The sequence below is a fragment of the Nonomuraea sp. NPDC050663 genome, from assembly GCF_044456985.1.
Classification (GTDB): Bacteria; Actinomycetota; Actinomycetes; order Streptosporangiales; family Streptosporangiaceae; genus Nonomuraea.
This window is the reverse complement of record NZ_JBITGL010000002.1, coordinates 707,509-818,149: the sequence shown is the minus strand read 5'-3', so window position 1 is coordinate 818,149 and position 110,641 is coordinate 707,509. Positions and strand designations below refer to the sequence as shown.

Sequence of the window (110,641 nt, the reverse complement as noted above, 5' to 3'; positions counted from 1 at the left end):
GCGCCGACTGGTATCGGGTCGCCGGAGTGCGGGCCGTGGCCGCATCCGCCAGGCAGGAACGTGAGTCGTTGAGGTGTGCCCGGACCGCGGTCGACAGCCGGGGCCCGTGCGCGTCGTCTCGCCGCGGGGTCATCTCTGCCAGCCTCCTTGGGGTCATGGCCGTTCCCAGCGTTTCCACCGGTGAAGCCAACAATCGCAGACCCCACCGACATTTCCGCCGGGCGGCCGGACGAGGAGCTTCCCCTCTCCCCGTCCGGCCGGGACACGCCCACTCGTCTCCGCCGACGACGAGGACGCGCCCTTCGCCCGAGCGAGCCTGGCCCGGGGCGCCACTTGGGGAAAGCAACACCCCCGACCAGGCTCTCGACGTGAGCCGCGAGCCTCACATCGCTACATCGAACATAATTTCGATCACCTTCAGTGTCAACTGAAACGCCGAACACGGGTTCGATCAATGATGCGCTTCGCGAGGGTGATCAGCCGCCGAGCGAACGACCTCCGTCGACGACGATGCGCTGCCCGGTGATGAATCCGGCCTGCTCGGAGGCCAGGAAGGCGACGGCGTGCGCGACGTCGTCAGGGGTTCCCATGCGTCCGGCGGGAACGGTGGCGAGGTACGCCTGCCGTACCTCCTCGGACACGTCGGCGTGGCGCTCGACCGGGACGAACCCGGGCGCCACCGCGTTGACCGTTATCCCGGCCGGGGCCAGTTCGCGGGCCCAGGCTCTCATCAGCCCGATCTGGGCGTTCTTCGCCGCCGCATAGGCGGACCGGCCGGGCGGGGGCCGGTCGGCCACCTCGGAGTCGATCATGACGATCCTGCCGTGCCGCCGCTCCCCCATGCCCGGAAGGACGGCCCGGCCGAGCAGGACCGGGCTCTTGACGAAGAAGTCGAGCTGCGCCAGATGGTCCTGCCAGGCCACCTCGGTCACCGGCGCCTCGGGTTGCGGGCCGGTGGCGTTCAGCACGAGCACGTCGATGGGGCCGAGGCTCGCGGTGACGGCGCCCACCAGGGCGGCGACCTGCTCCTCGTCGGTGACGTCTGCCGCGAAGGCGGCGGCGCTGCCGCCGCCGGCGACGATCGAACGGGCGACCTCGTCGGCGCGCCCGTCGCCGCGCAGGCCGTTGACGGCCACGGCCAGGCCGTCCCGGGCGAGCCTGCGGGCGATGGCGCTCCCCAGGCCTCGCGAGCTGCCTGTCACCAGGGCGACGCGCCATCCGTCCATGATCGGGCCTCCGGGGTGAATTCAATTCTTGACGAAGTTAATGACTGTTACCATGCGCCCATGACCGCTCCGATCGCCAGCCCGGCGGCGGCCACCGTCTTCACCATGGTGCTTACCAGGGGGCCCATCTCCAGGGTCGAGATCGCCAGGCGGGCAGGCCTGTCGTCGGCCGCCGTCACCAAGGCCGCGCGGCCCCTCATCGAGGCGGGCTACCTGGAGGAGCTGGGCGCCACCGAGCACACGGGGCCGGGCGCGGGGCGTCCGGCCAGCCCGCTGGACGTTCGTGCGGAGCGGGAGTTCTTCGTCGGCGTGAAGATCACCGGTGACGCGCTCATCGGCGTCCTCACCGGCCTGCGTGCCCGGGTCCTGGAGACCGCCCACCGACCCCTGCCGCGCGCTGGCGTGGAGCGGGGGGTGAACGAGGTGGAACCTGTGACCGGCGGGGAGCCGGTGGCGGGCGGCACAGAGCCGGTGGCGGGCGGCGCGGAGGCCGTGGCCGGGCCGGCCGATGTGGAGTCTGTGGTGGCCGCGCTGGCCGGGCTGGTGGCCGAGTTGCGTGGCCGGAGCCCCGAGTACGGCGAGCGATGCGTGCAGCTCGGCCTGTCGCTCGCGGGAGACGTCGACAAGGCGAGCGGGCTGGTGCGCTACTCGCCCTTCCTCGGGTGGCGCCAGGTCCCCCTGGCGGCGCTCGCGTCGGACGCGACCGGGCTGGACGTCACGATCGAGAACGACGTCCGAGCTCTGACCACGGCCGAGCAGTGGTTCGGCGAGGGCGTCGGCCTGTCGCACTTCGCCCTGGTCACCGTCGGCGTGGGCATCGGCTGCGGCCTGGTGGTCGGCGACCGGGTGGTGGCGGGCGCGCGCGGGGTGGCGGGCGAGATCGGCCACATCCCGATGGGCGGCGACGAGCCGCCCTGTCACTGCGGTGGCCGGGGCTGTGTCGAGGCGATCGCGGGGACGGCCGCGATCCTGGCGGCGGCGCGGGAGGCGCTCGGCCGTCCTGAGCTGACGACCGGCGAGGCCGTCGAGCGGGCGACCGGCGAGACCGTCGGGCTGACGACCGGCGAGACCGTCGAGCTGACGACCGGCGAGACCGTCGAGCTGACGACCGTCGAGGCCGTCGAGCGGGCGACCGGCGAGGCCGTCGAGCTGACGATCGGTGAGGTCGTCGAGCGGGCGCACGGCGGTGACGAGCGGGTGCGCGAGGTCTTGGCCCGTGCCGCGCACGCGGTGGGGCTGGCGATGGCGGCGATGGCCAACCTGTTCGGGCCGGCGAGGATCGTCGTCACGGGCGACGCGGACGGGCTGGCCTCCTACGAGCCCCTGCGGGAGCTGCTGGGCCGTACGTTCGCCGCGCGGGCGTTCGGCGCCGCGGCCGATTGCGAGATCGTGCTGCGGCCGCGGGCGTTCGAGCAGTGGGCGCGCGGCGCGGCCGCGGTCGCCATCAGGACACGCTTCACCCTCCGGGACCGCTGAGCCCACGAACGGCCTCAGGGGGCGCTGGGCCCCAGGAACGCCAGACGCAGGAACGCCGGACCCGGTGACGCGAGGCGCACCGGTCGTCGCGCGAGCGTCGACGACCGGGGCGCCGCTGGGCGGTCAGCGCTTGAACTTGCCTCGGACGTGCACAGGCACGCCCTTCCCGAGCATCGCGGGCAGCGCCTCGGCCACGTTCATCGGCAACCGCACGCACCCGTGAGAGGCGGGGTAGAGCGGCACCGAGAGCGCGCCGTGGAAGGCGATGCCCCCGTTGAAGAAGATCGGGTTGTAGAGCTGGCCCAGGTAGGACTTGTGCCAGCCGTCGCGCCGCCAGGTGGTCTTGTAGTTCCCCGTAGGCGTGGTGGCCGACCCGCAGAAGCGCTGGCTCTTGCCCTGCCAGACCGCCGTCTCGCAGTACGGCACGCCGCTGCCGGAGGAGATGTGCGTGATGAGCTTCTGCTCACCGTCGACGTACAGGACCATGAGCTGCTTGGTCAGGTCGACCTCGGCCCTGGTCGGCTTGCCCTTGGGCACCAGGACCCTGGGCGTGGCCGGGTTCTCCAGCGCGACCCAGGTCTTCTTGCCGATCGTGCTCGTCGGCTTGATGCCGTTGACCTTCTGGAAGGCCCATACCGCCGTCAGCGTGCTGCCGCCGTACTTCCCGTCGGCCTTGCCGGGCCGGTAGCCCAGCGAGGTCAGCCGCTGCTGCAGCCATTTGACGGCCTTGCCCTTGGCTCCCAGCTTGAGAGTCTTGCCCGGTGCCACCACAGGATCGACCGCCGCCCCCGCGGCGGCCGTGGGCACGACCGTTGAGACCGAAGCAACCGGAGTGGACAGGATCGACGAAGTGGCGATCTTGCCCGGCACGGATGCGGAACCGCATCCCGCCACAAGGACGGCGCCCGCTGTCAGGAGCGCCACGGCCAATCCCCGTTGCCGAAGGCTCACGAATATCACCCCCACATAGCGTTAACAATCGAATCAAGCGACCCTAGCGCACCACCATGAAAGGGTAATTCGCCGGTCAAGCTGTTTAGAGTGTCCGCATGTCGGAAAAGTTGCACCCCAACGCCGTACGGGTAGCGTCCGCTCTGCGAGAGCTCGGCGCGACCGGCGAGATCGTGGTCCTGCCCGAGTCCGCGCCCACCGCGGCGACCGCCGCGGCCCAGCTGGGCTGCGAGGTCGGGGCGATCGCCAACAGCTTGATCTTCGACGCGGACGGCGAGCCGCTGCTGGTGCTGACCAGCGGCGCGCACCGGGTCGACGTGGAGCTGCTGGCCACGACCGCGGGGGTGACCAAGGTACGGCGGGCCTCGCCGGAGTTCGTCCGGGCGGCGACGGGGCAGCCGATCGGAGGCGTCGCACCTGTCGGCCATCCGGCCAAGGTGCGCACCCTGGTCGACACCTGGCTGGCCAAGCACGAGGTGGTGTGGGCGGCGGGCGGACATCCGCACACCGTCTTCCCCACCGGTTTCGAGGAATTGCTGCGGATCACGGATGGGACCCCGGTGGACGTCGAATGATCGAGTTGCGCGGTGCCGAAGCGGCGGAGTTCGACACTCGCCTCGACGAGGTGATCGACGTCTACGCCCAGGCCATGCGCGCGCCGGTGGAGCAGCTGCCGGGCCGCAAGTCGATCATGCGCAGCCACGGGTCCTACCCGGCGTTCCAGTGCCTGTTCGCCGAGCTGTACGGCCGGACGGTGGGCTTCGCCTACGGCTTCCACGGCGCGCACGGCCAGTGGTGGCACGACGTCGTGCACCGGGCCCTGGCCGAGCAGCAGGGCAGGGAGGCGGCCGACGCCTGGCTGGGCAACGCCTTCGAGCTGGCGGAGATCCACGTGCACCCCGACTATCAGGGCAAGGGGGTCGGGCGGGCGCTGATCACGACGTTGTGCGCGGGGCGGCAGGAACGCTCCGTCGTGTTGTCGACGCACGACCAGCCCACGATCGCGCGGCACCTGTATCGCAAGCTGGGGTTCGTCGACCTGCTGAGCCCGTTCGTCTTCCCCGGCGGGCACGAGCTGTACGCGATCGCGGGGACGACCCTCCCGCTACGGTGAGCCGGCCGCCTCGATCTCCTGGACGCGCTTCATGAGCTCGCGCGTGAGCTCGCCCGTGATGGCGCTCGCCGGTTCGTCCCGGACCTCGGCGATCCGGACCAGTTCCTCCATGGTGGACGCGTCGATGCGCGGGCAGTCGTCGAACTCGGTGATGTTCCCGCCGAAGCCGACGTAGAAGCGGACCATCGGCTCGGACAGCGGGACGACGGGCGGCCCCTCGGGGACGAGCAGCACCGGACGCACCGGTTCCGGCTCGGCCTGCCTGGGCATCGCCGGGACGACCACCGCGACCGCCAGCAGGCCCGCCGCGGTCACGCGCTGCCACAGCGGCGCCCCTGTCACGTAGGCCGCCACCGCGTAGCTCGCCACGGCCAGCAGGATCGCCCCGCCGTACCTCAGGGCCACCGGCACCTCGGCCAGCTGGAGGGCGGCCAGCGCCCCGACGGGCGCGCAGATCGCGGTAATGGCCGGATCGCGCACCTTGCACCATCGGGCGACCACCCAGCCCGCGGGAAAGATCAGCAGCCAGACGAGCAGGAGGCTACGGGAACCGGGTGCGGCCAGCGCCAGCGGCGCGCCGAACACGGCTCCCATGACCAGACCTGCCCGCGCCCCGGCGGCGAGGTCCGCTCGCATACCTCGACTATGACATCGGCTCCGTCAGGCGGAAAGTGCCTGCGCGGTCTCGATGCGCTGGAAGACCTCGGCCGTGGCGCTGGAGCGGTTGAAGGTGATGAAGTGAAGCCCGGGGACGCCCTCGTCGAGCAGCCGCTGGCTCATCTCGGCGCAGTGGTCGATGCCGAGGCTGCGCACGGCGGCCTTGTCGTCGGCGATCGCCTCGAACCTCGCGGCCAGCGCGGCCGGGAAGGGCGCGCCGGTGAGCTGCTCGGAGCGGGCGATGGTGCCCATGGCGGTCACCGGCATCACGCACGGGATGATCGGGGTGTCGCATCCGGCGGCGGCGACCCGGTCGCGCAGGCGCAGGTAGTCGTCGGCGTCGAAGAACATCTGCGTGATCGCGTAGTCGGCGCCCGCCTGACACTTCTTGACGAAGTAGGACACATCGGACTCGATGGACGGCGAGCGCGGATGCTTGTACGGGAAGGCGGCCACGCCCACGCAGAAGTCGCCCGACTGCCTGATCAGCCGGACCAGGTCCTCGGCGTACAGCACGCCCTCGGGGTGCTGGACCCACTCGCCCATCGGGTCGCCGGGAGGGTCGCCGCGCACGGCCAGGATGTTGCGCACCCCGGCGTCGGCGAAGCGCCCCACCAGGTGGCGCAGCTCGCGGGTCGAATGGTTGACGGCCGTGAAATGCGCCACAGGGGTCAGTGTGGTCTCGTGGGCGATGCGCTCGACCACGTCGACCGTGCGGTCGCGCGTCGAGCCGCCCGCGCCGTACGTCACCGAGACGAACGTCGGCCGCAACGCCTCCAGCTGCCGGATCGCCCGCCACAACTGCCGCTCGCCCGCGTCGTCCTTCGGCGGGAAGAACTCGAAGGAGAACGTGCGGCGCCCCGTCGCGAGGAACTCGCGGACGGTCGGAACACGGTCGGGCAGAACGGAGGGGCGACCCAAAGCCATGCACCAAGGGTACCGACACTGGGAGCTCCGACCCAGCCACTAGTCTCAAAGCATGACCATCGAAGCCGCGAGCATGGACGGCCTGCGCACCTCGGTCGAGCACGCCCTGCGCGAGTTCGTCGACCGGCAGACGGCCATCGTCAGCGGACCCGAGCTCGCCCCGCTCCTCCAGGCGGCCGGCGAGCTGCTGTCCGGCGGCAAGAGACTGCGTCCCGCCTTCTGCTACTGGGGCTGGCGCGCCGCCGGCCGCGAGCAGACCCCCGAGATCTTCACCGCCGCCGCCTCGCTGGAGCTCCTGCAGGCCAGCGCGCTGGTCCACGACGACGTGATGGACTCCAGCGACCTGCGCCGCGGCAAGCCCTCGGCCCACCGCCGCTTCGAGGCGCTGCACGCCGAGTCGGGCTGGTACGGCTCGGCCGAGCAGTTCGGCGTCGGCTCGGCCATCCTGCTGGGCAACCTGCTGCTCATCTGGTCGGGCGAGATGTGGCGCACCAGCGGCCTGCCGCCCGCGGCCCTGGCCGCCGCGCAGCCGGTGCACGACCACATGCGCACCGAGCTCATGTGCGGGCAGTACCTCGACCTGCTGGAGCAGGCCCACGGCGAGAACACCTTCGACTCGGCTCTGCGCGTGGCGCTGTACAAGAGCGGCAAGTACTCCGTCGAGCAGCCGCTGCGGCTCGGCCTCACCCTGGGCAACGGCGCGCCCGCCCCGTGGATCGACGAGCTGTGCGTCGGGTACGGCACGCGCGTGGGCATCGCCTTCCAGCTGCGCGACGACGTCCTGGGCGTCTTCGGCGACCCCGTCGAGACCGGCAAGCCCGCCGGCGACGACCTGCGGGAGGGCAAGCGCACCATGCTCGTGGCCCGCACCCTGGCCGCCGCCGCCCCCTCCGAGGCGGCCACCGTCCGCGAGCTGCTGGGCGACCCGGGGCTCGACGCGGCGGGGGTGACCACGCTGCGCGCGATCATCGAGGACACCGGGGCGCTGCAGGAGTGCGAGGACCTCATCGCCGACTACCTGGAGCAGGCACTGACCGCGCTGGACGGCGCGCCGATCACCGACGGCTCGCGGCGGGCGCTCATCGAGCTGGCCATCGCCGCCACGGCGCGCAAGACCTGAGAAGGTCGGGAGCCGCGCAACCAGGAGGCTGCGCGGCTCGAAGAAGGGACCACTTGGCTCAGGCGGCTTGGCTCAGGCGGCTTGGCTCAGGCGTTTGGCGAACTCCGCCGCCGCGGCGCCGGGATCGTCGGCCTCGGTGATCGCCCTGACCACCACGACGCGGCGCACGCCGTACGCCATGACCTCGTCGAGGTTGTCGAGGTCGATGCCGCCGATGCCGAACCACGGCCGCTCGACGCCCAGCCCTGCCGCGTGCCTGAGCAGCGCCGGGCCCGGGGCGTGGCGCCCCGGCTTGGTCGGCGTCGGCCAGATCGGCCCGCAGCAGAAGTAGTCGACCCCCTCCTCCACGGCCGCCGCCGACGCCTCCTCGACGGAGTGCGTGGAGCGGCCGATGAGGATGTCGGGCCCGAGCAGGTCGCGTGCCACCGCCACCGGCAGGTCGTCCTGCCCGAGGTGGAGCACGTCGGGCCGGGCGGCGTAGGCGATGTCTGCGCGGTCGTTGACGGCCAGCAGCTTGCCGTGGCGGTCGCAGGCGTCGCGGAAGACCTCGAGCAGCGCGAGCTCCTCCCGCGCCTCCAGCCCCTTCTCTCGGAGCTGGACGATGTCGACGCCGCCTGCGAGCACCGCGTCGAGGAAGTCGGCCAGGTCGCCGCGCTCCCGTCGTCCGTCGGTGCAGAGGTAGAGCCTGGCGTCAGAAAGCAAGGGCCTGTGCCCGCCGCTTGACCTCGGTGTGCCGGCCGGCCTTGATCGCGTCGATGGGCGCGCCGGGCAGCGACTCGTCGGGCGTGAAGAGCCAGCGCAGCGCCTCGACGTCGTCGTAGCCGGCGTCGAAGAGCACGGTCAGGGTGCCGGGCAACCCCTTCCACACGTCCTTGCCGTCGAGGAGGGCGGCGGGCACCTGCGGCCCGCCGGGGCCCCGTCGTACGCCGAGGAGCTTGTGGTCCTTCAAGAGCTGCTTGGCCCGGCCGATCGTCAGGTCGAGGCGCTTGGCCACTTCGGGGAGAGTCAGCCACTCGTCGACGAGCTGCTCGGTCTCCCGGTCTATCTGTGCAACAGAGAGCGTCACGACACCACAACTACCACATGCCGTCCTTGCTCAAACTACACAGTCTCGTAGAGGTACCTGTGGATCCACCAGCAACGCCACGTCGACATGCTGACCGGATTCGATGACACGGCGGCCCTGGACGAGGTCTCGCGGGCGGTCGACGGTGAGGACGGCGCTCAGCCGGTCGTCGTCGGTGAGCCAGCACGCAGTCCACTTCGGCTCGTGCTCGCCGCGATACACCAGCCTGGCGCCCTGCTGGTCTCCGGCGAACTGGACCATGTGGCCGAACTGCTCCGACCAGAAGTACGGCACCGGGTCGTAGGCCTGCTCCTCGCCGAGGACGGTGGCGGCGGCGACCTCGGGGGCGCTGAGGGCGGTGTCCCAGTGCTCCACCCGCAGGTGGCGGCCGTAGCGGCGCGACCACCAGCTGGCGCAGTCGCCCACGGCGACGACGCCCGGCATGGAGGCGCGCAGGTATTCGTCGGTGACGACGCCGTTGTGCAGGTCGATGTCGGCGTCGGCCAGCCATTCGACGGCCGGGCGCACGCCGATGCCGGTGACCACGACGTCGGCGTCGAGGAACTCGCCGTCGGCCAGCCGTACGCCGCCCTCGTCGACCTCCCTGACCATGGTCCGCAGGCGCAGGTCGATGTTGTCGTACCAGGGCAGGGTGCGCAGGCCGATCTCGGAGCCGAGGACGTGGCTGAGCGGCGCGGGACCGGCCTCGACGACCGTCACGGCGCATCCGGCCTTGCGGGCGGCGGTGGCGACCTCGGCGCCGATCCAGCCGGCGCCGATGACGACCACGCGGGCGCCGGGCACGAACGTCACGCGCAGCAGGTGGGCGTCGTCGATCGTGCGCAGCGTCTGCTGCGGGCCGTCGCCGGGCAGCGTGATCGGGTCGGCGCCGGTGGCGATGATGAGGCGGTCGAAGGGCAGCTCGCCCTCGGTGGTCTCGACGACGCCCTCGCGCAGGCCCTTGGCTGCCACGCCAGGGCGGAAGTCGACCTTCAGCGCCTCGAGGTCGGAGTCGACGGTGGTCGTGTCGCTCTGGCCCATGAGCACCGCCTTCGACAGCGGTGGACGGTCGTAGGGGCGGTGTCTCTCCTGCCCGACCAGGGTGATCTGTCCCTCGAAGCCGCGCCCGCGAAGGGCCTCAACGCTGCGTATCCCGGCCAGACCGGCGCCGACGACCACCACTCGATTCACACTGAGACCCTAACCGGTAGGCTGAAGCCGCAAGACGCGCGGGAGTCCGGCCGAACCGGGCTGAGAGGAAGGCTTCGCGGGCCTTCGACCGCAGACACCTGATCCGGATCATGCCGGCGAAGGGAGCGGACATGGATGTGGTCGTGGGCGGCGGGGTCGCCGGGCTCTCCGTGGCCTGGCGGCTGGCCCGCTCCGGGCGGCCGGTGACGGTCGTCGACCCGGCGCCCGCCTCCGGCGCCTCCCACGCGGCCGCGGGGATGCTCGCCCCGGCCAGCGAGACCGACTACACCGAGGAGTCGCTGCTGCGGCTGGGGGTGGAGTCGCTGCGGCTGTGGCCGTCGTTCGCCGCGGAACTGGCCGCCGACGCCGCGCCCGCCGGGGCAGCGGGGGCGCACGACTGGGCGGCGATGCTCGACTATCGCACCGACGGCACGCTCGACGTGGGCTTCGACGCCGACGACCTGGCGGTGCTCGACGAGCTGGCCTCCTTCATGGACAAGCTCGGCCTGCCCGTGGAGCGCCTGACCGGCCGCCAGTGCCGGCGCCTGGAGCCGATGCTGGCCCCGTCGGTGCGCGGCGGCATCCACGCGCCGCAGGACGCCTGGGTGGATCCCAGGAAGGTCACCGCGGCCCTGCTCAGGGCCATCGACCGCCGGGGCGTGCGCCTGGTGCGCGCCAGGGCGGAGCAGGTACGGCCCGACGCGGTCGTGACGGAGGGCGGCGAGGTCGTCGACGCCGAGCGGGTGGTGCTGGCCGCCGGTGCCTGGAGCAGCAGGCTGGCCGACGTTCCTGTGCGCCCGGTCAAGGGCCAGATCCTGCGCCTGCGCTCCCCCAGGCCGCTGCTGTCCAGGTGCGTGCGCGGCCTGGTGCACGGCCGCCCGGTCTACCTGGTGCCGCGCGGCGACGGCGAGCTGGTCGTGGGCGCGACCCAGGAGGAGCTCGGCTTCGACACCACGGTGACGGCGGGCGGCGTCTACGAACTGCTTCGCGACGCCCGCGAGCTGGTGCCCGGGGTCACCGAGCTGGAGCTGGCCGAGTCGGTGGCGGGCCTGCGCCCCGGCACCCCCGACAACCTTCCCCTGATCGGACCGCACCGGGGCCTGACCCTGGCGACCGGCCATCACCGCGGCGGGGTGCTGCTCGCCCCGCTCACCGCCGCGATCGTCCTGGGCGAGGCGAGCGAGCCGGCCGCGCTGTGCTCACCGGAGAGGTTCACATGAAGTTGACGATCAACGGGTCGGCGCACGAGGTGCCCGCGGGCATCACCGTGGCGCAGGCCGTGAAGAGACTGACCGAGCAGACCTCGGGTGTGGCCGTCGCGGTCAACGACGAGGTGGTACGGCGGGGCGCGTGGGAGTCCACCGCCCTGGACGAAGGAGACAGGGTCGAGGTGCTGACGGCGGTGCAAGGTGGATGACCTGATCATCGCGGGCGAGAAGTTCGCCTCGCGGCTCATCATGGGCACGGGCGGCGCTCCGTCGCTGGAGGTGCTCGACCGGGCGCTGGTCGCGTCGGCGACCGAGCTGACGACCGTGGCGATGCGGCGGCTGGATCCGGGGGTGCGGGGTTCCGTGCTCGATGTCCTGACAAAGCGTGACATCAAGGTGCTGCCGAACACCGCCGGGTGCTTCACCGCGGGCGAGGCCGTCCTGACCGCCCGCCTGGCCAGGGAGGCCCTCGACACCAACTGGGTGAAGCTGGAGGTCATCGCCGACGAGCGCACCCTGCTGCCCGACCCGATCGAGACCTTCGACGCCGCCGAGCAGCTGGTCGCCGACGGCTTCGTCGTCCTGCCGTACATCGGCGACGACCCGGCTCTGGCCCGCAGGCTGGAGCAGGCGGGGTGCGCGGCGGTGATGCCGCTGGGCGCGCCCATCGGCTCGGGCCTGGGCATCCGCAACCCGCACAACATCGAGCTGATCGTCGAGGCCGCCGGGGTGCCGGTCATCCTCGACGCGGGCATCGGCACCGCGAGCGACGCGGCGCTGGCGATGGAGCTGGGCTGCGACGCCGTCCTGCTGGCCACCGCGGTGACCCGCGCCCGCGACCCCGAGCTGATGGCGGGGGCGATGCGCCTGGCCGTGGAGTCGGGGCGCATGGCCAGGCAGGCGGGACGCATCCCGAAACGGCACCACGCGCTGGCGTCGTCGCCGATGGAGTGAGCCCGGGAGGGTGGGGGCCGGGCGGCGGTGGCCTCGGCGTGACCGCCTCTTTGCCCTCACCTCTCACATCCGCCCGAAACAACCTGCGGGAAGGCGCTCCGGCCATCGAAACGGCATCGGTTTCGGATGCTCCTGCCCTCCCGGTGGCAAATCGCCCGTAAACTCGGCTCCGTGGACACGACGACTGCGGACCCCCTCGTCGGGCGGCTACTCGACGGGCGATACCGCGTCGAGTCCCGGATCGCCCGCGGCGGAATGGCGACCGTCTATCTTGCCCTGGACGTCCGGCTCGACCGCACGGTCGCGCTGAAGGTGATGCACCGCTCCCTGGCCGAGGACCCCGCCTTCGTGCGCCGGTTCATCGGCGAGGCCAAGTCGGTGGCGAGCCTGTCTCACCCGAATGTCGTGCACGTCTTCGACCAGGGCACCGACAACGACGTGGTGTACCTGTCGATGGAGCACGTGCCGGGTCGCACCCTGCGCGACATCCTGCGCGAGCGCGGCAGGCTGTCCGCGCGAGAGGCGCTGGAGATCATGATCCCGGTGCTGGCGGCGCTCGGCGCGGCCCACCAGGCGGGCATGGTGCACCGCGACGTCAAGCCGGAGAACGTCCTGCTGACCGACGACGGCCGGGTCAAGGTCGTCGACTTCGGGCTGGCGCGCGCGATCGAGGCGACCAACCAGACCCGCACCGGCATGATGATCGGCACGATCGGCTACATGTCGCCCGAGCAGGTGACCACGGGCGGCGCCGACGTGCGCAGCGACGTGTACGCCGCGGGCATCATGCTGTTCGAGCTGATCACCGGGCGGCAGCCGTACGAAGGCCAGACCCCGATGGCGGTGGCCTACAAGCACGTGCACGAGACCGTGCCTCCGGCCGCCTCACTGGCCCCCGACACGCCCCAGCTGATCGACCTGCTGATCGCCCAGGCCACGGCGCACGAGCCGGAACGCCGCTACCAGGACGCCTCGGCGATGCTGGTGGCCGCCGTCGACGCGCACCGCCTGCTGCCCAGGCACGGCGTCGGGAGCGGGGCGCATCAGGTGACGGCGTCGCCGATGCCGGCCCCGCCGGTGACGGGCGTGCACGCGATGCCGAGCGCGCCGCAGGCCGCGCCCTCGCACACGCTCATCCAGCCGCGTGCCGAGGTGCGGGCCGAGCGCCGCGGGTTCCGGCCCAACTGGTTCCTCATCGGCCTGGCGATCATGATGGCGGCGGCGATCGGGCTGACCGCGTACTTCGTCGCCCAGCCCACCTACGTGCAGATCCCCGACCTGGTCGGCCAGAACGTCACCACGGCCAGGCAGGCGGCGGCCTCCAAGGGCTTCAAGGTGACGCTCGCCGACGGCCAGTACGACGACAAGGTGGCCAAGGGCCGGGTGTTGTCGACCGATCCGCCCGCGGGCACGTCGGTCGAGGAGGCCTCGGCGTTCACGATCGTGCCGTCGCTCGGGCCGAAGCTGGTCACCGTGCCGGGCCTGCGCGACCTGACCGAGGAGCAGGCGCGCACCCAGCTCGCCGACGCCGGGCTCAAGGCCAAGATCGTCAAGATGGAGAACCTGGAGGTCGAGCGGGGCAAGGTGCTGGAGAGCCGCCCCGCCGCCGGTGAGCAGGTCAAGGCCGGGACGACCGTCGAGGTGCGCATCAGCAACGGCATGCTCATGCCCGACATGGCCGGTCTGCCGCGCCAGGAGGCCGAGGCTCACCTGCAGGGGCTCGGCCTGGGCGTGCAGGTGCAGGAGGTCGACGACGACGCCGAGCCGTGCACCGTCATCGCGCAGGTGCCCAAGGCCAAGTCGCCGGTCACCAAGGGCCAGCAGACCCAGCTGACCGTCGTCAACTGCGGCTTCAGCCTGCCCGACTGGTGGATGCGCGGCAACGACGGCGAGGCGCGCGACGACAGCGGCTTCGCCACGGTCCCGTCGGTGGTCGGCAAGAACGTCAAGGACGCCCAGCAGGAACTGCAGCAACTGGGCTTCAAGGTGCGGGTCAAGCGGCTGCTGGGCACCGGCGTGGTGCGCTTCCAGCGTCCCGGCCCGCCGCTGGCGGAGGTGCCTCCGGGCTCGACCGTCACGCTCTGGCACTGATCGGCGGGGAACCGGCGAGCGGCCGGCGGTGTATGGGCAGGCGTGAGAACCCTCCTCGTCACCGCCCTGCTGCTCGCCGGTTGCACGTCGGCCCCTGAGCCCCAGGCTGTCCCGTCGCCGTCCCCGTCGCCGTCGGGCATGCACGCGCCGATGACGCCCCTGTCGGGCAGGCCGCCCGGCCGTCCGGCCGGGACGCGGCTGCTGGTCTCGGGTGACGAGGTGTTCGTGCTCGACACCAACTCCGGCGTGCGCACGCCCGTCACCGGCCTGCCCCAGGGCTGGATGTGGTGGTCGCAGAGCTCGGCGGGCCTGCACGTCCTGTACGGCGGGCCGGCCGCCGATCCGCAGAAGGGGCGCGTCTACCTGCTCGACGGCGCGGCGGCCACTCCCCTGGCCCGTGGCGGCTCCGCCTTCCCCCAGCACGCGGGGACCGGCGTCTACGTCGTGCGTCCGCGCTCGAAGGACACCTGCGCGCTCGTCCTCTACAGCCTGGGCGGCGTCGCGGCCTCCGACCGCGACTATCCCTGCTCCACCGTGCCGTACCGGGACACCTCCGCCGGGCTGATCGGCGCCGGCGGCCTGTTCGCCCCCGACGGCCGGTCGATCCTGTCCGGCATGTCCGTGCACGACGCCGCGGGCCGCTGGGCGGTCGTCACGCGGGGCGAGAAGCTCTTCCGCGTCGAGCTGCACCCGGGCGGCGGCAAGCCCGGCTCCATCGTCGAGCTGGCGCCGCCCCCGGCGCCCGACGGGCAGTTGGGCTGGGTCTCCCTGTCGCCCGACGGCCGCACCGCCGCCGTCGCGCTGGTGGAGCCGGCCTGGCCGGGACCACGGCAGTCCTTCGACCTGTGGCTGCTCGACCTGGAGTCGGCGGCATGGAGCCGGGCGCCCGGCATGCCCGTGCCCGCCGCCGTCAAGACGATCGCCCATCGCTGGACGGCGACGGGCGATCTGGTGCTGGCCGGGCGTTTCCCGACGACGGGGGCGGTGCGTCCCGCTGAGTACTCAGGGGCGGTGGTGACGGTACGGCCCGGCCTGCCGTACCTGATCGTGGAGCGGGTCGACCTGCCGGACGGTCACACGGTGTCGGTGATGTGACCCAGCAGGCGCACCCTGGCCAGCCCTCCGTCGGGGTAGATGTCGACGCGCACGTGCGTCACCGGCGGCGCGTCGGCCAGGCGGAAACGGTGCGGCGCGTCGGGGTCGAGCTTGGTCTTCGGCAGCAGCTCCACCTCGGTGTCCCCGTCGATGCCGGTGAGGGAGACCCAGCCGGGCGCGTTGAAGATCAGGTTGGTGGTGTCGATCTCCACCAGCTTAATCGTGCCGCGCGCGGCCAGCCGGATGACCAGCCACTCGTTGCCCTCGACGCGGCGGCGGGCGGTCTCCCAGCCTTCGGCCTGGTGGCGGGAGAGCCCGGGGGCGATGACGTTGTTGGGCGCGGAGTAGTACTCGTTGGAGCACTCGGTCACCAGGGCGCCGTTGGCCAGGGCGGCCAGGTCGAGGCCGAGCCCGTCGTAGATCGACAGGTCGGTGCGCACCTCGCCGTGCACGCGCAGGCGCGCGACGCCGCCATCAGGGAAGATGTTGAGCCGCACGTGGGTGTAGGTGGCGTCGTCGTCGACCTCGAAGTGGTGCTCGGCGTCGCCCTTGAGCTCGCTCCTGGGCACGATCTCGACCCAGGTCTCCAGGTCGGCGCTGGCCTCCACGGAGGCGTGGGGCGGGTAGTTGCCCTTGAACCACGCGGTGTCGATCACGATGCCGCGGATGACGCCGGGAAGGCCGAGGCGCACGATCGCCCAGTCGTGGCCGGGCTCGCGGCGGCGGCGGGTCTCCCAGCCGTCGTAGACCTGGCCCTTGTTGCCGAACGTCTCGGCCTGGAAGGCCGGCCGGCCCGGACGGATGAGGCTCTCCCTCTCGGCGAACGACTCGTCGTTGGCGGCGATCACCGCCCCGCCGTGGCCGCGCAGCGCCAGATCGGGCAGGCTGGTGAAGCGGGTCATCTCACGTGCTCACTTTCTTCAGGAACGTTCCGTTCGGCTCGCTGCCGATCTCGCCGCCGCGCAGCCAGGTCGTCTCCACGACTCCCTTGAGCCGCCTGCCGTGGTAGGGCGTGACCGGGTTCTTGTGGTGCAGTGCTCCGGCGTCGACCAGGTGATCGGCTTCCGGGTCGAAGGCGACGAGGTCGGCATCGTTACCTGGCTTAATAGCACCTTTTCCTGAAATTTCGCCCAGAGCGGCCGGTGCCTCGGCCATCCACCGCACCACATCGCGCAGCGTGTGCCCGCGCCGCGACGCCTCCGTCCAGATGGCCGTCAGCCCGAGCTGGAGCGAGGCGATCCCGCCCCACGCCCTGGCGAAGTCGGGCACCTTCAGGTCCGCGGTCGACGGCGAGTGGTCGGAGACGACGCAGCTCAGCACCCCCCGCGCCAGCCCCTCCCACAACCGGTCACGGTTGGCCGAGTCGCGGATCGGCGGGCAGCACTTGAAGGCCGTCTGGCCCTCGGGCACCTGCTCGGCCTCCAGGGTCAGGTAGTGCGGGCAGGTCTCCGCCGTGATCCGCACGCCCGACCGCTGGGCCGCCTCCAGGGGCTCCAGGCATTCGGCGCTCGACACGTGGAGGATGTGGGTCCTGGCCCCGGTCTGCCGGGCGAGCTCGATCACCTGCTCGACGGCCCGTCGCTCCGACCGGCCGGGCCTGCTGTCGAGGAACTGGCCGTAGGAGGGCCCTTCAGGCTCGGTCAGCAGCTGGGGGTCTTCGGCGTGCACGACCAGCAGCGCGTCGAGCGCCGCCAGGCGGGTCATGACCTGGCGCACCTCGTCGAGGTCCAGGTGCGGGAACTCCTCGACGCCCGAGGGCGACAGGAAACACTTGAAGCCGTAGACGCCCTGCTCGTGCAGGGCGGCCAGGTCGGCGAGGTTGCCGGGGATCGCCCCGCCCCAGAAGCCCACGTCGACCCAGCACTGGCCGGTCGCGGCCTTCTGCTTGGTCCGCAGAGCGTCGGCGTCGACCGTCGGCGGCAGGGAGTTGAGCGGCATGTCGACGATCGTCGTCACGCCACCGGCGGCCGCCGCGCGCGTGGCCGAGGCGAAGCCCTCCCAGTGGGTCCTGCCCGGCTCGTTCACGTGCACGTGCGTGTCGACCAGGCCGGGCAGCAGCGCCGTGGTCCCGAGGTCGACCTCGCGCACGCCGCGCGCTTCGGACTCGTGCGGCTCGACGGCGGTGATCCTGCCCCGGTCGACCACCACCGTCGCGGGCGTGACGCCGCCGGGCGTGACGACCCTAGTGGAGCGGATCACCAGGTCGTGCTCGCTCATGTTCGCCTGTCCTCCTTCGTGGCTCATGACAACCGTTCCCGCGCCACCACCGCGCCCAGCCTCTCCAGCAGGGGGCCCGCCTCGGCGATGCAGCGGTCGGTGTCGGGTTCGAGGTCGGTGAGGGCGTAGGCGGCCTCGATGCCGGCGGCCTGCAGCTCCTCGTCGCCGAGGTCGCGCCTGCCGCACACGGCGATCACGGGCACGCCCGCCTTGGCCGCGGCCTGGGCGACGCCGACGGGCGCCTTGCCGCGCAGCGACTGCGCGTCAAGGGAGCCCTCGCCGGTGATGACCAGGCGGGCGCCGGTGACGTGCTCGGCGAAGCCGAGGAGGTCGAGCAGGTACTCGATGCCGGGCCGTACCTCGGCGCCGAGGAAGGCGAGCGCGGCGAAGCCGACGCCGCCCGCCGCGCCGGCGCCCGGAGCTCCGGCGACGCCCATCGGGCGCGGCGTGCCGTCGTGCTCGACCGCGCCCACCAGGCCATGCGTGTGGGTGGCGACCGCGGCCAGGCGCGCCAGCGCCGACTCCAGGAGGACGACGTCGTCGGGCGTGGCGCCCTTCTGCGGGCCGTAGACGGCGGCGGCGCCGTGCGGGCCGAGCAGCGGGTTGTCGACGTCGCTGGCCACGACGACCTCGACGCCCGACAGGCGGGCGAAACCCGTCAGGTCGATGCGGTCGAGCTCGCACAGCGCGGCGCCGCCCCTGGCCAGCTCGCCGCCCGAGGCGTCGAGCAGGCGGGCGCCGAGCGCCTGGACCATGCCCGCTCCCCCGTCGGTGCAGGCGCTGCCGCCGAGCCCGAGCACGATGCGGCGGGCGCCCCCGGCCAGCGCGTGGGCGATCAGCTCGCCGGTGCCGAAACTGGTGGCCGTCAACGGCTGCCGCTCACCGGGCAGGCGGCGCAGGCCCGAGGCCTCGGCGAGCTCCACCACCGCCGTCCCGCCGCCTGCGTCCCAGGCGTAGGAGGCGGTCACGGGCTCGCCCGTCGGCCCCGTGACGGACACCTCGACCCGGGCGAAACCACAGGCCACCACCGCGTCGACAGTCCCGTCTCCCCCGTCGGCGACGGGCAGCGCGAGGCTGGGCACGCCGAGCCCGGCCGCCAGGTGCGCGCAGACCTCGGCGGCCGTCAGTGAGCCCTTGAACTTGTCGGGCGCGATCAGGACGTGGTTCTGGGCGGGGTCAACCACTGCGAACTCCTCCGGCGATGATGAACAATAGGCGGAACACGCCTTCCTGCCCGGTGCGAGCGGGCAGGAAGGCGTGCCCCATCATCACACCTGGGCCACAAGCGGTTCGAACTCGGCCACCGCATCGATCGACGGGCCGTGCGGGGTGTTCGCCTCGCGCTCGATCATGATCTCGACGAGCACCGGGCGCGACAGCCGCTGCGACTCCTTGACCGCCCACTCCAGCGAGGGCCGGATGTCGGCGGGGTCGAACACCCGGCGCCCCGCGCAGCCGTACGCCTCCATGATCTTGACGTTGTCGGTGCCGTACTCGTCGAAGTGGATGTTCACCTCGTAGTTCATGGAGTACGGGATCGACGCCTGGCGGATCAGGCCCAGGTATTCGTTGTTCAGCATGACCAGCACGAACGGCACGTCGTACTGCGCGGCCACGGCCAGCTCCTCGACGAGGAACTGGAAGCCGTAGTCGCCGACGACGCCCACGACCTGCGCCTCGGGGGCGGCCTTCTTGACGCCGATCGCCGCCGGGATCTCCCAGCCGAGCGGGCCCGCCTGGCCGCAGACCTGGTAGCGGCGGGGCTTGCCGGCCTTCTGGTGCTGGCCGCCCCAGATCTGGTAGAGCCCGATCGCGGTGACGAAGTACGTCTCGTCGTCGAAGAAGTCGTTGATCTCCTTGTAGACCCGCGGGGCCTTGACCGGGATGTCGTCGAAGTCCTCGCGCCTGGTGAGGGTGCGCTTGAGCTCGCCGACGCGGGAGACCCAGGCTCCGGGCGTACGGCTCAGCCCGCGGCTCCTGGCCAGCGCGATGAGGGCCCGCAGGAACAGCCGGGTGTCCGAGACGACGCCCAGGTCGGGCTCGAAGACCCTGCCGATCTGGGTGGGCTCGATGTCGACGTGGATGAACCGCCGCTCGCCCCGGTAGACGTCGAGGGTGCCGGTGTGGCGGTCGCCGAAGCGGGCGCCCAGGGCCAGGACCAGGTCCGACTCCAGGAACGAGGCGTTGCCGTACCTCTGGGAGGTCTGGATGCCGGTCATGCCGGCGTACAGCGGGTGGTCCTCGTCGATGGAGCCCTTGCCCATGAGGGTGGCCTGCACCGGGATCTGCAGGAGCTCGGCGAGCTCGCGCAGTTCGGCCGAGGCCTCGCCGATGATCACGCCGCCGCCCGCGAGGATGAGCGGGCGCTCGGCGGCCAGCAGCATGTCCAGGGCGCGCTCCACGCGCGGCGGGTGCGGCTCGACCTTCGTGACGGGCAGCGGGGCGTCGATCGCGGGGTCGTACTCGATGATCTGCTTGGCGACGTCGACCGGGATGTCGATGAGCACCGGGCCGGGCCGTCCCGAGCGGGCGACGCGGAAGGCCTCGCGGAAGATCCACGGCGCCTGTCCCGCCTCCTTGAGCTGGACCGCCCACTTGGTGACGGGCTTGGCGATCTCGACGATGTCGACCGCCTGGAAGGCCTCCTGGTGGAGCTTGGACGACACGGCCTGGCCGGTGATGACGATCATCGGGATGGAGTCGGCCATCGCGGTGTAGAGGCCGGTGATCATGTTGGTCCCGGCGGGGCCGGAGGTGCCGATGGCGACGCCGACCCGGCCGTTGGTGCGGGCCCAGCCGTCGGCCATGTGGGTGGCGCCCTCCTCGTGCCGGACGATCAGGTGCTCGATGCCGCCGAGCTCCTCCATCGCCTTGTACAGCGGCAGGATCGCCGCGCCTGGGCAGCCGAAGGCCACGTCCACGCCCTCGTCGCGCATGACGTGGACGACGGCGTTCATTGCGGGCATCTTCATCGGGACGACAACCCTTCGACGACCTTGAGCAGGGCGGAGTGATCGAGCGAGCCGTACCCCTGGGCACGGGCGCTCGCGATGAGCTGGGCGGTCAGGGCGCCCATCGGCAGGGCGACCTCGGCGGTGCGAGCGGCGTCGAGGATGATGCCCATGTCCTTGTGGTGCAGGTCGATGCGGAAGCCGGGGGCGAACTCCCGCTCGAGCATCGAGGTGCGCTTGAGCTCCAGGATGCGCGAGCCCGCGAGTCCTCCGGCGAGCACGTCGAGCCCTGCCCCGGCGTCGACGCCCGCGGCCTCCATCAGCACGATGGCCTCGGCGACCAGGGCGTAGGTGCCGCCGACGACGAGCTGGTTGGCCGCCTTGACGAACTGGCCCGCTCCGGGGCCGCCGACGAGCTTGAAGGTCTTGCCGACCGCCTCGAAGATCGGGCGGGCCGCCTCGAAGTCGTCGGGGGATCCGCCGACCATGATCGACAGGACGGCGTCGGCCGCGCCCTTCTCGCCGCCGGAGACCGGGGCGTCGAGAGCGCGCTTCCACTGCGAGGCGAGCGTGCGGGAGGTCTGCGGGGTGATGGTGGAGAAGTCGATGTACAGCGCGCCGGGCGGGGCGTGCTCGGCGATCTCGGGGAAGACCGCCAGGACCTGCGGGTCGGCAGGGAGCATGGTGACGACCACCTCGGCGTCCTGCACGGCCTGCGCCACGCTGCCGGCGAGGCGCCCGCCGAAGTCGACCGGCTGCAGGTCGTACCCGATGACGTCGTGCCCCGCGGCGACGAGGTGACCGGCCATGGGACGGCCCATGATGCCCAGCCCGATGAAGGCGATCTTCACTGCGTGAACTCCTTGGTCCAGTCGAAGTCGAGTTCCGGGTCCTTGTACTCAAGGCCCACCCAGCCGTCGTAGCCGTCGAGCAGGTCGGCCAGGGGCAGCTCGCCCGTGCCCGGACGGCCGCGGCCGGGGTTGTCGGCGATCTGCACGTGTCCCGTCAGCGGGTGCGCCAGCGCGGCGGGCAGGTCCTCGCCCATGCGCGCCAGGTGGTACAGGTCGCACAGGAAGCGCACGTTGGGCTCGCCGACCGCCTCGATCACGTCGAGCGCGGCCCCGGCCGACACCAGCGGGTAGGAGGGCGACTCGTAGGAGTTGAGCGCCTCGACCAGCACCACGGCGCCGATGCCCGCGGCCTTGGAGGCGGCCAGGCGCAGGTTCTCCAGCGCCAGCTCGTCCTGCTGGGCGTCGAGTCCGCCGACGCGGTTGCCGTACAGGGCGTTGAGCGCGGTGCAGCCCAGGCGCCCGGCGATGCCGACCGCCACGTCCAGGTTGTCGCGCAGCCGTACGGCGTCGGCGGGACGGGAGAACAGCCCGCGCCCGCCCTCGGGGATGTCGTCGGCGAAGTTCAGCCCGACCAGGCGCACCCCCGCCTCCTCCACCGCGCGGACGAACGCGTCGACCTCGCGGTCTCCTGGCACGTCGGCGGCGAACGGCCACCAGAACTCCACGCCCTCGAATCCGGCGGCGCGGGCGGCGGCGGGCCGCTCGGTCACCGGCAGGTGCGTGAAGAGAATGGAGCAGTTCACGTCGAATCTGATCATCCGGCCCACCTTCCCCGGGTCGTGATGTCGACCAGCTCGGCGTGCGAGACGACCGGCCGGCGCAGCAGCATGGCCAGCGACGAGCCGCCGTCGGCCAGCTCGATCACCCCCAGCTCGAGTTCGGGTGGTTCGGCGGGCAGGAGCCTGTCGCGCAGCACGTCCAGGTCGACGTCGTACAGCTCGCCCGCGATCGCCGCGCCGCCGTGGGAGACGGGCGACAGGGCGGGGCAGCGGCCGCCGACGGAGTAGAACCGGTACTTGGCTGCGGTCTCGGTCTCGGCGACGAGCGGCGACCCGTCCAGCAGGTGGTGGAGGGGTCCGCCGCGCATGGCGCCGCCGTTGAGGAACATCAGGGCCATCGCAGGTCCTCTCGCAAGGTGAGGCCCGTAGGTCCGCCCGGGTGCGAGCCGGGCGGCGCGGTACCTGCTGGCTTCGTGTGTCCCAGTACACAATCCGCTCCGCCGTCCGCGATAGCGGCAAGACGTCCGAAGCTCCACGCCGGTTGGCGCGCCGCAGTTGTGCCATGGTCCAATCGGTGCTGTGCGTACGATCCCGGTGGCCGAGCGCCGCGCCCGCCTCGGGGTGCGGCACGCCCTGACGGCCCCTGCCTCCGGCGTGGCCGCCGCGACCTCGGCGGTCGTGGCGCTGCACGCCACCGACCCGGCTACCGTCTACCTGTCGGCCGGGGCCCGCATCGCCGATCCCGGGCTGGAGCGCATCGAGCGGGAGCTGTACGACGGTTCGCTGGTGCGCCTGCACGGCATGCGCCGCACCGTCTTCGTGGTGCCCGCCGAGCTCGCGCCCGTCGTGCACTTCTCCACCAGCGCCGCCATCGCGGTGCGCGAGCGCAGGCAGCTGGTCAAGCACATGACCGAGGGTGGGCTCGACTGGAGCGCCGAGGCCCTGGCCGACGTCGAGGCGTCGGTGCTGCGGCTGGTGGCCGAGCGCGGTGAGATCAGCGTGAACGAGCTGACCGCCGCCGAGCCGCGGCTGCGCGAGCAGATGCGCTTCGCGATCGGCAAGCCGTACGAAACGAGCCAGGCGATCGGCTCGCGGCTGATCGCCCTGCTCGGCATGGAGGGCAGGATCGTCCGGCGTGGCCGTACCGCGGGCACCTGGATCAGCCAGCAGCACAACTGGTCGGCGGCGCTGCCGCTCCTGGAGCTCGACGTGCGTGCGGCGCAGGCCGAGCTCGTCCGGCACTGGCTGGCCGCCTTCGGTCCCGGCACCGAGGCCGACGTCAAGTGGTGGACCGGCTGGAACCTGGGCGACACCCGCAGGGCGCTCGCGGCGGTGGGCGCCGTGGAGGTCGACTCCGGGTTCGTCCTGCCCGACGACCTCGAACCCGTGGCCGCGCCCGCCCCCTGGGCGGCGTTCCTGCCCGCGCTGGACCCGACGCCGATGGGCTGGCAGCAGCGCGACTTCTACCTGGCGCCCGAGCACCGGCCGGCGTTGTTCGACCGCAGTGGCAACATCGGGCCGACCGTATGGTGGGAGGGCCGGATCGTCGGCGGCTGGGCGACCCGCGCCGACGGCGAGATCGTCTGGGAGCTGCTCGACGACGTCGGGTCCGACGCCGTGGCGATGATCGAGGCCGAGGCCGCGGGCCTGGCCGCCTGGCTCGGCGGTGCGAAGGTCACCCCGAGGTTCCGTACTCCCCTGGAGCGTAAGCTGTCCCATGTGGATCGATGAGGAGACCGACGCGCAGCCGCGCGTCCCGCTGAGCAAACGCCGTGTCCTGCGCACCGCCGTCGCGATCGCCGACGAGGCGGGCGTCGAGGCGCTCACCATGCGGCGGCTGGCCTCCGAGCTCGGCGTCGAGCCCATGTCGCTCTACCACCACGTCGCCAACAAGGAGGCGATCCTCGACGGCCTCATCGAGGTGATCGTCGGGGAGATCCTGGAGGCGGTGGGCGGCCTGCCCGGCGACGACGGATGGCAGGCGGCGCTGCGCAGGCGCATCCTGACCGCCCGCGAGGTGCTGCTGCGCCACCGGTGGGCGCCGGCCGTCTTCCAGACCCGCAAGGAGATCGCCGCTCCGCTGATCGCCTACTACGACGGGGTGCTGGGCATCCTGCGCTCCGGCGGCTTCTCCTGGGACCTGGCGCACCACGCGATCCATGCTTTGGGCAGCAGGGCGATCGGCTTCGCCATGGAGCTCTTCCAGCCCGACGACGCCGGCTCCGGCGACGACGACCCCGAGATGATGGCGATGATGGCCCAGCAGTTCCCGAACATCGCCGGGATGATGGCGTCGATCGTGCACGACGATCCCGACACCACGCTGAGCTGGTGCGACGACCAGTCCGAGTTCGAGTTCGGGCTCGATCTGCTCCTCGAGGGCCTGGAGCGCCGCCGCTCCTCCTGAGAACTCTCTCAGTTCAGGACCTTGACAGACTTACGCCGTATGGCACCCTTATGGTGTATGGCTACCTTACAGCGTATGGAGCGATCATGAAGGCCTGGACCTGGGAGCGCTACGGCTCTCCCGACGTGCTCGAGATGCGTGACATCGACCCGCCCCTGCGCAAGGAGGGCGAGGTCCTGGTGCGGGTGCGCGCCGCCTCCGTCAACCCCTACGACTGGCGGCACCTGCGCGCCGACCCGCAGTTCATCCGGCTGTACGCCGGGCTGCGCCGCCCCAAGCCCGGCTCCATCCTCGGCGCCGACCTCGCCGGAGTCGTCGAGGACGCGCCCGCCGGCTCCGCCTTCCGCCCCGGCGACGAGGTCTTCGGCGACGTGCAGCTCGGCGCCTTCGCCGAACTCGTCTCCGCCCCCGTGGGCCGCCTGGCCCCCAAGCCGCACGGCCTCACCTTCGAGGAGGCCGCCGCCCTGCCGATGGCCGGCCAGACCGCCATGAAGGCGCTGGAGACGCTCCGCCCCGGCCAGCACGTCCTGGTCAACGGGGCGGCGGGCGGCATCGGCACCTGCGCCGTCCAGCTCGCCAAGGCCGCGGGCGCCGTCGTCACCGGCGTGTGCGGCACCCGCAACGCCGACCTGGTCCGCTCCATCGGCGCCGACCGCGTCGTCGATTACACCCGCACCGACTTCACCCGTTCGGGCGAGCGCTACGACCTCATCGTGGACCTCGTCGGCAACCACTCGCTGCGTCGCTTCCGCCGCGCCCTGGCCCCCCGCGGCACGCTCGCCCTGGTCGGCGGCCTGACCGGCGGAGGGCGGCTGTTCGGCCCGCTCATCCAGATCCTCGCGGGCTCGCTCATGACCCGCTTCGTGCGCCAGAGCATCACCCCCATCACCTGGGAGCCGGGCGCCGAGTCGCTGCGCCGCCTCGCGGCACACGCCGAGGCGGGCGACATCAGGCCCGTCATCGACCAGGTCTTCCAGTTCGCCGAAGTGCCCGAGGCCGTACGCCACGTCGAGAGCCGCCACGCCCGCGGCAAGGTCGTCATCGGAGGGATCGCATGAAGGTCTGCATCGTCGGCGCTTCGGGGAAACTCGGGCGCTACATGGTCAGGCACTGCCTGGAGCGGGGCTACGAGGTCGTCGGCGTCTGCCGGCCCGGCAGCGTCGACAAGCTCGCCCCGTACGCCGACCGCATCACCATCGTGCCCGGCAAGACCAACGACCGCGAGGTCATCCGCAAGGCCGTCGCCGGGTGCGACGGGGTGCTGACCGTGCTGGTGCCGTGGAGGGTGCAGAAGTACTCCAGCGGCACCGCCCAGGCGGTGCTCGACCACGCCGAGCCGGGGGCGCGGCTGATCTTCTCGTGCGGGTGGCACATCACGCGCGACGGGCGCGACGTCTACCCGTGGACCTTCCGGCTGATGCTGAAGGTCATCGCCCCGCTGATGCGCTTCGCGCGCTTCGCCGAGATCGACGACCAGATCGAGGCGTGCCGCCGCGTCTTCGCCAGCGACACCCGGTGGACCGTCGTGCGCGGGAGCGACCTGGAGGAGGGCGAGAGCCAGGGGCTGCCGGTGTGGAGCAGGCACGTGGGCGACCCGATCCTGGCCAGCAACAGGACGCGGCGGGTGGACTTCGCGCTGTTCATGGTGGCGGCGCTCACCGACGACGCGCTCGTCCAGGAGGCTCCGGCCATCAACGGGTGCCGCACGCCGTCCGCCCTGGCCCACGTCTGAGCCCGCCCGGCTCGGTGCGGGCTCAGACGGCGGCGCGCAGGCGGGAGTGGATCGGGCCGGTGGTCGCCGACAGCGGCAGGCCCGTGCCGCCGCGGCGCAGCGCGACGAACTCGGCGGCGATCGACAGCGCGGTCTCCTCAGGGGTGCGGGCACCGAGGTCGAGGCCGATCGGCGAGCGAAGGTGGGCCAGCTCGCCGTCGGTGAGACCGGCCGCGCGCAGGCGGCCGAGACGGTCGTCGTGGGTGCGGCGCGAGCCCATCGCGCCCACGTAGGCCACCTCCAGGCGCAGCGCCACCTCCAGGAGGGGGACGTCGAACTTGGCGTCGTGGGTGAGGACGGCGATCACGGTGCGGGAGTCCACGGGGGTGCGGGCGAGATAGCGGTGGGGCCATTCGACGACGACCTCGTGGGCGTCGGGGAACCGGCGGGGGGTGGCGAAGACGGGACGGGCGTCGCAGATGGTGACGTGGTAGCCGAGCAGGCGGCCGACCCTCGTCAGGGCGGCGGCGAAGTCGATGGCGCCGAAGACGATCATGCGCGGGGGCGGGGTGTGGGACTCGACGAAGACGCGGCGCGAGCACAGGTCGCGCACGCCCGTCCGGCCGTTCTCCAGCATGGCCCGCACCTCGGCGACCAGCTCGGGGTCGCCGCCGGTGTCACGAGCGGGCCAGACGACGGCGAGCCGGGGCCGCACATCGGCGAAGGCGGGCGACGGAGCGGGCTCGGGTGGCACGGCGGGCGTGAAGTCCGAACCCGGCGCCAGGTCCGACGCGGGCAGGGAGCGCGCCAGTGCCACCGGCTCGTCCGCCGCCAGCGACTCCACGTACCCCGCCAGCTCGTCCGACCCCGGCCACACCAGCACGTCGATGATCCCCCCGCACGTCAGCCCCACCGCGAACGCCTCGTCGTCGCTGTAGCCGAACCGCCGCAGCACCGGCTCCCCCGAGGCGATCACCTCCAGGCACAGCTCGTACACCGCGCCCTCCACGCACCCGCCCGACACGCTCCCGATCGCCTCGCCGTCGATGCTGACGGCGAGGGCGGCGCCGGGCCGGCGGGGCGCGCTGCCGCTCGTGGTGACGACCGAGGCGACGGCGAAGGCGCGTCCCTCGTCGAGCCAGGCCCGCAGGGTGGTGGCCAGTTCCCGCATCAAAGCGCTCCTTACAACAGGACGGGGGCCGCGCGCCGGGAAGGCGGGCGCGGCCCCGTGGATGTCAGCTGAGGACGCCGATCCCGAAGTAGCCCACGAAGATCAGGCTGATCACCCACAACAGCCAGTGGATCTGGTCCGTGCGCCCGCGGGCGGCCTTGATCACCGTGTAGGCGATGACGCCGGCGCCGACCCCGTTGGTGATGGAGTAGGTGAACGGCATCAGCGAGATGGTGAGGAAGGCCGGGATGGCCAGGTCCAGGTCGTCCCACTCGATCTTGCGGACGGCGGTCATCATGAGCGCGCCGACCAGGACGAGGGCGGGCGCGGCCGCCTGGGCGGGGACGACGGCGGCCAGCGGGGTGAGGAACATGGCGCCGGCGAACAGGGTGCCGGTGACGAGGCTGGCGAGGCCGGTGCGAGCGCCCTCCCCGACTCCCGCCGCCGACTCCACGACGATGGTGTTGGCCGAGCCGCCGGTGGCGCCGCCGATGATGGCGCCGAAGCCGTCGATGGTGAGGATCTTGCCGATGCCGCGGATGCGGCCCTGGGAGTCGGCCATGTCGGCCGCCTCGCCGACGCCGAGGATGGTGCCCATGGCGTCGAAGAAGCCCGACAGCACCAGGGTGAAGAGCACCACGAGTGCGGTCAGCGGGCCGGCCTGGGCGAATCCGCCGAACAGGTCGATGTCGAGGAAGAGCCCGAAGTCGGGCAGGGCGACGATGTCGGAGGGCATCGCCGGCTGCACGACGCCGGGCCACGTGATGCCTGAGACCAGGGCGTTGACGACGATGGCCAGCACGGTGGAGGCGACGATGCCGATGAGGATCGCGCCGGGCACCCGCCGCACGTAGAGGGCGAAGGTGAGCAGCAGGCCTGCGCAGAAGACGACCATCGGCCAGCCGACGAGGTGGCCGCCCTCGCCGAGGGTGACGGGGGTGCCCGCGCCCTTGCCGACGAAGCCGGCGTCGACGAGGCCGATGAGCGCGATGAACATGCCGATGCCGACGCCGATGGCGTGCTTGATCGGGGTGGGGATGGCGTCCATGATCAGCTGCCGGACGCCGGTCAGCGCGAGGATGACGATGACGACGCCTTCGAGCACGACCAGGCCCATCGCCTGCGACCAGGTCATGTGGGGCGCGGCCTGGAAGGCGACGACGGGGGCGATGCCCAGGCCGGAGGCCAGGGCGAAGGGCGCGTTGCCGACCAGTCCCATGAGGATGGTGGTGACGGCGGCCGACAACGCCACGGCGGTGGTGAGCTGCGGGATGGTCAGCGAGGCGCCGGTGACGTCCTTCGCACCGGACAGGATGATCGGCACGAGCAGGATCACGTAGGCGACGGCCACGAAGGTCGTGATGCCGCCGCGCACCTCCCGGCCGACGGTGCTGCCGCGCGGGGTGATCTGGAAGAACCGGTCGAGGCCGGTGGTGGGAGGGGATTGGAGCTGGGTCATCGGTCGGGCCCTCCTAAGGGCGTGGTCGACCGGCGGCAGGACTCGCCGAGTCCTGCCGCTCGGGTTGGTTGTGGAGCCGTGGGGGGACTGCCCCTGTTGATCAACTAACCCGGAGCAGGGATCACTCCGTGAGGTGTTCCGGCCGTACGGGGACCCGGGTCAGGTCCAGGCCGGTGGCGTCGCGGATGGCGGCGACGACGGCGGGCGTGGAGGAGAGCGTGGGTGGCTCTCCCGCACCGCGCAGGCCGTAGGGGGCGCGGGGGTCGGCGTTCTCGAGGATCTCCAGCCGCATGGGAGGCATGTCGAGGATCGTGGGGATGAGGTAGTCGGTGAAGGACGGGTTGCGGACCTTGCCGTCGCGCACCACGATCTCCTCCATCACCGCCAGGCCCAGGCCCTGGGCGGTGCCGCCGTGGATCTGGCCTTCGAGCGACAGCCGGTTGATGATCTTGCCGACGTCCTGGACGGCCGCCAGCTCGACCACCTTGACCAGCCCCAGCTCGACGTCCACGTCGACGACGGCCCGGTGCACGCACAGGCCGAGCTGGGCGTGGGTGTCGCCTTGGCCGGTGCGCTCGTCCATGCCCGTGGTGGGGTGGTGGTGGAAGCGCCGGGTCTCCTCGACGGCGTCCTCGCCGAGGACGTCCTCGATGGCCGCCAGCACGCCCATGCTCTCGGAGACGATCTTCCCGCCGACGAGGGACAGGTCGGTGTGCCCGCCGGGCACCCGCGCGAAGAGCTCCTGCCGTACGGCTTCGCAGGCGGTCTTGACCGCGCCCCCGGTCATGTACGTCTGGCGGGAGGCCGAGCTGGACCCGGCGCTGCCGACGCCGTTGTCGGCCGGGTGGATGACCACGTGCTCGATTCCCAGCTCGGTGCGAGCGATCTGGGCCTCGACGGTGACCAGTCCCTGTCCGACCTCGGCGGCCGCGGTGTGCACGAGGGCGGTGGCCACGCCGCCGATGACCTCCAGCCGCACGCGGGCGGTGGAGTAGTCGTCGTAGCCCTCGGAGAAGCAGATGTTCTTGAGCCCCACCCCGTAGCCGACGCCCCGCCGTACGCCCTCGCCGTGGGTCGTCTGGGAGGCGCCGCCCGGCAGGTTGCGGATGTCGGAGGCGTCGAGGTCGGCCGGCATGGGCAGCCGCCTGGCCTGCTCCAGCATCTCGGCCATGGGCAGCGGGGCCCAGATGATCTGGCCGGTCGCCAGGGGCGTGCCCTGGGAGGCGGCGTTGATCTGCCGGATGGTGACGGGGTCGATGCCGCAGGCGGCGCCGAGCTTGTCCATCATCGACTCGTAGGCGAAGCACGCCTGGACCGCGCCGAAGCCGCGCATGGCGCCACAGGGCGGGTTGTTGGTGTACACGCCGTAGGCGTCGATCTTGACGTTCGGGATGGCGTACGGCCCGACGCCCAGGGAGGCGGCGTTGCCCACGACGTTGAGGGTGGCGCTGGTGTAGGCGCCTCCGTCGAGCAGGATCTCCACGTCGGCGTAGAGGATCCTGCCGTCGCGCGTGGCGCCGTACTCGTAGCGCATCTCGGCCGGGTGCCGGTGCACGTGGCCGAAGAACGACTCCTCGCGGTTGTACACGATCTTGATGGGCCGCCCGGTGCGCAGGGCGAGCATGCCGGCGTGGATCTGCATCGACAGGTCCTCGCGCCCGCCGAACGCTCCGCCGACGCCCGAGAGCGTCATGTGGATCTGCTCGTCGGTCAGGCCCAGGCACGGCCCGATCTGCTTGAGGTCGTTGTGCATCCACTGGGTGGCGACGTACAGGTCGAGCCCGCCGTCCTCGCGCGGCACCGCCAGGCCGGACTCGGGCCCGAGAAAGGCCTGGTCCTGGATGCCGACCTCGTAGGCGCCGGTGACGACGACCTCGGCCCGGTCGCGCACCGACTCGACGTCGCCGAAGCGCACCGGCTGGTGGCGGGCGGGGTTGGGGCGCTCCTGCACCTGCGGGTAGGCGGGGTCGAAGGCGGCCCTGCGGGCGTCGGTGAGGGGTTCGAGCACCTCCCACTCGATCACGATCGCCTTCAGGGCGCGGCGGGCGATCTCAGGGTGGTCGGCGGCGACGAGCGCGATCGGCTCGCCCTGGTGGCGCACCTCGCCGATCGCCAGGACCGGCTGGTCCCAGGTGAGGTCGAGGCCGTAGTGCTTGCGCCCCGGCACGTCCTCGTGGGTCAGGACGGCGTGCACGCCGTTCATGGCCAGGGCGGGCCCGATGTCCATGGAGACGATGCGGGCGCGCGGGTGGGGGCTGCGAAGCGTCGCGCCCCACAACATGCCCTCGATCCACAGGTCGCTGGAGTAGGCGAACTCGCCGCGGACCTTCAGCGTCCCGTCGGGCCGCAGCGGGCTGTCGCCCACCCCCCCGTTGCCGGGCGCGGCGATCTCGCGCGGCGCGCGAAGCGGCGCGGTCACTGGTGCACCTCCTTCTGGGCGGTGACGCCCTTCTTCTCGGCCAGGTTCAGCAGCCGGCGCGAGGCCTCGGCGCCCAGGCGGCCGACGTGGTCCTGCGAGACGGTCTTCAGCTCGTCGTCCTCCACGACGGTCTCGCCGCCGACGAGCAGCCTGGCCAGCGGCAGCTGCGGCCCGAAGACCAGGGCCGCGACCGGGTCGGCGACGGCCGAGGTGAAGGCGCCGTCGACCCGCCACAGCGCGATGTCGGCGAGCTTGCCCACCTCCAGCGTGCCGAGCTCGCCCTGGCGTCCCAGGTTGCGGGCGCCGCCGAGGGTGGCCATCTCCAGCGCCTGCCGGGCGGTCAGCGCGGTCGGGCCGTATCTGGCGCGCTGGAAGAGCATCGCCTGGCGCATCTCGCCCGCCAACGGCGTGAGCTCGCTGGAGGCGTTGCCGTCGACGCCGAGCCCGACGTTGGCGCCGCGCCTGAGCATCTCCGAGACCCTCGCGATGCCCGCCCCCAACCGACCGTTGGAGGAGGGGCAGTGGGCCGAGCCGGTGCCGGTGCGGGCGAACTTGTCGATGTCGGCGTCGGACAGGTGCACGCTGTGCGCGAACCACACGTCGGGGCCGAGCCAGCCGAGCTTCTCCATGTAGTCGACCGGCCGCAGCCCGAACTGCTCCAGGCAGTGCTCCTCCTCGTCGACCGTCTCGGCCAGGTGGGTGTGCAGCCGTACGCCCTTGGACCTGGCCAGCGAGGCGGCCTCGGTCATGAGGTCGCGGCTGACGGAGAACGGCGAGCAGGGCGCGACCGCGATCCGCAGCTTCGAGGAGAAGGAGGGGTCGTGGTAGATGTCGACGGCCTCGGCGGTGGCGGCCAGGATCTCGTCGAGCTGCTCGACGACGACGTCCGGCGGCAGGCCGCCCTGCGACTGGCCGCGGTCCATGGAGCCGCGCGCCGGGTGGAAGCGCAGCCCGATGCTCCGCGCGGCCTCGATCTCGGCGGCGAACAGGTCGCCCCGGCCCTTGGGGAAGACGTAGTGGTGGTCGCTCGACAGGGTGCAGCCCGACAGCGCCAGGTAGCCGAGCCCCGCGGAGGCGGCGCCGTGCACGACCTCGGCGTCCATGGCCGCCCACACCTGGTAGAGCGCCACCAGCCACTCGAACAGCGTGGCGTCCTGCGCCAGGCCCTGGGAGGCCCACTGGTAGAGGTGGTGGTGGGTGTTGACCAGGCCGGGGGTGGCCAGCATGCCGCGCCCGTCGATGCGCTCGCCGGGTACGGCGTGCGCCTGGGTCATGGGGCCGAGGTCGGCGATCCGGTCGCCCTCGATGCGCAGGTAGCCGGACTCGATCTCGGCGCCCGCGACCGGCGCGATGTAGACGTTCTCGATGACCGCTCCGCGGCCATCGATTCCGATGCTGTGCTTATTGGTTCGCTCGACAAGCTCGCTCACGGGGACACGGCCTTCCGCGAGGCGGCGAGCCGTACGGCGTCGAGGATCTTCTCGTAGCCCGTGCACCGGCACAGGTTGCCCGCGAGGGCCTCGCGGATCTCGGCGTCGGACGGGTCGGGCACGCGGGCGATGAGGTCGTGCGCCTGCACGATCAGGCCGGGGGTGCAGAAGCCGCACTGCACGGCCCCGCACTCCACGAAGGCCTCCTGCACGGGGTCGAGCCCGTCGTCGGTGGCCAGGCCCTCGACGGTCTGCACCGTGCGCCCTTCGACCTGCCCGGCCGCGACCAGGCAGGAGCACACCGGCGTACCGTCCAGGTAGACCGTGCACGAGCCGCACTCGCCCTGCTCGCAGGCGTTCTTCGAGCCGGGCAGCCCGACCCGCTCCCTGAGCACGTAGAGCAGGCTCTCGCCTTCCCAGACGTCGTCGACGGCCTCGGCGCGGCCGTTGACGGTGAAGTTCACTCTCATGCCGCACGAACCTTCCGGTAGTCGTTCCATGCCCAGGTCAGGGTCCTTCGGGCCATGACCGCCAGGGCGTGCCTGCGGTAGTCGGCCGTGCCGCGCACGTCGTCGATCGGCGAGGCGGCGGCCGCGACGAGCTCTCCGAAGCGGCGCAGCACCTCGGGATCCATACGCGCCCCCCAGTCGAGCGACCCGGCGAGGAACTCCTCCGCTTCGAGCGCCCTGCGCGGCGTTGGCGCGGCCGAGCCGATGCCGGTGCCGACGCGCCGCTCCGACGGGTGCAGGGCGACGGCGAAGGAGCAGACCGCGATGACCATGGCGTTGCGGGTGCCGACCTTGGAGAAGTACTGCGGCCCGTCGGCGGGCTTCATCCAGAACGCCCTGATGAGCTCGTCGGGCCGCAGCGCCGACTTCTTGACCCCGAGGTAGAACTCGTGGGCCGGGATCATCCGGGTGCCGGCCGGCGAGGCCACCTCGATGATCGCGTCTGCGGCCAGCAGCGGCGGGTGGCTGTCGCCGGCGGGCGAGGCCGAGCCGAGGTTGCCGCCCACGGTGCCGCGGTTGCGGATCTGCGGCGAGCCGACCGTCCGCGCCGCCTGGGCCAGCCCGGGCAGCTCGTGGCCGAGCTCGGCGATGATCTGCACGTACGGCACGCCGGCGCCGACCCGGTAGGAGCCGTCGACGCGCTCCCACGTGAACAGCTCGGGCACCTTGTTGAGGTCGAGCAGCGCGGCGGGCCTGTGCACGTCGAAGTTGATCTCGACCATGACGTCGGTGCCGCCCTGGATGGGGACGGCGCCCGGCGTCGCGGCCTTCATGGCCAGCGCCTCGTCCCAGCTCGAAGGTCGCAGAAAGTCCATGCCCGTCACTCCCACGCGCGTCCGGCGTCAGGGGCGTCCTCGCGCAGCACCGTGCCCTCGATCAGCCCGTAGGGCCGGTCGGCCGCGTAGAACACCTCGTTGTCGTTGTCCAATCCGAAGGGCTCCAGATCCACCAGGAAGTGGTGCTTGTTCGGCATCGCGAACCTGATCTCGCACACATCTGGCCTGGCCTCCAGGGCCCGCCGCCCCATCGCGTACAGCGTCTGCTGCAGCGACAGGCTGTGCGTGTCGGCGAAGGCCTCCAGCAGGAGTTTCCGCACTTCAGCGTATGATTTCCCGAAATCCACGTCGGTAACGGAGTGCCGCCACCGCGCCGCCACCGCGGTGGCGAGGATGCGGTCCGTGGTCGGCTTCAGCGTCGTGTAGCCGTCGACGATGTAGCCGTGGAACTCCGAGCCGGTGGAGTTGAGCACCACCAGGTCCTTCAGCCCCGACACGACGCTGACCGAGCCGTCGCGGTCGTAGTGCACGACGCAGGTGCGCACCTCCTGCCCGGTGCGGACGAAGGAGTGGCCGGTCGCCGGGATGCGTTCCCAGGCGTACTCCTCGATCTCCACCCTGGCGTGGTGGATGGTGGGCTGGCTGTCGACGTAGTGGCAGGCCAGCAGCAGCGCGAAGTCCTCGATCTGGTCGACGCCGTGCCGCCTGGCGAAGGCGTAGACGGTGTTCTTCTGCGTGTCGGTGGGCAGCACCGCGGCGTTGTCGCCGGTCAGGTGGACCGGCTCCATCTCGCCGGAGAGCGAGGAGGAGACGTTGAGATCCTTGAGGTGGTGGACGTCGCCGTCGCGGACGACCCGCACCAGGCGGGTCTCGGCTTTGCCGTACCTGTTGGGGCCTAGGAGGAGGGTCACGGTTCAGCTCCCGCGGTAGGTGGAGTAGGCGAAGGGTGCCAGCAGCAGGGGCACGTGGTAGTGCTGGGCGGGGTCGTCGATCCGGAACGTGATGATCACTTCGGGGTAGAAGTCCTGGTAGGGCAGGTCGGTGAAGATCACCCGGTGGACTCCTGGGCCTGGATTCCAGCCCTTGACGCGGCCGTCCTCGTCGGTGCGGCCCTCGGCGACGGTCCGCCCCTCGTGCTCCAGCCGTACGTGCACGCCCTGGGCCGGGCGGCCGCTCGCCGCGTTCAGAACATGACTGGAGAAACTCACAGCATCTTCGCCAATCGCAGTCGGGTGATCTTGGCCAGCTCCTCGCGGACCACGGCCTGCTCGGCCTCGGCGTCGTTGAGGAGCCGCTCGCGCAGCCGCGCCAGCATCTCCTCGCCGCTCAGCCCGGTCGCGCAGATCAGGTACACGTGGCCGAACCGCTCCTCGTAGGCCTTGTTGCCCTCGGCCAGCTCGGCGCGCGTGCCGTCGGTCACGCCCGACTGCTCCTGGCGCGACCAGGCGGCCTCACGGTCGGCGCCGGCCGCGCGCTGTCCGATGCGCGGGTGGGCGGCCAGCGCCTCCAGCACGTCCGGCCACTCCAGGCCGCGCACGGCGGCGTCGGCCACGGTGGTCAGCTGGGCCAGGTCCCGGTAGGGGCGCAGGGCGGCCACATGCCGGGCGAAGGCCCGGGAGGCGCAGCAGGTCAGCAGGTCCTGCTCGGTTGGAGCGATCGGCATGCCAGCAGTACACACATGCCCGGCATGCCCGGTCCAGCGGCGAGAACTCCGAAACAGCCCAAGGCTTGGCCTGGCCCTTTCGTGTCATGCTCCAAGTTCTTTGCACGTTCACCTGTGCGTTACTAATAGACATGCGACTGCAAGCCCTGCTCGAGATGCCCGAGCTCGGCCTGTCCGCGCTCAGCGGGCACGACGAGCTGGCCCGCCCCATCCGCTGGGTGGTGACGACCGACCTGCTCGATCCCGGCCGTTACCTCAACGGTGGCGAGCTGGTGCTGACCGGGCTCGTCTGGCGCACCCGCCCGGCCGACAGCGAGACCTTCGTGGCGGCCCTGGCCCGCGCCGGGGTCTCGGCGCTGGGCGCGTGCGAGGCCTCCAGCGGCGAGCTGCCCGCCGACCTGGTCGAGGCGTGCGAGCGCCATCGTGTGCCGCTCTTCCACGTGCCGCAGGCGCTCGGGTTCGCCGAGGTCACCGAGCACATCGTGCGGCGGTTGTCGGGCGAGCGGGCCTCCGACGTCAAGGCCGTGCTCGACCGGCACCGGCAGCTCGTCTCGGGCGCCGGGCTGGACCCGGTGCTGGAGATGATCGGCCGCGACCTGGGCATGCGGTGCGCCGTGCTGACGGCGTCGGGGCGGGTCGTGTCGGGCAACGCCGAGCTGGCCGCGGACGCCGCCGCCGTGCTGGCCCGCGTCTTCCTCACCGCCAAGCGGCTGCCGTGCGTGCGTGGCGGCTACTCGATCTTCCCGGTCGACGAGCAGACCACCTCGCGGGTGGCCGACTGGTTCGTCGCCTTCGAAGGTTCCTACGACGACTGGCCGGAGGAGCGGCAGGCGCTGGCGGGCGAGCTGGCGGCGGTGGCGGCGCTGGAGCGCGTGCGGCAGGACGACCGGCTCAGCCCGGAGGGCCGCATCGCGCAGGAGCTGGTGCGGCTCGTGCTGACCGACGGCAAGCCCAGCGACATCCTGCCCAGGCTCGAGGTCACGGGGCTGGCCGGCGCCGAGGGGTTCGTCGCCGTCGCCGCCCAGGCCAGCGGCGGCTCCGACGGCGGCCTGCGTCCCGGCGAGCTGCGCTCCGTCGTGCGCGAGATCCTCGGCGGCGGAGCGGCGGCGCCCACGAGACATCCGGCGCATCCGGTGATCGGCGTCATCGAGGACGAGGCGATCGCCCTCGTCCCCGCCGCCGACGCCGAGCTCACCACCCGCATCCGCGCGGCCGTGCACGCCCTGGCCCCCGGGCTGGGCGGCACCAGGCTCACCGTCGGCGTCAGCGGCGTGGCCCCCGTGGAGGGCCTGCGCGGCGCGGTCGAGGAGGCCCGCTACGCGCGGCGCATGGCCGAGGGCCGCCCGGTCTCGGCGTCGGGCCCCGACGCGGTGGTCGGCCATGACGAGCTGGCCACCCACGTGCTGCTGCTGGCCAGCGTCCCCGACGACGTGCGCCACATGTTCCGCGTACGCCTGCTCGACCCGCTGCGCTCCTACGACCAGGTGCACCGCGCCGAGCTGGTGCGCACGCTGGAGGCCTTCCTGCAGTGCTCGGGCTCCTGGACCAGATGCGCCGAGCTGCTGCACGTCCACGTCAACACGCTGCGCTACCGCATCCAGCGCATCCAGGACCTGACCGGCCGCGACCTGTCGCGCCTGGAGGACCGGGTGGACTTCTTCCTGGCCCTCCGCCTGGGCTGATGCTCCGTGGTACGGTGCGTCCGTGCGAGCACTTTTATGCGCTTTCCTGGCTTTCGCCACCCTGTCGGCGTGCTCCACCGCCGAGGAGCCGACCAGCCGTCCGAGCAACCCGCTCCTGCGGGCGGAGCTGCTGAAGATGCTCGACGAGGACCAGCTGACCCGCACGGCAGAGGTCACCCCCGAGCAGTTCGACCGCGTCGAGAAGGCCAACACCGCCCGCATGAAGCAGGTCCTCGACCAGTACGGCTGGCCGGGCTGGAAGATGGTGGGCAAGGACGGCTCCACGGCCGCCTGGGCGCTCGTCCAGCACGCCGACCTCGACCCCGGCTTCCAGCGGCGCGGCCTCGACCTGCTGCGCAAGGCCGTGGAGGCCGGCGACGCCTCCAAGGGCGACCTGGCCTACCTCACCGACCGGGTCAGGGTGAAGGACAACAAGCCCCAGGTGTACGGCACGCAGTGGGAGACCGACGCCCAAGGCAAGTGGAAGCCGCAGATCGGCATCGAGAACGAATCCGAGGTCGACAAGCGCCGCGCCGAGGCGGGGCTGCGGCCGCTGGCGGAATATCTCAAGGAGCTCCAGGGCATCTCCTAGAATTGGCGCCATCATGAGCTCTCACAAATCACTGATCGGCGGGCACGTGTCCGTCGCCGGCGGCCTGGCGACGGGCGGCCTGAAGTACATGGCCGACATCGGCGCCGAGATGATGCAGGTGTTCGTCACCAATCCCCGCGCCTGGGCGCTGACCGAGGGGAAGCCCGACGAGGACACCAAGCTCGCCGAGTCGGGAGTGGAGAGCTACATCCACCTCCCCTACCTGGTCAACTTCGGCTCGCCCAATCCCGAGACGCTGGCCAACTCCATCGCGCTGACCCGCTACACGCTCCAGCGCGGCGTCGAGACCGGTGCCAAGGGCGTGGTGGTGCACACCGGCAGCGCCGTCTCGCAGCCGCGCGACGACGCCATGCGCCAGCTCCACGAGCATCTGCTCCCCCTGCTGGAGGAGATCCCCGACGGCGGCCCCGACCTGCTGCTGGAGCCGATGGCCGGGCAGGGGGCGATGCTCTGCGCGACCGTGCAGGATCTCGAGCCCTACCTGGCGGCGCTCGACTGGCACCCGAAGGCGGGCGTCTGCTTCGACACCTGCCACGCCTTCGCCGCCGGCCACGACCTCGCCGCCGAGGGCGGGGTGACCGAGACGCTCGACGCGTTGCACAAGATCGCGCCGGGCCGGCTGAAGCTGATCCACGCCAATGACTCCAAGGACGTCTGCGGCGCCAAGAAGGACCGGCACGAGAAGATCGGCCAGGGCCACATCGGCGAGCGGGCCTTCGCGGAGCTGTTCGCCCACCCGGTGGCGGCGGGCATCCCGTTCTGCATCGAGACGCCGGGCAAGGCCGACGACTACCGCGTCGACATCGCGTTGCTGAAGTCCCTGCGCGACGCGTGAACCCAGGCCACGAAGCACTCGCGTGACGAGGACGCGGGGAGGGGCGGGCATCGTTCCCCGAACCCTTGGGCCGTGCCTGTGAAGGGATGTCCGCCCCGCGATCCGGCCGCCCCCGTTTGGCCGGATCGCGGTGCTTCCGCGGCCCGGCGGACATCCCCCCACGGCTCGGTCGCCGGGCCCTACCCCCCGGTTGAGGGCCCGGCGACCGTGGCGGCCCCGAGGGCCGCCGTGGATCCGACGCAAGGGGCCTGTCCTGAGCCAGTGGCTCCGTGCCCCCCCATTGCGGCGGTGTGGCTTCCGATGCGTAGACACTACGGTCGCGATCTTGGAAGCGAACCCTGGTTTCGGCCCAGCTCGCCCAACGGTCTGTAGTCATCGACATACGGAGAGTGTCAGAACGACGAGCGGGCATCCTGGCGCGACGAGCGGTCTTCCGGCCAGTGCATGCGTGCCATGAGCGCGTCCACGTTCCCCGGCACCCGACCCCGCGTGACCAGCGACGTCACGACCATCGCCACGAACGCCGACGGCACCGTGAACGCCGCCGGATAGGCCGCCGCGAGCCCTGCCTTCAAGCCCACCAGGTCGGCGTAGACCAGGACCGCGGTCAGGCCTCCCCCGGTCAGGAGCCCGGCCACCACCCCGGCGGCCGTCAGCCGCCGCCACCAGATCCCCAGGACCAGCAGGGGGCAGAAGGTGGCCGCGGAGAGGCTGAAGCCCACCAGGACGAGCATGACCGAGCTGCCGGGGCTCGTGAGCGCCGCCGCTCCCAGGCCGGCCGCGGCGACCACCGCGACGGCCACGCGGAAGGAGGTGACCGAGACCCGGCTGACGCAGGAGGAGACCGCGCCGCCCACCGCCACCAGCACCCCGCAGGAGGTGGCCAGGAAGGCGGCGAAGGCCCCGGCGGCCAGCAGGCCGGTCAGCACGTCGCCCACCGCGCCCGGCATCATCGTGGACGGCAGCAGCAGCACGACCTCGTCGGAGTGCGCGCCGGGCACGTGCACCCGCCCGAGGATGCCGTACAGCGGCGGGATCAGGAAGAAGACGCCCAGCAACACCTGCGCGACGACGATCGAACGCCGGGCGCTGCGCCCGTCGGGGTTGGCGTAGACGCGCACCACGATGTGCGGCAGGCCCATCGTGCCCAGCGCGCTGGCCAGCAGCACGGTCAGGATGCCGGGCAACGACGGGTCGCCCGCCCCGGCCAGGGTGCCCGCCCTTTCGTACGGCCCGGCGAAGCCGGGGATCCGCAGCGGCTCCGGCGCCGCCAGGCAGCGCCAGGTGCACCACAGCACCAGGGCGCAGCCGGTGAAGACGACGAGCTTGAGCCAGAACTGCGTCGCCTGCACCCGGGTGACGCTCCGCATGCCCCCGGCCAGCGCGATCCCGACCGCGGGCACCGCCACGGCCAGCCAGCCGCACCACGCGGGCAGCCCGGTCAGCAGGCGCAGCACCACGCCCGCGGCGTGGAACTGGGCGACCAGGTAGACCAGCCCGATCGCCAGCACCGTGCAGGTGGTCAGGCGCCGCAGGCCGGAGGAGCCGAAACGCCACTGGGCGAAGTCGGAGAGCGTGTAGGTGCCGGACCGGCGCAGCGGCGCCACCACCAGGGCGAGCAGGACCACGAAGCCGGCGGCGGCGCCGACCGGATACCAGAGCATCTGGGAGCCGTGGGTGGCGATCAGCCCGGCCAGGCCCAGGCAGGCGGCGGCCGAGGTGTATTCGGAGCTGATCGCCGCGCCGTTGCTCCAGGGCGGCACCGCGCGGGCGGCCAGGTAGAACTGCTCCACCGTGGTGTAGCGGCGGGGCCGTACCACCCCGACCACGACCGACAGGACCAGCACCGCGGCGACGCCGGCCAGCACCGCGGCGAGCATCAGCGTTCCAGTCGCTCGGCGCGGTGCAGCTGCCACATCGCGATGGCCACCCACAGCGGCTGCACGGCCAGCGTGAGCACCGCCCAGCCGGTGGGGCCGTCGAGCGAGGCGACCAGCAGCGGCAGGCCGACCAGGATCCCGAGGACCGCGGAGACGGTGGCCAGGGCCTGGCGCAGCTGGGCGGACTTGACGCGGGCAACGCTCCGCGGATCGTGGCCGGGCGGGTGGAGGCCGGCGGTGCGGTCGAGCACGACGCGGCCGACGGGGGCCGGACGCCGCTCGACGGTCACGCGCTTCACGACACCAGCCCCGCCCTGTACTGGTGGACCAGCTGCTCGCGCACCTGGCGCGTGTGACGGCGGCTGACCGGCAACGTCTCTGTGCCCACGATCAGCAGCACCCGTCCCTGCTCGAAACGCAGCTCGGTGACGTGCCGCGCCGACACCAGGGTGCTGCGGTGCACGCGGATGAAGCCCGCGCTCGCCCAGCGCCGCTCCAGCGCGGCCAGCGACATGCGCACCAGGTAGCTGCCGTCGCCGGTGTGCAGGCGCACGTAGTCGCCCTTGGCCTCGGCGAACCAGACCGCCTGCTGCGGCACGAAGCGGATGCGCCCGCCCAGCTCCACCGGGATCACGTCGTCGGGGCCCGTGTCGGACACCGGCGCCGTGACCGCCTCGAGCCTGCGGACCGCCTCGGCCAGCCGCTCGGCGCGCACCGGCTTGAGGAGGTAGTCGACCGCGCGCAGCTCGAAGGCCTGCACCGCGCTGTCGTCGTGGGCGGTGACGAAGACCAGCCGGGGCGGATCGGGGAATCCGCCGATCATCCTGGCCAGGTCGAGGCCGTCGAGGCCTGGCATGCGGATGTCGAGGAAGACCCCGTCGATCCGCTCCCCCGCGCCGATCATCGCCACCATGTCCTGCAGCGCGCTCACCCCGTCGGAGGCGGTCACGACGTGCTCCACCCGTGAATCGCGGCGCAGGAGGTAGGCGAGTTCCTCCAGGGCCGGCACCTCGTCATCAACGGCGAGCACGCGCAGCATGCCGACCAACCTGCCGCAAGAGCGCGCCCACCACAAGCGACTCGCCTACGTTGGGTAAAAGTTTGACTACAAAGAGCTAGGTAGAGGTCTTGGGGATGCGCAGGAGCACCTTGGTCCCCGCGCCCGGTGCGGTCTCCAGGACGAGCCCGTAGTCCTCGCCGTAGATCTGGCGCAGCCGCACGTCGACGTTGGCCAGGCCGATTCCGCCCTCGCGGCGCGTGTCGCCGTCGAGCAGGTCGCGGGCACGTTCGGGGTCCATGCCGACCCCGTCGTCCTCGACGCTGATGCCCACCTCGGGCCCGGCGTCGCGCACCACCACCCGGACCTCGCCTCCCATGCCGTGCTTGATGGCGTTCTCGACCAGCGGCTGCAGGCACAGGAACGGCACGGGCACCGGCAGCACCTCGGGCGGGACCTGGACGGTGAAGCGCAGCCGGTCGCCGAAGCGGGCACGTTCGAGCAGCAGGTAGCGGTCGACGCAGGTCAGCTCGTCGGCCAGGGTGGTGAAGTCGCGGGTGCGGCGCAGGGCGTAGCGGGCGAAGTCGGCGAAGTCGAGCAGCAGGTCGCGGGCGCGCACCGGGTCGGTGCGCACGAAGGAGGCGATCGTGGTCAGGGCATTGTAGATGAAGTGCGGGGAGATCTCGGCGCGCAGCGCGCGCATCTCCGCCTCGACGGCCCGCCGCCTGGAGGAGTCGAGTTCGGCCAGCGCCTCCCGGCGGGCCGAGTCGAGCTCGGCCAGCTCCAGCTGCCCGCCGATCCATCGCGCGACCTCGGTGACCGTGCGCACGAGCGCCCCGTTGACCTCGGCGTCGTAAGCGGCCAGGGCGCCCACCGTGCGGCCCGCCACGGCCAGCGGCACGGCCACGGAGGCTCCCGTCACCTGGGGGCGGCCCGAGGAGAGCGCCTGGCGCACCTGCTCCAGGACGTCGCCGCCGCACGGGCCGTCGGAGGCGAGCGCCGCCTCGGTGGAGGTCAGCGCGACGGCCTCGGTGCCCAGCAGGCGGCGCAGGTGCCGTACGGCCTTGCGGGCCGAGTCGCGGGTGAGGCCGCCACGCAGCGACGGGCCGGCCAGCGCGGCGATGTGCAGCGTGGTGAAGGTGGCCTCGTCCTTCCAGTTGCCGGACGGCAGGTGGGGGCGGCGGCGCGAGAGCAGGAGGCCGCACCCGAACGCGATCGCGACGAGGGCCATCCAGGCCGGGGTCGACATGCGGGTAACCGTAGCGGCGTTTGCCCTCTGTAGCGGGACGAATACTTAAGGTGGGCCCTCGCCTGGTTCCTCCTGATAGGAGTAACGCTGCTCCCGCCAGGGGTCGGCCACGTTGTGGTAGCCGCGCTCCTCCCAGAAACCGCGCCGGTCCTCCAGGAGGTATTCGATGCCGCGCACCCATTTGACGCTCTTCCAGGCGTACAGGTGCGGGACCACGATGCGCAGCGGGAAGCCGCGGTCGGCCGACAGGGGCTTGCCGTCGAGCTCGGTGACGAGCAGGGTGCCGTCGGCCATCAGGTCGCTCATGCGGATGTTGGCGCTGTAGCCGTACTCCGCCCAGATCATGACGTGCTTCACGCCGGGATCGGGTGGCGCGATCTTCAGCAGCACGGCGGGGTCCACCCCGCCCCACTCGTTGCCCATGATCGAGAAGCGGGTGACGCAGTGGAAGTCGGCCAGGGTCGCACTCTTGGGAAGCTGATCGAAGTCGGGCCAGGTGAAGACGTGCTCCCGGCCGTCGGCGGTGGCGCCGAAGACGCGGAAGTCCCACTTGTCGGGCTTGAACTCCGGCACCCTTCCGTAGTGAATGACGGGCCTCCCACGAGGAACGTACTGGCCCGGGGGCAGGCGCGACTCTTCGCTCTTGGCCTCACTCACCCTGGCCATACTGCCACCGGGGGTTCGGGGCGGTTGCAGCGGGCTGCCGTTGTACTCACCGGTAACTTGAGTACTTCTCCTCATGTGCCGCTATATCGCGCTGTATCAGCATGTGACCATGACTTCGACGACCAAGCCGATCCAGCCCACCAGCACCACCGCGTTCTATCTGCAGGCCGTGATCTCCTTCGGCCTCGCCCTCGTCGCCGTCGCCCTCGGCATCGCCTACCTGCCCGCCGACGCCTGGGTCCGCGGCTTCCTCGCCGTGGGCATGCTCTACCTGGTCACCTCCACCTTCATGCTCGCCAAGGTCGTGCGCGACCGCCAGGAGCTGTCGACGGTCTCCACCCGCGTCGACCAGGCCCGCCTCGACAAACTGCTCGCCCAGCACGATCCGTTCAAAGTGGACGCGTGATACATCTGGAGGCGTGTCTCCATACCTCGAGGGTCCGGACGGGCTCCGCGTCGAGCCCGTCCAGCTGAAGGCAGGCAGCCTCCACCTGCTCATGGCCCAGATCCGCGAGCCGGGGGCCCAGCCGGGAGAGGTCTGGTACCGGATCACCCGGCGCGGGATGGCCCTGGGGGTGCCGGGCTACTACCAGCTGCACGAGCTGGAGGAGATCGTGAACCTGGCCGACCTGCACGCGCCCGAGGAAGGCACCGCCACGGGCACCGCCTGAGCGCTCATCCGGCCGAGACCCTCGCCAGCCCCTCCCACGCCGCCGCCGTCATCGGCTGCTGCGCGCCCAGCACCGCCTCCATCCGCTCGGCCACACGCCCGTACTCCCGCCGCGCCTCGTCCCAGTCACCCGCCGCCTCGTGCGCCGCTGCCAGCCTGAGCCGGGTGATCAGCGTCGCCGGATCGTCCGGGCCCAGGACCCGCTCCCGATCGGCGACCACCTGGCCGAACCGCTCGACCGCCTCGTCGAAGCGGCCGGCGAACTCGTGCGCCGTCGCCAGGCGGTCCCGCGCCTCCAGGACGCGGGGATCGTCCTGGCCGTGCAGCCGCGCCCAGCCCTCGGCCACCTCCCGCAGGATCGGCGCCGCCCTCAGGCCGTCGTTGAGGTAGAGGAGATGTTGCGCGACCGCCTGCCGTACCTCCAGGACCAGCTCCGCCGCCGTGCCCCCGTCGCCGCCCGCGTGCTGCCAGAGCGCCGCCGCGTGCCCGTCGACCGCGTTGATGTACGGCAGGCGCCGCCAGGTGTCCTCGTCGGCCACCCCCCTGATCCCGAGCAGCCGCCGTGCCGCGCGCTCCACCGTCGCGGCGAGCGAGCCCTCGCTCTCCCTGACGACGCGCTGCACCAGCCGGTGCACCACCGCCGAGCCGTCACGGCTGAAGCTGACCAGTGACTGCCCGGCCAGCTCCGTCAGCCGCTCGCCGCGCAGGAACTCCGTCCCCACCCCGGCGGGCGCCATCACCGACAACTGCGCCAGCAGCTCCCGCGAGTCGCGGCCCACCGCGCGCAGCGACAGCAGGATCGCCTGCGCCACCCCCCTCGGGTACGGCTCGCCCGAGGGGCGTTCCAGCAGCCGGTCCACCGGCACGGCGCGCAGCCGCGCGATGTAGGCGGCGTAGGGCAGCCTCGGCGGGCCCACCATGCACGCCGCCGCGACGGCCAGCGCCAGCGGCAGCCGGTCCAGCTCCCGTACCAGCGCCCGAGCGGCGGCCACGTCGCCCGGCCCGACCCGCTCCCTCAGATAGGCCAGCGCCTCCCCGGCCGTGAACCGGTCGACGACGACCGGCTCGGCGACCCGTTCGAACGCGTGCGTGTTCGTGGTGATCAGCACCCGGGTCCCGCCGGTGGCGGGCAGCAGCGCCGCGACCTCGTCCGGGTCGGCCGCGCTGTCCATGACCAGCACGTACGGCTCGCGCCGCCCGGCCAGCCAGCTCCTCACCTTGCGGCGCACCTCCTCCGGTCCGTCGCCCTCGCGCAGCAGGCCGAGCTCGCCCGCCATCTGCGCGAGCGCCACCGTGAGCGACTCCGCGGCCAGCCACGCGACGGGGACTCCGTCGTCGAGACAGGCCCTGGCGTAGGCGGCGGCCAGCTGGGTCTTGCCCACCCCCTCGCCGCCGATGAGGCAGCAGGGGCGGCCGGAGGCGAGGATGTCCTCCATCCGGTCGCGCAGGTCGGGCCGCGGCTGGAAGGCCCTGGGCCGGCACGGCACCTCCCCGATCGCGGCGATGCCGTCCGCCGGCTTCACCGTTTCCCGCGCAGCAGCCCTCCTGGGCTCCCCCGCTCCCGCCCAGATCGCCAGCGGGGTCGCGGGCAGGAGCACCACGAGCCCCACCACGATCCCGGTGGTGTCGAGATCCATGCCCCCGGCGACGCACGCCCACCACGCCAGCCCACCCGTGGCCAGCGGTGCGAGGGTCGCGATCAGAACGCGTGACCGTCTCACACCGACGAAGGTTTCACAGGCCCGGCGGACGCACCATGTACAAGCTCACACTCGAGATCAAGAGCCGTCGTCCTGCTCCGGCAGCGCCGGATAGTCGGCAACGGGGTACAGCCCCACGGCGAACCCGTAGGTCGTCTCGCCGGAGCGCGGCAGGTGGTCGAACTCCTGCACCAGCTCCTTGATCCGGTGCCAGAACGCCGTGGCGTGCTCCTCCGGGATCCGGGCGTGCCGGATGAACGCCCACAGCCGGTGAGCCTGGAACGCCGCCGCCGACTCCTTCGCCGCCACCTCGAAGTCGTTGAAGTCGAGCGGCATCGCTCCCCCCTCGGGGGACTCGCCGACGCCGACGTAGAACATGCGCGCCGTACGGCCGTAGTAACGCTCCTCCAGCGCGCGCACCCGCCGGGTCCGCACCACGCGCAGCAGCCCCGCCTCGGTCAGGACGTTGACGTGGTGCGCGACCGTGCCCTTGGGCCGCCTGACCGCGGCGGCCAGCTCCGTCACGGTCGCGGCCCGCTCGTGCAGGAGGCCGAGGATCGTGGTCCGCAACGGATCGCCGATGGCTCTGACCTGCGCCGGAGTGGTCAACTCGATCACTTCGGCCAGGTCGTAATCCGGAACAGGTGGATTGCTCGACATGGTCCGATTAGTCTAGCCTCATCGATCGTTCGACATTTCCCATACGTTCCGCAATTCCGGGATGAAAGGTGCTCCTCATGACCGAGGTTCTGCTTTTCCACCACGTCCAGGGCCAGACGGCCGGCTTCCACGACTTCGCCGAGCAGGTACGCCGCGCCGGGCACACCGTGCACACACCCGACCTCTTCGACGGCCGCACCTTCGCCACCCTGGACGACGGCCTGTCCCACGCCCGCGAGGTCGGCTTCGCCACCCTCCTGGAGCGCGGCACCCGCGCCGCCGACCCGCTGCCCGCCGAACTTGTGTACGCGGGCTTCTCACTCGGCGTCATGCCCGCCCAGAAGCTCGCCCAGACCAGGCCGGGGGCGCTCGGCGCGCTGTTCTTCGAGGCCTGCGTGCCCCCCTCCGAGTTCGGCACCTCCTGGCCCGACGACCTGCCGGTCCAGATCCACGGCATGGACGCCGACCCCAGCTTCGCCGGCGAGGGCGACCTCGACGCCGCCCGCGACCTCGTCGCCTCGGCCAAGCGCGGGGAGCTGTTCCTCTACCCCGGCGACCGGCACCTGTTCTCCGACAGCAGCCTGCCCACCTACGACCCGGAGGCCGCCGCGCTGCTCACCCAGCGCACGCTCGCCTTCCTCGCCGTCATCTAGACTCTGTCGGCACATGGCAGCTTCCCCTCCCCGCCTCGCCGCCGCCCTGGCCGCGGGCGTCATCATCGCCCTCGGCGCCACCGCCGTCCTCGCCACGCGCACCCACGGCTCCCCCGAACAGACCGCCACCGCCTTCCTGTCCGCCTGGGAGAAGGGCGACCTGGGCGCCATGAGAGCCCAGGTCGTGGACGCACCCCGATCCTTCGAGCAGATCAACACGGCCTTCACCAAGGAGGCCCAGATCCGCCGGATCACGGTCGGCGAGATCGGCCTGCGCGCCAAGCAACACCTCAACGTCGGCGAGGCAGCCACGTACTTCGCCACCTTCCCGGTCACCCTCGACGGCCCCGTGCCCTACTCGTACCAGGGAGAGTTCGAGATCATCGAGTTCGACGGCGCGTGGAAGGTCAACTGGTCGCCCACGGCGATCCACCCGGAGCTGCAGGAGGTGGGCTCCAGCGAGGTCCGCACCGTCCGGGTCGTCCGCGAACCGGACGGGGCGCCGCGGTTGGTGCTGCTGGAGAAGCGTGAAGTGGGGGAACAGGCGGGGGCCTTGTTCGCGAGCGAGGGCATGAAGCTGGTGAGCACGCTGGCGGAACGTGAGGGCACCGGTTAGGGCGCGTCTTGCGTTCGTGGTTGAGCCACAGGGCCAGGCTGACGATCGTGACCACAGCCCGGCACCAGTCGGCCACCTTGTCGTTGCGAGCGCCTGGACGGTGGAGTCTAGCCAGTCTGCTCTGGTGCGGACCTTCTACACGAAGCTGCTGATGACTTGGCAGTGATCTCGCCAACGGCCGCCTCGGCCAGGCCGCGCTCTCACAGCCGCAGGCGCTGCCCGGCCGGACTCAACCCGCCCGGCCCATACCCCGGACGTGCTACCTCGCACCTCGATGCCCTCATCAGGGACAGCTCACGCCCTCTACATAGCGCCACAGGCCAGGGTCTGCGCGCCTGCTGCGTCAAGAGATGCAGCAGGCCCCGTTTATGCCGCCCACCAGCATGCCTCGACTCCGCTTCATGGGCCGCCTACCGGTACCTCTCAGCTCCCAGGCCCACAAGCTCTTCCCAACGAGCACCCCGCGCGGGGTGTCGATGGCCCCCGGGCCATCGACCTCGGGGGCGTGGGGGTGGGCCGCAGGACCACCCCCACTGGACACAGCCTGAGCCCGGCCAGCGCCGAAGGCGCCCGACCCGCGAAGACCGAGCCGTCGCGTCGGCTCAGAGGGTGTACTCCTGGATCGAGTCCGCCAGCTGCACGCACAGCTCCTCGGCGTCGAGCCGCTTCTCGATCTGCTTCAGATCCTCGATCTTCGCCCGGGTCTCGGCCCGCTTGGGGGCCAGCAGCGAGCAGCAGTCCTCGTCGGGCAGCTCCGAGATCTCCAGTGTCCCGATGCGCCGCGCTTCGGCCATGATCTCCGTCTTGTCCCATCCGACGAGCGGCCGCAGGATCGGCAGTTCGACGGCGTTGTCCTGGGCGGTGATGTTGGCCAGCGTCTGGGAGGAGACCTGTCCGAGGGCGTCGCCGGTGATGAGGGCCTCGGCCCTGATGCGGTGAGCCACCTCCTCGGCGGTCTTCAGCATGAGCCGCCGCTGGGCGATCACCGCCAGGCGGTCCTGGCCGGAGGTGCGGATCGACTGCTGGGCCTTGCCGAAGGGCACCACCCACAGCCGCGAGCGGCCCTGGAAGCGGTCGAGCTTGCGCACCAGGGCGTAGGCCTTGTAGATCGACTCGCTCGTGGTGAACGGGATGCCGGAGAAGTGCAGGAAGTCGACGTGGAGGCCGCGGCGCATCATGCGGTAGGCGGCGACGGGAGAGTCGATGCCGCCGGACATGAGGACCAGGGCGCGGCCGCTGATGCCGACGGGCAGGCCGCCCTGTCCCGGCAGGCCGTCGGTGAAGACGAAGACCTCGTCGCGGTCGACCTCGACGTAGACGCTGAGCTCGGCGTTCTTCAGGTCGACCGGCAGCCCGAACTCGTCGTTGATGGTGCCGCCGACCATGCGGTCGAGCTCGGCGGAGGTGAGCGGGAAGCGCTTGTCGCGGCGGCGCGACCGCACGCGGAAGGAGGCGCCGCGGGCGGTCTCGGGGCGGTCGCGCACCAGCTCGACGGCGGCCTTCACGACGGAGTCGGGGTCCTTGGCGACGCGCCAGGCGCGGTGGATCCAGATGGTGCCGGGCACGTCGGTGACGCGCTGCGCGACGGCGTCGGCCTGCTCGACCGTGGTCCCCTCAGGCAGGAAGATCGCGATCACGCCGTGGCGGGCGCGCACGTCGACCTTGAGCTCGAACTCCTTGAGCGCGGCGCGGATGTTGGCGACCAGCCGCCGCTCGAACAACTCGCGGTTCTTGCCTTTCAGTACGAGTTCGCCCAGCTTGAGCAGAACGCATGGCTCACCGAGGGCGGACATCGTCATGGCAGGGACCTTTCCGTGGGAGACAGCCCTCCAGTCTAGTCCTCGTCGAGACCTTGCTCGATCGCATATCTGACCAGCTCGACCCGGTTGTGCAGTTGGAGCTTGTTGAGGGTGTTCTGGACGTGGTTCTGCACGGTCCGGTGGGAGAGCACGAGGCGGTCGGCGATCTGCTTGTACGACAGGCCCTTGGCGACCAGGCGCAGCACCTCGGTCTCGCGGTCGGTCAGGCGCGGCCCCTCGGCGGGCGTGGGCTGTGCGGCCAGCCGCCGGTACTCCCCCAGCACCAGCCCGGCCAGCCCCGGCGTGAACACGGCGTCGCCGTCGGCGGTCCTGCGCACCGCGTCGAGGAACTCCTCGCGCTGGGCCGACTTCACCAGATATCCCGACGCTCCGGCCTTGACCGCTTCGAGCACGTCTTCCTGCTCGGCGCTCGCCGACAGCACCAGCACCCGCGGGGGCGACTCCAGCGTCGCCAGGCCGCGCGCCACCTCGGCTCCTGACAGGTCGGGCAGCTGCAGGTCGAGGACGACGACGTCGGGCCGTACGGCTTGCGCCACCCGCACCGCCTGCCGCCCCTCGCCCACGGCGGCGACGACCTCGTAGCCCGCCTCGGCCAGGTCTCTGGCCACCCCGTCGCGCCACATCGGGTGATCGTCGACCACCATGACCCGCACCATGTCGGCAGCGTACTTCAGCATGCCGGGGAGCAGGAGCTTCGCACCCAGGGGATGCGGGGCCAGGGAGGGGGGCCCGTGAGTGGGGGCGAACCAAGGGGCAGCAGGACCCCGGGGGCAGGACGGAGCGGAGCGGCAGGACCCGGGGCGGGGAGCGAGGCGGGGAGCGAGGCGGGGAGCGAGGCGGGGAGCGAGGCGGGGAGCGAGGCGGGGAGCGAGGCGGGGAGCGAGGCGGGGAGCGAGGCCGGAACTGGTGGCGCGTTCAGGCGGGCACCGTGATCTCGATCTCCGTCCCCTCCCCCGCCCGCGACACCACCTCCGCCGTCCCCCCGAGGTCCGCGACCCGTCCCACGATCGACTGGGCCACCCCCAGCCGCCCCTGCGCCGCCGCCTCGGCGAGGCGGCCGTCCGGGATGCCGGGCCCCTCGTCCCTGATGCTGACGATCACCACTCCCTCTCCCGACTCCGCCAGCACCCACGCGCGAGCGTCGGCCCCGCAGTGTTCGCGGACGTTGTCGAGCGCCGCCCCCACGGCGGCGGCGGTCTCGGCGGCGACGCGGGCGGGCAGGTCGAGCGGGGTGGCCGGCGTGGAGACGGTGACCCTCGCGGTGGCGTACGGCAGCAGCAGCGCGCGCAGGTCGGTCGAGCCTTCGTCCATGGACTGCGGCCGGGTGGCGATGAGCTGTCTGAGCGCGAGCTCCTGCTCGCCAGCGAGCCGTCCGAGCTCGGCCGCCTCGCCGCCGAGTTCCTGGCCGCGCCGCTGGACGAGGGCGAGCACCTGCAGCACGGAGTCGTGGATGCCGCGGGCGAGCCGGTCGCGTTCGCGCTGGGCGGCTTCCATCTCGGCGGCGCGCTGCATGCGTTCCTCGGCCTGTTTGGCGAGGCGGGCGACGTGTCCGACGACCACGCCTGACAGGAAGAGCAGCACGGTCCCGTTGAGCAGGATGGGCACGCCGGGCACCTGCCAGCGCAGCCAGATGTCGATCGCTCCGACGATGGCGGCGGCGACGGCTCCGAGGCGGCGTCCGCCGTACACGGCCCAGGCCAGGACGGGTCCGGCGACCCAGGTGGCGGGGACGGGCATGGTGCCGGGTCCGGCCTGCTGGTCGCCTTGGACGTCGGGGGTGGCCAGGAGGCAGGCGAGGGTGACGAGCATGTCGATCGCGAGCAGCGGCCAGCGGCGCAGGGTTTCGACGGAGTAGGCGTAGATGGAGGCCGCGGTCCACAGGGCCATGAGCCCGATGACGGTCCAGCCGAGCGCGGGTTCGGCGTAGCCGTCGTGCTGGACCATCAGCGCCGCCGCGTAGGCGAGGGAGGCGACGCGGAAGACCGCGATCGCCCGCCAGAACGGCCCCTCAATACCCATGAAAGTTTCTCGCGTTTCCGACAGAACTTCTTGACAGATAGTTGGGATATCCATGCGTGACGTACGGCATCCCCGTAAAAATCGGGAAAGGTACCTGATCGATGGGATGCACCGTTATATGTCCGTTGTCAATCATTTCATCTATGGCCCCGTGACTCCGGCTCTGGCATATGCCATGTCATGCGTCGGATCCATGCTCGGCCTCCGCCTAACCGCCCAGGCCCACCGCAGCCGCGGCGCGACCCGTTACCGCTGGCTGGCGGGCGCCGCGATCTCGATCGGCGGCACCGGGATCTGGGTCATGCACTTCATCGCCATGATGGGCTTCGACGTCCATGGCACCACCATCCGCTACGACGTGACGCTCACCGTCGCCTCGGCCCTGGTGGCGATCACCGTGGTGGGCGCGGGGCTCTTCCTGGTCTCGGCCGGGGAGGGCCACCTGCCCGCCCTGCTCGGCGGCGGCCTGCTGACGGGCCTGGGCGTGGCCTGCATGCACTACCTGGGCATGTACGCGATGAACATGTCCGCGCACGTGACCTACCGGCTGCCCACGGTGGCCCTGTCGGTGGTCATCGCCGTGGTCGCCTCCACGGTCGCGCTGTGGTTCACGGTGCGCGTCAGGAAGGCGGTCTGGATCACCCTCGCCTCGGCCATCATGGGCGTGGCCGTCGCGGGCATGCATTACACCGGCATGTTCGCCATGGAGGTGACGTTGTCCGACCCCGCGGCCCACGTCGCGGGCGCCGACGCGATCGACTTCCTGGTGCCGCTCATGACCGTGGTCAGCCTCATCACCCTGACCATGCTCCTCATGGCGGTCCTGTCGCCGTCGGAGGCCGAGCAACGCGAGGACGAAGAGCTCCTGGAACGCCTGCGGGCCCGGCGCAGGAGCCATCACCGCAGCCCTCTGCCGCCACCTGCTCACCGCTAGTTGCCTTTTTTTATGAATATCCCTCATACTCCCTTGAATTCACTTTTCAAGGGACCCCCATGTCGCCGATTGATCATTTCTCCTTTGGTGCTCTGACACCCGCTCTCGCCTACATCATGTCGAGCGCCGGCTCCATGTTGGGGCTCCTGCTCACCTCGCGCGCCCGGCTGCTCAGCCCGAAGGAAGCGCGCTGGTGGCTCGTCGGAGCCGCCGTGTCCATCGGCGGCACCGGCATCTGGGTCATGCATTTCATCGCGATGATGGGCTTCTCCGTCGAGGGCACCACCATCCGCTACGACGTCCTGCGCACGGTCGTCTCGGCGCTCCTGGCCGTGATCGTGGTCGGCGCCGGCCTGTTCCTGGTCAACAGGGGCGGCACCCGCCCGGCCTACCTGCTGGGCGGCGGCGCGCTGGCCGGCGTGGGCGTCGCGGGCATGCACTACCTGGGCATGGCGGCCATGAACATGGCCGGCCACGTCAACTACGACGTCAAGATCGTCGCCCTGTCGGTGCTCATCGCGGTCGTGGCCGCCACCGTCGCGTTGTGGTTCACGCTGCGGGTGCGCGGCGCGCTGGCCATCGGAGCCGCGGCGCTGATCATGGGCGTGGCCGTCACGGGCATGCACTACACCGGCATGTTCTCGATGTCGGTCCAGGTCATGGCCGACCACGGGGAGATCCACGGCGCCAAGGCGATCGACTTCCTGCTCCCGCTGATCGTCGGCATCAGCATGATCACCGTCGGCCTGCTGCTGACCGTGCTGCTGTCGCCGTCGGAGAAGGAGCTGCGCGGCGACGAGGAGTTCCGCGCCCGGCTCAACCGCCGCGACGACGAGCCGACCTCCAGCGAGGGCAGCCTCTTCAAGGCCTGAGGGCAAAAAGAGAGAGTACGGCTTGGCACCGGGTGTGGTGGGCCGCCGATGGATCCGGCGCCAGCCGTACTCTCGAGGGGATTTGCGTGTTCAACGTACGGCGGGCCGCTTGCAGCCCGCCTGCAAGTTCCTATCCGAAGAAGACCTCGGCCTCGGCGTACCTCGACTCCGGCACCGTCTTGAGCTCGGCCGTCGCCTCGTCGAGCCCGCAGCGCACGATGTCGGTGCCGCGCAGGGCGACCATCTTGCCGAAGTCGCCGTCGTGCACCGCGTCGATGGCGCCCAGCCCGAAGCGGGTGGCCAGCACCCGGTCGTAGGCGGTCGGGGTGCCGCCGCGCTGGATGTGGCCGAGCACGGTGGTGCGGGCCTCCTTGCCGGTGCGCTTCTCGATCTCCTTGGCCAGCAGTTCGCCGATGCCGCCGAGCCGTACGTGGCCGAAGGAGTCGAGCTCGCCGGTCTGCACGGCCATCGAGCCCTCGGTCGGGTGCGCGCCCTCGGCGACCACGATGATGGGCGAGTAGCGGGTGCGGAAGCGCGACTCCACGTATTCGCAGACCCGGTCGATGTCGAACGGCTTCTCGGGGATGAGGATGACGTTGGCGCCGCCGGCGAGGCCGGCGTGCAGCGCGATCCAGCCCGCGTGGCGGCCCATGACCTCGCAGATCAGCGCCCGGTGGTGCGACTCTGCGGTGGTGTGCAGGCGGTCGATGGCCTCGGTGGCGATGTTGACCGCGGTGTCGAAGCCGAAGGTGTAGTCGGTGCCCGACAGGTCGTTGTCGATCGTCTTGGGCACGCCGACGACGTTCACCCCCCGGTCGTACAGCTGCTTGGCCACGCCGAGCGTGTCCTCGCCGCCAATGGCGATCAACGCGTCGACGTCGCCGGTGGCGAGGTTGTCCTTGATCCGGTCGACACCGCCCTCGATCTTGATCGGGTTGGTGCGGGACGAGCCCAGGATCGTCCCGCCGCGCGGGAGGATGCCGCGGACGGCCTGGATGTCGAGCGGCATGGTGTCGCCTTCGAGCGGGCCTCGCCAGCCATCGCGGAATCCGACGAACTCGTGCCCGTAAACGCTCACCCCCTTGCGCACGACAGCCCTGATCACAGCGTTGAGACCGGGGCAGTCGCCGCCTCCGGTCAGCACTCCTATACGCATGGCGGGGTTCCTCCCGATGGGGTTCACGAACCAGAATCGCATTGTGCCCGCGCGCGCGGGCATTGGTCTAGACCAAACGGTGTCATAAGGAGGCTCCGCACGTGAGCGTTTTGGCCATCGACGCGGGAACGACCGGAGTCACCGCGCTCATCGTCACCGAGGACGGCCGGATCGCCGCGCGCGGTTACGAGGAGTTCGCCCAGCATTTCCCCCGGCCCGGCTGGGTCGAGCACGCCCCCGAGGAGATCTGGCAGGCCACGCTGGCGGCGTGCCAGAGCGCGCTGGCGCAGACGAAGGTCGCGCCGACCTGCGTCGGCATCACCAACCAGCGCGAGACCGCGGTCCTGTGGGACCGGCGCACGCTGGCCGCGCCGCGCCGCGCGATCGTCTGGCAGGACCGTCGTACGGCCCAGCTGTGCGAACGGCTCAAGCCCCACGAGAGCGAGGTCTCCGAGCTCACCGGCCTGCGCCTCGATCCGTACTTCACCGCCACCAAGCTCACCTGGCTGGCCGAGAACGGGACGAACCTGGCCGACTACGCGATCGGCACCGTCGACTCCTACCTGATCGCCCGCCTGACCGCCGGCGCGCGCCACGTGACCGACCCGTCCAACGCCTCGCGCACCCTTCTCTACGGCCTGGCGTCGGGCGGCTGGGAGCCCGCGATGCTCGACCTGTTCGGGGTGCCGCGCGACTCCCTGCCCGAGATCCTGCCCAACTACGGCGACTTCGGCACCACGGACCCGGGCGCCTTCCTCGGCCTGGAGCTGCCCATCAGCGGCGTGGCGGGAGACCAGCAGGCGGCGCTGTTCGGCCAGACGTGCTTCACCCCCGGCGACGTGAAGTGCACCTACGGCACGGGCTCGTTCATCCTGGTCAACACCGGTGCGGAGATCGTGCGCTCCGACGCGGGCCTGCTCACGACGGTCGCCTGGCAGACCCCGTCGGGCGAGCTGACCTACGCCCTGGAGGGCTCGATCTTCGTCACCGGCGCGGCCGTGCAGTGGCTGCGCGACGGGCTCGGCGTGATCGGCAGCGCGCCGGAGTCGGAGGCCGTCGCCAGGACCGTGCCCGACAGCGGCGGCGTGGTCTTCGTCCCGGCGCTGACCGGCCTGGGCGCCCCCCACTGGGACCCGGAGGCCCGCGGCCTGATCACCGGCATCACGCGCGGCACCACCCGCGCCCACCTGGTCAGGGCGACCCTGGAGGCCGTCGCCTACGAGGTGCGCGACGTCGTCGGGGTGATGCCGCCGATCTCGGTGCTCAAGGCCGACGGCGGGGCCAGCGCCAACGACCTGCTCATGCAGATCCAGGCCGACCAGCTCGGGGTGCCGGTGGAACGGCCGCGCATCCAGGAGACGACGGCGCTCGGCGCGGCGTTCCTGGCGGGGCTGGGGGCGGGGATCTGGAAGTCGCAGGAGGAGCTGCACGAGACGTGGCAACTCGACCGCCGCTTCGACCCGGGCACGCGGGACGAGGAGGCCTACGCGCGCTGGCGGCATGCCGTACGGCTGGCGTCAACTCAGGGTTGACGCTCCCGGATCGTCAACCTATGGTTGACGCATGGAGAACACAGTCCGCCTGGACGACCTCATCAGCGCCATCAAGAGCCGCGACACCGACCCCCTCACCCAGCTCAGCGACGCGGTGACCCTGGGGGAACACCTGGGCGAAGTGGCCGATCACCTCATCGGCCACTTCGTCGACCAGGCCAGGCGCGGCGGCGCCTCGTGGACCGACATCGGCCGCAGCATGGGCGTGTCCAAGCAGGCCGCGCAGAAGCGGTTCGTGCCCAAGGAGGGCGGCTCCTCGCTGGCCGAGGAGATCGAGAAGGCCAGCCGCTACACCGAGCGCGCCCGCCACGTCGTGGTGGCGGCGCAGGAGGAGGCGCGCCTGTCCAACTGCAGCCACATCGAGCCCGAGCACCTCATCCTGGGCCTGCTGCACGTGCCCGACGCCATCGCGGGCAAGACGCTGGTCAACCTCGGCGCCCCGCTCGACGACGTGCGCGAGCGGGTCACCGCGTGCCTCAGGCCCGCCGCCGACCAGCTGTCGCCGCCCTTCCCGTTCAGCGCGTCGTCGAAGAAGGCGCTGGAGCTGACCCTGCGCCACGCGCTGCGGCTCGGCCACAACTACGTCGGCACCGAGCACATCCTGCTGGGCCTGCTCCACCTGGGCGCCGACTCCCCCGGCGTGGTGGTGCTGGAGGAGATGGGCGTCACCAGGCAGAAGGCGGAGGACGACATCAAGCGCCAGCTCGACGCGCTCATCGCGGGCAGGAAGCCCTCAGCGGACTGACTCGGCCGGTCCGGCGGAGAAGCGGCGCAGCAGGTTCATGGTCGCGCGGCGGGTGAAGGGCGCGGCCGCGTCCGTCACGCCGTGGCCGCAGGCGCTGCCGCGCATCCCGCAGATCCAGCGCATGGTGCCCGAGGCGAACACCCCGGCCCCGCTGTCGGCCACGTAGTAGGTGGAGTGGGCGACGGTCCGCCTCCCGCCGCAGTCGACCGGCGACTCGGCCAGGATCCGCACGTTGGCCGGCGAGCCCGGCGAGACCTTGTCGGTCTCCACCCCGGCCAGGCCGGGGAACCTCCTGCCCTCGGTCCCCTCGAAGATCCAGTGGTCGGCCCTGGTCACGACGTAGGCGGCCTCGGCGGGGAAGCAGTCGTACTGCTGGCCGATCAGCTCGCTCTCCGGCTTGACCGACCGCCACAGCCGGCAACGGACCGCCTTGTCGCACTCGACCACCCTGCCCTTGACGGCGATGCGCCAGTAGACGGCGTTGGCCCCGAGGAAGGCCAGGTTGGTGCCGCGGTCGCGGGCCCGGGTGACGACCGAGCGCATCGTCGGCGACCAGTATTCGTCGTGCCCCAGCGAGAACAGGGCCGTCGCGCCGTCGAGCGCCCCGGGCTTCAGGTCGAGGTCGGTCAGGTAGGCCAGCGGCGCCCCGCTGCGCTCGGCCAGCTCGATCGCGTCGCGCTCGAAGTCGAGGAAGAGCCGCGCGCCAGAACGGTCGTAGGGGCGGTCGAAGCTGACCCGGGGCGACCGTCCGGAGAAGCCGCCGGGCCCGCTGTACAGGCTCCTGCCGCCCCACCGGTTGTAGGCCTGCCAGGTGGTCACCGCGTTGAGGATGACCACCTTGCCCGCCGTCGAGGCCGAGCGCACGGTGATCGGCACGTAGCGGTGGCCGCGCGAGGTCTCCAGCCTGATCAGGTAGGCGCCCTCAGGCCAGCCGGTGGTCTCGACGGTCAGCGACGGCTTCCAGTGGGCGGCGCTGACCATGCCGCCCGTCAGCCGGGCGGCGGGCTGGGCGGCGGCCTCGACCGGCTTGGAGACCCAGACCTGGGTGGTGGGCGAGCCCACCCGCATCGCCCTGGCGACGAAGCGCGGCGCGCGGGTGGAGACGTAGAGCCTGAAGCTCTCCCCCGGCAGCACGCTCACCCGGTCGGCGAAGCCCTCGACGCCGCGCGGGCGCTCGATGCGCCAGTCGACCGGAGTGCCAGCGGCCTGCCGCGTCGCGACCGAGCTGCCCCCGGCCGCCGCGTCCAGGGCCGCCTCGCCCTGGACCGCCTCGCCCTGGACCGCGCGTCGCGGAGGCTCCGCCTCGGGTACGGCGAAGCACGCGGACGGCAGCAGCAGGGCGGCGATGATGAACAGGATGCGCACGACCCACGATGCTGGACCGGCCCGCGCGGGCCCCACGACCGGCTTGGTGTTCTCCTTACGCGGGCAAGACGCAGGCAGGACTCTCCATGGCGATGACGAGCCCGTCGGGCTGGGGCACGCCGTCCTTCAGGATGAAGCCCACGACCTCGCCGGAGTTCTGGTTGGCCACCAGCAGGCGGTCGTCGGCCAGCGCGAAGTGGCGGGGCCAGGCGCCGCCGCACGACACCTCGGCCACCTTCTCCAGGCTGCCCGCGCGCAGCACGCTGATCGTGTCGGGGCCGCGGTTGGCGACGTAGACGAGGCCGTCGCGCGCCTCCAGGTGCGACGGGAAGCTGCCGGGCGTGGCGGAGGCGTCGGCGCGGGCGACCGGTCGCCAGGAGGCGTCATAGGAGGTCACGGAGTTGTCGAGCTCGCCCGCCACGTGCCAGTGGGTGCCGTCGAAGGCGAAGTGACGCGGGCCCAGGCCGGGCGCGAGCCGGACGAAGCCGAGCGGCTCGCCCGACAGGCTGTAGCGGCGGATCTCGTCGGTGCCCAGGTCGGAGACGTGGAGCACGTCGTCGTCGAAGACCGCCTGGTGGGCGTGGGGGTTCTGCTGGCGGTCGGAGACCGGGCCGTTGCCGGTGTGGGGCAGCAGGATCGGCTCGCCGGTGAAGTGGCCGCGCTCGTCGAGCAGGTGCAGGCTCGCCGTGCCGTCGCCGTAGTTGGCCACCGCGAGCACGCCGCCCGACGGGTGCACGGCCAGGTGGCAGGCGGCCGATCCCCCGCTGGAGCGCTCGCCGATCGGGGTCAGCCCGTCACGGTCGAAGGCGGCGACCACGCCCTCATCGTTCTCGCCGATGGCGTACAGCACCGGGAGGGTGGGGTGGAGCGCCAGGAAGGAGGCGCGGGGGAAGGGGACGCGGGCCTGGGGCTGCAGGGCCTCGTCGATCCGGACGACGGCCGGGCCGTACCCGCCGAGGTAGAGGTGCTTCACAGCAGGCATCCTCTCATGGTTGACTATGGCAATGAATTCGTTGACCGAAGCAAGGGTCTCCGAGATCCGGGCGTTCAACCGCTTCTACACCAAGGTCATCGGTGTGCTCCAGAGCGGCATGCACGGCTCCCCGTACTCTCTCGCCGAGGGTCGCGTGCTGTTCGAGCTGGCCCAGGCGGGCCTGCTCGAGACCGGCGAGGTGCGCCGCATGCTCGGGCTCGACGCGGGCTACCTCAGCCGCATCCTGACCCGCTTCGAGTCCGAGGGGCTCCTGGTGCGCGAGCGCTCGGCCGCCGACGCGCGCAAGCAGGTGCTGCGGCTGACCGCGGCCGGCTCGCAGGCCTTCGCCGAGCTCGACCGCCTCAGCGCCGAGCAGGTCCGCTCGATGCTCGACGACCTGCCCGAGGAAGGCCAGCGGCGGCTGGCGCGGAGCATGGCCGCCATCCGCGATGTGCTCCAGCCAGGCGACGCCCGCGAGCCGTACCTCATCCGTCCCCCGCGCTCGGGCGACCTGGGCTGGGTGGCGTGGCGGCACGCGGAGGTCTATGCCCGCGAATACGGCTGGGGTCACGAGTTCGAGAAGGTCGTGCTGGGCATCTGCGAGGGCTACCGGCCCGGCACCGACGCCGGCTGGATCGCCGAGGTCGGCGGCGAGCGGGCGGGCTGCGTCTTCTGCTACGAGAAGGATCCCGAGACCGCCCAGCTGCGCATGCTGCTCGTCGAGCCGTCCGCGCGCGGCCTGGGCATCGGCGGGCGGCTCGTCGATGAGTGCGTGCGGCATGCCACCGCCTCGGGCTACAAGCGGATCATGTTGTGGACCCGCGACTGCCTGGCCGGCGCGCGCAGGATCTACGAGGCGGCGGGCTTCGAGCTGGAGTCGTCGGAGCCCGGCACGGAGAACGGCCTGCCGGTCACCGAGCAGATCTGGTCACGTCCGCTGGAACGGTGACCACCACGGCCGCGGACCTCGAGCCGGAGCCGGTGCGTTACCTGGAGCCCGTCCTGAAGGGGCCGGTCACCTCGAAGGTGTGACCGTCGGTGCCCTCGCGCACGCCGCTGCGGCCGCGCTGCGACGAGAAGTACAGCCGCGTGCCGTCCGGCGAGAAGGCCGGTCCCGTGATCTCGGAGCGCTCGTGGCCGTCGAGGCGCAGGAAGGGCGCGACCAGGCGCTCGGGGGTGATGACGTTGATCTCCATGTTGCCGCCGTCCTCGGCGACGAACAGGTCGCCCGCCGGGGTGCCGGTGAGGTTGTCGACGCCGGTCAGCGGCGAGTGCCGGTCGTAGACCACCTCCAGCGTCGACCTCTTCGTGTCGTAGGCCCAGACCCTGTTGTCGCCCTTGGTGGTGAAGTAGCAGACTCCGCCGGAGAAGTAGCAGCCCTCGCCGCCGTTGAAGTGGCGGGCCTGCTCGACCTGGTGGCGGGTCTGCTCGTGCAGGGCGGCGGGCTGCGGCACCCTGCGCCAGCGCACCTCGCGCCCCTGGCCGCACAACACCTCCAGGCGGCCCTCGGTCAGGTCGCCCCAATCGGTGGGGGTGAAGCGGTAGAAGCAGCCGTCGGGCTCGTCCTCGGTCAGGTAGACGACCTCGTGCTCGGGGTCGCAGGCGGCGGCCTCGTGCTTGAAGCGGCCCATCGCCAGGCGCGGCCTGGCCGAGCGCGTGCCGTACGGGTCGCACTCGAAGACCCGGCCGCGCTCGACCTCCTCGCACGACAACCACGTGCCCCACGGGGTGGCGCCGCCCGCGCAGTTGACGTCGGTGCCCGACAGGATCCGGTAGGCCTCGCGCACCCGGCCGTCGGCGCCGAACCGCAGCGCCGACGCGCCGCCGACCACCGGCACCTCGGAGTTCGACACGTAGATCCAGCCGTCGCCGTCGGGGAAGCAGGCGCCGCCGTCGGGGGCGGGATGCCAGCGCAGCCCGGCCACCTTGCGGCCGGTGCGGGCCACGACGCGGCTGGAGAAACCCTCCGGCAGGGCCAGGCCGTCGGCGTTCGGCGGGCGCAGCGGGCCGTAGGGGACCGTCGGACCGGACGGGGTCGGCCGGGCCGGCGGTGACGCCGGCGACACCGCCGAGGGCTCGCACGATCCACGCCACAACGAACCGGCCAGCGCCGCCAGGGCGCCATTGCGGAGGAGAGTTCTGCGCAACATGAGCACTATCCGACTGGGGGAACGTGAATGAGGCTGCTGGGGAACGTCAAACTCTCTGCAAACCCTACGCTGACGGCTTCCCCGAGTCGGCACATTCCTCACCTATGACAGCGTTGGTAGAGCTCCCTCCGGCCATCCGCGCCCGCAGAGCCCTGGTCTTCCTCGACGGCGAGGCGGCACGTTTCGCCCACGCCCTGCGGGTGTCGGGCTTCGAGGTCACCACCGACACCGGCGAGGATCCCTACCCTGCGCTCGCGGCCTTCCTGGCCGCGGCGGCGCCCGGGGAGCTGCTGGTCATCCGATGGCCGTCCGACTCCGGGTGGGTGCCGAGCTCCTTCACCAAGCTGATCATGGATTTCGGGCGCGGGGTCGGCCACTCCGGCGCCACCGCGCTGCTGCTCGTCGTCGACTTCGGCTGGGTGCTGTCCAGCGGCGCGCCGGAGCCGGGCCACGCCCGCCTCAACGTGCCCGGCGACCCGCCGGTCGCGGCCGCCGCCCTCACCGCCTCGCTCTCCGCCTCAACCACCACACCCGGCGACCGGCCGGGCGCGGCGCCCTCGCTGACCGAGGTGCTCGCCGACGGCCTGCTCGCCGGGCGCGGCCGGGTCACCGTCCAGGACCTGTACGGCCTGGCCAAGGAGCACTACGAGCGCCTCGGCTCCCAGCTGTGCCCGATGTTGTTCAGCCACGGCGACATCGAGGACGTCGTGGTCTCCGCAGGACGCCCCGCGGCCGAGGCGATCCCCCTGATCCCTGCGCAGAGCGGCCACGAGACGGTCGAGGAGCTGCTCGCCGAGACGCTGCGGCGCCTGGCGGAACGGGGCGAGCAGTCCCTGCCCCGCACCCCCGCCGAGATCGCCTCACGCGTCTACGACCTGCACCTGTCGCCCGCGGCACAGACCCTGCTCCGGCGCTCCTGCCTCCTGCGCGAGCCGCTCACCCCCGGCCTGGCCGCCCGGCTGGAGGCCGCCGAGGGCTTCGCCGAGCTGGCCGGGTGGGCGCTCACCGGGCCGCTGCACCCGGCCGTGCGCGAGCTCGGGCTGGCGCGCATGCCCTCCCACGAGGCGGTACGCGTCTCGGTCCTGCTGCGCCGCCACCGCGCCGAGAGCCGTCCCGTGCCGCCCAGGACCCGGCTGACCCCCGACCAGTGGACCGTCGACGACCGGCTCGGGCACCGCGTGTACGCCGAGGCGATCGCCGCGTTCATCCGCCACCCCGACACCGCGCCGCCGCTGACCATCGGCATCAAGGGGCCGTGGGGGGCGGGCAAGACCTCGCTGATGCGCATGGTGCGCGAGCTGCTCGACCCCGGCTCGGCGGGCACGCTGCGGCTGGGCGGACGGGCCGGGGACGTCACCAACGCCGAGGTGCTGCAGCGGCTGCACACCGGCGGCGTGCCGTACGACAGCGCCGAGTCCGTCGCCGACCCCGGCTGGCGGCCGACGGTGTGGTTCAACCCGTGGATGTACCAGAACGGCGAGCAGGTCTGGGCCGGGCTGGCGCACGAGGTGATCAGCCAGGTCACCGGGCGTATGTCGCGCACGGACCGCGAGCGGTTCTGGCTGGAGCTCAACCTGTCGCGCATCGACAGGGAGGCCGTCAGGCGCCGCATGTACCGGCTGGCCGTGACGAGGCTGGCGCCCGTCGCCCTGGGCCTCGCGGTCACGCTGGTGCTGGCGGGCTCGGCGTGGGCCGGGGCGTCGTTGTTCCCGTGGCTGACCGAGGCGGCGGCGGCCGTCGCCTCGGCGGGATGCCTGGCCTCGGTCGTGGCCGGGACCCTGCGGCTGAGCTCCTTCTTCGGCGAGTCGGCCGACGGCGCCTTCGGCACGCTGATCAACCAGCCCGATCCCTTCGCGACCAGCGGGATCATCCCCGAGCACGCCTACAGCTCGAAAGCGGGCTTCCTGCACCTGGTGCAGACGGACATGCGCCGGGTGCTCGCGCTCGTCGCCACCGAGGACCGGCCGCTGGTGGTCTTCGTCGACGATCTCGACCGGTGCTCGTCGAGCACGGTCGCGCAGGTCATCGAGGCGATCAACCTGTTCCTGGCCGGGGAGTTCCCCAACTGCGTGTTCGTGCTGGCCATGGAGCCCGAGGTGGTGGCGGCGCACGTGCAGGTGGCCTACGGGCAGCTGATGCGGCACCTGCCGGACGAGAGCATCGGGTGGAGGTTCCTGGAGAAGATCGTGCAGCTGCCGCTCAGCGTGCCGCTGCTGGACGACGACGAGCGCCTGCCCGCCTACGTCCGCTCCCTCCTCGGCCTGCCGTCCGACCCGGTGAACCCCGCTCCTCACCGCGCCGGCGCGATGAGGAGAGGTACGGCGGAGCCCGGCCCCAGGACCGGGGCGCCCGCCCAGGCGGCCTCCGGCACACCCGCGGCCTCCCTGGCCGACGCCCGCGCCGCCGCCCGCACCGTCGTCCATCCCGAGCTGGTCGACCACCTCGAGGCCCTCATCCGCACCCACGCCCCCACCATCGACACCCTCGACGAGGCCGCCCACCGGGCCGAGGACGCGCTGGGGTTCCCCACCCAGCCAGGGCAGCTGTCGGAGCCGGCCAGGGTCGCCGCCGAGCGGATCTTCGACGAGCTCCACAGCGACGAGAACGCCTTCCGCGCCATCGAGGCCGCCCTCCCCGCCCTGGGCCTGCGCAACCCGCGTGAGGTCAAGCGCTATCTCAACGTCTACCGCTTCTACGCCTTCGTCACCTTCCGCCGTCACCAGGCGGGAGGGATCAGGGTGACCGACATGGAGGTGGCCAAGCTCGCCGCGCTGACCGTGCGCTGGCCGCACCTGCTGGCGGCTCTGGGCCGCGAGTCGCACCCGGGCACCAGCCTGCTCGCCCGGCTGGAGACGGCGGCGCAGAACGCCGACGGCGACACGTGGGCGCGCGCCCTCATGGAGGCGGACCTCACCGACGAGGGCGATCTGCGCCAGTTCCTCGCCACCCGCCCGGTGATCGCTCCGCTGGCCCGCGACCTGCTCTGACAGTCTCTCGCAATTCTGACAGTCCCCTGAAACGCGAAAACGCCCGGCGGACCGTCGTCCGCCGGGCGCCGCGCGGGGGTCACCGCTGCGCCTGGAACATCCAGTGCTGCTTCTCGACGTCCTGGGCGACGGCGATCAGCAGGTCCTGGGTGACCGGGTCGGCCTCGTCGGTGGCGGCGATGCGCTCGCGCAGCCTCTTGCCGACGCCCTCCAGGATGTCGGTCACCGTGGCGATCACCTTGCCGTCCTCGATCCAGCCGTTCTCGGGCTGGTGGATGGCGGTGTTGCCGGCGATGGTGGCCGAGCGGCCGTCGGGGTTGACGCCCAGCGCCACCGCGCGCTCGGCGATGGTGTCGGCGTGCTCGCGCGCGAGGGCGACGAGCTCGTCGAGCTGCAGGTGGATGGAACGGAAGTGCGGGCCTACGACGTTCCAGTGCGCCTGCTTGGCCACGAGCGACAGGTCGACGAGGTCGACCAGCGCGCCCTGGAGGGCCTCCGCGACAGTCGCCTTGTCAGTGCCGGACAGCGGGCCGGTGATGGGTGCCATGAGCTGTTTTCCTCCGTCGTTCGGCGTTTGTCGTACTCCTTAAACAACCACTCTCAGCGTCCGAATCTTCCCATCTTGACACTGTAACTATGACAGTGTCATTGTGGGAGCATGAGCGAGACCTGGACGATCGGCGAGCTGGCCCAGCAGGCGGCGGACGCCCTCGGCGGCGCATCCCCCGCCGCCAACGGGCGCGTGCGCGAGGTGCCCGGCGAGCGGCTCATCCGCTGGTACACCACGATCGGGCTGGTCGACCCGCCGCTGACCCGCCGCGGGCGGGTGGCCAGGTACGGCAGGCGCCACCTGCTGCAGCTGGTGGCCGTCAAGCGACTGCAGGCGAGCGGGCTCTCGATCGCCGAGATCCAGGCGGCGCTGGCGGGGGCACCCGACTTGGTCCTCGCCCAGGTGGCCGAAACCTCACCACCGGAGCCGGGCCAGACCCCACCCGCCCGGCCCCCGGCCGCCTCTGCACCGGGCACCCCTGCACCGGGCACCCTCGCGCCCTCCTCCCCCGCGCCCTCCTCCCCCTCCCTTCCTCGTGCCGGTGCGGCGGGCAGGTTCTGGACGGCCCGCCCCACAGCCTCGTCCCCGCCCTCAGCCCCGGCCCCGGCGCCCGCGCAGCCGCCCGCCCCGATGCACGGCATCAAGCTCACCCAGCACGTCACCCTCCTCCTCGAAGGCGCCACCCGCACTCCCACTCCACACGACATCGAGGCAGTCCTGGCCGCCGCCGGGCCGCTCCTCGAGGTACTCGAAGAACGGAGCCTCCTGTGAAGATCACTTCGCTCGACCCGACCCTGTGCCGCCCCCTGGAGGACTCCGGCTTCGGCGCCCTCAAGACCGAGCAGGGCAACCTGCCCCTCGAATCCCTCGACGTCAAGGCGTCCGTCACCGGCCTGATCGCCGGAGTGGAGGTGGCGCAGGGCTTCCGCAACCCGTTCGACGTCTCCCTGGAGGCCACCTACGTCTTCCCCCTGCCCGACAGGGCCGCGGTGACCGGCTTCCGCATGGAGGCCGACGACCGGGTGATCGAGGGCGTGCTCAAGGAGCGCGGCCAGGCCAGGGCCGACTACGCCAAGGCCGTGCGCGAGGGCAGGCGCGCCGCGCTCGCGGAGGAGGACCGCCCCGACGTCTTCACCATCACGGTGGGCAACATCGTGCCCGGCGAGCGGGTCACGGTCCGGCTGACGCTCAGCCAGCCGCTGCCGTACGAGGACGGCGCGGCCACCTTCCGCTTCCCGCTCGTGGTCGCCCCTCGCTACATCCCGGGCGCGCCCCTCGACGGCGAGCAGGCGGGCCCGGGCGCCTACCCCGACACCGACCAGGTGCCCGACGCCTCCCGGATCACGCCGCCCGTGCTGCTGCCCGGCTTCCCCAACCCGGTACGGCTCAGCCTCTCCGCCACGGTCGACGCGGCCGGGCTGGAGCTGACCGAGCTCGCCTCCAGCCTGCACGTGGTCGAGCAGGAGGGCACGACGGTCAGCGTGCGGCCGGGCGAGCGGCTCGACCGTGACTTCATCCTGCGCCTGGGCTTCGCCGCCTCGACGTCGCTGCAGGTGGACGAGGGCGGAGCCTTCTCGCTCACCGTGGTGCCGCCCGCCGTACCCGAGGGCCGGGTGCCCCGCGACGTGGTGCTGCTCCTGGACCGTTCTGGCAGCATGGGCGGCTGGAAGATGGTCGCGGCCCGCAGGGCGGCGGCCAGGATCGTCGACACCCTCACCGCCGCCGACCGCTTCGCCGTCCTCGCCTTCGACAGCGTGGTCGAGCCCGCCTTCGACGGGCTGCGCGAGGCGAGCGACCGCCACCGTTTCCGTGCGGTGGAGCACCTGTCGCGGGTCGAGGCGCGCGGCGGCACCGAGCTGCTCGACCCGCTGCGTCAGGCGGTCTCGCTGCTGGGCGAGCCCGGCCGCGAGCGCGTCGTGGTGCTCGTCACCGACGGTCAGGTCGGCAACGAGGACCACATCCTGGAGCAGGTCGGCGGCGCTCTGTCGGCCATGCGGGTGCACGTCGTGGGCATCGACCGGGCGGTCAACGCCGGGTTCCTGGGACGGCTGGCCGGGCTCGGTGCGGGCCGCTGCGAGCTGGTGGAGTCGGAGGACCGGCTCGACGCCGCGATGGAGCAGATCCACCGCAGGATCGGCGCGCCGCTCGTCACCGACCTGACCCTGAAGGGTCCGGGGCTGGAGGAGGTCACCCACCTCGGGTCGATCTTCCCCGGCGTGCCGCTGCAGGTGTTCGGGCGCTACTCCGGCGACGGGCCGGTCACCGTGCACGGACTGGCGGCGGGCAGCCCGTGGGAGCAGAGCGTCGCCCCGGTGACCGTCGCCAACCCCGCCCTGCCCGCGTTGTGGGCGCGGGCGCGGCTGCGCGAGCTCGAGGACCGCTACGCGATGGGCGAGCACGCGCTGGAGCCGCGCATCGTACGGCTCTCGCTCGACCACGGGGTGTTGTGCCGCTTCACCGCCTACATCGCGGTCGACAACCGGGTGGTGGCCGAGGGCGGGCCGCAGCACCAGGTGATCCAGCCCGTGGAGCTGCCCAGCGGGTGGGAGATGCCGGTGGCCGCCGCGGCGCCCATGATGGCCGCCGCCATGCCGATGCCCAAGCCCGCCTCCCGCTCCTTCGCGCCCGCCGTCTACTCCGCACAGGAGGCCGAGCTTGACTTGCCCGACTTCCTCACCGGAGGCGCCCCGGGCGGCGCCCCCGCACGCGGCCCCGCCGCACCCGGCGCGCCCGCGCATGGCCCCGCCGCGCCTGGCGGTCCCGGCGGCTCCGGCGGCTCCGGCGGCTCCGGCGGTCCCGCCGCTCCCCCGCCGCCGCCCGCGGCGCGTGGACGGGGGTTCGCCAAGCGCGCCATGCGTCCCGCGCCCGCCCCGGCCGACCACGTGCGGGCCCAGCTGGCCGCCGAGCTCGCCCGGTTGCGCGAGGTGCGCGCGGATCGCGGGCTCTACCTGGCCGACCTGGCGAGCCGCCTGTCCGCGCTGGCGGCCTTCCTCGGCGGCCACGCCGAGCTGGAGGCGCTCGCCGGCGAGCTGGAGCCGGCCGACCGGCCGGGCGCCGACGTCGACGCGCTGTGGCAGCGGGCGGTCGACGCGCTGACCCGCCTGACCGACGGGCCCGAGGAGACGCCGGAACGCAAGCCGTTCTGGAAGCGCGGCTGACCGGGCCCACGGAGAGGCGGGAGTACGCGCCGTTCTGGAAGCGCGGCTGACCCGGGATCCAGGACCTGCCCGGGGTGTAGAACATCGTTCTATACTCCGGGCATGATCCCCTATGGCGGGTTCCAGGGCCGCGTGGGCCGTACGATCGCCGGATCCGAGTCGTGGTGGCCCGAGCGCCCCGTCGCCCCGGCAGGGGCGCCGAACGTGGTGGTCGTGCTCGTCGACGACGTCGGCTTCGCCGACCTCGGCTGCTACGGGTCGGAGATCCCCACCCCGCACCTCGACGAGCTCGCCGGGTCGGGCGTGCGGCTGACCGACTACCACTCCACCCCGATGTGCTCCCCCACCAGGGCGGCCCTGCTCACCGGGCGCAACCCGCATCTGGCGGGCGTGGGCCACATCGCCAACTCCGACCCCGGCTTCCCCGGCTACGCGGGCGAGATCGCCGCGGACGTGCCGACGATGGCCGAGCTGTTCCGCGCCGCCGGATGGCACACCTTCGCGGTGGGCAAGTGGCACCTCACCAAGGACAGCGACATGTCCGAGGCCGGCCCGAAGCACGCCTGGCCGCTGCAGCGCGGCTTCGACCGCTTCTACGGCTTCCTCGATGCGTTCACCAACTTCCACCAGCCGCACCGGCTCATGCGCGACAACTCCCCCGTCGAGGTCGACGAGTACCCGGAGGGCTACTACCTGACCGACGACCTGACCGGCCAGGCCGTCTCGATGATCCGCCAGGCCAAGGCGTCGGATACCCGCAAGCCGTTCCTGCTCTACCTGGCGCACGGCGCCGCGCACGCGCCGCTGCAGGCCCCCGCCGCCGACATCGAGGCGTTCGCGGGCGTGTACGACGACGGCTGGGACGAGATCCGGCGCCGCCGCTTCGAGCGGCAGCTGGAGCTGGGCCTGATCCCGTCCGGCACCGAGCTGCCGGAGCGCAACGCCGAGCCGGGCGACGAGGTCAGCGCCTGGGCGGAGCTGCCGCCCGAGCGGCAGCGGCTCTACGCCCGCTACATGGAGGTCTACGCCGCCATGGTCGCCGGCATCGACCGCAGCGTCGGGCGGCTGCGCGCCGCCCTGGCCGACCTGGGCGAGCTCGACAACACGATCTTCGTGTTCACCTCCGACAACGGCGGCTCTCGCGAGGGTGAGGAGTACGGCACGACGCAGTACCTGCGCACCCTGATCTCCAAGATCAGCGGCAACGACCGCGAGGATCCCGCCGCCGACCTGGAACGTTTCGACCTGATCGGCGGCCCCCGGGTCCTGGCCCACTACCCGCGCGGCTGGGCCATGGCCTCCAACACGCCCTTCCGCCTGTACAAGTGCAACACCCACTCGGGCGGCCACGCCGTACCCTTCCTGCTGTCGTGGCCCGCCGCCCTGCCCCAGCGCGGCGAGCTGCGCCATCAGTGGGCCTACGTGACCGACGTGCTGCCCACCCTGCTCGACCTGACCGGGCTCCAGCCCGGCGCCGAGCACTCCATGGCCGGGATCGTCGGCGACGCCGCGGCGGTCCACACCCACCAGGAGCAGTACTCCGAGCTGCAGGGCCACCGCGGCTACGTGCGCGGCGAGTGGGAGATCGTCACCCGCCACGCGCCGCTCACGTCGTTCGGCGACCACGAGTGGGAGCTCTACCACCGCGCCGCTGACCGCACCCAGCTCCGCGACCTGGCCGCCGACCGTCCCGACCTGGTCGCCGAGCTGGCCGGGGCGTGGGAGCGGGCCGCCCACGCCAACCAGGTCTACCCGCTCGACGAGGGCTCGCGCCTGCGCTTCCTGCTGCGCCCGCCGTGGCATTCCGCCCCGGCCCCGGTACGGCTGACGCCGGAGGTGCACACGCTGGAGCGCTGGACCGCCCTCCAGCTCATCCAGTGGCGCGCGTTCACGGTCGACGTCACCCTCGCCAGGCCCGGCAGGGGGGTCCTGGTCGCCCACGGCGGCCAGGGCGGCGGCTACGTGCTCTACGTCGACGACGAGGTGACCTTCACCCACAACGGCCACGGCGAGTTGCGCACCCTGCGCTGCGGCCCTGCGGGCGACCGCATCCGCCTGGACGTCGCCGCGCCGGGCGGCTGGATGTGGGAGGCAACGGTCAGCGTCGACGGCGAGGAACGCGGCAAGCTCGCGGGGCTGCCCATGCTGACGGGCTTCTGCCCGATGGAGGGCATCGACGTCGGCGTCGACCGCCGCTCGCCCGTCGTGTGGGAGAACGGCTCCTTCCCGTTCACCGGGCGCATCGCCGAGGTGGTCTACACGCCGGGCGAGTACGCGCCGGACGCGGGGGCCAACTGGGTGGAGGTGGTCAGGCAGATCGGGCAGCGTTACGAGTGAGTAGCCTGATCAGATGACTTCGCGTGTGCTCGACGGCGGCCTGGCCACCCATCTCGAAACCCTCGGCGCCGACCTCAGCGACGAGCTGTGGTCGGCGCGGCTGCTGCTGGAGGATCCCGGTCTGATCCGGCGGGTGCACGGCGACTACTTCGCCGCCGGCGCCGAGGTCGCCACCACCGCCAGCTACCAGGCCTCCATCGAGGGCTTCACGCGGCGCGGGCTGAGCGTGGCCGAGGCGGAGGCGCTGATCAGGAAGGCCGTGGCGCTCGCCGTCCAGGCTCGTGACGAGCACGGCGGCGGGCTCGTGGCCGCCTCCGTCGGGCCGTACGGCGCCTATCTGGCCAACGGCGCCGAATACACCGGCGACTACGACCTCGACGAGGACGGCCTGGTCGCCTGGCACCGGCCGCGCTGGGAGATCCTCGCCTCCTCGGGCGCCGACCTGCTCGCCGTCGAGACCGTGCCCTCGGTCGTGGAGCTCAGGGCCGTCGCCCGCCTGCTGGAGGAGTCGCCCGGCACCCGGGCGTGGGTGGCGGTGTCGTGCCGCGACGACGGGCACCTCAACGACGGCACCCCCATCGAGGAGGCGGCCAAGCTCTTCGCCGACGTGCCGCAGGTGATGGCGTTCGGGGTCAACTGCACCGCGCCCCGCTTCGTGCCCGGCCTGCTGGAGCGGCTCAGCGGCAGGCCCGCCGTGGCCTACCCCAACTCGGGCGAGCGGTGGGACGCCGCCGCGCGCCGCTGGGAGGGCCTGGCCGACCCGGTGGAGTACGGCCAGGCGGCGGCCTCGTGGGGCGCCGCCTTCGTCGGGGGATGCTGCAGGACCACACCCGAGCACATCAGGCAGGTGCGCGCCCACCTGCCCGGGTGACCCGCTAGCGGGACTCGGCGGCCGACGCCGCGCGGGCGGCGCGTTCCATCTCGACCCTGGCGCTGGCGGCGTACTTGTCGACGTACTCCTGGCCCGACAGCTCCATCAGGGCGTACATGATCTCGTCGGTCACCGCCCTGAGCACCAGCCGGTCGTCTTCCATGCCGTAGTAGCGGGAGAAGTCGAGCGGCTTGCCGAACCGCACGCCGGGGCGGATGCCCATCTTGGGCAGCGGGTGACCGGGGGGCATCATCTCGAAGGTGTTGACCATCGCCCACGGGATGACCGGCGCCCGCGACTCCAGGGCCAGCCGGGCGACGCCGGTCTTGCCCTTGTAGAGGCGGCCGTCTGGCGAGCGGGTGCCCTCGGGGTAGATGCCGAGGATCTGGCCCTCGCGCAGGATGCGAAGGCCCGTGCGCAGCGCCGCCTCCGACGCCTTGCCGCCTGAACGGTCGATGGGGACGGTGCCCACGCCGCTGAAGAACAGCCGGGTGAAGAATCCCTTGATGCCGCGCCCGGTGAAGTAGTCGGACTTGCCCAGCGAGATGACCTTGCGCTTGAGCTGGAGCGGCCCGAAGAAGTGGTCGGCGAAGGACAGGTGGTTGCCGGCGAGGATCACCGGACCCTGCTTGGGGACGTTGTCGATGCCCTCGAACCAGGGGCGGAACAGCAGGTGGAGGATCGGCGCCAGAATCGCCTTAGCCACCCAGTAGAACACCCGGCCACCTCCATCAATGTCGTGCACGGTCATCTTCGCATCAGTTCGCGTGTGCTCCTACACCCAGCTCTCGCACAACCGCCCCCGATCGTGCAACGATCGGGAAATTCGGGATGATTTCCATCCGAGGAGCTTGTTATGCCGCTCATGGCGGGCGCGGAGCCGTACAGGTACGAGGCTGGGCAGGTAGGGGTGCTGCTCTGCCATGGGTTCACCGGGACACCGCAGTCGTTGCGGCCGTGGGCGGAGTACTTGGCCGCGCACGGGCTGAGCGTGTCGCTGCCACGCCAGCCGGGTCACGGCACCACGTGGCAGGAGATGAACCGCACGCGGTGGGAGGACTGGTATTCGGAGCTGGAGAAGGCCTTCCAGGATCTGCGCGGGCGCTGCCCCGAGGTGTTCGTCGCCGGGCTGAGCCTGGGCGGATGCATGGCGCTGCGGCTCGCCCAGGTGCACGGCGAGGCCATCAGGGGGGTCGTCGCGGTGAACCCGTCGATCGCCAACGACGTGCCCCTGCTGAGGATCGCCCCGGTGCTGCGCTGGTTCGTGCGTTCCGTTCCGGGAGTGGCCAACGACGTCAAGAAGGAGGGGGTGACGGAGCTGGCCTACACGCGCACACCCGTCGCCGCCGCCTCGACCCTTCCCCGGCTGTGGTCGCTGGTCCAGGCGGAGCTGGAGAAGGTCACGCAGCCGCTGCTCGTCTACCACAGCACCGACGACCACGTGGTGAAACCGACCAGTGTCGCCATCATCAGAAGAATCCTGCCTAACACTCAGATTGAGGAATTGTCAGATAGCTACCATGTTGCGACTCTGGACAACGATGCGGACACGATCTTTGCCGGGAGCCTCGACTTCATCAGGACACATGCCTCGGTACCCTTGCAGAGGGACTGAACGCACGCCGGGGGGCTCCGGGTCCGGTGGAAGTACGTGTGTTCGTGCGGAGGGGAAGGCGCGAGGGTGACGCCCCAGAGTGACGAGGACGAGGTCTGGCGCCAGATCGTCGCGTCCTTCAACGACACGGCCGAGCGCGACTCGGCGGATCAGCCATGGCCCGACAGCGAGAACGTTCCCGCCGAGCCGAGCCGTCGCGTGGTCAAGCCCACCGAAGACACCGACGCCGACCCCGACGAGTTCGCGCGCGAACGCTACGCGGGCGACGAGGCCGACGACGACGGCGAGGCACCGGCCGAGGAGGACGACGGGTACACCCCGCCGCCCCCTCCCCCGCTGCCCAAGGTCGACGTGACGACCAAGGTCGCCTGGGGTGCGCTGTTCGGCGGGCCCGCCTACCTGCTGGTGGCGGCGATGGCGAAGTGGCCGCTGGAGGGGTGGGCGGTCATCCTCGCGGTGGCGGCCTTCATCGGCGGCTTCGTGGTGCTGGTCGTGCGCATGGGTGACGGCCCGCCCAACGACTCGGGCTGGGACGACGGCGCCGTGGTGTGAGCCGTACGGCCGCCCTCCCCCGGGCGGCCGTCAACGCCCCGCGCCATCGGCGAGCCGCTGGCCGGAAGCCTGTGATCAGAAGCCGGTGATCAGAAGCCGGTGGTCAGAAGTCGGTGGTCAGAAGTCGGTGGTCAGAAGTCGACCAGCTCGACCATGACGCTCGCCACGTCTCCGGCGTCGATGCCTTCCGCCTGTCGCACGGCCCGCTTGATCGGCAAGGCGTAGCGGCCGCTGCCCTTGTCAGGGAAGATCGACGTCTTCCAGCTGCTCGCGCCGATCGTCACCCGCACCCGCACCGAGCCGAACCCGCGCCGGGCCCCGCCGGTCAGGTCGTGGATCTCCTCCGACTCCGCCACCGGCAGGCTGACGAAGGTCCAGCTGTCGGCCTTGCGGGCGTCCCAGATCCACAACTCGGCATCGAATTCGACCTTCACGCGCCCAGCATGGCAGGCGGGTCCGACAACATACTCCTCGCATACCCGGCCTCCCTAGGGTCGGGCCTCATGAAGATCCTTCGCAACGCCGCCGTCGTCGCCCTGGGCCTGGTCGCCACGCTCGGCGTGGCCCCCGCCCCGGCGTCGGCCGACACCTACCTGATCGCGCAGTGCGCGAAGAACGGCTACGGCATCCAGGTCTCGGTCCGCTACGTCACCTCGGGCACGACCCACCACTTCAACCAGGTGAAGTGGCGCATCTCCGGCACCGTCGGCGGCAACAACACCATCCGCGTCTCCTTCATGCAGGACGCGCAGCCGGACATCCTGTTCAAGGCGCTGAACTACACCGGAGGCAAGACGGGCGAGCGGAACATCTCGGTCAGCCGGCCGAAGGGACACCAGGTGTTCGTGAAGTTCGCGGCGCTCTTCGACACCAGCGCCTCGTCCGACCCGAGCTGCACCTACCACACCCGCGGCATCTAGGACCCGATGCGACCCCGCCCGCGGTCAGCTGACGGTCGACTTGGCCGTGCGCGGCCCGAAGGTCTCCACGACCCCCGTGTAGCGGTCGTCCGCGTCGACCGCGTGCCCCACGGCCCACACCAGCCGCTTGTCCGGTAGATACGTCACCGCCTGCAGCCGCACGCTGCTGCGCCCGGTCACCGATCCGCCGCGGATGACGGTCGCCGCGCCCTTCTCCAGCCGCATCAGGAAAGGTTCGCCCGGCGTCGACGGGTCGAACCCCGACACCCAGAAGCGCCCCTGCCCGTCGCCGGCGACGCCGTACAGCTGCGCTCCGGTCACGGGCAGGGTCACGCGGCTCCACCGCTTGCCGTTCCACGACAGCACGAGCGGCTGCACGTCGCCGGCCGGGGTGTAGACGCCCCCGACGGCGACGGCTCGTTTGGCGCCGTCGGCCTGGACGTCGCGCAGGTAGCCGCCGGGCACGGAGGGCATCGGCATCGGGGCCCAGGCGCCCGAGGAGTAGCGGAAGGCGAGGGGGGCCTTGCCGGTGTCGCCGACGGCGATGGAGCCGGAGACCGCGTACAGCGACCCGGTCCGGTCGAAGGAGGCGGCGTTCCACTGCTGCTGCTGGCCGGTGACGATGAGCGGGTGACCGCCGCGGCTGCCGACGGCGAAGACGCGGCCCGGCCGGACGTCGACGCCGGTCAGGCGGTCGCGGGAGGTGAGCGCGGGCACGCGGATGCGGTCGAAGCCGGAGGTGTCGCCGTGGGCGAGGTACGGCAGGCCGTCGTGGCCGTCGCCGACCGCCCACACGTCGGTGGCGGAGGAGGCCGAGACGCCGCGCAGGACACTGGCGCCCATGGAGTCGCGCAGGGCGACCTCGCTCCAGGCGGTGCCGTTCCAGTGACGGATGGCGCCGCGATTGCGCCAGACGTCCCAGATCTGCTGCTGCCCGACGGCCCACACGTCGCCGGAGGGCAGCGCCTGGACGTCGGTCAGAGCGCCGTCGGCGTCGAGGCTGATGCTGGTCGACTGCTGCCAGGCCTCGACCGTCGGAGGTTTGGGATCGCCGTGCGCGGCTGGCCCGGCAGCGAATGCTGCGAGCAGGGCGGCCGCCCACGTAGCCATCGCACGCCGCACGAAGCGACGAGTCATGTCCTGATCGTACCGTGGCGTGGATTAGGCCACGGCTGAATGGTGGCTGTGAACGGCCCGGCCCCGGCAGCCTGGGCTCATGAACGCATTCGACTTCCTGCTCGGCTCGTGGACCGTGGTCAATTCCAAGAAGTCACGCGACGGCCGGTGGCAGGAGTTCACGGCCCAGGTGACGGCGGAGCCGAGGCTCGACGGGCGGGTGATCCTGGAGAACTTCCAGGCGGTCTTCCCCGACGGCCAGCGGGTGAAGGGCCTGGCGATCATCGCCTACGACCCGGCGACGGATCTGTGGCACCACGCGTGGCTGGATTCGCGGGTCTCCCCCGACTTCACGCCGGTGGTGGGCAGGTTCGACGGCAACCACGGCGAGTTCCACGCGCCCGGCCTGCGCTTCCGGTGGGAGCGCAGGGCGGACGGCACGGTGGCGTGGGAGCAGGCGGTCTCGGAGGACGACGGGGCGACCTACGAGACGAACTGGCTCATGGAGTATCGGCGGGCGCAGGCGCCGGTGTCAGCGAGGCGATGACCGGCAGGTGGTCGGTGGCGCTGACGAGGTCCGCGGGGGCGGCCTCGGCGCCTCCGCACCAGTCGATCCGCAGGCCCGGCCCGGCGAAGACGGCGTCGATGCGCGAGGAGGGGTTGCGCGCGGTGAAGGTGCGGCCGTCGCCGCGCGGCGCCGCCGGGTAGCAGTCGGACAGCCGCCCGGCGAAGTAGCGCCAGGTCGGCTGGTGGTCGGTCTCGTTGAGGTCGCCGCAGACCACGGGGATGGCGGAGAAGCGGGCGGCGGCGGCCTCGACGAGGCTCATGATCTGGTTCGCGTGGTGCAGCCGCTGGGCGGGCACGAGGGCCAGGTGGATGGAGCCGACCGCGAGCCGCACGCCCTCGACCTCGACGACGGCCAGGGCCAGGCCGCGGATCTCCCGGGGGAAGAAGATCTTCAGCACGTGGGTCTCCTCGTGCAGGATCTTCACCCCCGGGCGGACGTAGACGGCCAGCCCCGCCAGGCGGCGTCCGGCGGCGATGCGCATGCCGGTGAGGTCGGCCAGTTCGTGGCGTTTGCTGCGCCACCACAGGAACTTGGGGGCCTCCTGGACGCACAACACGTCGCAGTCCATCGCCTGGATGACTCTGACCAGGGCGGGGACGTCGTCGTGCATGCCCCTGATGTTGTAGGTGCCGATCCGCACACCCAGACGTTAGCGCTGGCGGGCCAGGTCCGCAGCCCCGACGAGCCCTGCCGACGCGCCCAGCTCGGCCAGGCGCACCTCGGCGAAGGGCCGGTGGCCGCGGCCGGTGAGCCTGCGCTGGAAGCTCTCGCGCGCGCGGTCGAGGAAGAGGTCGGAGGCGCGTGAGACGCCGCCGCCGACGATGAAGCAGCCGGGGTCGAGGATGGCGGCCAGGTCGGCCATGCCCTGGCCGAGCCATTCGGCCAGGGAGGCGAAGGCCTCCAGACACGCCTCGTCGCCCTGACGGGCGGCCTCGGTGACCTCTTCGCCCTCGATGGTGCCTCCGGCGAGCCCCACCAGGGTGCGGGCGCGGTCGGGCTCGGCCGTGGCGATCTCGCGGGCGTGGGCGACCAGGGCGTTGCCGCTGGCGTACTGCTCCCAGCAGCCGAGGTTGCCGCAGCCGCACTTCTTGCCCTCGGGCACGACCTGCATGTGGCCGAGCTCGGCGCCCATGCCCCAGCGCCCTCTGTACAGGACGCCGTCGAAGATGAGCCCGCCGCCGATGCCGGTGCCGACGGTGATGCAGACGATGTGGTCCTGGTCGCGCCCGGCGCCGAACTTGCTCTCGGCCCAGGCCATGGCGTTGGCGTCGTTCTCGACGATGACGGGCAGGCCGACCAGTTCGGTGATCTTCTTCTGCAGCGGTTCCTCGCGCCAGGCGAGGTTGGGGGCGAAACGCACCACCGAGCGCGTCTCGTCGACGAATCCGGCGGCGCCCACGCCGATGGCCTCGATCTGCCGGTCGGCCGACAGTTCGCGCACCACGTCGGCCACGGTCTCGGCGACCTGGTCAGGCCGGTCGGCGGGAGTGGGCCGCAGGGCCTGCGCGAGGATCGTGCCTTCCTCGTCGACCACGCCCGCGGCCACCTTCGTGCCGCCGATGTCAATGCCGATCGTGAGCATTCCGCCGATCACCTTTCAGCCCAGGTCGATGTGCTCCACATTCTGCCTGGTCTCGTCGGCCGGGCGTCGCCTGGGTGCGGGTCGGCTCAGCGTGTCGAGTGCCTGGCGGAAGGCGGCGAACAGTTCGCCGCCTGCCGCGGCCAGGTGCTCGGCGACGTCGGCGCCGCTCTCACGCAGCCCTCCGGCTTCGCGCTGGGCGGCGATGGCCCGGCACCAGGGACAGGCCCGGCAGATGTATTCGTCGTGTTCGGAGACCGCCTCGCTCCACACGTCTCCGCGGTCCTGGCGCCCGCCCCCGGTGAAGGAGCCGAGCACCGACTTGCCGACCTGGCGGGTGGCGCGGCCCTGGATGGTGTCGAAGAGCTTGCGCGCCTCGTCGGCCACGGTGCCGATGGGGTCTTTGCCCGGCTGGCTGGGAGTCTCAGTCATGCCTCGAACCGTACCTCCAGGACGCCGTCGTCGAGCGCCGCCGAGGCGACCTTGCGCCGCGACAACGCCGCAGGCAGGGCGATGATCCTGCGGTACGGCCCGGCGGTGACGATCAGTTCCTCGCCCTTGCGGGCCAGGTCGACGTCACCCTTGCGGGCTCCGGGAAGGTCGAGCGTCAGCGTGGTGCCCTCGACGCGCAGGGGCGGATCCATCGTGGGAGCGGCGAACGGGTCGGCGTCGCCGTACAGCGCCTCGCCCACCTCGGCCAGCGCCTCGACGCCGACGGGCTCCGCCGCCAGGTAGGGCACGGTGTGGATCGGCAGCGGCGCGAACGACTGCTCGGCCTCGCCCAGGAAGCGTGACTGCGCCTCGACCCACCTGGCGCGCCAGGCGTCGGCGCCCTCGGACGGGAAGACCCGGTTGGCGATCACCGCGTCGACGCGGTAGCCGTACAGGTTGAGCAGGGTGAGGGTGCGCCGCGCCTCGGCGAGCACCACGGACTCGGGGGTGAACACGAGCCTGACGGAGGCGCCGGGGCCGGTGAGCAGCTCGCGCACCTCCAGCATGCCGCGGTGGAAACGCTCGGTGGCGCTCATGACGTCGTCGCCCGGGGTGCTGACCCTGGCCATGCTCTTGACGAACGGCCCAACGATCTTGAGGATCCTGCGGCCGACCGGCAGCAGCTTGCTGACGTGCCAGTCGAGCGCCTCGGGCAGGGCCAGCAGGCGCAGCGTCTCGGCGGTCGGCGCGCAGTCGACCACGATCACGTCCCAGCGCCCGGTCTGGGCCTGCTCGCGCAGCTCCAGCAGGGCGATGACCTCTTCGGCGCCGGGCAGGACGGTGATCTCCTCGGAGGTGATCTCGTCGAGGCCCAGCTCGCCCAGGACGTTGCGCAGATACTCCTGCAGCTCGCCCCAGTGGCGCTCCAGCGAGCGCTGGGTGTCGACCTGGTGCAGGTGGAGCGCCGGAGCGATCTCGACCGGCTCGTCGCCGACCTCCACGCCGAGGGCGTCGGCCAGGGAGTGCGCCGTGTCGGTGGAGACCACGAGGGTCTTCAGCCCCCGCTGCGCCGCGAGCGTGGCCGTCGCGGCGGCGGCCGTGGTCTTGCCCACCCCGCCCTTGCCGGTGAACAGCAGGACCCTCATCAAGCCTCTACACGCTTCTTCAGGCCCTTGAGGGCCGTGTCGACGATGACCTTCTCGGCCTTGCGCTTGATCATGCCGATCATCGGCACCTTGAGCTCGACGGCCAGTTCGTATGTCACCTGGGTCCCACTGCCCGCGTCGGCCAGGAGGTAACTCCCGGTCAGGGTGGAGACCATCGTGCCCGACTCGGAGGTCTGCCAGGAGACGCCCGACGCCTCCCACTGGTAGAGCAGGGTGTAGGCGTCGCTGATGACCCCGGCGTCGAGCACGAAGCGCACCTCGGCCGGCTGCCCGTCCTCGTGGTAGCTGAGGACCTCCGCCTTCTTCACCTGCCCGGCCCATTCGGGGTAGGCGGAGAAGTCCGCGATGACCGCCATCACGCTCGCGCGGCCGGCGGCGATGGTGATGCTCGAAGTGGTGCGATCAGCCATGCGACCACCGTACCGGTCGGGTCACCATTCGAGGACGTACGGAACGCCCTTTCCCCGGAAGTGTCCAACGTTGACACACTCGGTGCGGCCGATGCGCATGCGCGGGTAGAGCGGCTGGTGCACGTGGCCGAAGAGGGCGTAGCGGGGCTGGACCCTCTTGATCAGCTCCAGGGTGGCCTCGCTGCCGCGCTCGTGCCGCCGGGCGACGGTGTCGTAGAGCAGCTGGGGGACGGCGGGCGGGATGTGCGTGCACAGCACGTCGACCTCGCCCAGGGCCGCCACCTTGGCGTCGAAGACGTCGTCGTCGAGCTCGTTGGGGGTGCGGTAGACGGTGCGCAGCCCTCCCCCGACGAAGCCGAAGCGCAGCCCGCCGATCTCGGCGGTCTGGCCGTCGAGCACCCGGTGGCCGGGGCGCAGGTGGTCGGCCCACATGCGGGGCAGGTCGACGTTGCCGTAGGTGAGGTAGGCGGGTTCGGGCATCGCGGCGAAGAGCGTTTCGTACTGCCGTCGCACGTTGCGTTCGATGTGCTCGCGCGGGTCGCCGTCTAACGACGCCCACAGCGCGGCCGACATCGAGCGGGCCTCGTCGAACCGTTTGGCGGTGCGCAGCGCGATGAACCGCGCCGCGTTCTCGGCGCCGAACAGCTCGGCGAAGATGCCCTGCGCGGGGTCGTCGTAGTCGACGAAGAGGATGAGATCACCCAGGCAGATCAGGGCGTCGGCGCCCTCACCGGCCCGGGCGAGGGCGTCGGCCCTGCCGTGGACGTCGCTGACGACATGGAGTCGCATGGCCGTCATCCTACGGAGCTGCTGCTAGCGTGAGTATCGTCCGTCCTGAGGAGTATTTCCGTGCGTGAGTACAGCGTCCCTGTCCTGGTGGATGTGCCCGAGTCGGCGAATCTGGCCGAGACCGTCTTCCGACGCGCCCAGGAGCAGCCCGACGCGGTGGTGCTGCGCCGCAAGGACGGCGACGCCTGGCCCGAGGTGACCGCGGCCCGGTTCCGCGACGAGGTCGCCGCCCTGGCCAAGGGCCTGATCGCCGCGGGCGTCGGCCCCGGCGACCGGGTGGCGCTGATGTCGCGCACCCGCTACGAGTGGACCCTCGTCGACTACGCGGTCTGGGCGGCCGGCGCGGTCACGGTGCCGATCTACGAGACCTCCTCGGCCGATCAGGTGCGCTGGATCCTCACCGACAGCGGCGCCAAGGCGGCCTTCGTCGAGCTCGACGACCACGCCAAGACCGTCGCCGAGGCCGTGCCCGAGCTGAAGAACGTCTGGCGCGTCGACGACTCCCTCGACGGCTCGGCCGTCTCCGACGACGAGCTCCACGCGCGCCGCGCGGGCATCAAGGCCGCCGACCTGGCCACGATCGTCTACACCTCGGGCACCACCGGCCGCCCCAAGGGCTGCCGGATCACCCACGACAACCTGCTGTTCGTGGCGCTCAACGTGGTCAAGGGACCGCTGGCGCCGCTGTTCTCCGGCCCCGACGTCTCGGCGCTGCTCTTCCTGCCGCTCGCGCACATCTTCGCCCGGGTGATCCAGGTGGTCTTCGTGGAGACCGGCGCGGTCCTGGGCCACACGCCGAACATGAAGAACGTCGCGCCCGACCTGGCCACCTTCCAGCCGAGCTTCCTACTGGGCGTGCCGCGCGTGTTCGAGAAGGTCTACAACGGCGCCGAGCAGAAGGCGACGGCCGATGGCAAGGGCAAGATCTTCGCCAGGGCCGCCGCGGTGGCCGTCTCCTACAGCAGGACCGGCTCGCCGAAGTTCCTGCACTGGATCTTCGACCGCCTGGTGTACGGCAAGCTGCGCGCGGCCACGGGCGGCCGCCTGACCGCGGCGGTCAGCGGCGGCTCGGCGCTGGGCGAGCGGCTCGGCCACTTCTTCCGCGGCGTGGGCATCGAGGTCTTCGAGGGCTACGGCCTGACCGAGACCACCGCCCCGATCTCGGTCAACATGCCGGGCGGCAACAAGGTCGGCACGGTCGGCCGCCCGCTGCCCGGCACCTCGGTCCGCATCGCCGACGACGGCGAGGTGCTGGCCAAGGGGCGCCACATCTTCGACGGCTACTGGAACAACCCGGAGGCCACCGCCCAGGCGCTGTCCGGCGGCTGGTACGCCACGGGTGACGTGGGCGAGCTCGACGACGACGGCTACCTGCGCATCACCGGGCGCAAGAAGGAGATCCTGGTGACCGCGGCGGGCAAGAACGTCGCGCCGGGGCCGCTGGAGGACATCATCCGGGCCAGCCCGATCGTCTCCCAGGCGATGGTGGTGGGCGAGAACCGGCCGTTCGTGGCGGTGCTGGTCACGCTCGACCCCGAGGCGCTGGCGCAGGTGCGGCTGACGGAGGACCAGATCCAGGCCGAGGTGCAGAAGGCCGTGGACGCCGCGAACGCGACCGTCTCGCGGCCCGAGCAGATCAAGAAGTTCGTGGTCCTGGAGTCGGATCTGACCGAGGAGTCCGGCCACCTCACGCCGACGCTCAAGGTCAAGCGCAACCTGGTCATGCGGGACTTCGCCAGGGAGATCGACGCCCTTTTTGGTGGTTAAATCCCACTAAAGTGTGCCTATGAGGACGCACGCTAAGCGGCCCTGGATCATGCTCGCCGCCGCGCTGGTCCTCCTCCCGGCCCTCGCCTACGGCATCCCCGCCGCCGCGCTGGCGGGCGAGGTGCCGCCCGGCACCCGCGTGGCCGACGTCGACCTGGGCGGCCTGGATCCCCGTGCCGCCGAGGCGAAGCTCACCACGGACCTGGCCTACCTGGCCGACGGACCCCTGACACTCGACTTCGCCGGCACCGAGGTGCGGCTGAGGCCGGGACAGCTCGGCCTGTCCCTCGACAGCGCCGCCACGGTGGCCGCCGCCCGCGACGGCGCATTGACCCCGGCCGGCGTCGCCCGCTCGCTGTTCGGCCGCCGAGCCGTGCAGCCCGTCGTCAAGGTCGACGAGGCCAAGCTGTCGGCCGCCATCGCCGAGGAGTCCGAGAAGGTCGACCAGAAACCGCGCGAGGGCGGCGTGCTCTACCGGGGCCTGGAGCCGGTGACGGTGCTGCCCAAGGCGGGACGCGCCGTCGACAGAGACGCCGCCGCCCAGGCCGTACGGCAGGCGTACCTGCGCGACGACGGCCCGATCACCATCCCGGTCAAGCCCGTGCTGCCGCAGGCCGACCGCGCCACGGTCGAGAAGCTGGCCGCGACCGCCGCCCGCGAGGCGGTCGCGTCCCCGCTGACGCTCGTCAACGGCTCCAGGAAGGCGACGCTCTCCCGCGAGCGGCTCGCCGCCAGGCTGCGTTTCCTGTCCGACGGCAAGGGCGGCTTCGAGCCGCGTTTCAACGCCGGCAAGCTCACCTCTGACCTGGGCGGCCGGCTCGTCGACGAGGAGCACCTGCCCAAGGACGCCACCTTCAAGATCGTCAAGGGCAAGCCCCGCGTGGTGCCCGCCGTACCCGGCAAAGGACTGGACGAGCCCGCGCTCGGCGAGGCCGTCGCCGCCGCCCTGGCGCAGGGCGGCAGCCGGACGGTCGAGGTGCCGCTGAAGGAGACCGCTCCCAAGCTCACCACGGAGAAGGCCGAGAAGCTCGGCGTCAAGGAGAAGGTCAGCCAGTTCACCACGAACTACCCCTGCTGCGCGCCGCGGGTGACCAACATCCACGTGATCTCCGACATCCTCGACGGCCACCTCGTGATGCCGGGCGAGACCTTCTCGCTCAACGGCGTCGTCGGCAAGCGCGACACGGCCCGCGGCTTCGTCGAGGCGCCGATGATCCTCAACAACCGGTTCGTCAACGACGTGGGCGGCGGCGTCTCGCAGTTCGCCACCACCATGTTCAACGCGGTGTTCTTCGGCGGCTTCAAGGACGTGCAGCACCGGGCGCACCAGTACTACATCTCCCGCTATCCGGCCGGGCGCGAGTCGACCGTCTCCTTCCCGCAGCCGGACTTCCGGTGGAAGAACGACTCGAAGTACGGCGTGCTGGTCAAGACCTCCTACACCGCCACCTCGGTGACCGTGCAGTTCTGGAGCACCAAACGCTACGACATCTCCTCGCGCACCTCGGGGCCGTACAACCACCGCTCGTTCGAGACGCTCAGCGAGTCGGGCCCCGAGTGCATCCCGATGCCGGGAGCCCAGGGCTTCGACATCGACGTGTGGCGCGTCTTCAAGCGGGACGGCAAGGTCCTGAAGGAGGAGCGTTTCCACACGGTCTACTCGCCGGAGCCGAAGCTAACCTGCAGCTGACTCTCATCTAATCTTCACGGGCCCCGCCTAGCGTGATTTCTTGTGGGTTCCCTGAAGATCACTGTGATTCGCCCGGAAGAGCTGGGCGCGAGCGAGGTGACGACCTGGCACGACCTGCTGCGGTCGCGCCACGAGCTGGTGAACCCGTTTCTCGCCCCCGAGTTCGCCCAGGCCGTCGGCCGCTGCCGCGACGACGTGCGCGTGGCCGTGATCGAGGAGTCGGGCCGGACGTCGGGCTTCCTCGCCTTCCAGCGCGACCGGCTGGGCATCGGCAGGCCGGTCGGCGCCGGGCTCACCGACGCCCAGGGCGCCGCGCTGGCCGAGGGCCTGGAGCTGGAGCCGGGCGCGCTGCTGAAGGCGTGCGGGCTGTCGGTGTGGGAGTTCGACCACCTGGTGGCCGACCAGTTCCCCGCCTTCCACACCAGCCGCCACCCCTCCCCCGTCATCGACCTGCGCAAGGGCCTGCCGTCCAACAAGACCGTCAAGACCACGATGGCCAAGGAGCGCAAGCTCGAGCGCGACATCGGGGCCGTGCGCCACGACTACGCCACCACCGACCCCGAGGCGCTGCGCACGCTGCTGGGCTGGAAGAGCAGGCAGTACCGGCGCACCGGGCGCACCGACCGCTTCGCCGCCCCGTGGATCGTGCGCCTGGTCCAGGAGCTGCTGCTGATCGACACCCCCGACTTCGGCGGCGTGCTCGACCTGGTCTACGCCGACGACCTGCCGGTGGCCGGGCACTTCGGCCTGCGCAGCGACAAGGTGCTCACCGGCTGGTTCCCCGCCTACGACCCGGCCTTCTCCCGCTACTCCCCCGGCCTCATCCACCACCTGGCCATGGCGCGCGAGGCCGCCGCCCACGGCATCGCCCTCATCGACCTGGGCCGCGGCGCCAAGGAGTACAAGGACAAGCTCAGCAACGGCTCCCTGACGGTGGCCGAGGGCCGGCTGGCCCGCGCGACCCCGGCCGCCGCGCTGCACTGGGCCACCACCGTGCCCGTGCGCGCGCTGCGCAACACCGTGCTGGCCAGCCCCGCCCTGCGGGCACCCGCCGACCGCCTGCTCAAGACGTACGGCAGGCTGCGCAACCGCACCCCTTGACCCCGGCTCCCGCTCGGTTCAGCGTGACGCACAGAGGAGCCGAAGGGGGCCGCCATGGCCGTACACGAGATCCGCATCGACCGCGCGCTCACGCTCGCCGAGCAGCCCGAGACCGGGCACAACCGCTGGCATCCCGACATCCCGCCGGTGGTGCGCTGCGCCCCGGGCGACGAGGTGGTCATGGAGACCCGCGACGCCTTCGACGGCCAGATGGGCCCGTCGGCCACCCTCAAGACCGTGGCCGCGCCCGACCTGGACGTCGTCCACCCGCTCACGGGACCCGTCCACGTCGAGGGCGCGCAGCCCGGCGACCTGCTGGAGATCGAGATCCTGGAGGTCGTGCCCGACTCCTACGGCTACACCGTCCAGGTGCCGGGCTTCGGCTTCCTGCGCGATGTCTTCCCCGAGCCGTTCATGGTGCGCTGGCAGCTGGCGGACGGCTGGGCCGTCTCCGACGACCTGCCCGGCATCCGCATCCCGGCCGCGCCCTTCATGGGCACCATCGGCCTGGCGCCAGGACACCGGTCGCTGGAGCGCATCACCGAGCGCGAGCGCCGGGCCATGGAGCGCGGCGGGTTCGTCCTGCCGCCCTCGGCCGACGGCGCCGTGCCGCGCGAACCTGCCATCGCCGCGAGCGCCCTGCGCACCATCCCGCCCCGCGAGCAGGCGGGCAACGTCGACATCAAGCAGCTCGGCGCCGGCACCCGCCTCTACGTCCCGGTGGACACCCCCGGAGCGCTGTTCTCCGCCGGCGACGCCCACTTCGCCCAGGGCGACAGCGAGACCTGCGGCACCGCCATCGAGATGAACGCGACGCTGCGGGTGCGCTTCGCCCTGCACCCGCGGCTGGCCGCCGAGCGCCGCATCAGGGGCCCGCGCTTCGTGCGCGACGACTACTGGGTGGCGCCGCAGTTCGCCGCGCCACGCCGCTTCTACGCCACCACCGGCATGTCGGTCACCAGGGACGGCGAGGTGGCCGCCGAGGACGCCACCCTCGCCATCCGCAACGCGCTGCTGGAGATGATCGACCATCTCGGCGAGCGCGGGTGGAGTCCCCAGCAGGCCTACGCCATCTGCAGCGTCGCCGTCGACCTCAAGGTGAGCCAGGTGGTAGACGTGCCCAGCTTCCTGGTCTCGGCCTTCCTGCCTGAGGACATCTTCACCGGTTGACCTCGACGCTCTCCAGCACGCCGAGCGCGTCGGGCACCAGTGGCACCACCGAGTAGTAGGTGCTGAGCAGGTAGGAGGCGACCGCCTGCTCGTTGATGCCGGTGAAGCGCACCGACAGGCCGGGCTCGTACTCGTCGGGCAGCCCGGTGCGGCGCAGGCCCACCACGCCCTGCTTCTCCTCCCCGAGGCGCATGACGATGATCGAGGTCAGGCCGCGGTCGGAGACGGGGATCTTGTCGCACGGCAGGATCGGCACACCCCGCCAGGCGATGATGCCCGGACCGGCCGTGTCGGGATAGATCCTGCGGCTGGAGCACTCGCGTCCGAAGGCGGCGATCGCCTTCGGGTGCGCGAAGAAGTAGTGCGAGCTGCGGCGGCGCGACAGCAGCTCGTCGAGGTCGTCGGGGGTGGGCGGGCCGGTGCGCGTGTGGATGCGCTGCTTGAGGTCGGCGTTGTGGAGCAGGCCGAAGTCGCGGTTGTTGACCAGCTCGTGCTCCTGCCGCTCGCGCAGGGCGTGGATCGTCAGCCTCAGCTGCTGCTCGGTCTGGTTCATCGGCTCGTTGTACAGATCGGCCACACGGGTGTGCACGCGCAGGATCGTCTGCGCGACGCTCAGCTCGTACTCGCGGGGCGCCGCGTCGTAGTCGACGAACGTGCCCGGCAGCACCGGCTCTCCGATGTGGCCGGAGGTCAGCTCGATCGCCGCCTCGCCGTACCTGTTGCTGGCCGGCCGGTCCGCGTCGCCCTCCCCGGCGACGCGGACCAGTTCCTCGGCCGAGAGCGTGAGCACGGTGCAGGGGGTGATCGCCTCGGCCTCGCGCACCTCGCGGCCCGCCGGGGGCCTGACGCCCGGCGCGGCCGGCTCGACCGAGGGCACGAAGCTGGGCATGGCCTCGGCGGCCGGGGCGGGCACCGAGGGGGCGGCCGAGACGGCGAAGTGGTCGCCGTCGGCGTACACGCCGAGGTCGGCGCGCGAGCCGTAAGTGCCCGCGCCGAACGCCCTGATCTTGCCGTGCGCGACCAGGACCAGCCCGGCGTCGGGCACCCGGTCGCCGGGCTGCAGGTCGTGCTGGACGAACCGCCCCGCCAGGGCCTCGACGTCGTCATGGTCGCGGAAGGCGGGGATCTCCCGCAGCTCCTCGGGGATGACGCGGACCGACGCGCCGGTGTTGACGAACGAGACCCGGCCGTCGCCCACGGTGTAGGTCAGGCGGCGGTTGACCCGGAAGGCGCCGCCGGTCACCTCCTGCCAGGGCAGCACCCGCAGCAGGTGGCGAGGGGTGATCTCGGCCATCTGCGGCGGGGTCTTGCTCAGCGAGGCGAGCTTGCGGGCCGCCGCCGTGCTCAGGCTGAGCTGTGAGGCGATCTCGGACTGGTCTGTGGTCATCGGGCTCCTCCGAGCAGGTTGGCGATGCGGGTGGTGGCGGTGCCGAAGCCACGCGGACCGGGCTCCCAGCGGGCGTACTCCACGTACCGCCCGGTCTCGCGATGCCAGCGCAGCACGCCCGACATCCAGTCCCGCAGGCCGTCGACGTATCCGGCGACGGTCGCCCTGGCGTTCTCATCGATCTGGTAGTCGTCGAGGTAGGCGGGCAGGTCGGTGGCGGCCACGTGCTCGAACTGCCGTATCCGCGAGGTCATGAGGGCGTCGGCGATGCCGATGGCCTCGGGCAGGTCGCAGCCGAAGAAGGTCTTCAGCACCAGGACGCCGTTGTTGACCTCTCCCTCGAACTGGATCTCCTTCTGGTAGGAGAAGATGTCGTTCATCAGGCAGCAGTAGTCGTGGGCCGCGTTGGTCAGGCTCCACAGCGGCCGGCTGCGCCAGACGTCGGCCGGCACGTCGCGCCCGGCCCTCAGCCTCGACAGTTCCACCGTCAGCTCCGAGCCGAAGGTCCTGCGGCGCATCTCGATGTAGTCGACCGGGTCGGGCACCCGGTTCTGCATGACGTTGGCCAGCTCCCAGATCCAGCTGCTCGTCATGGTCTCGACCGTGTGGCGGAACACCGCGCGGCCGGGTTCCTCCATGTGCTCGGCCGTACGCAGCCACAACTCGGCCAGGCCCCGCTCCAGGGGGTTGAGCGGGGTGGCCACCGGCACCAGGTCGAGCGGCATGAACAGCGACAGCCTGGCGTTCTGCGCCTTGGCCGCGGTCAGGTCGCGGCGGCCGAAGACCGCCGGAAACCAGTCGTCGGCGTAGGTGCCCCAGGTCAGCCAGTTGGTCGACAGGATCAGCTCGCGTTCGGTCGCGTCGGGGTCGATGCCCGCCGCGCACCGCGCGAAGTCGAAGATCTCGATCTTGTGGGCGGTCCACACGCCGTCGTTGAAGCCCATGGCGTGGGCCCACGCCAGCTCCGCCTGGCGCGCGGCGTCGTAGTGGGGGTTGTCGCCCGCCTTGAACGGCATGTAGAAGTCGGGCTCGTCGACCACCCCCACATTCGGGTACGGCGGGGCGGTCAGGTTGCGCATCCCGCCCGGTCCGAGCAGGTGGTGCGGTGAGACGCCGGCGCTCTGCCCGCCCTTGGTGTAGCGGTTGGAGCGCATGTGCCACTCGTGGCCGCCGGCCTGCCAGTCCTGCAGCCCCTTGACGTAGAGGAGCACCGCCGCCTGCTCGTGAGGGAGCAGGCCGTGGTCGGCGAACAGCGGGGGCAGCTCGGTCATCACGGTGTTCTCGAACTGGTGCAGCCGCGAGGTGAGCAGGTCGTTGGTCAGGTCGGCCGCCTGCTGGGTGTCGCAGCCGAAGAAGCGCTCGCACACCAGCACGCAGTTGGACAGCTCGCCCTCCACCTCGACCTCGCGGTGGTAGGAGAACAGGTCGTTGCGCAGGTGCACGGCGTCGGAGAAGGTCTCCATGAGCACCCTGACCGGCCTGCTGTAGGCCACGCGCGGGGGCACCTCGGCCCCTGACACGTGCTCGACCAGGCAGGCCGACCAGGGGGCGCCGCCGACCTTGCGGCGCTCCTCGATGTATTCGATGGGGTTGGAGACCTGGCCGGTCTCGATGTGGAACAGCTCCCACATCGACTCCTGCATCAGGTCGCGGGTGACGTCGACGAAGCGGTCGCGCCAGCACTGGCTGCGGTGCGGGACCGTGCGCTCCCACAGGTCCTTCAGCCCGCGCTCGCACGGGTTGCCCGGCTCGGGCGGGTCGTCGGACATGAACAGCTCGAGCCGGTCGAGGTAGGCCTGGCCGCCCGCGATGTCCCTGCTGCGCTTGAAGGTCTCCAGGAAGTGGTCGTCGAAGAAGAAGACCCAGACGTACCAGTCGGTGACCAGGTCCAGTTCCTCGGCCGGGCAGTCGGGATGGGTGTAGGCGCACATGAGCCCGTAGTCCATGCCGTCGAAGTTGGCCTCGGTCCAGACGACGTCGTCGATCATCTCCATGTCGTGGGCCCACCGCTTGGTGTGGGCCCTGGCACGTTCCATGTGCGGGTTGAGGCGCGCCGGATAAGGGAGGTAGTAGTCGACCTTGAACACTAACCGACCTCGACGCTCTCCAGGATGCCGAGCGCGTCGGGGACGAGCACCGCGGCGGAGTAGTAGGTCGTCACCAGGTAGTTGACGACCGCCTGGTCGTTGATGCCCATGAAGCGGACCGAGAGGCCGGGCTCGTACTCATCGGGAAGGCCGGTGCGCCACAGGCCGATGACGCCCTGGTTCTGCTCGCCGGTGCGCATCACCATGATGGAGCTGAGGCCGTGCTCGGTGACGGGGATCTTGTTGCAAGGCAGCAGCGGCACGCCGCGCCAGGAGGGCGCCTTCTGCCCGTTGATCTCGACGGCGTCGGGGTAGAGCCCGCGCGCGTTGCACTGGCGGGCGAAGGCGGCGATGGCCCTCGGGTGCGCCAGCATGACGGCGGGCTCCTTCCAGACCGTGGCCAGCAGGTCGTCCATGTCGTCGGGGGTGGGCGGGCCCGACCGGGTGTGGATGCGCTGCTTGAGGTCGGCGTTGTGGAGCAGGCCGAAGTCGCGGTTGTTGACCAGCTCGTGCTCCTGACGCTCGCGCAGGGCGTGGATCGTCAGCCTCAGCTGCTGCTCGGTCTGGTTCATCGGCTCGTTGTACAGATCGGCCACGCGCGAGTGCACGCGCAGGATCGTCTGCGCGACGCTCAGCTCGTACTCGCGGGGCGCCAGGTCGTAGTCGACGAACGTGCCCGGCAGCACCGGCTCGCCCGTGTGTCCCGAGGTCAGCTCGATCGCCGCCTCGCCGAAGGCGTTCGACGCCCTGCCGTCTCCGCCGTCGCGCTGCAGCAGCAGGTGCGCGCGAAGGCCCTCCTCACGGTCAAGCAGGTCGTTCAGGGCGGCGGCGGGCAGGGCCAGGATGGTGACCGCGGTCACCGCCGTCGCCGTGAACGACCAGGCCGCCTCCTCGCCGGTGAGCACCTCGTCGCCCAGGTGGTCGCCGTCGGCCAGCACGCCGAGCTGCGTCTGGTTGCCGTAGGCGCCTTCGCCGATCTTGCTCACCTTGCCGTGGGCCAGCAGCAGCACCTCGGTGACGGGGGTGCCCGCCTCGGCGATGACCTGGCCGGGCTCGTATTCACGCTGGACGAATCGTTCGGCCAGCTCGTTCAGCACCTCCGGATCGTCGAAGCCGCGCAGCGGCGCCAGCTCGCACAGTTCGGCCGGGATGACGCGGATCGTCGCCCCGGTGTTGGTGAAGGTCACCCGGCCGTCGCCGAGCGCGTAGGACAGGCGGCGGTTGACGCGGTAGGCGCCGCCGACGACCTGGATCCACGGCAGCACCTTGAGCAGATGGCGGGAGGTGATCTCCTGCATCTGCGGAGGTGTCTTCGTGGTCGTGGCAAGGTTCCTCGCGGCAGCGGTCCCGAGGCTGAGCTGGCTCTGGCCGTTCTCGACGGTTTCGGTCATGCTGAACACCACCCATCAGTTGGTGAGGACGTCGGTCGCGGTTATCGCGAACGATTGGCGATGCGGTCGGCCAGCGCGCTGAGCGCCTGCCGCCCTTCTTCGGTGATCGGCGCGGCGTGAAGGGTCTCCAGGGCCTCGCCCACCCGATCGGCGATGAGCTGCTCGACGTGGGCGAGTGAGCCGGTGGCCGCGACGATCTCGCGGATCTGCGCCGCGTGCTCCTCGTCGAGGGCGGCGTTGCCGTACCAGGTGCGCAGGTGGTGGGCGGCGGGCCCGGCGGCGTGGTCGCGGGCGTGGGCGATGAGCACGGTGTGCTTGCCCTCGCGCAGGTCGTCGAGACGTGACTTGCCGGTCTCGGCGGGGTCGCCGAACATGCCGAGGATGTCGTCGCGGAGCTGGAAGGCCTCGCCGAGGGGCAGGCCCAGGCGGCTGTAGGCGCCCAGCAGCGCGGGATCGGCCCCGGCCAGCTCCCCGCCGATCTGCAGCGGGCGCTCGACGGTGTACTTGGCCGTCTTGTAGCGGATGGTGGTGAGGGTCTGCTCGACGGTGACGCCGTCGCGGGCGGGGGCGAGCAGGTCGAGGTACTGGCCGGTGATGACCTCGGTGCGCATCGCGTCGTAGCGCAGCCGGGCGCCGCGCAGGCGGGCGGCGTCGGAGGTGCAGCCGGCCATCAGCTCGTCGGCCCAGGTCATGGCGAGCACGCCGAGCAGGATGGCGGGTGACTCGCCGAGCACGCGGTGCACGGTCGGCCGGCCGCGGCGGGTGTTGCTGGCGTCCATGATGTCGTCGTGGATCAGCAGGCCCGCGTGGCACAGCTCCAGCGAGGCGGCCGCCGAGATGATCTCGTCGCAGTCGTCGCCTCCCGCGCCGCGCCAGCCCCAGTAGCACAGGACCGGGCGGATGCGCTTGCCGCCGTCGAGCACGAACTCCCGCAGCAGGGCGTAGGCCGAGACGACGTCGGGGTCGTCGACCGGCGAGACGTGCTCGGTCAGGAACGCGGCCAGCCGTTCGTCCACGCGCGCGCGCAGCCAGCGCGTGCGCTCGTCGGTGCGTCCCATGGTCTCAGTTGTCACTCCAGAACCTTCCGTCCCCCGAACCTTCGGTATACGCAAGGTCATGTATCTATCACAGGAAGTAAATGCCGCATCCCGAAGAGCGGAACAATGTGTTCACTCGGGCGTCCGATCCGCCCACACTCGACCACATGTCGACGACTCTGAGCCGGCTGCTGGCGCGGATCTCCTCCCCGGACGATCTCCGTGCGCTCGCGCCGGAACAGCTGCCCGCGCTCGCCGCGGAGATCCGGAGCTTTCTCGTGCGCAAGGTCACCGCGGCGGGCGGGCATCTCGGGTCGAACCTGGGCGTGGTGGAGCTGACGATCGCGCTTCACCGGGTCTTCCACTCCCCCGGCGACACGATCCTCTTCGACACCGGCCACCAGGCGTACGTGCACAAACTGCTGACGGGGCGGCGCGGGGCCTTCGACAAACTACGCAAGCGCGGCGGCCTGTCGGGGTATCCCGAGCCCGCCGAGTCGCCGCACGACGTGATCGGCAACTCCCACGCCTCGACCGCCCTGTCCTACGCCGACGGCCTGGCCAAGGCCAGGCAGCTGGCCGGCGACCGCGAGCACGCGGTCGTGGCGGTCGTCGGCGACGGCTCGCTGACCGGCGGCATGGCCTGGGAGGCGCTGAACAACCTCGGGACCGCCAAGGACCGCCCGGTGATCGTGGTCCTCAACGACAACGGCCGTTCCTACGCCCCCACCCACGGCGCGATCGCCGACCACCTGGCGGCGCTGCGCGGCGACCGCCTGAGCGTGACCGTCTTCGAGAACCTGGGCTTCCGCTACCTCGGCCCGGTGCACGGCCACGACCTGGCCGCCCTGGAGTCGGCGCTGCGCACGGCCCGGCAGCTCAGGGGTCCCGTCGTGGTGCACTGCATCACCCGCAAGGGCGCCGGGTACCGTCCCGCCGAGCAGGACCTGGAGGATCACCTGCACGCGGTGCCCGCCTCCAGCGCGCGGTCGCTGACCAGGGTGTTCTCCGAGGAGCTGTGCGCCCTCGGCGAGGACCTGCCCGACCTGGTGTGCGTGACCGCCGCCATGCCGGGCCCCACCGGGCTGTCGGCCTTCGGCGCCAGGTATCCGGGCCGCATGTTCGACGTCGGCATCGCCGAGCAGCACGCCGTCGCCTCCGCGGCGGGCATGGCGGTGGGCGGGCTGCGCCCGCTCGTGGCGATCTACTCGAGCTTTCTCAACCGCGCCTTCGACCAGCTGCTCCTCGACGTCGCGCTGCGGGAGCTGCCGGTGACGATCGTGCTGGACCGGGCGGGCCTCACCGGCCCCGACGGACCCAGCCACCACGGCATGTGGGACCTGGCGATCCTGTCGGCCGTGCCCGGCCTGTCCGTCGCCGCTCCGAGAGACGCCGTACGGCTGCGCGAGCTGGTGCGCGAATGCCTGTCACTGCCCGGCCCGGCGGTGCTGCGTTTCCCCAAGGGCGCGGCGGGCGCGGAGCTGGCCGCCTTGGAACGGTCCGAGGGCCTCGACATCCTGTGGCGCGGCGGCCGTGACGTGCTGCTGGTGGGCGTCGGCGCGATGGCGGCGGCATGCGTCGATGCGGCGGAGCGGCTGACCTCGGCCGGGATCGGCGTGACGGTCGTCGATCCCCGCTGGGCGCTGCCCGTCGCGCCCGCCCTGGTCGATCTGGCCGCCGGGCACGACCTGGTCGTCACCGTCGAGGACGGCGTGGTCAGCGGCGGCGTGGGCGCCGCCGTCATGCAGGCCTGCGCCCCGGGAGCCCGGGTCCGCACCCTCGGGCTCCCGCGGACGTTCGTCGAGCACGGCACGCGCGAGGAACTCCTGACATCCGCGGGGCTGACAGGACCGGCCATCGCGCGTGCCGTCCGGCTGGAACACCAGGTGTGATCGCCCGCGACGCAGGGTAGTCAAAGTTTTGACCTCCGCTGAGGAGGGTTTGACCTGCACGGCATCGGGGCCACAGAGAGGTTCGATCAACGGATGGCGCGGACCCTCTCCGTTCATGAGGACGTTTCCACGCAAGCACAGCCCAGCAGTCTGGAGAAGGGGGTCGAGATCCTGCGCGCGCTGGCCGGCAACGCGCATCCGGTGGGCGTGGCCCACGTGTCACGGCAGACCGGCCTGCCCAAGTCGACGGTGCATCGGCTGCTGGGCATGTTGTGCGGGCAGCGACTGGCCCGCCGGGTGGGCACGGACTACACGCTCGACCAGGAGTTGTCGGAGCTCACGGGGGCGCTGCGCACCCGGGTGCCCGGCACGCGCCGGGTGGTGCTGCCGCATCTGCTCCGGTTGTACGAAACCACCAGGCAGACGGTCAATCTGGCCGTGGGCCAGGGCCTGGAGGCCGGCTACATCGAGCGCCTCTACGGCTGCGACCGGGTGGAGTCGCCCTCCGACGGCGTCGACCGGGCTCCGCTGCACTGCACGGCGGCCGGGAAGGTGCTGCTGGCCTTCGATCCCGAGCTTCGCCGGGCGTTCTTCAGCCACGGGGTCCTGGAACGTTTCACCCGCCGGACCATCACCCGGCTCTCCGCCCTGGAGCAGGAGCTCGCGGTGGTGCACCGGCGTGGGGTGGCCTATTCGCGCGAGGAGTTCTCCGGGGGCGTCTCCTGCGCCGCGGCCCCGGTCTTCGGGCCCGACGGGCGGATCTGCATGGCTGTCGGGGTGGCCGGTCAGGCGAACGAGAGCCGGCTGGCCGAGCACGGGCCGGCGGTCCTGCGGGTGGCGCTGGCCACGACCACCGCCCTGCGCGCCCGCCGCGGGGCTCCGGCCTGACCCTGGTCGTTGGACCGGCGAGCGGCCGGATGGGCGGCCGGGCGGGTCGCCGGGCGGGTGGCCGGGCGGGCGTGGCGGGCCGCCGCGCCGGGGAGTTCTCCGGCAGAGCCCCCGGGGTCTGCCGGAGCGGGGTTCACGGTCGTCGTCATGGCGCGCCGCCGTCAGTCGATGGCGTTGGCGAGCTGGTGGAGGGCGCTGGCGATGCGGTGCCGGACGGTGTGGCGGGGCCGGGGCGCGTTGCGCACGAGGCGGTGGTGATCGGCCTGCGCGATGCGCTCGCGGTGCTCGATGGCCAGAGCCTGGATCATGATGTCGTCGTTCATCGGGTCCTCACAATCGAGATGTCGCCGCTCAGGGTGCGGACGCTGACTTCCATGGTTCGTTCGCCCTCCGCGGGCTGCTCGCCCTGGTGGAGGGAGGAGGAGACGTCTCCGGACAGGCTGGAGAGGTCGAGCCAGGCGGCGGTGCCCTCGGGGACTCCGAGCCGCACGTCGCCCGATGTGGAGCGCACCTCGGCGTGGCCGCCTCGCACCGCCGCGAAGGACAGGTCGCCGGAGGCGGACTTGGCGATCAGGTCGCCGCCGACCTCGGTGAGGGTGACGTCGCCGGAGGCCGTGCCGACCTCGGCGGTGCCGCCGACCGAGCGCAGGACGATGTCACCCGAGGCGGTCGTGACAGTGGCCTGACCGGCGATGACGTCACATCTGACGTCACCTGACGCCGTCTTGATGCGGACGTTGTCGGCCGCCTCCACCTTCACATCGCCGGAGGCGGTGCCGAGCATCACGTCGGCGACCCGGCCGTTGACGGTGACGTCGGCGGAGGCCGTGGTCACGTCGAGGCGCGAGCCCGTGGGCAGCGCCACCGTGACGCGCAGGCTGGAGGAGCGCAGGCCGCGGCGCTCGTGCGGGGCGACGATGGAGACGGTGTCGCCGTTCTGCTCGACCCTGACCTGCTCGGCGTAGCTTTCGTCGGTGAACCTGGCCGCCTTCACCTCGACCTCGGTGGTCGTGCGGTCGGAGGCGGTGATGTCGACGCGTCCGGCGGGCACGTCGACGTGGAGCGTGATCGGCTTGGGCGTGGGGAACTCGGTCATCTCTGGTCCTCTCGTGGGTCAGCGGGCCCAGCCGCTGATGCGCTTGCCGGGTCCGGAGCGGCCGGGGGGCGGACCGTAGCCGGGCGGGGGGCCGAAGGGCGGGCCGGACTGCGGATTGCCGACCGCCGCTCCCAGCGCCCTGACCAGCCAGGCGTTCACCGAGACCCCGGCCGAGGCGGCCGACTGCTCGATGCGCGACTTGAGTGACTCGGGCAGCCGAAGGGTCATCCGGGCGGTGCCGTCCTCGCCCTCGCCCGGGAAGGGCGGGGCCGGTGGGGCCGGCGGCGCCGGGGGCTCCATGGGGGCCGCGTGCTCGGAGACGAGCGGCGCGGTGACCACGAACTGGGGCTCGCGGCCCCTGATCCGCAGCTCGACGACGCCCGGGTCGATCTGCCTGGTGACCTCGTCGGCCGCGTCGGACAGGACCTCGATCAGCGTCATGCGGACCGCGGGGTCCAGGGCCATGGCCAGCCGCTCGGCGGCCGCGCTCACGTCCGGCCCGGCGACCTCCGCCGCGGAGCCGAGCTCCCGGCGGAGGGTTTCGATGTAGGTCGTCAACTCCATGACGTCATCATGACATCATCGCGACGTCAGCGCAAGCCCTCTGTGACGGTCGTCGGCGTCATGACTGACGCAGGATGTCGTCGAAGTGCGTCATCACCTGGTCCCAGGCCCATTCCCCCAGGATCCACTCGCGGCCCAGCTCGCCCATCTTGCGGGCCCGCACCGGGTCCGACAGCAGGTCGACCAGGGCTTCCGCCAGTTCGTCGACGCCGTCGCCGTCGACGACGAGGCCGCTCTCGCCGTGCCGTACGGCGTCGGGAGCCCCGCCGGAGGAGCCGGCGACCACCGGCAGGCCGCTCGCCGACGCCTCCAGGAAGACGATGCCGAGCCCCTCGACGTCGATCCCGCGCCATCGGGTACGGCAGGGCATCGCGAAGACGTCACCCGCCGCGTAGTAGAGCGGCAGCTCCTCGGCGGGCACCGCGCCCGCGAAGCGCACCGCGTCGCCCAGGCCCGCGCCGAGACGGGCCAGGCGGCGCCGGTAGGGCCCCTCTCCGACGAGCAGCAGCACGGCGGACGGCACCGCGCGCAGCACCCGCGGCCAGGCGCGGATCAGCCGGTCCTGCCCCTTGCGCGGCACCAGCCGCGAGACGCACACGACGATCGGGCGCTCACCCAGACCCAGGCGCCGCCTGACCACCGTTCCCGGCACCTCGGGATGAAAGCGCCCCGGGTCGACGCCGGGCGCGAGCGGCACGAGCAGAGCGGAAGGGATCACCCCCTCCAGCCGGCGGCGCGTGTAGCCGCCCAGATAGGTGACGGCGTCGGCTCCGCGCGCGATGCGGCGCAGCACCGCGCGGAAGCCGGGCGTGGCCGCCCAGGAGGCCTCGTGGCCGTGGGTGAGCATGACGATCCGCCGCGCCCCGGCGGCGCGCAGCCGGGGCGCGAGCAGCCCGAGCGGCGCCGCCGCGCCGAACACGACCGTCTCGACGTCGTGCCGCTCGACCAGCGCCGCGGCCCTGCGCCCCACGTCGCGGGTGGGCAGCATGAGCGAGGTGGGATGCCGGAAGACGGGGTACGGCTGGCGCCGGTCGAAGTCGGCGGCACCGGGCCAGGACGGCGCGTAGACGAGCACGCCCGGCAGCCTGGAGACCAGGCCGTGCACGAACGACTGGATGCCGCCCGGCCGGGGCGGGAAGTCGTTGGTGACGACCAGGACCCGCGTCACGGCTCTGGGAGCCGGTTCACCAGGGCCCAGGCGCGGGCCATCGCGATGCGCTGGGGGGCGGTGGGATGCGAGGCGTAGAGCACGTACTCCAGCGCATCCGGCGACAGGTCGGCGATGTTGGTGATCGCCAGGCGCTTCTGCATGGCGATGAAGGTGGCGGGGTCGCGGGTCAGGTCGAGTGCGTTGAGGTCGGCCCTGGCCTCGATGTGGCGGCTGACGACGTTCTGGGCGGGGCCGGACAGCACGGTGGCCAGGCTCATCAGGCCCATCACCACGCCCACGGCCCTCGGGTCGGCGATCGACGACACCCCCGCGCGCCGCCGTACGAGCGGGAAGAGCAGGAACAGCAGACCCGCGCCGAACGCGGCGCCCAGCCCGCCGATCAGCGTGCCGTGCAGCACATCGTTGGTCTTGGCGTGCCCCAGCTCGTGGGCGACCACCAGTTCGACCTCGTCCTCGGGGGCCTTGAGCAGCGTGTCGTAGACGACGATGCGGCGCGTGGCGCCGAAGCCGGAGACGTAGGCGTTCAGGGCGGTGGTGCGGCGTGAGGCGTCGGCGATGAGCACGTCCTCGACCGGCACGCCGTCGCGCTGGGCCATGGCGAGCAGGTCGGTCCTGAGCTTGCTCGGCGGCATCGAGCGGAAGTCGTTGAAGAGCGGCTCGAAGACCAGCGGGTAGACGAAGGAGGCGAGCAGCGTGAAGGCGAACGCCCCGGCGGCGGCCGGAATCCACCACCGCTTCAGGCGTCTGGCCAGAGCCACCAGGACGACGATCATGATGCCGAGCATCACGACGCGCACCGCGATGTTCTTCAGCCGGTCGGCGCTCCAGGAGGCCCAGTTCTGCGTGGACAGGCCGAAGTCGCGCAGCTGGACTTCGTACCACATGCCCAGGGGCCAGCGCAGGACCTCGACGATCGCGGTGAGCACCAGGACGGCCAGCAGCACCTGGAGCCACCAGGGGCCCTTCAGGCGGGCCAGGGCCCCGCGGCCGAAGGGCGTGGCGACGAGGATCCCGGCGAACAGGATCGTCAGGCCCAGGGAGAGGTAGGAGGGCGTGCTGACGGCCGCGTCGAAGGCCTGGGAGCGGGCGATCTCGGCGGCGGTGAAGTCGCGGGCGGGGTCGGGCTGCACGGTCAGCGGCAGGAGCTGCCAGGGCGTGGTGAAGCCGACGACCGCCACGATCGCCGCGCCCAGCACGGCCAGCGCGATGCCCGCCTCCCTCCGCAGCCCTGGCCGCGTGTTGCCCGCGCCGGACAGGCCGGTGCCGTCTGGCGCCGCCTCGCCCGCCTCGGGCCCGGCGTCCTGCCGCTCGCTCATCCCGCTCCCCCTTCGAGCTGCTCGCGCAGATAAGCGCGCCATCGGGTGGTGAAGTCGCCGAAGGGCGACAAATCCGCGTCACCCTCCAGGGCATCACGGTAGAGCCTCACCAGCCGTTCCTCGCCGAACTCGGCCGCGATCATGCGGCAGGCGAGCCACGACTCCTGGTAGGCCTGCGCCAGCCGGGTCCCGCCGGGGGCGAACGCCTCCGGGCCGGGCAGCCTGTGCGGCACGTGCCCCGCGCGCACCTCCGCCGCCAGCTCGGCGGCGGCGACGGGCACGGGCAGCCCCGCGTCGCGGTAGGCGACGTAGTCGGCCAGGCCTTCCCGCAGCCACAGCGGCGCCCGGCCGGTGCCCGCGGCCACGTGGGTGAGCTCGTGGGCCAGCACCACGTCGCGGCCCGTCGGGGAGAGCGTGGCGAAGGTGGAGGGGACGACGATGACCCTGCCCCGGTCGGCCAGCGCGGCGAGCCCGTCGACGGCGCCGGTGCGGGCCAGCGCCGCGGCCCCGGCGTCGGAGGCGGGGACGACGATCAGGGGGCGCACCGGCGTCCCGAGAACCGCTCCGACCCTGACCGCCGCCCGGTCGGCCCTGCGGGCCAGATCGCCGAGCATGCCGTACGGCACGCTCCGGCCGATCACGGTGGAGCGCTCGCCCCTGGCGAAGACGGCGTCGGGGAAGTAGAGGGACAGACCCGTGGGCGCCGCGGCCGTCGCGGTCACGGTGAGGAGCGCGAGCGCTGCTGCTCTGCGGCTCACCTGGACGGACACCCTCGCAAGGGTATCCGGGCGGCGGCCGGACAGCGCGAAGGCCCCGGCCTGGGTAGGGCCGGGGCCTTCGTGCGCGGGGTCAGCCGCCCGGACGCACCGCGCCCGCGAACGACCGCTTACGCCAGCCGTCCACCTTCTCGATGCGCACGGTCTTGCCCGTGCTGGGCGAGTGGATCATCCTGCCGTTGCCGACATACATGCCCACGTGCCCGCGACCGCTGAAGAACATCAGGTCGCCGGGGCGCAGGTTGCGCCACGACACCTTCGTGCGGATGCGCGCGTACTGGCTGTGCGTCACGCGGGGGATCTTCACCCCGGCCTTCCTCCAGGAGAACTGGACGAGGCCGGAGCAATCGAACGAGCCGGGACCGGTGCCGCCGTAGCGGTACGGGTCACCCAGCTGGGCCTTGGCGGTGGCGACGGCCTTGGAGGCCCTCACCTTCTGCCTGGCGGCCCTGGCCGCACGCGCGCTCATCGTGACCTTGGCGGTCTTGGCGGTGGTGACGGCCTGGGTGCCTGCCGGCACTGCCTGCACCTGAACCGGCCGCGTGGAGGCGGCGGCGGGAGCGGTGTGGGTGACGGCCAGTCCTGTGGTCAGGACGACTCCACCCATGGCAAGGCACGACAGACGGGGGATTCGACGGGTAGACAGTGTGTCTCCTTGGGACTTCCACGAACGCCTACCGGGTTAGCTGACGGATTCGGGCGTGGAAGTCGCCCTACGGCACGGTGACGCGCCGACTCACCCCAGTACCTTGGGTCCCCGGTTCCGCGCCTCCTGGCTGCGCGGATTCGGCAAGCGGATCTCTATCTGTCCAGATCGGCGGCATTGGGGCGGCCGATGCGTGAAATGCGACGACATGGCTTGAGCGCCGCGAGGCCAGAAGGTACTCGGGTCGTGAGGGCAGGGCAAAGCGAACGTAAAGAGTCAGAATTTCGACGCCTAACAGTCAGGGCGTCAACTCCTGATAAATCCGTGGAACGTTACCAAGATGTGAGCCTCGTCACAGTCGCCTCCTCACAGCGACGGTCAAGTCACTCCTGTCACATATGTCACACCAGTTCGTAGATCGCGTAGCCGAAGCCGTCGAGCCGCGCCCCCTCCGCGCCCGATCCGAAGATCAGCCGCCCCTGAGGCGGATCGATCGGCGCGGCGGCGGGAGCGGCCCCCGGATTGACGGCGATCAGGAACCTGCCCCGGCGGTAGACGAGCGGGTATCCGGCGTGCAGCACCTCGACCTCTCCCGAGGTGCCCAGCTCCGGGTTGGCGCGTCGCAGGGCGATCAGGTCGCGCACGGTGTGCAGCAGCGAGCCCGGGTCGGCGCGCTGGTCGGCCACGTTGGGGCGGTCGGGCGAGGGGTCGGCGGGCAGGTAGGTGACGGCCGGGTCGGCCTTGTCCCACTGCATCGGGGTGCGCGAGCCCGCCCGGTTGTAGTCGGGGGTGATCTGGCTGCCCTCGAGGTCCGGCAGGCCGGGCACGTAGCGCATGCCGATCTCGTCGCCGTAGTAGATCGCCGGCAGCGTCGGCCAGGTCAGCAGGAAGGTGTAGGCGGCGCGCAGCTGCTCCGCCGTGCGGGCGCCGCTGGCCAGGCGCGGCCAGTCGTGGTTGGAGGTCGGCAGCGAGATGTGCCCGCTGCCCCCGATGACCTCGACGGCCTCGCGCCACTCCGCCAGGAAGTCCTCGGGCGAGCCGAGACCGGCCGCGTCGAAGAAGCACGACTCGACCTTCGCCCAGCGGGTCTTGACGGCGCCGTTGTCCCAGAGCGAGCGGAAGGCCATGCCGGAGAAGTGCAGGAAGAAGTCGGCGTGGAAGCCGCCGGGCACGGCGACCTTGGGGTCGCTCCACTCGCTGAGCAGGACCGCCTCCGGGTGCCGCCGGTCGATCCAGCCCCGCAGCTCGCGCCAGAGCTTGGCGGTCTCGACGCGGTCGGGGTCGTCCTTGACCAGCGAGGCGGCCATGTCCACCCGGAAGCCCGACACGCCGAGGTCGATCCAGTGGGTCATGATGTCGCGCAGTTCCTGCCGGTTGCGCCTGGGGCCCTCGGCGTCGACCGGCTGCCGCCAGGGCTCGGCGGGGTCGGTGCGGGCGTAGCCGAAGTTCAGCGCGGGCTGGAAGGAGAAGAAGTTGGGCAGGTAGGAGCCGGGACGGCTGCCGGGCGAGGGCACGAATCCGGCGACCTGGCTCTCCGACCAGATGTAGCGGTCGTCCGTGGGGTCGTCCGCGGCGGCGCGGAACCACGCGTGCTGGTCGGAGGTGTGCCCGGCGACGAGGTCGAGCAGGACGCGGATGCCCTTGCTCCTGGCGGACTCGACGAGCCTGACCATGTCGTCCTGCGTGCCGTACCTGCGGTCGACGATGCGGTAGTCGCGCACGTCGTAGCCCGCGTCGCCCATCGGGGAGTCGAAGCAGGGGTTGAGCCAGACGGCGTCGACGCCGAGCCAGGCGAGGTACTCCAGGCGGGATTCCAGGCCCGCCAGGTCGCCGATGCCATCGCCGTTGCCGTCGGCGAAGCTCTGGGGGTAGATCTGGTACAGCACTGCGTCACGCAGCCAGTCGGTCATGGGTGGCCTCGCGATCAAAGGGGGACATATCCCGCCAGCATCCCCCGACGAGGCCCGCTGTAACCGGTCGGCCGAGGGGATGTCGATCGTGCGGGCCCGCTACGGCCGTACGGCTCCGACGAGCGGTCTGCCGTAGTCGGACAGGGACACGACCTTGACCACGTCACCGGTCTGCGGCGCGTGGACGATCTTCCCGTCGCCCGCGTAGAGGCTGACGTGGCCGAGTCCCTCGCTGAAGATGAGGTCGCCGGGCTGCAGGGAGTTCAGGTCGACCATGCGGTTGTTGGTCTTGCCCCAGTTCCACTGGTCCCAGGTGGTGCGGGGCAGGTCGACGCCGCCCTGGCGCCAGGAGGCCTGGGTGAGCCCCGAGCAGTCGTAGCCGCCCGGGCCGGTGCCGCCGAACTGGTAGGGCTTGCCGACCTGGGCGTAGGCGAAGGACAGGGCGGCGGCGGCGTTGCCGGTGGCGGGGCCGGTGTACTTGATGCCGGCGCTGTTGGGGTCGCCGACCCGGTAGGCGCCGAGCCGCACGAGCAGGGCCTTCTGCTGCTTGATGAGCTTGAGCACCTCGGCGCGCTCGGCGGCGGTGCTGTCACGGTGCTTGTCGGCCTCGGCGAGGGCGGCCTGGGCCGCGTCACGCTTGGCCTTGAGCCCGCGGTTCTCCGCGTCGAACTGCTGCAGGCGCTGGGCGCGCTCGCCGGTGATCTGGCTGGACAAGGCCATGCCGTTGAGCAGGAGCGTGGGGTCGTCGCCGCCCATCATGGCGGGCCAGGAGACGACCGTGGTGCCCATCCGGTAGGTGTCGGCGGCCATCTGGGTGACCTGGCCGCGCAGCCCGGCGACGGTGGCCAGCTTCTCCTTGTAGGTGCCGTTGAGCTTGGTGTAGCGGCCGCGGGCCGTACGGTACTCCTCAGCGGCCTTGTTGTAGCGGTCCACGACCTTGTCGGCCTTGTCGTTCAGCTTCTCCAGGCGGGCCTTGGCCTGTTTGATCGTGGGTCTGGGATCGGCCATGGCCCCACCGGGATGCATCAGCAACACCCCCGCCGCCAACGCGGCGGCCAGCGGCACCCGGCCCAACCTCACAGCTTCGCCTCCCAGTGATCACGCCTGGGGCGAAATAGTACAGAAGTGGCGGATGGGAAAACCCACCTTCGCCCGATTTGTAACCTAAGCCCGTCCGAGCCTGCGCAGCAGCAATGCCGACGAAACGGGTCTGGCTGACATTTTCCGCACCGAATCGGCCACCTCGCGGTCGGAGGAGACCACGGCCACGGCCCGGCCGGCCGGTTCGGCCCGCACGAGCTGGCGGATCATGTCGTCGGCGATCTGGCCGGGCGGGCTGAAGATCACCCGGACGCCGCGCGGCGCGTTGACCGCGACGTGCGAGTTGAGCTCGGCGCCGTCGAAGACCACGGTGACCTCGATGCGCGTCTGCGCGACCAGGCCGGCCAGCGCCGTCATCAGGCGGGCCCGCTGGTCGGCCAGGGTGAGGGTGCCGTAGCCGGTCTTGGTGACGTTGTAGCCGTCGATGATCAGGTGCACCTGGGGCAGGGCGAGGATCTGGTCGAGCAGCTGCGGGTCGTCGTCGGCCAGGGCACGCGCGGGCACGCGCACGCCACCGCCCTCGGCGCTCGCGCCGACCACGGAGTCGGCGGGCCGGTGGATGGTCGTGGGCAGCGCCAGCTCCCTGCGCAGGCCGGCCGAGGCGTCCTGCAGCGCGTCGAGCAGCACGCGGATGCGGGCGTCCTCGATGCTGCGGCCCTCGCGCGCGGCCCGGCGCGAGGCCTCCAGCTGCCTCTCGACGTCGGCCAGGCGCTCCTTGAGACGGCGCACCTCGGCCTCCAGCGCGCCGGAGGCGGCCGCCTTCGACTCCAGGGCGGCGTGCGCCTCGTGGTCGAGCTCGGCGGCGCGGTGGTCGGCCGCCTTGGCGCGCCCGCGCGCGTCGTGGAGCTTGCGCCGCAGGTCGGCGTTCTCGGCGCGGGCGGCCTTGAGCTGCTCGCGCACCCGCTCGATCTCCTCCTTGGAGGCGGCCTTCTGCGCCGCCAGCTGCTCGCGCAGGCGCGTGACGGTCTGCTCCTGCGCGCTGCCCTCGGCGGCGGCGGCCACCTGCTCCAGGTCGGCGCGGGCGGCCTCGACCATGTCGGGCCAGCCGGGCGGGCGCATGAGGTAGGCGGCAGCGGCGACCACGACCGGGTCGGCGGCGGGCGGCACGGTGCCCTCGGCGAGGCTGGCGGCCAGCTCGGGCCAGCCCTTCTCGACCGCCTCCGCGACCGCCTCGCGGAACTCCTTGTCGTTCTCGAGCTGCGCGGCGATGGGAGCGCTGCCCAGCTTGGCGCGCTTGCGCGGGTCGAACTTCGCGATGTTGCGCAGGGGCGGCGGGACGAGCGCAGAGGGCATCGACCCGAGCACCTGAGCCGCCAGGTCCACCACGTTGAGCCGAACTTGCTCAGGAAGCGGACGAGACAGGCCCTCTCCGGCTGAGCTCATCCCGGTGCCTCCATCACGTTGTCTTTCTGTCACAAGGGTACGGCTGCCGAACAAGTGGTGAACCTAGACAAGCGCTTGGTTGGCGTGTACGACTGTGCCATGCCGGAGCAGCTGCGCACCTCCACCAGGGATCTCGACGACCTGCGCACCCGCCTGACCGCCTGGCTCGGCGGCCGCCTGGGCGCCCCCGCGACCGTTTCCGAGCTGGAGCGGCCCGAGGCCAACGGCATGTCCAGCGAGACGCTCTTCTTCACCATCGGTACGGCACAGCGCTGCGTGGCCCGCCTGGCCCCGGCCGCGGAGGCCGTCCCGGTGTTCCCCAGCTACGACCTGGGCACGCAGTTCGAGGTGATGCGCCTGGCCGGAGAGCTGGTCGCCGCCCCCAGGGCCCTGTGGTACGAACCGGACCCCGGCTTCCTCGGGGCGCCGTTCCTGGTGATGGAGCGGGAGGAGGGCATGGTGCCGCCGGACGTCATGCCGTACACCTTCGAGGGCTGGCTCCTGGAAGCCGCGCCGGAGCAGCGGCGCGCCCTGCAGGACCGCACGGTCGCGATGCTGGCGCGGCTGCACCAGGCCCAGGTGCCGCCGGGGCTGTTCCCGGACTCCGGGCTGCGCGCCCACGTCGACGCCTCGCGGGCCTACTACGAGTGGGCGCACTCCGCGATGCGCATCCCGCTGCTGGAGCGGGCGTTCGGGTGGCTGGAGGAGCACTGGCCGGACGCGCCCGGACCCGACGTGCTCAGCTGGGGCGACGCGCGGATCGGGAACGTGATGTACCGCGACTTCGCGCCGGTGGCGGTGCTCGACTGGGAGATGGCGGCGCACGCCCCCCGCGAGGTCGACCTGGGGTGGATGATCTTCCTGCACCGGTTCTTCCAGGACGTCGCCGAGGTGTTCGAGCTGCCTGGGTTACCGGACTTCATGCGGCGGGAGGACGTCTGCGCCGCCTACCGCGACGCTTCGGGGTACGAGCCGCGGGACATGGGGTTCTACGAGATGTACGCGGCGCTCCGGCACGGGATCATCATGGCCAGGGTGTGGCACCGGCGGATCCACTTCGGGGAGCAGGAGATGCCTGACGATCCCGACGACCTGGTGATGCACCGCGCGGCGATCGAGCACATGCTCGCTTCGTGATCTCCCGGGGTCACGTCGCGTCGTAGACCAGCAGGGCGATCTGCACCCGGTTGTTGAGGTCGAGCTTGGTCAGGATGCGCGAGACGTGCGCCTTGACCGTGGCGACGCTCATGTACAGCTCCGCGCCGATCTCGGCGTTCGACCTGCCCTGGCCGACCGCCATCGCCACCTCGCGCTCCCTCTCGCTCAGCTTGCCGAGCAGGGTGCGCGCCCGCGTGCGCCGGTCGTCGTTGCCGTCGGCGACATGCGTGATCAGCTGGCGCGTCACGACCGGGGACAGGATCGGCTCGCCGCGCGAGACCCTGCGGATGGCCTCCACCAGCTCCACCGGAGGGATGTCCTTCAGCAGGAAACCGGCGGCTCCCGCGCGCAGCGCCCGCAGGACCTGGGCGTCGGCGTGGAAGGTGGTCAGCACCACCACCTCGGGCGGCGCCGGGGCCGCCCTGAGGGCCTCGGTGGCGGTCAGGCCGTCGACCTCGGGCATGCGGATGTCCATCAGCACCACGTCGGGCTTGTGCAGGGCGACCAGGCGGGGCACCTCGGCGCCGTCGGCGGCCTCACCCACCACCTCGACGTCGGCGACACCGCCGAGGATCATCGACAGGCCGGCACGCACCAGGGCGTCGTCGTCCACGATGGCCACACGGATCATGCCGTCCACCCTGTCACACCCACCTTCCCCTACGTCTTCCAAGGTGTGCTCGCTCACGTCTTCCACGGCCGTCGGCTTACGCCTCCCACGGCCCGCCCGCTCACGTCTTCCACGGGAGCCAGGCCTCCACCTCGAACTCGCCCTCCGGTGTCGGCCCGTAGCTGAGCCGTCCCCCCAGCAGCGAGGCCCGCTCCGTGAGCCCGATCAGCCCCGACCCGGAGCCGGGGATCCCCATCCCCCGCCCCGCCCTGGCCGGGAGCCGGTTGCGCACCCGGATGCCGAGCCCCTGACCCGCCACCCCGCCCACACTGATCGACACCGGCACCTCGGGAGCGTGCTTGCGCGCGTTCGTCAGCGCCTCCTGCACGATCCGATACGCGTCCCGCCCCACCCGCTCGGGCACCTCGCCCGCCTCGACCTCCAGCTCCACCCTCATCCCCGCCTGACGACACTCGGCGACCAGGCCCGGCAGGTCGTCCAGGGTGGGCTGCGGGCGCTCGGGCGTCGGCTCCTCGGCGTCACCGGCGCGCAACACCCCGATGACCTCGCGCAGATCCTGCAGCGCCTGGTGCGCGCTGCCCCTGATCGCCCCCGCCGCCCTGGAGACCTCCTCCGCCGGAGCGTCGGGGCGGAACTCCAGCGCCCCGGCGTGCAGGCTCAGGATCGAGATCCGATGGGCCAGGACGTCGTGCATCTCGCGGGCGATGCGCTCGCGTTCCAGCCGCCTGGCCTCCTCGGCCGCCTGGTCGGCCTGCGCCCGCAGCGACCACACCAGCTGCCGCCTGGCCCTGACCACCATGCCCCAGGCGAAGATCGCCAGCAGCGCCGCCTCCGTGACACCCACGTTCACCCAGAACGGCAACGTCGGATCCGGCCGCAGCTGCGCCGACGGCAGCACCGTGAGGAGGTTGACCAGCAGGATCGGCCCCGACACGTTGAACGCCCGGTGCACCGCCACCGTGAACAGCGCGACGGCGGCCGGCGGCCCGGCCAGGATGAAGTAGGTGGTGATCACCGTCATCACCAGGCACAACCCGACCGGCCACCTCCGCCGCAGCCACACCGCCACGCAGGCCAGCGCGGCCAGGAGCTGCTCGAAGTCGGAGACGCGGGTGCCCGACGCCTGGAGCTCGCCGAGCAGCGCCAGCGTGGCGAACGCGCAGAGCGCGAAGATCACGATGTCGACGAACCAGTCACGCGTCGAGCGCTTGACCGGCCGTCCGTCCTGCCCGTCCCCCAGCAGGACCGAGGGGAGCAGCCACCGATACTCCGTCACACCATCCGAGCCTAGGCGCTGCGACCTGCGAGAAGACAGCTACCAAAGTCGGTGGGTCGTTCGACTGTGGTCCGACGCGGCGAGCGGCTCCCATGGGCCACTCTGGGACCATGAGGGTGTTTCTGGAGGTCGTCGGCGTCCTGGCCGTGATCCAGGGTGTCGGCGCCGCCATCAGCGACAGCGGCTGGTTCGTGATCAACCTGCTGCCCGTCCTCGACGGGCACGAACTGTTCGCGGGCATCGCCGTCGCCGTGCTCGGCGCGGCGACCTGCCTGGCGGCGGCGTCGCAGAGTTCTCGCAATGTCCAGAAGAAGGAACGACGGTGACCACACTCCGACCTCCGCGCAACCAGGTGGATCCCAGGGCCGTGGCCTGGTGGACGACCGAGCGGCTGATCCTTTCCGTGATCGTGGTGGGTGTCGCGTTCGCCGCCTACTGGTTCTTCACCGACCGGCCGTGGTGGCTGACGCTGCTCGTGGTGGCGCTGGCGGTGTTCTGTTCCGTCATGTCGTTCGTGGGACCGCGGATGCTCTACCGCTTCCAGCGGTGGGAGGTGACGGAGGAGGCCGTGTACACACGCAAGGGCTGGTTCGAGCAGACGTGGCGGGTGGCGCCGATGTCGCGCATCCAGACGGTCGACACCAAGCGGGGGCCGTTGCAGCGCATGTTCGGGCTGGCGGACGTGAAGGTGACGACCGCGTCGGCGTCGGGGGCGATCGCCATCGAGGCACTGGACGCCGATCTCGCCGCCGACCTCGCGGCACGGCTCACCGCGATCACCCAGGCGACACCGGGTGACGCCACGTGAGCGCCCCCACCGGCCCGTCCGAGCGTCCGGAGGGCTTCACACCGGCGCAGGCGTCGCCGTCGGCGGCAGACCGGGCACCCGTGGCGGGCCCGTCAACCGACCCCGCTCCCGCCGGCTGGCGCACCCTCGACAGCAGGAGCCTGGCCGCCTCCTCCGTCCTCTCCCTCGCCATCGCCGTCCCCGTCACGCTCGCCGTCCTGCGCTTCGCCAACGGTCAGCACTGGCCGATGTTCTGGATCGTCGCCGCGTGCGCCGCCGCCCTCGTCCTGGTGATCATCTCGGTGCTCACCTACGACCTGCTCCGCCTGCGCACCACCACCTGGCGGCTCACCGCCGAGCGCCTGGAACTGCGCAGCGGCATCGCCGTACGCCAGCACCGCTCCATCCCCCGCGACCGGGTGCGCAGCGTCGACCTCAAGGCCGACCCCGTGCGCCGCGTCCTGGGCCTGTCCGTCGTCAAGGTGGGCACCGGCGAGCACAACGCCGGCGGCGACAGCACCCTCACCCTCGACCCGCTGAGCCGTACGGAGGCCGAGCACCTGCGCGGCGTGCTCCTCCACTCCGAACACCACGCTGCCGAGGGCACGGCCGCCGAGCAGGGCCCGCTGTCGAGCTTCGACTGGTCGTGGACCAGGTTCGCGCCGCTGACCGTGTGGTCGTTCATCGGCGCCGCCCTGGTCGTCGGCATCGTCTCCAAGCCGCTCGGCTGGCTCGGCATCGACCTGTGGGACAACGCCGTACGGCAGGCCGCCTGGGGCTGGCTCACCGCCGACCCGTGGCTGCGCGTCCCGCTGATCCTGCTGGCCAACGTGCTGCTCGGCGTCGTCGGCGCCGCCGTCGTGTTTGCCGTCCAGTGGGGCAACTACCGCCTGGAGGAGGAGCCGGGACGCCTGAAGCTGAGCCGCGGCCTGCTCACGACCCGCTCGCTCACCATGGAGGAGCGCCGCCTTCGAGGCGTGGAACTGTCGGAGCCCCTCCTGGCCCGCCTGGGCGGCGCGGCGCGCCTCAAGGTGGTGGCCACCGGCCTCAAGCGCAAGGCGGAGGAGAACGAGTCGGCCGAGGACCTCTCGGCGCTGACGCCGCCGCTGCCCCGCGCCGACGCCGTACGGCTCGCCGACCATTTCACCGGCGGCCCCCTCCCCCGCCTGCACCCCCACCCGCCCGCGGCGCGCGCCAAACGGGTACGCATGTCGCTGATCGAGGTCGCCGTCATCGTGGCCGCGCTCGCCGCCGCCGACTGGCTGTGGCTGCCGTCGTGGGTGTGGGCGGCATTGATCGCCTACGTCCCGTTCACGCTGTGGCACGCCCGCGCCGACTACCGCGCCCTCGGCAACGCCCTCGCGCCCAGGCACCTGATCACGCGGATGGGGGTGAGCAACCTGCGCACGGTGGCGCTGGAGCGCAAGGGGATCATCGGGTGGGAGATCAAGCAGTCGTACTTCCAGCGGCGGCTCGGGTTGATCACCGTCCGCGCGACGACGGCGGCTGGGGCTGGGCATTACGACGTGGTGGACGTGGGGCAGGACCACGGGCTGGAACTGGCGGGGGAGGCTGTACCGGGGCTGCTGGAGCCGTTCGTGGTGCGGTGAGCAGCCGTCGGGAGGGTGCTGCGGGGGTGGGCTCGATCGCGGTGGTCTGGAGTTGGCGCGCATCAGGGCGTCGCCGTCCTCGTGCCCGTACGACCCCGATGGCTCTCGGGGGCTGCAGGAGCGGCCATCCGATTCCGCATCCTCATCGACCAGTACGGGGCGGATCCGCACGCTCCTGACTGGGACCTCGATCACATCGCTTGTCATCGATGCCGTCCCTCTCACCAGTGCCCAGGCACGGGGGCTGAGCGAGGGCTGGCAGGGACATCCGACCGAGCTGATCCACACACTTCGTCACGCGAAGAACGTCAGCACGGCGCTCCAGCCGCGACTCACACATCCTCCCCTGACACGTCAGCGACAGGCCTCCGAAGTGCATGTTCGGCCTTCCTGCCTCGCGCTCAAGCCTGCTTGCCCATCTCCTGGCCTCGCCGCAGCTCCCAAAGCCCTCCCCTCACGGCAACGGCCGGGGAGCGCGAGGGGCCGGCAGGCCCCTCGTCCGGGGGTGTGGGGGTGCGCCGCCAGGCGCACCCCCACCGGGCACAGCCCGAGCACGCATGCGCCGAAGGCGCACGACCCGCGAGGACCA

The 110,641-nt window shown here is 71.8% G+C and carries 108 protein-coding genes and 2 riboswitches (1 of these 110 cut by a window edge); of the genes, 44 read left to right on the top strand and 64 right to left on the bottom strand.

The genetic code is table 11. The features are described 5' to 3' along the window. Positions 1 to 133 carry the start of an SAV_6107 family HEPN domain-containing protein gene (locus ACIBH1_RS08570; protein ID WP_397312966.1) on the bottom strand. Its footprint begins 314 nt before the window's first position, so 133 of the gene's 447 nt are visible here — the first part of the coding sequence; it begins with the start codon at positions 131 to 133; its stop codon lies beyond the left edge, outside the window. A gap of 343 nt (positions 134 to 476) precedes the next feature. Beyond that, on the bottom strand, positions 477 to 1,226 hold the full coding sequence (locus ACIBH1_RS08565; RefSeq protein ID WP_397312965.1) for an SDR family NAD(P)-dependent oxidoreductase: 750 nt from the start codon (positions 1,224 to 1,226) through the stop codon (positions 477 to 479). A gap of 60 nt (positions 1,227 to 1,286) precedes the next feature. Between ACIBH1_RS08565 and ACIBH1_RS08560 the strand changes: the two genes are divergently transcribed. Next, positions 1,287 to 2,702 (top strand): ROK family protein, encoded by a 1,416-nt coding sequence (locus tag ACIBH1_RS08560; RefSeq protein ID WP_397312964.1) that lies wholly within the window; start codon positions 1,287 to 1,289, stop codon positions 2,700 to 2,702. 123 nt (positions 2,703 to 2,825) lie between these two features. On the opposite strand, the gene ACIBH1_RS08555 is transcribed toward ACIBH1_RS08560, so the two are convergent. Continuing rightward, the gene (locus ACIBH1_RS08555) at positions 2,826 to 3,626 is read right to left on the bottom strand and encodes a peptidoglycan-binding protein (RefSeq protein ID WP_397312963.1); all 801 of its coding nucleotides are present in this window, start codon (positions 3,624 to 3,626) and stop codon (positions 2,826 to 2,828) included. A 125-nt stretch (positions 3,627 to 3,751) separates the two neighbouring features. Here ACIBH1_RS08555 and ACIBH1_RS08550 point away from each other — a divergent pair, with 125 nt between their 5' ends. Both ACIBH1_RS08550 and ACIBH1_RS08545 read left to right on the top strand, forming a co-directional pair. Then, positions 3,752 to 4,228 (top strand): YbaK/EbsC family protein, encoded by a 477-nt coding sequence (locus tag ACIBH1_RS08550; protein ID WP_397312962.1) that lies wholly within the window; start codon positions 3,752 to 3,754, stop codon positions 4,226 to 4,228. Then, positions 4,225 to 4,767 (top strand): GNAT family N-acetyltransferase, encoded by a 543-nt coding sequence (locus ACIBH1_RS08545; RefSeq protein WP_397312961.1) that lies wholly within the window; start codon positions 4,225 to 4,227, stop codon positions 4,765 to 4,767. Before ACIBH1_RS08550 ends, ACIBH1_RS08545 begins: the two co-directional genes overlap by 4 nt. Here the strand turns inward: ACIBH1_RS08545 and ACIBH1_RS08540 are convergent. Next, positions 4,759 to 5,403, bottom strand: coding sequence for a hypothetical protein (locus ACIBH1_RS08540; protein ID WP_397312960.1), 645 nt, complete (start codon positions 5,401 to 5,403; stop codon positions 4,759 to 4,761). The two genes, ACIBH1_RS08545 and ACIBH1_RS08540, sit on opposite strands and share 9 nt — an antisense overlap. 24 nt (positions 5,404 to 5,427) lie before the next feature. Beyond that, positions 5,428 to 6,351 (bottom strand): methylenetetrahydrofolate reductase [NAD(P)H], encoded by a 924-nt coding sequence (gene metF, locus ACIBH1_RS08535; protein ID WP_397312959.1) that lies wholly within the window; start codon positions 6,349 to 6,351, stop codon positions 5,428 to 5,430. 52 nt (positions 6,352 to 6,403) lie between these two features. Here metF and ACIBH1_RS08530 point away from each other — a divergent pair, with 52 nt between their 5' ends. Next, on the top strand, positions 6,404 to 7,471 hold the full coding sequence (locus tag ACIBH1_RS08530; protein WP_397312958.1) for a polyprenyl synthetase family protein: 1,068 nt from the start codon (positions 6,404 to 6,406) through the stop codon (positions 7,469 to 7,471). Between the two features lie 72 nt (positions 7,472 to 7,543). On the opposite strand, the gene thiE is transcribed toward ACIBH1_RS08530, so the two are convergent. From thiE to ACIBH1_RS08515, 3 genes are read right to left on the bottom strand one after another with little or no spacing between them, the layout of a single operon-like run. Continuing rightward, on the bottom strand, positions 7,544 to 8,173 hold the full coding sequence (gene thiE, locus ACIBH1_RS08525; RefSeq protein ID WP_397312957.1) for a thiamine phosphate synthase: 630 nt from the start codon (positions 8,171 to 8,173) through the stop codon (positions 7,544 to 7,546). Continuing rightward, positions 8,163 to 8,537 carry an Rv2175c family DNA-binding protein gene (locus ACIBH1_RS08520; protein ID WP_397312956.1) on the bottom strand — a complete coding sequence of 125 codons (375 nt, stop codon included), beginning with the start codon at positions 8,535 to 8,537 and terminating at the stop codon, positions 8,163 to 8,165. Before ACIBH1_RS08520 ends, thiE begins: the two co-directional genes overlap by 11 nt. 30 nt (positions 8,538 to 8,567) lie before the next feature. Then, a complete protein-coding gene (locus ACIBH1_RS08515; protein WP_397312955.1) occupies positions 8,568 to 9,728 on the bottom strand; it encodes an NAD(P)/FAD-dependent oxidoreductase in 1,161 nt (386 codons plus the stop codon). A 28-nt stretch (positions 9,729 to 9,756) separates the two neighbouring features. Then, positions 9,757 to 9,870, top strand: a riboswitch (TPP riboswitch). Between ACIBH1_RS08515 and thiO the strand changes: the two genes are divergently transcribed. The 5 genes from thiO to ACIBH1_RS08490 all read left to right on the top strand — a co-directional run bounded on the left by thiO (position 9,860) and on the right by ACIBH1_RS08490 (position 15,076). Beyond that, positions 9,860 to 10,948 (top strand): glycine oxidase ThiO, encoded by a 1,089-nt coding sequence (thiO, locus tag ACIBH1_RS08510; RefSeq protein ID WP_397312954.1) that lies wholly within the window; start codon positions 9,860 to 9,862, stop codon positions 10,946 to 10,948. It overlaps the preceding riboswitch by 11 nt. Beyond that, entirely contained in the window at positions 10,945 to 11,145 is a 201-nt protein-coding gene (gene thiS, locus ACIBH1_RS08505) for a sulfur carrier protein ThiS (RefSeq protein ID WP_397312953.1), read from the top strand. Before thiO ends, thiS begins: the two co-directional genes overlap by 4 nt. Further along, complete coding sequence (locus ACIBH1_RS08500) at positions 11,138 to 11,890, top strand: thiazole synthase (RefSeq protein ID WP_397312952.1); 753 nt, start codon at positions 11,138 to 11,140, stop codon at positions 11,888 to 11,890. The genes thiS and ACIBH1_RS08500 overlap by 8 nt, the downstream gene beginning before the upstream one ends. Positions 11,891 to 12,061: 171 nt before the next feature. Beyond that, the gene (gene pknB / locus ACIBH1_RS08495; protein WP_397312951.1) at positions 12,062 to 13,981 is read left to right on the top strand and encodes a Stk1 family PASTA domain-containing Ser/Thr kinase; all 1,920 of its coding nucleotides are present in this window, start codon (positions 12,062 to 12,064) and stop codon (positions 13,979 to 13,981) included. 42 nt (positions 13,982 to 14,023) lie between these two features. Continuing rightward, entirely contained in the window at positions 14,024 to 15,076 is a 1,053-nt protein-coding gene (locus tag ACIBH1_RS08490; protein ID WP_397312950.1) for a hypothetical protein, read from the top strand. Here the strand turns inward: ACIBH1_RS08490 and alc are convergent. The 7 genes from alc to ACIBH1_RS08455 form a co-directional block, all read right to left on the bottom strand. Further along, positions 15,055 to 15,978, bottom strand: a complete 924-nt coding sequence (gene alc, locus ACIBH1_RS08485) for an allantoicase (RefSeq protein ID WP_397312949.1) — start codon at positions 15,976 to 15,978, stop codon at positions 15,055 to 15,057. The two genes, ACIBH1_RS08490 and alc, sit on opposite strands and share 22 nt — an antisense overlap. Position 15,979: 1 nt before the next feature. Then, a complete protein-coding gene (gene allB / locus ACIBH1_RS08480) occupies positions 15,980 to 17,293 on the bottom strand; it encodes an allantoinase AllB (protein WP_397312947.1) in 1,314 nt (437 codons plus the stop codon). A 23-nt stretch (positions 17,294 to 17,316) separates the two neighbouring features. Continuing rightward, positions 17,317 to 18,477, bottom strand: coding sequence for a glycerate kinase (locus ACIBH1_RS08475; protein ID WP_397312946.1), 1,161 nt, complete (start codon positions 18,475 to 18,477; stop codon positions 17,317 to 17,319). A gap of 84 nt (positions 18,478 to 18,561) precedes the next feature. Next, on the bottom strand, positions 18,562 to 20,259 hold the full coding sequence (gcl, locus tag ACIBH1_RS08470) for a glyoxylate carboligase (protein WP_397313106.1): 1,698 nt from the start codon (positions 20,257 to 20,259) through the stop codon (positions 18,562 to 18,564). A 2-nt stretch (positions 20,260 to 20,261) separates the two neighbouring features. Beyond that, positions 20,262 to 21,095 carry an NAD(P)-dependent oxidoreductase gene (locus ACIBH1_RS08465; protein WP_397312945.1) on the bottom strand — a complete coding sequence of 278 codons (834 nt, stop codon included), beginning with the start codon at positions 21,093 to 21,095 and terminating at the stop codon, positions 20,262 to 20,264. After that, a complete protein-coding gene (locus tag ACIBH1_RS08460) occupies positions 21,092 to 21,853 on the bottom strand; it encodes a hydroxypyruvate isomerase family protein (protein ID WP_397312944.1) in 762 nt (253 codons plus the stop codon). Before ACIBH1_RS08460 ends, ACIBH1_RS08465 begins: the two co-directional genes overlap by 4 nt. Then, a complete protein-coding gene (locus tag ACIBH1_RS08455; protein ID WP_181608353.1) occupies positions 21,850 to 22,212 on the bottom strand; it encodes a gamma-glutamylcyclotransferase in 363 nt (120 codons plus the stop codon). The genes ACIBH1_RS08460 and ACIBH1_RS08455 overlap by 4 nt, the downstream gene beginning before the upstream one ends. Positions 22,213 to 22,393: 181 nt before the next feature. On the opposite strand from ACIBH1_RS08455, the gene ACIBH1_RS08450 reads away from it, so the two are divergent. From ACIBH1_RS08450 to ACIBH1_RS08435, 4 genes are all read left to right on the top strand, one after another. Next, positions 22,394 to 23,545 (top strand): winged helix DNA-binding domain-containing protein, encoded by a 1,152-nt coding sequence (locus ACIBH1_RS08450; RefSeq protein WP_397312943.1) that lies wholly within the window; start codon positions 22,394 to 22,396, stop codon positions 23,543 to 23,545. Continuing rightward, on the top strand, positions 23,532 to 24,221 hold the full coding sequence (locus ACIBH1_RS08445; protein WP_397312942.1) for a TetR/AcrR family transcriptional regulator C-terminal domain-containing protein: 690 nt from the start codon (positions 23,532 to 23,534) through the stop codon (positions 24,219 to 24,221). Before ACIBH1_RS08450 ends, ACIBH1_RS08445 begins: the two co-directional genes overlap by 14 nt. A gap of 86 nt (positions 24,222 to 24,307) precedes the next feature. After that, on the top strand, positions 24,308 to 25,279 hold the full coding sequence (locus ACIBH1_RS08440; RefSeq protein WP_397312941.1) for an NAD(P)-dependent alcohol dehydrogenase: 972 nt from the start codon (positions 24,308 to 24,310) through the stop codon (positions 25,277 to 25,279). Then, positions 25,276 to 25,953 carry an NAD(P)-dependent oxidoreductase gene (locus ACIBH1_RS08435; protein WP_397312939.1) on the top strand — a complete coding sequence of 226 codons (678 nt, stop codon included), beginning with the start codon at positions 25,276 to 25,278 and terminating at the stop codon, positions 25,951 to 25,953. Before ACIBH1_RS08440 ends, ACIBH1_RS08435 begins: the two co-directional genes overlap by 4 nt. A gap of 22 nt (positions 25,954 to 25,975) precedes the next feature. On the opposite strand, the gene ACIBH1_RS08430 is transcribed toward ACIBH1_RS08435, so the two are convergent. From ACIBH1_RS08430 to uraD, 9 genes are all read right to left on the bottom strand, one after another. Continuing rightward, entirely contained in the window at positions 25,976 to 27,103 is a 1,128-nt protein-coding gene (locus ACIBH1_RS08430; RefSeq protein WP_397312938.1) for an XdhC family protein, read from the bottom strand. Between the two features lie 64 nt (positions 27,104 to 27,167). Beyond that, positions 27,168 to 28,562 (bottom strand): NCS2 family permease, encoded by a 1,395-nt coding sequence (locus tag ACIBH1_RS08425; RefSeq protein ID WP_397312937.1) that lies wholly within the window; start codon positions 28,560 to 28,562, stop codon positions 27,168 to 27,170. Between the two features lie 121 nt (positions 28,563 to 28,683). Beyond that, complete coding sequence (locus ACIBH1_RS08420) at positions 28,684 to 30,981, bottom strand: xanthine dehydrogenase family protein molybdopterin-binding subunit (protein WP_397312936.1); 2,298 nt, start codon at positions 30,979 to 30,981, stop codon at positions 28,684 to 28,686. Continuing rightward, positions 30,978 to 32,348, bottom strand: coding sequence for an 8-oxoguanine deaminase (locus ACIBH1_RS08415; RefSeq protein ID WP_397313105.1), 1,371 nt, complete (start codon positions 32,346 to 32,348; stop codon positions 30,978 to 30,980). The genes ACIBH1_RS08420 and ACIBH1_RS08415 overlap by 4 nt, the downstream gene beginning before the upstream one ends. A 59-nt stretch (positions 32,349 to 32,407) precedes the next feature. Further along, the gene (locus ACIBH1_RS08410; RefSeq protein ID WP_397312935.1) at positions 32,408 to 32,881 is read right to left on the bottom strand and encodes a (2Fe-2S)-binding protein; all 474 of its coding nucleotides are present in this window, start codon (positions 32,879 to 32,881) and stop codon (positions 32,408 to 32,410) included. Then, on the bottom strand, positions 32,878 to 33,735 hold the full coding sequence (locus ACIBH1_RS08405) for an FAD binding domain-containing protein (protein ID WP_397312934.1): 858 nt from the start codon (positions 33,733 to 33,735) through the stop codon (positions 32,878 to 32,880). Before ACIBH1_RS08405 ends, ACIBH1_RS08410 begins: the two co-directional genes overlap by 4 nt. 5 nt (positions 33,736 to 33,740) lie before the next feature. Further along, positions 33,741 to 34,607: a factor-independent urate hydroxylase gene (gene pucL, locus ACIBH1_RS08400; protein WP_397312933.1), complete on the bottom strand. Its 867-nt coding sequence runs from the start codon at positions 34,605 to 34,607 to the stop codon at positions 33,741 to 33,743. Positions 34,608 to 34,610: 3 nt separating this feature from the next. Then, on the bottom strand, positions 34,611 to 34,904 hold the full coding sequence (gene uraH / locus ACIBH1_RS08395; protein ID WP_397312932.1) for a hydroxyisourate hydrolase: 294 nt from the start codon (positions 34,902 to 34,904) through the stop codon (positions 34,611 to 34,613). Next, positions 34,901 to 35,359, bottom strand: coding sequence for a 2-oxo-4-hydroxy-4-carboxy-5-ureidoimidazoline decarboxylase (uraD, locus tag ACIBH1_RS08390; protein ID WP_397312930.1), 459 nt, complete (start codon positions 35,357 to 35,359; stop codon positions 34,901 to 34,903). The genes uraH and uraD overlap by 4 nt, the downstream gene beginning before the upstream one ends. Before the next feature lie 131 nt (positions 35,360 to 35,490). Between uraD and ACIBH1_RS08385 the strand changes: the two genes are divergently transcribed. Genes ACIBH1_RS08385 through ACIBH1_RS08375 form a run of 3 tightly spaced genes read left to right on the top strand, consistent with a single transcriptional unit; the run spans position 35,491 to position 38,489 of the window. Next, positions 35,491 to 37,041: a PucR family transcriptional regulator gene (locus ACIBH1_RS08385; protein ID WP_397312929.1), complete on the top strand. Its 1,551-nt coding sequence runs from the start codon at positions 35,491 to 35,493 to the stop codon at positions 37,039 to 37,041. 22 nt (positions 37,042 to 37,063) lie between these two features. Beyond that, a complete protein-coding gene (locus ACIBH1_RS08380; RefSeq protein ID WP_397312928.1) occupies positions 37,064 to 37,633 on the top strand; it encodes a DUF6624 domain-containing protein in 570 nt (189 codons plus the stop codon). A gap of 13 nt (positions 37,634 to 37,646) precedes the next feature. Then, positions 37,647 to 38,489, top strand: a complete 843-nt coding sequence (locus ACIBH1_RS08375; RefSeq protein ID WP_397312927.1) for a deoxyribonuclease IV — start codon at positions 37,647 to 37,649, stop codon at positions 38,487 to 38,489. A 392-nt stretch (positions 38,490 to 38,881) separates the two neighbouring features. Here the strand turns inward: ACIBH1_RS08375 and ACIBH1_RS08370 are convergent, their stop codons facing one another. The 5 genes from ACIBH1_RS08370 to ACIBH1_RS08350 all read right to left on the bottom strand — a co-directional run bounded on the left by ACIBH1_RS08370 (position 38,882) and on the right by ACIBH1_RS08350 (position 43,281). Further along, positions 38,882 to 40,369 (bottom strand): cation acetate symporter, encoded by a 1,488-nt coding sequence (locus tag ACIBH1_RS08370; RefSeq protein ID WP_397312926.1) that lies wholly within the window; start codon positions 40,367 to 40,369, stop codon positions 38,882 to 38,884. Beyond that, positions 40,369 to 40,668: a hypothetical protein gene (locus tag ACIBH1_RS08365; protein WP_397312925.1), complete on the bottom strand. Its 300-nt coding sequence runs from the start codon at positions 40,666 to 40,668 to the stop codon at positions 40,369 to 40,371. Before ACIBH1_RS08365 ends, ACIBH1_RS08370 begins: the two co-directional genes overlap by 1 nt. Further along, positions 40,665 to 41,408, bottom strand: coding sequence for a LytR/AlgR family response regulator transcription factor (locus ACIBH1_RS08360; protein WP_397312924.1), 744 nt, complete (start codon positions 41,406 to 41,408; stop codon positions 40,665 to 40,667). Before ACIBH1_RS08360 ends, ACIBH1_RS08365 begins: the two co-directional genes overlap by 4 nt. Before the next feature lie 76 nt (positions 41,409 to 41,484). Beyond that, positions 41,485 to 42,615 (bottom strand): histidine kinase, encoded by a 1,131-nt coding sequence (locus tag ACIBH1_RS08355; protein WP_397312923.1) that lies wholly within the window; start codon positions 42,613 to 42,615, stop codon positions 41,485 to 41,487. Positions 42,616 to 42,660: 45 nt separating this feature from the next. Beyond that, positions 42,661 to 43,281, bottom strand: coding sequence for a molybdopterin-dependent oxidoreductase (locus ACIBH1_RS08350; RefSeq protein WP_397312922.1), 621 nt, complete (start codon positions 43,279 to 43,281; stop codon positions 42,661 to 42,663). Between the two features lie 109 nt (positions 43,282 to 43,390). Between ACIBH1_RS08350 and ACIBH1_RS08345 the strand changes: the two genes are divergently transcribed. Next, positions 43,391 to 43,687 (top strand): YiaA/YiaB family inner membrane protein, encoded by a 297-nt coding sequence (locus tag ACIBH1_RS08345; protein WP_397312921.1) that lies wholly within the window; start codon positions 43,391 to 43,393, stop codon positions 43,685 to 43,687. 13 nt (positions 43,688 to 43,700) lie between these two features. Then, positions 43,701 to 43,952 carry a hypothetical protein gene (locus ACIBH1_RS08340; RefSeq protein ID WP_181608331.1) on the top strand — a complete coding sequence of 84 codons (252 nt, stop codon included), beginning with the start codon at positions 43,701 to 43,703 and terminating at the stop codon, positions 43,950 to 43,952. A 4-nt stretch (positions 43,953 to 43,956) separates the two neighbouring features. On the opposite strand, the gene ACIBH1_RS08335 is transcribed toward ACIBH1_RS08340, so the two are convergent. Both ACIBH1_RS08335 and ACIBH1_RS08330 read right to left on the bottom strand, forming a co-directional pair. After that, positions 43,957 to 45,672 (bottom strand): tetratricopeptide repeat protein, encoded by a 1,716-nt coding sequence (locus ACIBH1_RS08335; protein WP_397312920.1) that lies wholly within the window; start codon positions 45,670 to 45,672, stop codon positions 43,957 to 43,959. A gap of 57 nt (positions 45,673 to 45,729) precedes the next feature. Continuing rightward, the gene (locus tag ACIBH1_RS08330) at positions 45,730 to 46,311 is read right to left on the bottom strand and encodes an ArsR/SmtB family transcription factor (RefSeq protein WP_397312918.1); all 582 of its coding nucleotides are present in this window, start codon (positions 46,309 to 46,311) and stop codon (positions 45,730 to 45,732) included. 77 nt (positions 46,312 to 46,388) lie between these two features. On the opposite strand from ACIBH1_RS08330, the gene ACIBH1_RS08325 reads away from it, so the two are divergent. Beyond that, entirely contained in the window at positions 46,389 to 46,964 is a 576-nt protein-coding gene (locus tag ACIBH1_RS08325; RefSeq protein ID WP_397312916.1) for a dienelactone hydrolase family protein, read from the top strand. Between the two features lie 13 nt (positions 46,965 to 46,977). Then, the gene (locus ACIBH1_RS08320; protein ID WP_397312915.1) at positions 46,978 to 47,580 is read left to right on the top strand and encodes an NTF2-like N-terminal transpeptidase domain-containing protein; all 603 of its coding nucleotides are present in this window, start codon (positions 46,978 to 46,980) and stop codon (positions 47,578 to 47,580) included. Between the two features lie 602 nt (positions 47,581 to 48,182). Here the strand turns inward: ACIBH1_RS08320 and thiI are convergent. The 3 genes from thiI to macS form a co-directional block, all read right to left on the bottom strand. Then, the gene (gene thiI, locus ACIBH1_RS08315) at positions 48,183 to 49,379 is read right to left on the bottom strand and encodes a tRNA uracil 4-sulfurtransferase ThiI (RefSeq protein WP_397312914.1); all 1,197 of its coding nucleotides are present in this window, start codon (positions 49,377 to 49,379) and stop codon (positions 48,183 to 48,185) included. Between the two features lie 35 nt (positions 49,380 to 49,414). Then, positions 49,415 to 50,077 (bottom strand): response regulator, encoded by a 663-nt coding sequence (locus tag ACIBH1_RS08310; protein WP_397312913.1) that lies wholly within the window; start codon positions 50,075 to 50,077, stop codon positions 49,415 to 49,417. 238 nt (positions 50,078 to 50,315) lie between these two features. Continuing rightward, a complete protein-coding gene (macS, locus tag ACIBH1_RS08305) occupies positions 50,316 to 51,419 on the bottom strand; it encodes a MacS family sensor histidine kinase (protein WP_397312912.1) in 1,104 nt (367 codons plus the stop codon). 193 nt (positions 51,420 to 51,612) lie between these two features. Between macS and ACIBH1_RS08300 the strand changes: the two genes are divergently transcribed. Both ACIBH1_RS08300 and ACIBH1_RS08295 read left to right on the top strand, forming a co-directional pair. Then, a complete protein-coding gene (locus tag ACIBH1_RS08300) occupies positions 51,613 to 52,353 on the top strand; it encodes an MHYT domain-containing protein (protein WP_397312911.1) in 741 nt (246 codons plus the stop codon). Between the two features lie 59 nt (positions 52,354 to 52,412). After that, on the top strand, positions 52,413 to 53,225 hold the full coding sequence (locus ACIBH1_RS08295) for an MHYT domain-containing protein (RefSeq protein ID WP_397312910.1): 813 nt from the start codon (positions 52,413 to 52,415) through the stop codon (positions 53,223 to 53,225). Between the two features lie 130 nt (positions 53,226 to 53,355). Here ACIBH1_RS08295 and ACIBH1_RS08290 read toward each other — a convergent pair whose 3' ends face one another. Then, positions 53,356 to 54,381 carry a 6-phosphofructokinase gene (locus tag ACIBH1_RS08290; protein ID WP_397312909.1) on the bottom strand — a complete coding sequence of 342 codons (1,026 nt, stop codon included), beginning with the start codon at positions 54,379 to 54,381 and terminating at the stop codon, positions 53,356 to 53,358. A gap of 101 nt (positions 54,382 to 54,482) precedes the next feature. Here ACIBH1_RS08290 and ACIBH1_RS08285 point away from each other — a divergent pair, with 101 nt between their 5' ends. Then, positions 54,483 to 55,913: an FGGY family carbohydrate kinase gene (locus ACIBH1_RS08285; protein WP_397312908.1), complete on the top strand. Its 1,431-nt coding sequence runs from the start codon at positions 54,483 to 54,485 to the stop codon at positions 55,911 to 55,913. A gap of 31 nt (positions 55,914 to 55,944) precedes the next feature. After that, a complete protein-coding gene (locus tag ACIBH1_RS08280; protein WP_397312907.1) occupies positions 55,945 to 56,679 on the top strand; it encodes a Clp protease N-terminal domain-containing protein in 735 nt (244 codons plus the stop codon). On the opposite strand, the gene ACIBH1_RS08275 is transcribed toward ACIBH1_RS08280, so the two are convergent. Together ACIBH1_RS08275 and ACIBH1_RS08270 are read right to left on the bottom strand one after the other, a co-directional pair. After that, the gene (locus ACIBH1_RS08275; RefSeq protein WP_397312906.1) at positions 56,668 to 58,044 is read right to left on the bottom strand and encodes a N,N-dimethylformamidase beta subunit family domain-containing protein; all 1,377 of its coding nucleotides are present in this window, start codon (positions 58,042 to 58,044) and stop codon (positions 56,668 to 56,670) included. The two genes, ACIBH1_RS08280 and ACIBH1_RS08275, sit on opposite strands and share 12 nt — an antisense overlap. 55 nt (positions 58,045 to 58,099) lie before the next feature. Continuing rightward, complete coding sequence (locus tag ACIBH1_RS08270) at positions 58,100 to 59,026, bottom strand: lactonase family protein (RefSeq protein ID WP_397312905.1); 927 nt, start codon at positions 59,024 to 59,026, stop codon at positions 58,100 to 58,102. Positions 59,027 to 59,048: 22 nt separating this feature from the next. Between ACIBH1_RS08270 and ACIBH1_RS08265 the strand changes: the two genes are divergently transcribed. Then, complete coding sequence (locus tag ACIBH1_RS08265; protein WP_397312904.1) at positions 59,049 to 59,966, top strand: GNAT family N-acetyltransferase; 918 nt, start codon at positions 59,049 to 59,051, stop codon at positions 59,964 to 59,966. A gap of 37 nt (positions 59,967 to 60,003) precedes the next feature. On the opposite strand, the gene ACIBH1_RS08260 is transcribed toward ACIBH1_RS08265, so the two are convergent. Further along, entirely contained in the window at positions 60,004 to 61,167 is a 1,164-nt protein-coding gene (locus tag ACIBH1_RS08260; protein WP_397312903.1) for an alkaline phosphatase PhoX, read from the bottom strand. Positions 61,168 to 61,271: 104 nt separating this feature from the next. Here ACIBH1_RS08260 and ACIBH1_RS08255 point away from each other — a divergent pair, with 104 nt between their 5' ends. Further along, positions 61,272 to 64,154: a P-loop NTPase fold protein gene (locus ACIBH1_RS08255; RefSeq protein ID WP_397312902.1), complete on the top strand. Its 2,883-nt coding sequence runs from the start codon at positions 61,272 to 61,274 to the stop codon at positions 64,152 to 64,154. A 79-nt stretch (positions 64,155 to 64,233) separates the two neighbouring features. Here ACIBH1_RS08255 and ACIBH1_RS08250 read toward each other — a convergent pair whose 3' ends face one another. Continuing rightward, positions 64,234 to 64,701, bottom strand: coding sequence for a Dps family protein (locus tag ACIBH1_RS08250; protein ID WP_397312901.1), 468 nt, complete (start codon positions 64,699 to 64,701; stop codon positions 64,234 to 64,236). Between the two features lie 111 nt (positions 64,702 to 64,812). Here ACIBH1_RS08250 and ACIBH1_RS08245 point away from each other — a divergent pair, with 111 nt between their 5' ends. The 4 genes from ACIBH1_RS08245 to mmuM all read left to right on the top strand — a co-directional run bounded on the left by ACIBH1_RS08245 (position 64,813) and on the right by mmuM (position 71,070). Next, positions 64,813 to 65,475, top strand: coding sequence for a MerR family transcriptional regulator (locus ACIBH1_RS08245; RefSeq protein WP_397312900.1), 663 nt, complete (start codon positions 64,813 to 64,815; stop codon positions 65,473 to 65,475). Beyond that, entirely contained in the window at positions 65,472 to 67,862 is a 2,391-nt protein-coding gene (locus ACIBH1_RS08240) for a VIT domain-containing protein (RefSeq protein ID WP_397312899.1), read from the top strand. The genes ACIBH1_RS08245 and ACIBH1_RS08240 overlap by 4 nt, the downstream gene beginning before the upstream one ends. A gap of 102 nt (positions 67,863 to 67,964) precedes the next feature. Then, a complete protein-coding gene (locus ACIBH1_RS08235) occupies positions 67,965 to 70,199 on the top strand; it encodes an arylsulfatase (RefSeq protein ID WP_397312898.1) in 2,235 nt (744 codons plus the stop codon). Positions 70,200 to 70,212: 13 nt separating this feature from the next. Continuing rightward, positions 70,213 to 71,070, top strand: a complete 858-nt coding sequence (gene mmuM / locus ACIBH1_RS08230; RefSeq protein ID WP_397312897.1) for a homocysteine S-methyltransferase — start codon at positions 70,213 to 70,215, stop codon at positions 71,068 to 71,070. Positions 71,071 to 71,074: 4 nt separating this feature from the next. Here mmuM and ACIBH1_RS08225 read toward each other — a convergent pair whose 3' ends face one another. Next, entirely contained in the window at positions 71,075 to 71,788 is a 714-nt protein-coding gene (locus ACIBH1_RS08225; RefSeq protein ID WP_397312896.1) for a lysophospholipid acyltransferase family protein, read from the bottom strand. Between the two features lie 138 nt (positions 71,789 to 71,926). On the opposite strand from ACIBH1_RS08225, the gene ACIBH1_RS08220 reads away from it, so the two are divergent. Together ACIBH1_RS08220 and ACIBH1_RS08215 are read left to right on the top strand one after the other, a co-directional pair. After that, positions 71,927 to 72,685 (top strand): alpha/beta hydrolase, encoded by a 759-nt coding sequence (locus tag ACIBH1_RS08220; RefSeq protein WP_397312895.1) that lies wholly within the window; start codon positions 71,927 to 71,929, stop codon positions 72,683 to 72,685. Positions 72,686 to 72,751: 66 nt separating this feature from the next. Continuing rightward, positions 72,752 to 73,237: a hypothetical protein gene (locus ACIBH1_RS08215; RefSeq protein ID WP_397312894.1), complete on the top strand. Its 486-nt coding sequence runs from the start codon at positions 72,752 to 72,754 to the stop codon at positions 73,235 to 73,237. Positions 73,238 to 73,368: 131 nt separating this feature from the next. Here the strand turns inward: ACIBH1_RS08215 and ACIBH1_RS08210 are convergent, their stop codons facing one another. Next, on the bottom strand, positions 73,369 to 73,671 hold the full coding sequence (locus ACIBH1_RS08210; RefSeq protein WP_397312893.1) for a DUF1905 domain-containing protein: 303 nt from the start codon (positions 73,669 to 73,671) through the stop codon (positions 73,369 to 73,371). A gap of 69 nt (positions 73,672 to 73,740) precedes the next feature. Here ACIBH1_RS08210 and ACIBH1_RS08205 point away from each other — a divergent pair, with 69 nt between their 5' ends. After that, a complete protein-coding gene (locus tag ACIBH1_RS08205; RefSeq protein WP_397312892.1) occupies positions 73,741 to 74,157 on the top strand; it encodes a hypothetical protein in 417 nt (138 codons plus the stop codon). 24 nt (positions 74,158 to 74,181) lie between these two features. Here the strand turns inward: ACIBH1_RS08205 and ACIBH1_RS08200 are convergent, their stop codons facing one another. Continuing rightward, complete coding sequence (locus ACIBH1_RS08200) at positions 74,182 to 75,294, bottom strand: hypothetical protein (protein WP_397312891.1); 1,113 nt, start codon at positions 75,292 to 75,294, stop codon at positions 74,182 to 74,184. A gap of 79 nt (positions 75,295 to 75,373) precedes the next feature. Between ACIBH1_RS08200 and ACIBH1_RS08195 the strand changes: the two genes are divergently transcribed. Continuing rightward, entirely contained in the window at positions 75,374 to 75,820 is a 447-nt protein-coding gene (locus ACIBH1_RS08195; protein WP_397312890.1) for a DUF1579 family protein, read from the top strand. Here ACIBH1_RS08195 and ACIBH1_RS08190 read toward each other — a convergent pair. The 6 genes from ACIBH1_RS08190 to ACIBH1_RS08165 are packed head-to-tail and all read right to left on the bottom strand — an operon-like array spanning position 75,774 to position 80,217. Continuing rightward, on the bottom strand, positions 75,774 to 76,481 hold the full coding sequence (locus ACIBH1_RS08190; RefSeq protein WP_397312889.1) for an endonuclease/exonuclease/phosphatase family protein: 708 nt from the start codon (positions 76,479 to 76,481) through the stop codon (positions 75,774 to 75,776). The two genes, ACIBH1_RS08195 and ACIBH1_RS08190, sit on opposite strands and share 47 nt — an antisense overlap. Positions 76,482 to 76,490: 9 nt before the next feature. Next, positions 76,491 to 77,423: an ROK family glucokinase gene (locus ACIBH1_RS08185; protein WP_397312888.1), complete on the bottom strand. Its 933-nt coding sequence runs from the start codon at positions 77,421 to 77,423 to the stop codon at positions 76,491 to 76,493. A gap of 15 nt (positions 77,424 to 77,438) precedes the next feature. Next, entirely contained in the window at positions 77,439 to 77,852 is a 414-nt protein-coding gene (locus tag ACIBH1_RS08180) for a hypothetical protein (protein ID WP_397312887.1), read from the bottom strand. Further along, positions 77,849 to 78,997, bottom strand: a complete 1,149-nt coding sequence (locus tag ACIBH1_RS08175) for an ArsA family ATPase (protein ID WP_397312886.1) — start codon at positions 78,995 to 78,997, stop codon at positions 77,849 to 77,851. The genes ACIBH1_RS08180 and ACIBH1_RS08175 overlap by 4 nt, the downstream gene beginning before the upstream one ends. Continuing rightward, positions 78,997 to 79,428 carry an SRPBCC family protein gene (locus ACIBH1_RS08170; RefSeq protein WP_397312885.1) on the bottom strand — a complete coding sequence of 144 codons (432 nt, stop codon included), beginning with the start codon at positions 79,426 to 79,428 and terminating at the stop codon, positions 78,997 to 78,999. The genes ACIBH1_RS08175 and ACIBH1_RS08170 overlap by 1 nt, the downstream gene beginning before the upstream one ends. A 21-nt stretch (positions 79,429 to 79,449) precedes the next feature. Then, on the bottom strand, positions 79,450 to 80,217 hold the full coding sequence (locus tag ACIBH1_RS08165) for a metallophosphoesterase (RefSeq protein ID WP_397312884.1): 768 nt from the start codon (positions 80,215 to 80,217) through the stop codon (positions 79,450 to 79,452). Positions 80,218 to 80,277: 60 nt separating this feature from the next. Between ACIBH1_RS08165 and ACIBH1_RS08160 the strand changes: the two genes are divergently transcribed. The 4 genes from ACIBH1_RS08160 (at position 80,278) to ACIBH1_RS08145 (ending at position 85,945) form a co-directional block, all read left to right on the top strand. Continuing rightward, positions 80,278 to 81,984, top strand: a complete 1,707-nt coding sequence (locus ACIBH1_RS08160; RefSeq protein WP_397312883.1) for an AMP-dependent synthetase/ligase — start codon at positions 80,278 to 80,280, stop codon at positions 81,982 to 81,984. 19 nt (positions 81,985 to 82,003) lie between these two features. Then, a complete protein-coding gene (locus ACIBH1_RS08155) occupies positions 82,004 to 83,674 on the top strand; it encodes a VanW family protein (protein WP_397312882.1) in 1,671 nt (556 codons plus the stop codon). A 63-nt stretch (positions 83,675 to 83,737) separates the two neighbouring features. Next, positions 83,738 to 84,775 carry a GNAT family N-acetyltransferase gene (locus ACIBH1_RS08150; protein ID WP_397312881.1) on the top strand — a complete coding sequence of 346 codons (1,038 nt, stop codon included), beginning with the start codon at positions 83,738 to 83,740 and terminating at the stop codon, positions 84,773 to 84,775. Between the two features lie 54 nt (positions 84,776 to 84,829). Continuing rightward, positions 84,830 to 85,945 (top strand): acetamidase/formamidase family protein, encoded by a 1,116-nt coding sequence (locus ACIBH1_RS08145; RefSeq protein ID WP_397312879.1) that lies wholly within the window; start codon positions 84,830 to 84,832, stop codon positions 85,943 to 85,945. Here ACIBH1_RS08145 and ACIBH1_RS08140 read toward each other — a convergent pair. Genes ACIBH1_RS08140 through ACIBH1_RS08125 form a run of 4 tightly spaced genes read right to left on the bottom strand, consistent with a single transcriptional unit; the run spans position 85,935 to position 91,883 of the window. After that, complete coding sequence (locus ACIBH1_RS08140; RefSeq protein ID WP_397312878.1) at positions 85,935 to 87,332, bottom strand: family 2B encapsulin nanocompartment shell protein; 1,398 nt, start codon at positions 87,330 to 87,332, stop codon at positions 85,935 to 85,937. The genes ACIBH1_RS08145 and ACIBH1_RS08140 overlap by 11 nt on opposite strands. Beyond that, a complete protein-coding gene (locus tag ACIBH1_RS08135; RefSeq protein WP_397312877.1) occupies positions 87,329 to 89,419 on the bottom strand; it encodes a germacradienol/geosmin synthase in 2,091 nt (696 codons plus the stop codon). The genes ACIBH1_RS08140 and ACIBH1_RS08135 overlap by 4 nt, the downstream gene beginning before the upstream one ends. After that, positions 89,419 to 90,810, bottom strand: coding sequence for a family 2B encapsulin nanocompartment shell protein (locus ACIBH1_RS08130; RefSeq protein ID WP_397312876.1), 1,392 nt, complete (start codon positions 90,808 to 90,810; stop codon positions 89,419 to 89,421). Before ACIBH1_RS08130 ends, ACIBH1_RS08135 begins: the two co-directional genes overlap by 1 nt. A 41-nt stretch (positions 90,811 to 90,851) precedes the next feature. After that, positions 90,852 to 91,883, bottom strand: coding sequence for a polyprenyl synthetase family protein (locus tag ACIBH1_RS08125; protein WP_397312875.1), 1,032 nt, complete (start codon positions 91,881 to 91,883; stop codon positions 90,852 to 90,854). 131 nt (positions 91,884 to 92,014) lie between these two features. Between ACIBH1_RS08125 and ACIBH1_RS08120 the strand changes: the two genes are divergently transcribed. Beyond that, entirely contained in the window at positions 92,015 to 93,739 is a 1,725-nt protein-coding gene (locus ACIBH1_RS08120) for a 1-deoxy-D-xylulose-5-phosphate synthase (protein ID WP_397312874.1), read from the top strand. A gap of 93 nt (positions 93,740 to 93,832) precedes the next feature. Next, a complete protein-coding gene (locus tag ACIBH1_RS08115) occupies positions 93,833 to 94,627 on the top strand; it encodes an IclR family transcriptional regulator (RefSeq protein WP_397312873.1) in 795 nt (264 codons plus the stop codon). Positions 94,628 to 94,788: 161 nt separating this feature from the next. Here ACIBH1_RS08115 and ACIBH1_RS08110 read toward each other — a convergent pair whose 3' ends face one another. From ACIBH1_RS08110 to ACIBH1_RS08065, 10 genes are all read right to left on the bottom strand, one after another. After that, on the bottom strand, positions 94,789 to 94,950 hold the full coding sequence (locus ACIBH1_RS08110; protein ID WP_397312872.1) for a hypothetical protein: 162 nt from the start codon (positions 94,948 to 94,950) through the stop codon (positions 94,789 to 94,791). Then, on the bottom strand, positions 94,947 to 95,723 hold the full coding sequence (locus tag ACIBH1_RS08105; RefSeq protein WP_397312871.1) for a DUF4097 family beta strand repeat-containing protein: 777 nt from the start codon (positions 95,721 to 95,723) through the stop codon (positions 94,947 to 94,949). The genes ACIBH1_RS08110 and ACIBH1_RS08105 overlap by 4 nt, the downstream gene beginning before the upstream one ends. 18 nt (positions 95,724 to 95,741) lie before the next feature. Beyond that, positions 95,742 to 96,287: a toxin-antitoxin system HicB family antitoxin gene (locus ACIBH1_RS08100; protein ID WP_397312870.1), complete on the bottom strand. Its 546-nt coding sequence runs from the start codon at positions 96,285 to 96,287 to the stop codon at positions 95,742 to 95,744. Positions 96,288 to 96,345: 58 nt separating this feature from the next. Beyond that, a complete protein-coding gene (locus tag ACIBH1_RS08095) occupies positions 96,346 to 97,455 on the bottom strand; it encodes a glycosyltransferase family 4 protein (protein WP_397312869.1) in 1,110 nt (369 codons plus the stop codon). Further along, positions 97,452 to 98,774 (bottom strand): M48 family metallopeptidase, encoded by a 1,323-nt coding sequence (locus ACIBH1_RS08090; RefSeq protein WP_397312868.1) that lies wholly within the window; start codon positions 98,772 to 98,774, stop codon positions 97,452 to 97,454. Before ACIBH1_RS08090 ends, ACIBH1_RS08095 begins: the two co-directional genes overlap by 4 nt. Continuing rightward, complete coding sequence (locus ACIBH1_RS08085) at positions 98,771 to 99,544, bottom strand: hypothetical protein (RefSeq protein ID WP_397312867.1); 774 nt, start codon at positions 99,542 to 99,544, stop codon at positions 98,771 to 98,773. The genes ACIBH1_RS08090 and ACIBH1_RS08085 overlap by 4 nt, the downstream gene beginning before the upstream one ends. A 79-nt stretch (positions 99,545 to 99,623) precedes the next feature. Beyond that, on the bottom strand, positions 99,624 to 100,157 hold the full coding sequence (locus ACIBH1_RS08080; RefSeq protein ID WP_397312866.1) for a C40 family peptidase: 534 nt from the start codon (positions 100,155 to 100,157) through the stop codon (positions 99,624 to 99,626). A 49-nt stretch (positions 100,158 to 100,206) separates the two neighbouring features. Beyond that, a riboswitch (cyclic di-AMP (ydaO/yuaA leader) is annotated at positions 100,207 to 100,352 on the bottom strand. Between the two features lie 245 nt (positions 100,353 to 100,597). Continuing rightward, a complete protein-coding gene (locus ACIBH1_RS08075) occupies positions 100,598 to 102,106 on the bottom strand; it encodes an alpha-amylase family glycosyl hydrolase (protein WP_397312865.1) in 1,509 nt (502 codons plus the stop codon). Positions 102,107 to 102,205: 99 nt separating this feature from the next. Next, the gene (locus ACIBH1_RS08070; RefSeq protein WP_397312864.1) at positions 102,206 to 103,186 is read right to left on the bottom strand and encodes an NlpC/P60 family protein; all 981 of its coding nucleotides are present in this window, start codon (positions 103,184 to 103,186) and stop codon (positions 102,206 to 102,208) included. Positions 103,187 to 103,270: 84 nt separating this feature from the next. Further along, complete coding sequence (locus tag ACIBH1_RS08065) at positions 103,271 to 104,590, bottom strand: NYN domain-containing protein (RefSeq protein ID WP_397312863.1); 1,320 nt, start codon at positions 104,588 to 104,590, stop codon at positions 103,271 to 103,273. Between the two features lie 99 nt (positions 104,591 to 104,689). Between ACIBH1_RS08065 and ACIBH1_RS08060 the strand changes: the two genes are divergently transcribed. After that, positions 104,690 to 105,727, top strand: a complete 1,038-nt coding sequence (locus tag ACIBH1_RS08060) for a phosphotransferase family protein (RefSeq protein WP_397312862.1) — start codon at positions 104,690 to 104,692, stop codon at positions 105,725 to 105,727. 10 nt (positions 105,728 to 105,737) lie between these two features. Here ACIBH1_RS08060 and ACIBH1_RS08055 read toward each other — a convergent pair whose 3' ends face one another. Beyond that, the gene (locus ACIBH1_RS08055) at positions 105,738 to 106,379 is read right to left on the bottom strand and encodes a response regulator (RefSeq protein WP_397312861.1); all 642 of its coding nucleotides are present in this window, start codon (positions 106,377 to 106,379) and stop codon (positions 105,738 to 105,740) included. Between the two features lie 100 nt (positions 106,380 to 106,479). After that, entirely contained in the window at positions 106,480 to 107,655 is a 1,176-nt protein-coding gene (locus tag ACIBH1_RS08050; protein ID WP_397312859.1) for a sensor histidine kinase, read from the bottom strand. A gap of 110 nt (positions 107,656 to 107,765) precedes the next feature. Here ACIBH1_RS08050 and ACIBH1_RS08045 point away from each other — a divergent pair, with 110 nt between their 5' ends. The 3 genes from ACIBH1_RS08045 to ACIBH1_RS08035 are packed head-to-tail and all read left to right on the top strand — an operon-like array spanning position 107,766 to position 110,052. Further along, on the top strand, positions 107,766 to 107,981 hold the full coding sequence (locus tag ACIBH1_RS08045; RefSeq protein WP_397312858.1) for a hypothetical protein: 216 nt from the start codon (positions 107,766 to 107,768) through the stop codon (positions 107,979 to 107,981). Next, positions 107,978 to 108,463, top strand: coding sequence for a PH domain-containing protein (locus tag ACIBH1_RS08040; RefSeq protein ID WP_397312857.1), 486 nt, complete (start codon positions 107,978 to 107,980; stop codon positions 108,461 to 108,463). Before ACIBH1_RS08045 ends, ACIBH1_RS08040 begins: the two co-directional genes overlap by 4 nt. Continuing rightward, a complete protein-coding gene (locus tag ACIBH1_RS08035; RefSeq protein ID WP_397312856.1) occupies positions 108,460 to 110,052 on the top strand; it encodes a PH domain-containing protein in 1,593 nt (530 codons plus the stop codon). The genes ACIBH1_RS08040 and ACIBH1_RS08035 overlap by 4 nt, the downstream gene beginning before the upstream one ends. The last annotated feature ends 589 nt before the right edge of the window (positions 110,053 to 110,641 follow it).

What these genes read in the sequence shown, in the direction of transcription:
- ACIBH1_RS08565 (WP_397312965.1), bottom strand. Translation starts at nt 1,226, where the DNA reads ATGGACGGATGGCGCGTCGCCCTGGTGACAGGCAGCTCGCGAGGCCTG.
- ACIBH1_RS08560 (WP_397312964.1), top strand. Translation starts at nt 1,287, where the DNA reads ATGACCGCTCCGATCGCCAGCCCGGCGGCGGCCACCGTCTTCACCATG.
- ACIBH1_RS08550 (WP_397312962.1), top strand. Translation starts at nt 3,752, where the DNA reads ATGTCGGAAAAGTTGCACCCCAACGCCGTACGGGTAGCGTCCGCTCTG.
- ACIBH1_RS08545 (WP_397312961.1), top strand. Translation starts at nt 4,225, where the DNA reads ATGATCGAGTTGCGCGGTGCCGAAGCGGCGGAGTTCGACACTCGCCTC.
- ACIBH1_RS08540 (WP_397312960.1), bottom strand. Translation starts at nt 5,403, where the DNA reads ATGCGAGCGGACCTCGCCGCCGGGGCGCGGGCAGGTCTGGTCATGGGA.
- metF (WP_397312959.1), bottom strand. Translation starts at nt 6,351, where the DNA reads ATGGCTTTGGGTCGCCCCTCCGTTCTGCCCGACCGTGTTCCGACCGTC.
- ACIBH1_RS08530 (WP_397312958.1), top strand. Translation starts at nt 6,404, where the DNA reads ATGACCATCGAAGCCGCGAGCATGGACGGCCTGCGCACCTCGGTCGAG.
- thiO (WP_397312954.1), top strand. Translation starts at nt 9,860, where the DNA reads ATGGATGTGGTCGTGGGCGGCGGGGTCGCCGGGCTCTCCGTGGCCTGG.
- thiS (WP_397312953.1), top strand. Translation starts at nt 10,945, where the DNA reads ATGAAGTTGACGATCAACGGGTCGGCGCACGAGGTGCCCGCGGGCATC.
- alc (WP_397312949.1), bottom strand. Translation starts at nt 15,978, where the DNA reads ATGACCCGCTTCACCAGCCTGCCCGATCTGGCGCTGCGCGGCCACGGC.
- allB (WP_397312947.1), bottom strand. Translation starts at nt 17,293, where the DNA reads ATGAGCGAGCACGACCTGGTGATCCGCTCCACTAGGGTCGTCACGCCC.
- gcl (WP_397313106.1), bottom strand. Translation starts at nt 20,259, where the DNA reads ATGCCCGCAATGAACGCCGTCGTCCACGTCATGCGCGACGAGGGCGTG.
- ACIBH1_RS08460 (WP_397312944.1), bottom strand. Translation starts at nt 21,853, where the DNA reads ATGATCAGATTCGACGTGAACTGCTCCATTCTCTTCACGCACCTGCCG.
- ACIBH1_RS08455 (WP_181608353.1), bottom strand. Translation starts at nt 22,212, where the DNA reads ATGGCCCTGATGTTCCTCAACGGCGGCGCCATGCGCGGCGGACCCCTC.
- ACIBH1_RS08445 (WP_397312942.1), top strand. Translation starts at nt 23,532, where the DNA reads ATGTGGATCGATGAGGAGACCGACGCGCAGCCGCGCGTCCCGCTGAGC.
- ACIBH1_RS08440 (WP_397312941.1), top strand. Translation starts at nt 24,308, where the DNA reads ATGAAGGCCTGGACCTGGGAGCGCTACGGCTCTCCCGACGTGCTCGAG.
- ACIBH1_RS08435 (WP_397312939.1), top strand. Translation starts at nt 25,276, where the DNA reads ATGAAGGTCTGCATCGTCGGCGCTTCGGGGAAACTCGGGCGCTACATG.
- ACIBH1_RS08430 (WP_397312938.1), bottom strand. Translation starts at nt 27,103, where the DNA reads ATGCGGGAACTGGCCACCACCCTGCGGGCCTGGCTCGACGAGGGACGC.
- ACIBH1_RS08425 (WP_397312937.1), bottom strand. Translation starts at nt 28,562, where the DNA reads ATGACCCAGCTCCAATCCCCTCCCACCACCGGCCTCGACCGGTTCTTC.
- ACIBH1_RS08410 (WP_397312935.1), bottom strand. Translation starts at nt 32,881, where the DNA reads ATGAGAGTGAACTTCACCGTCAACGGCCGCGCCGAGGCCGTCGACGAC.
- ACIBH1_RS08405 (WP_397312934.1), bottom strand. Translation starts at nt 33,735, where the DNA reads ATGGACTTTCTGCGACCTTCGAGCTGGGACGAGGCGCTGGCCATGAAG.
- uraD (WP_397312930.1), bottom strand. Translation starts at nt 35,359, where the DNA reads ATGCCGATCGCTCCAACCGAGCAGGACCTGCTGACCTGCTGCGCCTCC.
- ACIBH1_RS08385 (WP_397312929.1), top strand. Translation starts at nt 35,491, where the DNA reads ATGCGACTGCAAGCCCTGCTCGAGATGCCCGAGCTCGGCCTGTCCGCG.
- ACIBH1_RS08375 (WP_397312927.1), top strand. Translation starts at nt 37,647, where the DNA reads ATGAGCTCTCACAAATCACTGATCGGCGGGCACGTGTCCGTCGCCGGC.
- ACIBH1_RS08370 (WP_397312926.1), bottom strand. Translation starts at nt 40,369, where the DNA reads ATGCTCGCCGCGGTGCTGGCCGGCGTCGCCGCGGTGCTGGTCCTGTCG.
- ACIBH1_RS08360 (WP_397312924.1), bottom strand. Translation starts at nt 41,408, where the DNA reads ATGCTGCGCGTGCTCGCCGTTGATGACGAGGTGCCGGCCCTGGAGGAA.
- ACIBH1_RS08355 (WP_397312923.1), bottom strand. Translation starts at nt 42,615, where the DNA reads ATGTCGACCCCGGCCTGGATGGCCCTCGTCGCGATCGCGTTCGGGTGC.
- ACIBH1_RS08350 (WP_397312922.1), bottom strand. Translation starts at nt 43,281, where the DNA reads ATGGCCAGGGTGAGTGAGGCCAAGAGCGAAGAGTCGCGCCTGCCCCCG.
- ACIBH1_RS08345 (WP_397312921.1), top strand. Translation starts at nt 43,391, where the DNA reads ATGACTTCGACGACCAAGCCGATCCAGCCCACCAGCACCACCGCGTTC.
- ACIBH1_RS08330 (WP_397312918.1), bottom strand. Translation starts at nt 46,311, where the DNA reads ATGTCGAGCAATCCACCTGTTCCGGATTACGACCTGGCCGAAGTGATC.
- ACIBH1_RS08325 (WP_397312916.1), top strand. Translation starts at nt 46,389, where the DNA reads ATGACCGAGGTTCTGCTTTTCCACCACGTCCAGGGCCAGACGGCCGGC.
- ACIBH1_RS08320 (WP_397312915.1), top strand. Translation starts at nt 46,978, where the DNA reads ATGGCAGCTTCCCCTCCCCGCCTCGCCGCCGCCCTGGCCGCGGGCGTC.
- thiI (WP_397312914.1), bottom strand. Translation starts at nt 49,379, where the DNA reads ATGACGATGTCCGCCCTCGGTGAGCCATGCGTTCTGCTCAAGCTGGGC.
- ACIBH1_RS08310 (WP_397312913.1), bottom strand. Translation starts at nt 50,077, where the DNA reads ATGCTGAAGTACGCTGCCGACATGGTGCGGGTCATGGTGGTCGACGAT.
- macS (WP_397312912.1), bottom strand. Translation starts at nt 51,419, where the DNA reads ATGGGTATTGAGGGGCCGTTCTGGCGGGCGATCGCGGTCTTCCGCGTC.
- ACIBH1_RS08300 (WP_397312911.1), top strand. Translation starts at nt 51,613, where the DNA reads ATGCTCGGCCTCCGCCTAACCGCCCAGGCCCACCGCAGCCGCGGCGCG.
- ACIBH1_RS08295 (WP_397312910.1), top strand. Translation starts at nt 52,413, where the DNA reads ATGTCGCCGATTGATCATTTCTCCTTTGGTGCTCTGACACCCGCTCTC.
- ACIBH1_RS08290 (WP_397312909.1), bottom strand. Translation starts at nt 54,381, where the DNA reads ATGCGTATAGGAGTGCTGACCGGAGGCGGCGACTGCCCCGGTCTCAAC.
- ACIBH1_RS08280 (WP_397312907.1), top strand. Translation starts at nt 55,945, where the DNA reads ATGGAGAACACAGTCCGCCTGGACGACCTCATCAGCGCCATCAAGAGC.
- ACIBH1_RS08270 (WP_397312905.1), bottom strand. Translation starts at nt 59,026, where the DNA reads ATGCCTGCTGTGAAGCACCTCTACCTCGGCGGGTACGGCCCGGCCGTC.
- ACIBH1_RS08265 (WP_397312904.1), top strand. Translation starts at nt 59,049, where the DNA reads ATGAATTCGTTGACCGAAGCAAGGGTCTCCGAGATCCGGGCGTTCAAC.
- ACIBH1_RS08260 (WP_397312903.1), bottom strand. Translation starts at nt 61,167, where the DNA reads ATGTTGCGCAGAACTCTCCTCCGCAATGGCGCCCTGGCGGCGCTGGCC.
- ACIBH1_RS08255 (WP_397312902.1), top strand. Translation starts at nt 61,272, where the DNA reads ATGACAGCGTTGGTAGAGCTCCCTCCGGCCATCCGCGCCCGCAGAGCC.
- ACIBH1_RS08250 (WP_397312901.1), bottom strand. Translation starts at nt 64,701, where the DNA reads ATGGCACCCATCACCGGCCCGCTGTCCGGCACTGACAAGGCGACTGTC.
- ACIBH1_RS08245 (WP_397312900.1), top strand. Translation starts at nt 64,813, where the DNA reads ATGAGCGAGACCTGGACGATCGGCGAGCTGGCCCAGCAGGCGGCGGAC.
- ACIBH1_RS08235 (WP_397312898.1), top strand. Translation starts at nt 67,965, where the DNA reads ATGATCCCCTATGGCGGGTTCCAGGGCCGCGTGGGCCGTACGATCGCC.
- mmuM (WP_397312897.1), top strand. Translation starts at nt 70,213, where the DNA reads ATGACTTCGCGTGTGCTCGACGGCGGCCTGGCCACCCATCTCGAAACC.
- ACIBH1_RS08220 (WP_397312895.1), top strand. Translation starts at nt 71,927, where the DNA reads ATGCCGCTCATGGCGGGCGCGGAGCCGTACAGGTACGAGGCTGGGCAG.
- ACIBH1_RS08205 (WP_397312892.1), top strand. Translation starts at nt 73,741, where the DNA reads ATGAAGATCCTTCGCAACGCCGCCGTCGTCGCCCTGGGCCTGGTCGCC.
- ACIBH1_RS08200 (WP_397312891.1), bottom strand. Translation starts at nt 75,294, where the DNA reads ATGACTCGTCGCTTCGTGCGGCGTGCGATGGCTACGTGGGCGGCCGCC.
- ACIBH1_RS08195 (WP_397312890.1), top strand. Translation starts at nt 75,374, where the DNA reads ATGAACGCATTCGACTTCCTGCTCGGCTCGTGGACCGTGGTCAATTCC.
- ACIBH1_RS08185 (WP_397312888.1), bottom strand. Translation starts at nt 77,423, where the DNA reads ATGCTCACGATCGGCATTGACATCGGCGGCACGAAGGTGGCCGCGGGC.
- ACIBH1_RS08180 (WP_397312887.1), bottom strand. Translation starts at nt 77,852, where the DNA reads ATGACTGAGACTCCCAGCCAGCCGGGCAAAGACCCCATCGGCACCGTG.
- ACIBH1_RS08175 (WP_397312886.1), bottom strand. Translation starts at nt 78,997, where the DNA reads ATGAGGGTCCTGCTGTTCACCGGCAAGGGCGGGGTGGGCAAGACCACG.
- ACIBH1_RS08170 (WP_397312885.1), bottom strand. Translation starts at nt 79,428, where the DNA reads ATGGCTGATCGCACCACTTCGAGCATCACCATCGCCGCCGGCCGCGCG.
- ACIBH1_RS08165 (WP_397312884.1), bottom strand. Translation starts at nt 80,217, where the DNA reads ATGCGACTCCATGTCGTCAGCGACGTCCACGGCAGGGCCGACGCCCTC.
- ACIBH1_RS08155 (WP_397312882.1), top strand. Translation starts at nt 82,004, where the DNA reads ATGAGGACGCACGCTAAGCGGCCCTGGATCATGCTCGCCGCCGCGCTG.
- ACIBH1_RS08145 (WP_397312879.1), top strand. Translation starts at nt 84,830, where the DNA reads ATGGCCGTACACGAGATCCGCATCGACCGCGCGCTCACGCTCGCCGAG.
- ACIBH1_RS08140 (WP_397312878.1), bottom strand. Translation starts at nt 87,332, where the DNA reads ATGACCACAGACCAGTCCGAGATCGCCTCACAGCTCAGCCTGAGCACG.
- ACIBH1_RS08130 (WP_397312876.1), bottom strand. Translation starts at nt 90,810, where the DNA reads ATGACCGAAACCGTCGAGAACGGCCAGAGCCAGCTCAGCCTCGGGACC.
- ACIBH1_RS08120 (WP_397312874.1), top strand. Translation starts at nt 92,015, where the DNA reads ATGTCGACGACTCTGAGCCGGCTGCTGGCGCGGATCTCCTCCCCGGAC.
- ACIBH1_RS08115 (WP_397312873.1), top strand. Translation starts at nt 93,833, where the DNA reads ATGGCGCGGACCCTCTCCGTTCATGAGGACGTTTCCACGCAAGCACAG.
- ACIBH1_RS08110 (WP_397312872.1), bottom strand. Translation starts at nt 94,950, where the DNA reads ATGAACGACGACATCATGATCCAGGCTCTGGCCATCGAGCACCGCGAG.
- ACIBH1_RS08105 (WP_397312871.1), bottom strand. Translation starts at nt 95,723, where the DNA reads ATGACCGAGTTCCCCACGCCCAAGCCGATCACGCTCCACGTCGACGTG.
- ACIBH1_RS08100 (WP_397312870.1), bottom strand. Translation starts at nt 96,287, where the DNA reads ATGGAGTTGACGACCTACATCGAAACCCTCCGCCGGGAGCTCGGCTCC.
- ACIBH1_RS08090 (WP_397312868.1), bottom strand. Translation starts at nt 98,774, where the DNA reads ATGAGCGAGCGGCAGGACGCCGGGCCCGAGGCGGGCGAGGCGGCGCCA.
- ACIBH1_RS08080 (WP_397312866.1), bottom strand. Translation starts at nt 100,157, where the DNA reads ATGGGTGGAGTCGTCCTGACCACAGGACTGGCCGTCACCCACACCGCT.
- ACIBH1_RS08075 (WP_397312865.1), bottom strand. Translation starts at nt 102,106, where the DNA reads ATGACCGACTGGCTGCGTGACGCAGTGCTGTACCAGATCTACCCCCAG.
- ACIBH1_RS08065 (WP_397312863.1), bottom strand. Translation starts at nt 104,590, where the DNA reads ATGAGCTCAGCCGGAGAGGGCCTGTCTCGTCCGCTTCCTGAGCAAGTT.
- ACIBH1_RS08060 (WP_397312862.1), top strand. Translation starts at nt 104,690, where the DNA reads ATGCCGGAGCAGCTGCGCACCTCCACCAGGGATCTCGACGACCTGCGC.
- ACIBH1_RS08055 (WP_397312861.1), bottom strand. Translation starts at nt 106,379, where the DNA reads ATGATCCGTGTGGCCATCGTGGACGACGACGCCCTGGTGCGTGCCGGC.
- ACIBH1_RS08045 (WP_397312858.1), top strand. Translation starts at nt 107,766, where the DNA reads ATGAGGGTGTTTCTGGAGGTCGTCGGCGTCCTGGCCGTGATCCAGGGT.